The 115,343-nt window shown below is 42.3% G+C and carries 94 protein-coding genes and 1 pseudogene (2 of these 95 cut by a window edge); 60 read left to right on the plus strand and 35 right to left on the minus strand.

Annotated elements, in window-relative coordinates; genetic code table 11:
• The 3 genes from C8D94_RS00235 to C8D94_RS00245 form a co-directional block, all read right to left on the minus strand.
• On the minus strand, positions 1 to 100 hold the 5' portion of the coding sequence (locus tag C8D94_RS00235; protein WP_115121908.1) for an NADP(H)-dependent aldo-keto reductase. It extends 938 nt beyond the left edge of the window; 100 of the gene's 1,038 nt are visible here — the first part of the coding sequence; it begins with the start codon at positions 98 to 100; its stop codon lies off the left edge, out of view.
• A 58-nt stretch (positions 101 to 158) separates the two neighbouring features.
• Positions 159 to 1,112 carry an OmpA family protein gene (locus C8D94_RS00240; RefSeq protein ID WP_115122970.1) on the minus strand — a complete coding sequence of 318 codons (954 nt, stop codon included), beginning with the start codon at positions 1,110 to 1,112 and terminating at the stop codon, positions 159 to 161.
• A gap of 79 nt (positions 1,113 to 1,191) precedes the next feature.
• Positions 1,192 to 1,956 (minus strand): exodeoxyribonuclease III, encoded by a 765-nt coding sequence (locus C8D94_RS00245; protein ID WP_115121909.1) that lies wholly within the window; start codon positions 1,954 to 1,956, stop codon positions 1,192 to 1,194.
• A gap of 178 nt (positions 1,957 to 2,134) precedes the next feature.
• Between C8D94_RS00245 and C8D94_RS00250 the strand changes: the two genes are divergently transcribed.
• From C8D94_RS00250 to rpmA, 4 genes are all read left to right on the plus strand, one after another.
• A complete protein-coding gene (locus C8D94_RS00250) occupies positions 2,135 to 3,037 on the plus strand; it encodes a DMT family transporter (RefSeq protein ID WP_317047676.1) in 903 nt (300 codons plus the stop codon).
• 68 nt (positions 3,038 to 3,105) lie between these two features.
• Positions 3,106 to 3,567, plus strand: coding sequence for a DUF4199 domain-containing protein (locus C8D94_RS00255; RefSeq protein WP_115121911.1), 462 nt, complete (start codon positions 3,106 to 3,108; stop codon positions 3,565 to 3,567).
• A gap of 100 nt (positions 3,568 to 3,667) precedes the next feature.
• Positions 3,668 to 4,378, plus strand: a complete 711-nt coding sequence (gene rplU, locus C8D94_RS00260) for a 50S ribosomal protein L21 (protein WP_115121912.1) — start codon at positions 3,668 to 3,670, stop codon at positions 4,376 to 4,378.
• Positions 4,379 to 4,416: 38 nt separating this feature from the next.
• On the plus strand, positions 4,417 to 4,680 hold the full coding sequence (gene rpmA, locus C8D94_RS00265; protein ID WP_115121913.1) for a 50S ribosomal protein L27: 264 nt from the start codon (positions 4,417 to 4,419) through the stop codon (positions 4,678 to 4,680).
• Positions 4,681 to 4,739: 59 nt separating this feature from the next.
• Here rpmA and C8D94_RS00270 read toward each other — a convergent pair whose 3' ends face one another.
• The 3 genes from C8D94_RS00270 to C8D94_RS00280 form a co-directional block, all read right to left on the minus strand.
• Positions 4,740 to 5,435: an SH3 domain-containing protein gene (locus tag C8D94_RS00270; protein ID WP_115121914.1), complete on the minus strand. Its 696-nt coding sequence runs from the start codon at positions 5,433 to 5,435 to the stop codon at positions 4,740 to 4,742.
• A gap of 6 nt (positions 5,436 to 5,441) precedes the next feature.
• A complete protein-coding gene (locus tag C8D94_RS00275; RefSeq protein WP_147278472.1) occupies positions 5,442 to 6,251 on the minus strand; it encodes a hypothetical protein in 810 nt (269 codons plus the stop codon).
• A 152-nt stretch (positions 6,252 to 6,403) separates the two neighbouring features.
• Entirely contained in the window at positions 6,404 to 7,042 is a 639-nt protein-coding gene (locus C8D94_RS00280) for a transglutaminase domain-containing protein (protein WP_211308891.1), read from the minus strand.
• Between the two features lie 117 nt (positions 7,043 to 7,159).
• On the opposite strand from C8D94_RS00280, the gene C8D94_RS00285 reads away from it, so the two are divergent.
• The gene (locus C8D94_RS00285) at positions 7,160 to 7,711 is read left to right on the plus strand and encodes a hypothetical protein (RefSeq protein ID WP_115121917.1); all 552 of its coding nucleotides are present in this window, start codon (positions 7,160 to 7,162) and stop codon (positions 7,709 to 7,711) included.
• 50 nt (positions 7,712 to 7,761) lie between these two features.
• On the opposite strand, the gene ahcY is transcribed toward C8D94_RS00285, so the two are convergent.
• Entirely contained in the window at positions 7,762 to 9,072 is a 1,311-nt protein-coding gene (gene ahcY, locus C8D94_RS00290; protein WP_115121918.1) for an adenosylhomocysteinase, read from the minus strand.
• 83 nt (positions 9,073 to 9,155) lie between these two features.
• Here ahcY and C8D94_RS00295 point away from each other — a divergent pair, with 83 nt between their 5' ends.
• From C8D94_RS00295 to C8D94_RS00305, 3 genes are all read left to right on the plus strand, one after another.
• The gene (locus C8D94_RS00295; RefSeq protein WP_115121919.1) at positions 9,156 to 9,791 is read left to right on the plus strand and encodes a 4'-phosphopantetheinyl transferase family protein; all 636 of its coding nucleotides are present in this window, start codon (positions 9,156 to 9,158) and stop codon (positions 9,789 to 9,791) included.
• A gap of 25 nt (positions 9,792 to 9,816) precedes the next feature.
• The gene (locus tag C8D94_RS00300) at positions 9,817 to 10,530 is read left to right on the plus strand and encodes a geranylgeranylglyceryl/heptaprenylglyceryl phosphate synthase (protein ID WP_115121920.1); all 714 of its coding nucleotides are present in this window, start codon (positions 9,817 to 9,819) and stop codon (positions 10,528 to 10,530) included.
• An 81-nt stretch (positions 10,531 to 10,611) separates the two neighbouring features.
• Complete coding sequence (locus tag C8D94_RS00305; protein ID WP_115121921.1) at positions 10,612 to 14,031, plus strand: hypothetical protein; 3,420 nt, start codon at positions 10,612 to 10,614, stop codon at positions 14,029 to 14,031.
• Between the two features lie 72 nt (positions 14,032 to 14,103).
• On the opposite strand, the gene C8D94_RS00310 is transcribed toward C8D94_RS00305, so the two are convergent.
• Positions 14,104 to 16,758, minus strand: coding sequence for a GEVED domain-containing protein (locus C8D94_RS00310; protein WP_115121922.1), 2,655 nt, complete (start codon positions 16,756 to 16,758; stop codon positions 14,104 to 14,106).
• Between the two features lie 243 nt (positions 16,759 to 17,001).
• Here C8D94_RS00310 and C8D94_RS00315 point away from each other — a divergent pair, with 243 nt between their 5' ends.
• Positions 17,002 to 17,352: a hypothetical protein gene (locus C8D94_RS00315; protein WP_115121923.1), complete on the plus strand. Its 351-nt coding sequence runs from the start codon at positions 17,002 to 17,004 to the stop codon at positions 17,350 to 17,352.
• A 60-nt stretch (positions 17,353 to 17,412) separates the two neighbouring features.
• Here C8D94_RS00315 and C8D94_RS00320 read toward each other — a convergent pair whose 3' ends face one another.
• Both C8D94_RS00320 and C8D94_RS00325 read right to left on the minus strand, forming a co-directional pair.
• Positions 17,413 to 18,954 (minus strand): glycine--tRNA ligase, encoded by a 1,542-nt coding sequence (locus C8D94_RS00320; protein WP_115122971.1) that lies wholly within the window; start codon positions 18,952 to 18,954, stop codon positions 17,413 to 17,415.
• A 111-nt stretch (positions 18,955 to 19,065) separates the two neighbouring features.
• Positions 19,066 to 19,947, minus strand: a complete 882-nt coding sequence (locus tag C8D94_RS00325; RefSeq protein WP_115121924.1) for a hypothetical protein — start codon at positions 19,945 to 19,947, stop codon at positions 19,066 to 19,068.
• Positions 19,948 to 20,135: 188 nt separating this feature from the next.
• Here C8D94_RS00325 and C8D94_RS00330 point away from each other — a divergent pair, with 188 nt between their 5' ends.
• Together C8D94_RS00330 and C8D94_RS00335 are read left to right on the plus strand one after the other, a co-directional pair.
• Positions 20,136 to 20,696 (plus strand): ComF family protein, encoded by a 561-nt coding sequence (locus tag C8D94_RS00330; RefSeq protein ID WP_245946155.1) that lies wholly within the window; start codon positions 20,136 to 20,138, stop codon positions 20,694 to 20,696.
• A gap of 6 nt (positions 20,697 to 20,702) precedes the next feature.
• Positions 20,703 to 22,394 carry an Ig-like domain-containing protein gene (locus C8D94_RS00335; protein ID WP_115121926.1) on the plus strand — a complete coding sequence of 564 codons (1,692 nt, stop codon included), beginning with the start codon at positions 20,703 to 20,705 and terminating at the stop codon, positions 22,392 to 22,394.
• Here C8D94_RS00335 and C8D94_RS00340 read toward each other — a convergent pair.
• From C8D94_RS00340 to C8D94_RS00355, 4 genes are all read right to left on the minus strand, one after another.
• Positions 22,381 to 23,163: an amidohydrolase gene (locus tag C8D94_RS00340; RefSeq protein ID WP_115121927.1), complete on the minus strand. Its 783-nt coding sequence runs from the start codon at positions 23,161 to 23,163 to the stop codon at positions 22,381 to 22,383. The two genes, C8D94_RS00335 and C8D94_RS00340, sit on opposite strands and share 14 nt — an antisense overlap.
• 53 nt (positions 23,164 to 23,216) lie before the next feature.
• Complete coding sequence (locus C8D94_RS00345) at positions 23,217 to 23,687, minus strand: ankyrin repeat domain-containing protein (protein ID WP_115121928.1); 471 nt, start codon at positions 23,685 to 23,687, stop codon at positions 23,217 to 23,219.
• A 97-nt stretch (positions 23,688 to 23,784) separates the two neighbouring features.
• Entirely contained in the window at positions 23,785 to 26,007 is a 2,223-nt protein-coding gene (gene katG, locus C8D94_RS00350; protein ID WP_115121929.1) for a catalase/peroxidase HPI, read from the minus strand.
• A gap of 143 nt (positions 26,008 to 26,150) precedes the next feature.
• The gene (locus C8D94_RS00355) at positions 26,151 to 27,290 is read right to left on the minus strand and encodes a methionine aminotransferase (protein ID WP_115121930.1); all 1,140 of its coding nucleotides are present in this window, start codon (positions 27,288 to 27,290) and stop codon (positions 26,151 to 26,153) included.
• A 104-nt stretch (positions 27,291 to 27,394) separates the two neighbouring features.
• Here C8D94_RS00355 and C8D94_RS00360 point away from each other — a divergent pair, with 104 nt between their 5' ends.
• Positions 27,395 to 29,623, plus strand: a complete 2,229-nt coding sequence (locus C8D94_RS00360) for a response regulator (RefSeq protein ID WP_115121931.1) — start codon at positions 27,395 to 27,397, stop codon at positions 29,621 to 29,623.
• Here the strand turns inward: C8D94_RS00360 and C8D94_RS00365 are convergent.
• From C8D94_RS00365 to C8D94_RS00395, 7 genes and pseudogenes are all read right to left on the minus strand, one after another.
• Entirely contained in the window at positions 29,620 to 30,114 is a 495-nt protein-coding gene (locus C8D94_RS00365) for a very short patch repair endonuclease (protein ID WP_115121932.1), read from the minus strand. The two genes, C8D94_RS00360 and C8D94_RS00365, sit on opposite strands and share 4 nt — an antisense overlap.
• A 119-nt stretch (positions 30,115 to 30,233) precedes the next feature.
• The gene (locus C8D94_RS00370) at positions 30,234 to 30,980 is read right to left on the minus strand and encodes a succinate dehydrogenase/fumarate reductase iron-sulfur subunit (RefSeq protein WP_115121933.1); all 747 of its coding nucleotides are present in this window, start codon (positions 30,978 to 30,980) and stop codon (positions 30,234 to 30,236) included.
• 67 nt (positions 30,981 to 31,047) lie between these two features.
• A pseudogene (locus C8D94_RS00375) lies at positions 31,048 to 31,389 on the minus strand (four helix bundle protein); the annotation flags it as partial.
• A gap of 91 nt (positions 31,390 to 31,480) precedes the next feature.
• Entirely contained in the window at positions 31,481 to 33,496 is a 2,016-nt protein-coding gene (locus C8D94_RS00380; protein WP_115121934.1) for a fumarate reductase/succinate dehydrogenase flavoprotein subunit, read from the minus strand.
• A gap of 12 nt (positions 33,497 to 33,508) precedes the next feature.
• Entirely contained in the window at positions 33,509 to 34,201 is a 693-nt protein-coding gene (locus C8D94_RS00385) for a succinate dehydrogenase cytochrome b subunit (RefSeq protein ID WP_115121935.1), read from the minus strand.
• Positions 34,202 to 34,374: 173 nt separating this feature from the next.
• Positions 34,375 to 35,505, minus strand: coding sequence for a T9SS type A sorting domain-containing protein (locus C8D94_RS00390; protein ID WP_115121936.1), 1,131 nt, complete (start codon positions 35,503 to 35,505; stop codon positions 34,375 to 34,377).
• 71 nt (positions 35,506 to 35,576) lie between these two features.
• A complete protein-coding gene (locus C8D94_RS00395; RefSeq protein ID WP_115121937.1) occupies positions 35,577 to 38,423 on the minus strand; it encodes a WD40/YVTN/BNR-like repeat-containing protein in 2,847 nt (948 codons plus the stop codon).
• Between the two features lie 203 nt (positions 38,424 to 38,626).
• On the opposite strand from C8D94_RS00395, the gene C8D94_RS00400 reads away from it, so the two are divergent.
• The 4 genes from C8D94_RS00400 to C8D94_RS00415 all read left to right on the plus strand — a co-directional run bounded on the left by C8D94_RS00400 (position 38,627) and on the right by C8D94_RS00415 (position 41,689).
• Positions 38,627 to 39,919: an aminopeptidase P family protein gene (locus C8D94_RS00400; protein ID WP_115121938.1), complete on the plus strand. Its 1,293-nt coding sequence runs from the start codon at positions 38,627 to 38,629 to the stop codon at positions 39,917 to 39,919.
• Positions 39,920 to 39,986: 67 nt separating this feature from the next.
• Complete coding sequence (locus tag C8D94_RS00405; protein WP_147278473.1) at positions 39,987 to 40,406, plus strand: hypothetical protein; 420 nt, start codon at positions 39,987 to 39,989, stop codon at positions 40,404 to 40,406.
• Between the two features lie 178 nt (positions 40,407 to 40,584).
• Positions 40,585 to 40,968, plus strand: coding sequence for a hypothetical protein (locus C8D94_RS00410; RefSeq protein WP_115121940.1), 384 nt, complete (start codon positions 40,585 to 40,587; stop codon positions 40,966 to 40,968).
• A 205-nt stretch (positions 40,969 to 41,173) separates the two neighbouring features.
• A complete protein-coding gene (locus C8D94_RS00415) occupies positions 41,174 to 41,689 on the plus strand; it encodes a hypothetical protein (RefSeq protein WP_115121941.1) in 516 nt (171 codons plus the stop codon).
• Positions 41,690 to 41,730: 41 nt separating this feature from the next.
• Here the strand turns inward: C8D94_RS00415 and brnQ are convergent, their stop codons facing one another.
• Complete coding sequence (brnQ, locus tag C8D94_RS00420) at positions 41,731 to 43,026, minus strand: branched-chain amino acid transport system II carrier protein (protein WP_115121942.1); 1,296 nt, start codon at positions 43,024 to 43,026, stop codon at positions 41,731 to 41,733.
• Positions 43,027 to 43,067: 41 nt separating this feature from the next.
• Here brnQ and C8D94_RS00425 point away from each other — a divergent pair, with 41 nt between their 5' ends.
• The 3 genes from C8D94_RS00425 (at position 43,068) to C8D94_RS00435 (ending at position 44,360) form a co-directional block, all read left to right on the plus strand.
• Entirely contained in the window at positions 43,068 to 43,856 is a 789-nt protein-coding gene (locus C8D94_RS00425) for an alpha/beta fold hydrolase (RefSeq protein ID WP_115121943.1), read from the plus strand.
• Positions 43,857 to 43,918: 62 nt separating this feature from the next.
• Entirely contained in the window at positions 43,919 to 44,161 is a 243-nt protein-coding gene (locus tag C8D94_RS00430; protein WP_115121944.1) for a hypothetical protein, read from the plus strand.
• Positions 44,162 to 44,168: 7 nt separating this feature from the next.
• The gene (locus C8D94_RS00435) at positions 44,169 to 44,360 is read left to right on the plus strand and encodes a hypothetical protein (protein ID WP_115121945.1); all 192 of its coding nucleotides are present in this window, start codon (positions 44,169 to 44,171) and stop codon (positions 44,358 to 44,360) included.
• A 5-nt stretch (positions 44,361 to 44,365) separates the two neighbouring features.
• Here the strand turns inward: C8D94_RS00435 and thiL are convergent, their stop codons facing one another.
• Entirely contained in the window at positions 44,366 to 45,427 is a 1,062-nt protein-coding gene (gene thiL / locus C8D94_RS00440; RefSeq protein ID WP_115121946.1) for a thiamine-phosphate kinase, read from the minus strand.
• A 115-nt stretch (positions 45,428 to 45,542) separates the two neighbouring features.
• Here thiL and C8D94_RS00445 point away from each other — a divergent pair, with 115 nt between their 5' ends.
• From C8D94_RS00445 to C8D94_RS00520, 16 genes are all read left to right on the plus strand, one after another.
• Entirely contained in the window at positions 45,543 to 46,802 is a 1,260-nt protein-coding gene (locus C8D94_RS00445) for a choice-of-anchor B family protein (protein WP_115122972.1), read from the plus strand.
• A 138-nt stretch (positions 46,803 to 46,940) separates the two neighbouring features.
• Positions 46,941 to 48,863, plus strand: a complete 1,923-nt coding sequence (locus tag C8D94_RS15525) for a choice-of-anchor B family protein (protein WP_147278474.1) — start codon at positions 46,941 to 46,943, stop codon at positions 48,861 to 48,863.
• Between the two features lie 114 nt (positions 48,864 to 48,977).
• Complete coding sequence (locus C8D94_RS00455; protein WP_115121948.1) at positions 48,978 to 50,354, plus strand: hypothetical protein; 1,377 nt, start codon at positions 48,978 to 48,980, stop codon at positions 50,352 to 50,354.
• A 17-nt stretch (positions 50,355 to 50,371) separates the two neighbouring features.
• Positions 50,372 to 51,181 (plus strand): MbnP family protein, encoded by an 810-nt coding sequence (locus tag C8D94_RS00460; protein ID WP_115121949.1) that lies wholly within the window; start codon positions 50,372 to 50,374, stop codon positions 51,179 to 51,181.
• 7 nt (positions 51,182 to 51,188) lie between these two features.
• Positions 51,189 to 52,262, plus strand: coding sequence for a cytochrome-c peroxidase (locus tag C8D94_RS00465; protein ID WP_115121950.1), 1,074 nt, complete (start codon positions 51,189 to 51,191; stop codon positions 52,260 to 52,262).
• Positions 52,263 to 52,410: 148 nt separating this feature from the next.
• Positions 52,411 to 52,740, plus strand: a complete 330-nt coding sequence (locus tag C8D94_RS00470; RefSeq protein WP_115121951.1) for a HesB/IscA family protein — start codon at positions 52,411 to 52,413, stop codon at positions 52,738 to 52,740.
• A 101-nt stretch (positions 52,741 to 52,841) separates the two neighbouring features.
• The gene (sufB, locus tag C8D94_RS00475; protein ID WP_115121952.1) at positions 52,842 to 54,290 is read left to right on the plus strand and encodes a Fe-S cluster assembly protein SufB; all 1,449 of its coding nucleotides are present in this window, start codon (positions 52,842 to 52,844) and stop codon (positions 54,288 to 54,290) included.
• A 35-nt stretch (positions 54,291 to 54,325) separates the two neighbouring features.
• Complete coding sequence (locus C8D94_RS00480) at positions 54,326 to 54,706, plus strand: hypothetical protein (RefSeq protein ID WP_115121953.1); 381 nt, start codon at positions 54,326 to 54,328, stop codon at positions 54,704 to 54,706.
• 55 nt (positions 54,707 to 54,761) lie between these two features.
• On the plus strand, positions 54,762 to 55,511 hold the full coding sequence (gene sufC, locus C8D94_RS00485; RefSeq protein WP_115121954.1) for a Fe-S cluster assembly ATPase SufC: 750 nt from the start codon (positions 54,762 to 54,764) through the stop codon (positions 55,509 to 55,511).
• 100 nt (positions 55,512 to 55,611) lie between these two features.
• Positions 55,612 to 56,925, plus strand: coding sequence for a Fe-S cluster assembly protein SufD (sufD, locus tag C8D94_RS00490; protein WP_115121955.1), 1,314 nt, complete (start codon positions 55,612 to 55,614; stop codon positions 56,923 to 56,925).
• 13 nt (positions 56,926 to 56,938) lie between these two features.
• Positions 56,939 to 58,156 (plus strand): aminotransferase class V-fold PLP-dependent enzyme, encoded by a 1,218-nt coding sequence (locus C8D94_RS00495; protein WP_115121956.1) that lies wholly within the window; start codon positions 56,939 to 56,941, stop codon positions 58,154 to 58,156.
• Positions 58,157 to 58,222: 66 nt separating this feature from the next.
• Positions 58,223 to 58,657, plus strand: coding sequence for an META domain-containing protein (locus tag C8D94_RS00500; protein ID WP_115121957.1), 435 nt, complete (start codon positions 58,223 to 58,225; stop codon positions 58,655 to 58,657).
• 1 nt (position 58,658) lies between these two features.
• Positions 58,659 to 59,087 carry a SufE family protein gene (locus tag C8D94_RS00505; RefSeq protein WP_115121958.1) on the plus strand — a complete coding sequence of 143 codons (429 nt, stop codon included), beginning with the start codon at positions 58,659 to 58,661 and terminating at the stop codon, positions 59,085 to 59,087.
• A gap of 32 nt (positions 59,088 to 59,119) precedes the next feature.
• On the plus strand, positions 59,120 to 59,446 hold the full coding sequence (locus tag C8D94_RS00510) for an SUF system Fe-S cluster assembly protein (protein ID WP_115121959.1): 327 nt from the start codon (positions 59,120 to 59,122) through the stop codon (positions 59,444 to 59,446).
• A gap of 314 nt (positions 59,447 to 59,760) precedes the next feature.
• Positions 59,761 to 60,267: a DUF2480 family protein gene (locus C8D94_RS00515; protein ID WP_115121960.1), complete on the plus strand. Its 507-nt coding sequence runs from the start codon at positions 59,761 to 59,763 to the stop codon at positions 60,265 to 60,267.
• Between the two features lie 115 nt (positions 60,268 to 60,382).
• Complete coding sequence (locus C8D94_RS00520; protein ID WP_115121961.1) at positions 60,383 to 61,321, plus strand: DUF3078 domain-containing protein; 939 nt, start codon at positions 60,383 to 60,385, stop codon at positions 61,319 to 61,321.
• A 166-nt stretch (positions 61,322 to 61,487) separates the two neighbouring features.
• Here C8D94_RS00520 and hflX read toward each other — a convergent pair whose 3' ends face one another.
• Entirely contained in the window at positions 61,488 to 62,696 is a 1,209-nt protein-coding gene (hflX, locus tag C8D94_RS00525) for a GTPase HflX (RefSeq protein ID WP_115121962.1), read from the minus strand.
• 276 nt (positions 62,697 to 62,972) lie between these two features.
• On the opposite strand from hflX, the gene C8D94_RS00530 reads away from it, so the two are divergent.
• From C8D94_RS00530 to C8D94_RS00555, 6 genes are all read left to right on the plus strand, one after another.
• Positions 62,973 to 63,926, plus strand: a complete 954-nt coding sequence (locus C8D94_RS00530) for an endonuclease/exonuclease/phosphatase family protein (RefSeq protein ID WP_115122973.1) — start codon at positions 62,973 to 62,975, stop codon at positions 63,924 to 63,926.
• Between the two features lie 127 nt (positions 63,927 to 64,053).
• A complete protein-coding gene (locus C8D94_RS00535) occupies positions 64,054 to 67,218 on the plus strand; it encodes a gliding motility-associated C-terminal domain-containing protein (RefSeq protein WP_115121963.1) in 3,165 nt (1,054 codons plus the stop codon).
• Between the two features lie 6 nt (positions 67,219 to 67,224).
• Positions 67,225 to 69,813, plus strand: coding sequence for a choice-of-anchor L domain-containing protein (locus C8D94_RS00540; RefSeq protein ID WP_115121964.1), 2,589 nt, complete (start codon positions 67,225 to 67,227; stop codon positions 69,811 to 69,813).
• Between the two features lie 36 nt (positions 69,814 to 69,849).
• Complete coding sequence (locus C8D94_RS00545) at positions 69,850 to 70,764, plus strand: PorP/SprF family type IX secretion system membrane protein (protein ID WP_115121965.1); 915 nt, start codon at positions 69,850 to 69,852, stop codon at positions 70,762 to 70,764.
• Between the two features lie 24 nt (positions 70,765 to 70,788).
• The gene (locus tag C8D94_RS00550; protein ID WP_115121966.1) at positions 70,789 to 72,684 is read left to right on the plus strand and encodes an OmpA family protein; all 1,896 of its coding nucleotides are present in this window, start codon (positions 70,789 to 70,791) and stop codon (positions 72,682 to 72,684) included.
• 231 nt (positions 72,685 to 72,915) lie between these two features.
• Positions 72,916 to 74,394 carry a tail fiber domain-containing protein gene (locus tag C8D94_RS00555; protein ID WP_115121967.1) on the plus strand — a complete coding sequence of 493 codons (1,479 nt, stop codon included), beginning with the start codon at positions 72,916 to 72,918 and terminating at the stop codon, positions 74,392 to 74,394.
• A gap of 103 nt (positions 74,395 to 74,497) precedes the next feature.
• Here the strand turns inward: C8D94_RS00555 and cphA are convergent, their stop codons facing one another.
• Positions 74,498 to 77,134: a cyanophycin synthetase gene (gene cphA / locus C8D94_RS00560; protein ID WP_115122974.1), complete on the minus strand. Its 2,637-nt coding sequence runs from the start codon at positions 77,132 to 77,134 to the stop codon at positions 74,498 to 74,500.
• Between the two features lie 107 nt (positions 77,135 to 77,241).
• Between cphA and C8D94_RS00565 the strand changes: the two genes are divergently transcribed.
• Positions 77,242 to 78,102: a cyanophycinase gene (locus C8D94_RS00565; RefSeq protein ID WP_115121968.1), complete on the plus strand. Its 861-nt coding sequence runs from the start codon at positions 77,242 to 77,244 to the stop codon at positions 78,100 to 78,102.
• Here C8D94_RS00565 and C8D94_RS00570 read toward each other — a convergent pair.
• The gene (locus tag C8D94_RS00570) at positions 78,099 to 79,034 is read right to left on the minus strand and encodes an isoaspartyl peptidase/L-asparaginase family protein (protein ID WP_115121969.1); all 936 of its coding nucleotides are present in this window, start codon (positions 79,032 to 79,034) and stop codon (positions 78,099 to 78,101) included. The two genes, C8D94_RS00565 and C8D94_RS00570, sit on opposite strands and share 4 nt — an antisense overlap.
• Positions 79,035 to 79,353: 319 nt before the next feature.
• Here C8D94_RS00570 and polA point away from each other — a divergent pair, with 319 nt between their 5' ends.
• Both polA and C8D94_RS00580 read left to right on the plus strand, forming a co-directional pair.
• The gene (gene polA, locus C8D94_RS00575; protein WP_115121970.1) at positions 79,354 to 82,260 is read left to right on the plus strand and encodes a DNA polymerase I; all 2,907 of its coding nucleotides are present in this window, start codon (positions 79,354 to 79,356) and stop codon (positions 82,258 to 82,260) included.
• A 22-nt stretch (positions 82,261 to 82,282) separates the two neighbouring features.
• Positions 82,283 to 83,377 carry a poly(ethylene terephthalate) hydrolase family protein gene (locus C8D94_RS00580; RefSeq protein WP_115121971.1) on the plus strand — a complete coding sequence of 365 codons (1,095 nt, stop codon included), beginning with the start codon at positions 82,283 to 82,285 and terminating at the stop codon, positions 83,375 to 83,377.
• 119 nt (positions 83,378 to 83,496) lie between these two features.
• On the opposite strand, the gene C8D94_RS00585 is transcribed toward C8D94_RS00580, so the two are convergent.
• A complete protein-coding gene (locus C8D94_RS00585) occupies positions 83,497 to 84,237 on the minus strand; it encodes a hypothetical protein (protein WP_115121972.1) in 741 nt (246 codons plus the stop codon).
• A 228-nt stretch (positions 84,238 to 84,465) separates the two neighbouring features.
• Between C8D94_RS00585 and C8D94_RS00590 the strand changes: the two genes are divergently transcribed.
• Positions 84,466 to 85,266 carry a tryptophan-rich sensory protein gene (locus C8D94_RS00590; RefSeq protein WP_115121973.1) on the plus strand — a complete coding sequence of 267 codons (801 nt, stop codon included), beginning with the start codon at positions 84,466 to 84,468 and terminating at the stop codon, positions 85,264 to 85,266.
• A gap of 328 nt (positions 85,267 to 85,594) precedes the next feature.
• Here the strand turns inward: C8D94_RS00590 and C8D94_RS00600 are convergent, their stop codons facing one another.
• From C8D94_RS00600 to C8D94_RS00605, 3 genes are read right to left on the minus strand one after another with little or no spacing between them, the layout of a single operon-like run.
• Positions 85,595 to 86,623, minus strand: a complete 1,029-nt coding sequence (locus C8D94_RS00600) for a dihydrolipoyl dehydrogenase family protein (RefSeq protein WP_317047679.1) — start codon at positions 86,621 to 86,623, stop codon at positions 85,595 to 85,597.
• Between the two features lies 1 nt (position 86,624).
• The gene (locus tag C8D94_RS15530) at positions 86,625 to 86,948 is read right to left on the minus strand and encodes an FAD-dependent oxidoreductase (RefSeq protein WP_317047680.1); all 324 of its coding nucleotides are present in this window, start codon (positions 86,946 to 86,948) and stop codon (positions 86,625 to 86,627) included.
• Positions 86,949 to 86,977: 29 nt separating this feature from the next.
• Positions 86,978 to 87,406 carry a DoxX family protein gene (locus tag C8D94_RS00605; protein WP_115121975.1) on the minus strand — a complete coding sequence of 143 codons (429 nt, stop codon included), beginning with the start codon at positions 87,404 to 87,406 and terminating at the stop codon, positions 86,978 to 86,980.
• Between the two features lie 149 nt (positions 87,407 to 87,555).
• Here C8D94_RS00605 and mfd point away from each other — a divergent pair, with 149 nt between their 5' ends.
• From mfd to C8D94_RS00615, 3 genes are all read left to right on the plus strand, one after another.
• Positions 87,556 to 90,978: a transcription-repair coupling factor gene (mfd, locus tag C8D94_RS00610; RefSeq protein WP_115121976.1), complete on the plus strand. Its 3,423-nt coding sequence runs from the start codon at positions 87,556 to 87,558 to the stop codon at positions 90,976 to 90,978.
• A gap of 8 nt (positions 90,979 to 90,986) precedes the next feature.
• Positions 90,987 to 91,127 carry a hypothetical protein gene (locus C8D94_RS15210; protein ID WP_170134700.1) on the plus strand — a complete coding sequence of 47 codons (141 nt, stop codon included), beginning with the start codon at positions 90,987 to 90,989 and terminating at the stop codon, positions 91,125 to 91,127.
• Positions 91,128 to 91,223: 96 nt separating this feature from the next.
• Positions 91,224 to 92,090, plus strand: a complete 867-nt coding sequence (locus tag C8D94_RS00615) for a helix-turn-helix domain-containing protein (protein WP_245946157.1) — start codon at positions 91,224 to 91,226, stop codon at positions 92,088 to 92,090.
• On the opposite strand, the gene C8D94_RS00620 is transcribed toward C8D94_RS00615, so the two are convergent.
• From C8D94_RS00620 to C8D94_RS00635, 4 genes are all read right to left on the minus strand, one after another.
• Positions 92,087 to 92,449, minus strand: coding sequence for a YraN family protein (locus C8D94_RS00620; protein WP_115121977.1), 363 nt, complete (start codon positions 92,447 to 92,449; stop codon positions 92,087 to 92,089). The two genes, C8D94_RS00615 and C8D94_RS00620, sit on opposite strands and share 4 nt — an antisense overlap.
• Positions 92,450 to 92,576: 127 nt before the next feature.
• The gene (locus tag C8D94_RS00625) at positions 92,577 to 93,488 is read right to left on the minus strand and encodes a S66 peptidase family protein (protein WP_115121978.1); all 912 of its coding nucleotides are present in this window, start codon (positions 93,486 to 93,488) and stop codon (positions 92,577 to 92,579) included.
• Complete coding sequence (locus C8D94_RS00630; RefSeq protein WP_115121979.1) at positions 93,489 to 95,000, minus strand: KAP family P-loop NTPase fold protein; 1,512 nt, start codon at positions 94,998 to 95,000, stop codon at positions 93,489 to 93,491.
• 90 nt (positions 95,001 to 95,090) lie between these two features.
• On the minus strand, positions 95,091 to 97,727 hold the full coding sequence (locus tag C8D94_RS00635) for a DUF5916 domain-containing protein (protein ID WP_115121980.1): 2,637 nt from the start codon (positions 97,725 to 97,727) through the stop codon (positions 95,091 to 95,093).
• A gap of 156 nt (positions 97,728 to 97,883) precedes the next feature.
• On the opposite strand from C8D94_RS00635, the gene C8D94_RS00640 reads away from it, so the two are divergent.
• The 11 genes from C8D94_RS00640 (at position 97,884) to asnS (ending at position 112,784) form a co-directional block, all read left to right on the plus strand.
• Positions 97,884 to 98,936: a hypothetical protein gene (locus C8D94_RS00640; protein WP_115121981.1), complete on the plus strand. Its 1,053-nt coding sequence runs from the start codon at positions 97,884 to 97,886 to the stop codon at positions 98,934 to 98,936.
• A gap of 243 nt (positions 98,937 to 99,179) precedes the next feature.
• The gene (locus tag C8D94_RS00645; RefSeq protein WP_115121982.1) at positions 99,180 to 102,632 is read left to right on the plus strand and encodes a pyruvate carboxylase; all 3,453 of its coding nucleotides are present in this window, start codon (positions 99,180 to 99,182) and stop codon (positions 102,630 to 102,632) included.
• A gap of 134 nt (positions 102,633 to 102,766) precedes the next feature.
• Positions 102,767 to 103,222 carry a 50S ribosomal protein L13 gene (gene rplM / locus C8D94_RS00650; protein WP_115121983.1) on the plus strand — a complete coding sequence of 152 codons (456 nt, stop codon included), beginning with the start codon at positions 102,767 to 102,769 and terminating at the stop codon, positions 103,220 to 103,222.
• Positions 103,222 to 103,608, plus strand: coding sequence for a 30S ribosomal protein S9 (gene rpsI, locus C8D94_RS00655; RefSeq protein ID WP_115121984.1), 387 nt, complete (start codon positions 103,222 to 103,224; stop codon positions 103,606 to 103,608). Before rplM ends, rpsI begins: the two co-directional genes overlap by 1 nt.
• A 200-nt stretch (positions 103,609 to 103,808) precedes the next feature.
• Positions 103,809 to 104,639, plus strand: a complete 831-nt coding sequence (rpsB, locus tag C8D94_RS00660; protein ID WP_115121985.1) for a 30S ribosomal protein S2 — start codon at positions 103,809 to 103,811, stop codon at positions 104,637 to 104,639.
• A gap of 157 nt (positions 104,640 to 104,796) precedes the next feature.
• A complete protein-coding gene (gene tsf / locus C8D94_RS00665) occupies positions 104,797 to 105,759 on the plus strand; it encodes a translation elongation factor Ts (RefSeq protein WP_115121986.1) in 963 nt (320 codons plus the stop codon).
• A gap of 192 nt (positions 105,760 to 105,951) precedes the next feature.
• Positions 105,952 to 106,659: a UMP kinase gene (gene pyrH / locus C8D94_RS00670; protein ID WP_115121987.1), complete on the plus strand. Its 708-nt coding sequence runs from the start codon at positions 105,952 to 105,954 to the stop codon at positions 106,657 to 106,659.
• A gap of 135 nt (positions 106,660 to 106,794) precedes the next feature.
• Positions 106,795 to 107,349: a ribosome recycling factor gene (gene frr / locus C8D94_RS00675; protein WP_115121988.1), complete on the plus strand. Its 555-nt coding sequence runs from the start codon at positions 106,795 to 106,797 to the stop codon at positions 107,347 to 107,349.
• Positions 107,350 to 107,432: 83 nt separating this feature from the next.
• A complete protein-coding gene (locus C8D94_RS00680) occupies positions 107,433 to 108,698 on the plus strand; it encodes a DUF5686 family protein (protein ID WP_115121989.1) in 1,266 nt (421 codons plus the stop codon).
• A gap of 79 nt (positions 108,699 to 108,777) precedes the next feature.
• Positions 108,778 to 111,171, plus strand: a complete 2,394-nt coding sequence (locus tag C8D94_RS00685) for an efflux RND transporter permease subunit (RefSeq protein WP_115121990.1) — start codon at positions 108,778 to 108,780, stop codon at positions 111,169 to 111,171.
• A gap of 170 nt (positions 111,172 to 111,341) precedes the next feature.
• Positions 111,342 to 112,784: an asparagine--tRNA ligase gene (asnS, locus tag C8D94_RS00690; protein ID WP_115121991.1), complete on the plus strand. Its 1,443-nt coding sequence runs from the start codon at positions 111,342 to 111,344 to the stop codon at positions 112,782 to 112,784.
• A 64-nt stretch (positions 112,785 to 112,848) separates the two neighbouring features.
• Here asnS and C8D94_RS00695 read toward each other — a convergent pair whose 3' ends face one another.
• Complete coding sequence (locus C8D94_RS00695; RefSeq protein ID WP_115121992.1) at positions 112,849 to 114,936, minus strand: hypothetical protein; 2,088 nt, start codon at positions 114,934 to 114,936, stop codon at positions 112,849 to 112,851.
• 312 nt (positions 114,937 to 115,248) lie between these two features.
• Between C8D94_RS00695 and rpoN the strand changes: the two genes are divergently transcribed.
• Positions 115,249 to 115,343: the start of an RNA polymerase factor sigma-54 gene (gene rpoN / locus C8D94_RS00700; RefSeq protein WP_115121993.1), read on the plus strand. 1,360 nt of this gene lie beyond the right edge of the window; 95 of the gene's 1,455 nt are visible here — the first part of the coding sequence; the start codon lies at positions 115,249 to 115,251; its stop codon lies beyond the right edge, outside the window.

Here is a 115,343-nt window from a genome sequence, read left to right on the forward strand (position 1 = left end):
CGTGGGCTTCCGCTTCGGTGTTTTGGTTTCCGAAGGTCATAGTACCCAGGCAAATCTTGCTTACTTTAAGGTTGGTGTTTGGAAGGATGGTGTATTTCATATTTAGACTCCGCTCCATATGCGGATGGGTTTATTGTTTATGGCTGGCTGGACTGCTATTACATCTGGTTCAGCAATTTGTTTATCTCGTCCAGTTTTGGGGTAAGGATCACTTCAATCCTTCGGTTTTTTGCTTTGCCTTCAGCCGAGGTATTGGGAGCGATGGGTGCAAATTCTCCTCGACCTGCGGCGGTTAGGTTATCCTTGGGAATAGCACTGTTTTCGGTTAATATAGTTACAATTGCAGTGGCTCTTTTTGTGGAAAGGTCCCAGTTGTTTTGAATGTTTCCACTCCCGCCATAGGGCACATTATCTGTATGGCCCTCGATGAGTACTGCAATTTCAGGATTGTTTGCCAGGACAGTGCCCAATTGTTCTACAGCTTGGCGACCACGGCTATTTACTGCCCAGCTTCCACTTTCAAAAAGTAATTTGTTCTCCATGGACACATATACTTTTCCGTCTCGCTGTTCTACTGTGAGGCCATTGCCCTCAAAATTGGTAAGCGCTGCAGATATGGCGTCTTTAAGCGCACGCATCTTAGCGTCTTTTGTTGCGATGATGCTCTCCAGTTCTTCCACACGTTGCGAACGGTCCTTCAGTTTTTCTTGAAGGGTCCTTAAACGGGCATCCTCTTCGGCAAGTTGTTTTTCTTTTTCTTGAAGTTGTGCCAACAACTTTCGGTTACGCTCCAAGTTTTCGGTAAGGTTTTCAGAGCTGTTCGACTCCAATGCATCGTAAGAGGCCTGCAAGGTTGCCAGATTTGTTTTTAATGCCGCAAGCTCCATGGCGAGACGGGTTTTTTCGGCCGTGGACTCTGCGAGTTTCTTTTCAAGGTTTGCGACGGTATATACATCGGCATTAGTATTGCCCTGTCCATCCAGCCGTGCCATTAGGGCTTCGTTTTCGGCACGGAGGGATTCGTTTTTATCCTTTATATCTTCATATACCTGGGAGGACACGCAGCTGGTAAGTGAAATAGCAATAAGCAATAAAGTGAGTATGTTTTTCATTTTGAACATATAATTAAAGCTAAGGAAAAACATCCCCCTAGCCCCCTTCAATGGGGAATTCAGTTTAAGAATACTTGTATTAAAATTCAAGCTCCACTAACAACGGACAGTGATCGCTGTGGTAGGCGTTGGGTAATATAACGGCTCTACTCAAGTTTTCTTGTAGGGGCTGGGCCACCATGTTGTAATCTATACGCCAACCCTTATTATTGGCACGGGCATTGGCGCGGTAACTCCACCAAGTATAATGGTGAGGCTCCTTATTAAAGTGACGGAAACTATCTATGAATCCGCTATCTATAAAATTACCTATCCACTCGCGCTCCACGGGCAAAAATCCTGATACATTTTTATTACGCACGGGGTCGTGTATGTCTATAGCTTTATGGCAAATATTATAATCGCCACAAATCACTAAGTTAGGGATGGTTTTTTTCAACTGGTCCACATACGCTTGAAAAGCTGCCATGTACTCCAATTTATGTTCTAAGCGTGCAATATTGGTCCCGCTTGGCAGGTAAAGGCTCATAATGGAGACATCATCATAATCTACCCGTATGTTCCTACCTTCAAAATCCATACTTTCTATACCTGTTCCATATGCTACATCCTTGGGTTCTTTTTTACAGAAAATGGCAACACCACTATACCCCTTTTTTTGTGCACTGAACCAGTAATGATAAGGGTAGCCAGCTGCTTCGATTTCAGCAACGTCCACCTGTTCTTTCATAGCCTTGGTTTCTTGGATACAGATTACATCTGGGTTTGCAGCTTGCAACCAATCCAAAAAGCCTTTTCGTATGGCGGCACGTATTCCGTTTACGTTATAGGAGATTATTTTCATATTCAGTTTATAAAGTTATAATGCAGCAACAAGTGTTCTTGTGATAGTTGATCTTTCAGCGTACTGCCTAAAAAGTTGCCACGGACAAATTTATGATAGTACACCAAGGCAAACGAACTTATGCAAAAAGGTTTTTTAAAATTAATTAACAATGTAGTAGTGTGAAAAATGCTCAACTTTGCAGCTTCAACAATTTGAAATGGGCAGCAACAACCTAAAATGGCTTTATCTTGCAATTCTTTCTTTGATATGGGGAAGTTCCTTTATATTGATAAAAAAAGGCCTGGTAGGCCTTACCGATGCCCAGCTTGGTTCCTCGCGAATTGTGCTTACGTCAATTTTTTTGTTTTCGGTAGGGTTTAAGAGTTTGAAACAGGTGCAGAGACACCATTGGAAATGGATAGCCGCCTCTGGTTTTATATCTTCATTTTTTCCTCCGTTCCTATTTGCCATGGCGCAAAATGAAATAGACAGTGCCGTGGCTTCTATCCTTAATAGCATTGTCCCATTAAATACTGTAATTGTAGGCGCAACACTGTTTGGCATCCTTAGTTCCCGGAACCAAATAATAGGTGTTTTTATTGGGCTGGCCGGCACACTTATGCTAATCGTGGCGGGAGCCGAGTTTAATCCCAACCAAAATTATTGGTACAGCTTGTTGATAATTACGGCAACCGTTGGATATGCGCTCAATGTGAACATTATAAAAAAATATTTGAGCGATATAAGCGCCTTGGCAGTAACAACCGGTAATTTCCTGTTCGTTTTTCTTCCCGCTCTCATCATTTTATATTATACAGGTTTTTTTGAGACTATTTTTTCTTCTGCCGAAATGCAACTTGCCTTTTTCTATGTGGTAATCCTTTCACTTTTCGGAACCGCTATTGCCAAAGTAATCTTTAATAGACTTGTACAGATTGCAAGCCCGGTATTTGCCTCTTCGGTTACCTACACGATGCCCATAGTTGCTGTTTTATGGGGTGTTGTAGATGGGGAGAGTTTTAGTATCTGGCAATTTGTGGCGGCATTGGTTATTCTTTTTGGTGTTTATTTGGGCAACAAAAGAAAGAGGCAACACTAATATTGATTAAAATAATAGGTTTTTGTTAGATTTTTTCCGAAATTTAACTTTCAACAAAAATCAACCTTATGTCGAAGATATATCTTAAATACGGAGTCTTAATAGCTATTGGGCTTATTATTTACTTTGTAATCACTAAATTGATGGGACTGCACAGGTATCCAGTTTTAAGTGCCGCTAACGGAGTGATTTATGGAGCGGGAATATTAATGGCCTTAAAATCGTATAAGACTGAGAAAAATAAGTTCAAGTATCAAAAAGGCTTTCAAGTAGGCTTTATGAGCGGGGCCATTGCCACCTTGATCTTTGTTGCTTTTATGGCAATAAACATGTACCAGATAGACACCGAATTTTCACGAAATATCCTCGATACCTGGGGGCTCAATTACGATAGTGGCACCTTTATCATCCTAATATCGCTAGTATTGATGGGGCTTTCTACCTCACTGGTATTAACGCTCGCATTTATGCAACTATTAAAGGAATCCTGGAACACCAAAGACGGGAACCGAAACCAACCTATAAAATAGCGCACAAACCCTTTGTGGATTAAGATTTTAAAATTATATTTGCACCCGCTTTGAAGAGAAGCGGGTTTTAATTTAAAATAATTTAACTAAACGTTACGCTATGTACGCAATTGTAGAGATAGCAGGGCAGCAATTTAAAGTTGCGAAAGACCAAAAGGTTTTTGTAAACCGTTTAGCCTCTGAAGAAGGGAAAAAAGTCGAGTTCGACAACGTTCTTTTAGTAGGTGACGGAGACAACATTACCATTGGCGCCCCGGCTATAGACGGCGCTCTTGTAGGAGCTAAAGTCTTAAGACACCTTAAGGGTGACAAGGTTATTGTTTTCAAAAAGAAAAGAAGAAAAGGTTACCGTGTAAAGAACGGTCACAGACAGGCCCTTTCTGAAATCGTGATCGAAAGCATTGCAACCTCTGGAGCAAAAAAGAAAGCCGCTCCTAAGAAAGAAACCAAGAAAGCTGAACCAAAAGCAGCAGCCCCTAAAGCTGAAGCAAAGAAAGAGGCTCCAAAGGCCGAAAAGAAAGCTCCAGCAAAAAAGGCAGCTCCGAAAAAATCGGCTAAGGCAGACGACCTTAAGAAAATTGAGGGTGTTGGGCCAAAAGCGATGGAAGCGATGGTTGCAGCAGGAATTGATACTTTTGCCAAAGTAGCAAAGTCGAAACCAGAAAAACTTTCTGAAATTTTGACCGAAGCTAGCTCAAGATTGGCACACCTAGTTACCGATACTTGGCCAGAGCAAGCACAATTAGCTGCAGATGGGAAGTGGGACGAACTAGAAAAATTACAAGACAAGTTAGACGGCGGAAGAAAATAAGCCTTCCACCAAAGTTAAACCTATAAAACCGAAACAAGATGGCTCATAAAAAAGGAGTTGGTAGTTCTAAAAACGGTAGAGAATCAGAATCGAAACGCCTTGGTGTTAAGATTTTTGGTGGCCAAGAGGCAATTGCCGGGAACATCATCATAAGACAACGTGGTATGGAGCACCATCCTGCCGATAATGTATATGCTGGAAAAGACTATACATTGCACGCAAAAGTGGACGGTGTGGTAAAGTTTACCAAAAAGAGAAATAACAAATCGTACGTTTCTATCGTGCCGCACGCAGAGGCGTAGTTATTTTTAAGACCTTTGAATATTAAAAAATCCAACTAATCTTAATTAGTTGGATTTTTTTATTGATTGGCAATCTCCATTTCAGAACCAAAAACCCAGCCATCTACTCTACAGCTCTCCATTTTGTACCAGTAGTAGCTTCCTACATTTTTATAATACACTTTTTCAGTAGATCTTTGAGTCAATAAAACCTTTAAATCCTTTTTAAGGGTATCTTTTATCTTAGAGTTGATATCATTGCCAGAAAAAACAAAAGCATCACTTTTAAGCGTGGCGATAAGTGGACTATAATTTTTTGAGTTTGTATTTATACTACTAGTACAGGAATTATACACATATCCAATTTTGCTGCCCACTATCACTTTGCTCCAATTCCCAGGCTTTAAGCTGTTTACTTCACCTCCTTTCACATTTCCGTTAAGTACATAAAGCCTAGTTCCAATGACTAGGGTTTCAATTATTTCAGAAGAAAGATAGGGTCCCTTTCTTAAATTAACCCTTAAATTGTTTATATGGTAATATTCAAATACCTTTTCTCTCTCCTGAGCAATTTCAGTAGTAGTATGATCTATGTCCTTTTTGGGTGAGGTCTCTTCTTTAGTGTAATCAACAGTTTCTGGCTCTGTTTCATCTGTTTGCCCTTGGTCTTTAAGGGTGACTTTTGGTTTATAAGGTGTGCTTGGCTTTTTTTTGACAATTATTACGAAACCCCCAATAATAACTAATACGATTAATATGAAAAGAACTTTTTTCATGATACATTAGTGATTGGAAAGTGTTTGTTTCTTAAAAAACAGAATATAGATCCAGATGAGCATCGATGAGCCCCAAAGAACCAGCAAAGAAATGTTGATTTGATAATAGCGCCCAGAAACCTCATCGAACGTTAATATATTATCGTACTTAGTTTGAATTTCCACCTCTTGCAATTTGGTTTTTTCATTTCTCTCTTTCAAAAATTCATCGACAACGTTTGGGATAGACCTATTAACAGCGTGCAAGTTATCTGCCCTTGGTTGATAATAAGCTTCTATATTATTATCGGAAAGGTTCAAATGTTCCCCAAAGTGATGGCTGTTTCTTGCAATACCAACCAATAGCGCTGAAGTGAGCAACGCTAGCTGAAGATAGCTTGGCACTTTCTGGAATTGTTCAATAGTTGCTGAATCTCTTTTTGAGATTTCTTTTACTATCAAATAAATTGAAAAAACAACAACCTGGATTATAGCGGCAAAAATAATGAGCTGGAATAAAAACGGATACCTAAGTGCTTCATCGCCTGCAAAGAGTATTGCAGCAATAGCCGCAACTATAGAGCCACTTCTAGATAACTTAATTTTTAAATCCTGATTTTTCGTAATATGCTTTTGTCTCACCATGGTGAAAACAATTGTACTGAATAAAATAATTATGAAAATCGCGAAAAGTAGTTGCCACTGCATATTGGTGACCTCGTAATTGGGCAACTTCAATAACGCAATAACAGCAGTGATACCAATTAAATATATTGGCGTATCCAGAGCAGATAAACCGCTCATGTTTTTGATAGAGTCACCTATTAGATTATCCATAAAGATTTATAATATCTTAATACTAGTTCAGCATATTCATAAATTTTGGGGATAAAAAATATATTGAGAATCGACAATAGCTCCTAAGAGCAAATAGTATCTAAATTTAATGAAAAAATATATTATTTGACTGGTTATGAATTATTTTCAATCTAGAATAAATCGCCATGGCCATTTTGAGGCACATGAGTTTTTTTGAAATCTGAAGGTTTTGTAGCATACCAAAACCATCTTGGCTTTCCAGGGCTGCCATGACTCACCGCCCAAGTGATATCGAGTAATTTCCATTCCCCATTGAGGTATACGGCATTCCACGTATGTTCGGGTTTTTGTGAAGTTTTGTGTATTGTATTTCCTTGCTTAGTAAACCCGTGAATCACCTCAGCCTTAATGCCTATTGCCCCACATAGTTGCTTAAAGAGAAATGCATAGCCCCCGCAAAGTGCCTTTTTTCTCTTCAGGGCGTGGTACACAACGTTTTCTTCTGATGTGTATATTTCCTTTTGGAGTTTTCGGCTAAGGCGCAGTTCGTTATCGTATTCAATGTTTGTGGTGATCCACTGGAAAATGGCCTTGGCTTTTTCAGCATTGGTCTGCTTGCCTCGGGTAATCTCCAGGGCGAGTTTTTGGGTGTTGCTTTTTTTTGTTTTGATGCTATGGGTATCCCCTTTCGTAATGTGGTCCGATCTATAAATGGGTCGTTCACCAATAATGTTTCGATTTTGTGCAGAAATGTAGGGTGTGATTCCTACTACTATCGCAAGGAAGAACACGCAAGGAAAAAACTTCATTATTCGGGGGTCCATTACTTTTTTAACGTAATATCCAGCATAAATATTTCAAAGGTAAATCTCGCACTATCTCAATTCGGAACAATAATTGATGTTTCTTGCTAAAACAACCAACCCATGAAATATCTTTCAGCAGCTTTACTCACTTTTCTTTTTGTATCCTGCATTCCTTTGCAGATAGCTCCCAATTTTGAGGGCGGGAAGGTTTTTCCGCCAAAGAAATTCAAAAGACAACTTCCCTTTAACTACGTATATGCTTTTGAAGACCCCAAGGATGCCAATGAATTTTATAGCTATATGAATGCCAAGTTCCAGATTGTATACGATGATGACACTGGGAACATTCCTATTGAAATAGATGATAAAACCTATTACCTCACCTTTTATGAAGTAGAACGAAGCACAAAAACCGTAAACCTGTTGCCTATGGCTGTGGATGCGGCCTTAGGAGAAAAGGGAGTGGATCCCGTAATGGAAAACGCCTACGAGAGCCGGAGCGGAAAATGGTATATCGCCCTAACCGTAACAGACGAGGACCTAAAAGATGCCCTAAATCCATTATATGAAAATCACATCGCAATATTGGACTATGCGAACACCATGCGAAAAGAGTACCTCACCACTACTGAATATATTGAGGTGTACCTAAGAAGCAAACCCACCAAATAAAAAACCCCTGCATTCCTGCAAGGGTCCTAAAATTCATTCGTACTTCGTAATTAATACCTGTAGTACTCCGGCTTATAAGGCCCTTCTACGTCCACACCAATATAATCTGCTTGGTCTTTTTTAAGCTCGGTAAGCTCCACACCTATTTTTTCCAGGTGTAATTTTGCTACTTTTTCATCAAGGTGTTTTGGCAGCATATATACTTTGTTCTCGTATTTGTCTCCGTTGTTCCAAAGCTCGATCTGTGCCAAGGTTTGGTTCGTGAACGAATTACTCATCACAAAACTTGGGTGCCCTGTTGCGCAGCCAAGGTTTACCAAACGACCTTCAGCAAGTAAGATGATTTGCTTTCCGTTAAGGTCGTATCTATCTACTTGTGGCTTAATTTCGTCTTTGGTTGCATTGTTGTTCAACCATGCTACATCAATCTCATTGTCAAAATGGCCAATGTTACATACAATGGTCTTGTCCTTCATAGCAGAGAAGTGTTCTCCACGTACAATGTCTTTATTACCTGTGGTAGTAATCACAATATCGGCATTGCCCACTACTGTTTCCAGTTTCTTCACCTCAAAACCATCCATAGCGGCCTGTAGCGCACAAATTGGGTCGATCTCGGTCACGGTCACGATACTACCAGCTCCTTTAAAAGAGGCTGCGGTACCTTTTCCTACGTCACCATATCCACAAACAACAACACGTTTTCCTGCTAGCATTACATCGGTAGCACGGCGAACGGCATCTACTGCACTTTCTTTACATCCGTATTTATTGTCGAACTTACTTTTGGTCACACTATCGTTCACGTTAATGGCCGGCATAGGCAGGGTTCCTTTGTTCATACGCTCGTAGAGACGGTGAACTCCCGTCGTGGTCTCTTCAGAAAGTCCTTTTATACCGTCTACCAACTCTGGGTACTTGTCCAACACCATATTGGTAAGGTCTCCACCATCGTCCAAGATCATATTGAGCGGCTTGCGGTCTTCCCCAAAGAACAGGGTCTGCTCTATGCACCAGTCAAATTCCTCTTCGTTCATCCCTTTCCAAGCATATACAGGGATCCCAGCATCGGCTATGGCTGCTGCGGCTTGGTCCTGTGTAGAAAAAATGTTGCAAGAACTCCACGTAACCTCTGCGCCAAGCGCGATCAAAGTTTCAATAAGTACGGCAGTTTGAATGGTCATGTGCAAGCATCCTGCTATACGCGCTCCTTTTAGGGGCTGCTCATTTTTGTACTCCTCGCGAAGGGACATCAATCCGGGCATTTCTGCTTCGGCTAGTTCAATTTCCTTTCGACCCCAAGCGGCCAGTGAAATATCTTTTACTTTATACGCTGTGTAAGGCGCTGTGTTCGTAGACATATTATTATATTTGAATTATTAAATTACTTTTTCTTTCCGTTCAATTTTCGGACTGCAAAAATACACAATATCCTTGAGAAATAATGCCACTTTACAAAACTATAACAGTAGGAAATGATGCTAAGGTGCTGATTTGGAAGATTGAAGAATCCTTCGGGCAACTTTCCAGTGGTATTTCGCTCACCAAAAACTGTGCGGCCAGGGTAGCAAACATGAAAAGCGACCTCCACCGTCGTGGTTTTATGAGCGTTCGCCATCTATTGGCTGCTGAAGGGTATACAGACCACGACCTGTTTTATGATGAAAACGGCAAACCGCATTTAAAGGACGGAAAATGTATTTCTATTACCCACTCGTTTATATTTTCAGCAATCATAATTAGTGATATTGAAGTAGGTATAGATATTGAGAAACAACGGTCCAAGATCCTTAAAATAGCACATAAATTCACTCCAATTGAAGAATATAGAACCCTTGCCAATGAAGACGCCATCATGCGAAAGCTCACCATGGTCTGGGGCGCAAAGGAAAGCCTGTATAAGAGTTTTGCAACCCCCGGAGTGAGCTTCCTGCAACATATTTACGTAGAAGATTTTAGGCTGGAAAATCTGCAAACAACCGCCCAAGTGGGATTTGAGGATGCTGAAGAAAATTACAGGGTTTGGTTCTTGGAGTTTGAAGGGTTTACTTGTGCCTATGCACTAAAAGCTGAAAATTGAGCAGGATACGAAAATTGGCTTTTCCATGAACACGGCAACGACCCTTTACCAAGAACTACTATCTGCGTATAACGCAAAAGAACAGTTGCTAGCCGTCTTGATAGATCCCGAGGAATTCAACACCGGAATTACCACCCAATTCCTAAAAAGTATCCCAGAACACACAAGCCATCTCTTCGTGGGCGGCAGTACCGTTTCTAAAGGAAAGACCGAAGCGGTTGTAACAGCACTTAAACGCCAGACAAACACCCCAATCATCATTTTTCCAGGGGATGTCTCGCAAATAACCACCAAGGCAAATGCACTGCTTTTTTTAAGTTTGCTCTCTGGTAACAATTCCGATTTTTTGATAGGCCAACAAGTAAAGGCAGTTTCAAAATTAAGAGGAACACAACTGGAAGTGATCCCTACGGGGTATTTGCTCATTGAGGGAGGCAACCAATCTGCCGTGCAACGGGTTACGCAAACGCAGCCATTGCCCCAAGACAATATCCAGAAAATAGTAGACACCGCAAAAGCTGGCGAATTATTAGGGATGCAATTAATCTATCTTGAGGCGGGTAGCGGAGCCAAGACTCCTGTTTCAGAAACCATTATCACAGCAGTACAGCGAGAAATCAATATCCCCTTGCTCGTTGGTGGAGGCATCAGGACCGAAGCACAAAAAAATGCCGCCTACAACGCAGGGGCAACTATGGTCGTGATGGGCACCCATTTTGAAGAAAGGAAGACCCCTTAAATGGGGCACACCACTTTCTTCTGAAAGGTTTTAATGAAACAATCAACAAAATAGAACTTTCAACGTTACGTTTGTACACCTATGAAGTATTTGTTGTCCTTTTTATGCCTGTGTGCCGCTACCCTATCCGTAGCGCAAGAGACAACTACGTACCGTACCATTAAAAAAGCCGCAAGGGACACTATACAGGTAGACACCCTGGCCATAAATCCTGCCAGGTTCGAAATCCTCGATGCTTCAGGGAAAAAACTGGACAGCACCTTATATAGCATAGATTTCAAAAAAGGGATGCTGATGCTTTCTGAAGAAGCCAAAACCCTGGACACCATCACCATAAACTATCTGCAATACCCCAAATTCCTCACGCGGGAATATTACACATTCGACCCCTCTTTGATCGTTGAAAACACTGGTGCGATGGAACGGCTCTATTCACTGGAGCAAGGAAACAAGAAAAACACCTTCACTCCTTTTGATGGGCTTAACACCGTGGGAAGTATTTCCAGGGGACTCACCATTGGCAACAACCAGAACGCAGTGGTAAACAGCGAGCTGGACCTTCAGATAACCGGGAAACTTAATGACAAGGTTTCCATCCGCGCATCCATTCAAGATGCCAATATCCCTACACAGCAAGGTGGATACTCCCAAAGCCTCGATGAATTTGACCAGATATTCATAGAGCTTTACAGCGACAATTGGAACATACGCGCAGGAGATGTAGATTTACAGAACACCACCAGCTATTTTGCTAGGTTCATTAAAAAAGTACAGGGTATTTCTCTTGGGGGCACCCTGAACCACGAAAGCGGTGCCAGCACCAGTGCCTTTGCAGCAGGAGCCTTGGTGCGCGGGGTCTTTCAGCGAAGCCAATTCACGGGGCAAGAGGGCAACCAAGGCCCTTATAAGCTGGTGGGCCCCAATGGGGAGCTTTTTATCCTTATTGTTTCTGGAAGTGAGCGTGTGTATGTAAACGGCTTGTTGCTACAACGTGGCGAGAATGCAGACTATGTGATAGACTACAACGCTGGTGAAATAAAGTTCAACCCAACCTACCCCATCACGGCCAATATGCGAATCACGGTAGAGTACCAATTCACAGACCGAAATTACACGCGTTTCATAGGCTATGGTGGTGGAAACTACACCAGTGAGAAGCTAGATATTGGCGTATATGTGTATTCTGAAAGTGATGCAAAAAACCAGCCCCTTCAGCAAAATTTAACCGAAGAACAAGTAGCCATACTACAGAATGCTGGGGATGATATGGATGCTATGGTGGCCCCCTCGGCCGTTGAAGATACTTTTTCAGAAAATAAGATATTGTACAAAAAGGAACTGACCCTTAACGGAGAGGAAATCTTTGTGTTTTCAAATAATCCTGAAGACGAGCTGTTCAGTGTTCGGTTTTCGTTAGTGGGCGACAATATGGGAAACTACATTATAAGCGACCAGAGCGCTATTAGCACTATTTTTGAATACGTCCCGCCAGTAGATGGTGTACCACAGGGAAACTACGATCCCGTGATACGATTGAATGCACCCACCAAACTGCAGATAGGCGGCCTGAACGGCTCCTACCGTCCTACTGGAAAGACCCTCATAGATTTTGAGGTTGCAGGAAGCCAAAACGACCTCAACCTGTTCTCCAGTCTGGACGATGCCAACAACGACGGGTTTGCCGGAAGGTTTGCTGCTAGACAGAACATCATTACCACGGCAGACACCTTAAAACTCGATGCCATTGGTTCTCTGGATTATATAAACAAGGATTTCAGAACCATTGAGCGCCTGTACAACATAGAGTTTAACCGCGATTGGAACCTGATAGACCCTGAGGGAGACCAGCGGTTTGCAATTGCTGGGCTTCAGTTCAGCTCGCCAAAAATGGGGACTGCACAATATACGTTTCAGAATTTGGACTTTTCTGAAAACTTTTCAGGAACGCGCCACGTGATAAACGGTACTACCCGTTTTGGCAACCTAAGGAGTTATACCAATGGAAGCATCCTGGACAGTGAGAGTGATAGCTTGCAATCTAAGTTTGCCAGATTGCACCATGCTTCGGTGTACGGTTTCAAAAAAGCGTGGGTAGGGGGAAAAATCAGTACCGAGGACAACCAAGTTATACAGACCCAAACCGACAGCCTGAGTCTAGTAAGTCAAGGTTTTGCCGAATATGAGGCATTTGCAGGTATTGGGGACAGTACAAATGTATATGTTGAAGCCGGGTATAGGTATAGGGTTACCGATAGCGTTCAGTTTAACCAATTGCTGAAAGTGAACACGGCAAACACCTATTTCTTAAAATCGAAACTACTCAACACGGCAAACACCCAACTTTCGGTCTTTGCCAATTATAGGGAACTCACCCCATTTAACGACCCAGATAACAAAACCACCGAAAAATCGTTGAACAGCAGAATATTGTACAACCAAAATATCTTGAAAAATGGGATCCGTTTCAATACCGTTCTGGAAGCGAATAACGGGGTGCTCCCCCAACAAGAATTTACCTATACCCAAGTAGATCCCGGACAGGGAATTTACACGTGGATAGATTACAACAACAACGGCATACAGGAATTGGACGAGTTTGAGATTGCACAGTTCCAGGACCAGGCAGATTATGTGCGCATATTACTCCCCAATAGGGTCTTTATTAAGGTTAGGGAGAATAAGTTGAGCCAGCTTATCACCTTGGACCCTAAAAATTGGAACAACAAAAATGGTTTTTTGGGACTACTGTCCCGGTTTTACAACCAGACCTCGTACGTTCTCAACAGGAAAGTGCGCAGGGACAATGATGGTTTTAACCTGAATCCTTTCTTGGATGGAGGTGAGGACCAATTGGGACTCAATCTCAATTTTAGGAATGCACTTTTCTTCAACCGCGGAAAACAACATTATAGTACCAATTACACATTCGTGTCCAATAAAGGCAGTAATTTACTGGCAGTGGGCTTACAGGAAAATCAGTTGCTGAGCCACCAGGTAAATTTCAACCATAAATTTTGGGAATCTTGGTTGCTCAACCTTCGCGGAGCTTCAAACACGAACGAAAGTACTTCGGAAAATTTTCCCAGCAGAAATTTTAATCTGGAAAGTTACGAGGCCAATCCCAAGCTTTCCTATCTCTTCAGTCGTGCTACGAGGTTTGATGTTTTTTATCAATTTATGGACGAAGAGAATACCTTGGGCGCAAACGAACGTTTACAGCAGCAAAAACTAGGGGCTTCATTCAGTTATACCAATGCCCAAAAAATTTCACTCAATGGAGAGTTCACATATATTGACAACAACTTTACAGGCAGCGCTATCTCTCCGGTAGCCTACCAAATGCTGGAGGGCCTACAGCCTGGCACCAATTTTACCTGGTCGCTGTTGTTGCAAAAAAGGATTACTAAATATCTGGATGCAAACCTATCCTACTTTGGGAGAAAGAGCGAGAGCTCCAAGACCGTTCACACAGGGAGTATGCAGTTACGTGCTTATTTTTAGAAAAAGAATAGCTGTCATGTAAAAAAGGCTACCCGTTTGGGCAGCCTTCTTTGATAAAATATAGTGTATGGACTATTCTACAATTATCTTTCCTGTTACGAAAGATCTACTTCTCTCATCACCCATTTTTACAAGGTATAATCCAGAAGCTGCATAAGACATATCCAACTGGTACGTATAGGTGTTACCAGTTTTTGAAATGTTGTTAAACGTTACCATTTGTCCTAATGTGTTGTATACAGCTATTGCTGCTACACCATCAAAATCTGTAGTGGTAAGTGTAATCTCATACTGCTGGTTTCCTTTATGTAAGATCATAAAGTCTGAATCTGTAAACAAATTATCCTGTGTACCCAAAGACTCATCTATAACAACGGTATAATCCTGAACTTCACCAAAGTCGAAATCTGTACAAGGATCGTTAATGTCTCCACCTGCCGAGGTATCGATAGCCTTTGCTCTTAAAATATGGCTTCCAAGCGTAGCGCCTGTTGGGATGGTCAGGATAAAATCTTCCAAAACGTTATCATCTTGAAAAAACTCTCCAGCGATCAATTGCTCACTTGGCTCGAAGGTTTCACTATCGTCAAAGTCTATCCATACCGAAAGTGCCTCAACACCAGGACCTCCGGTCCAGTTTTGTTGCGCTTGTAAGATATGTACGTTAGAGCCTGACAATCTGCTCAGGTTAGTAGAAAGATCTGTTCTATCTGCATAGCCCTGTGGACTTCCTGCGGGTTCAGTGTTACAGCCGTCTCCTCCATCATCGGCATCTATATCACCAAGGACAAATCTCTTTATTCCATCTACGTTACATCCTTCAATAGCCGTAGGCATACAAACTCCTACAACTTGCTCAACGGTCTTGGTAGCAGTATCGTTTGAAGGATCTGTATCTCCTGTTAACAATGTACTTGCCTCAATAACAAAAGGACCCACGCCAGAAAGATCTGCCTGTGTTGTAAACGTATATTGTGCAGTTGCTCCAGCTGCGATTGTACCTGTAGTAGCAGTTTCAACCACAGGAGTTCCTGTGTCTATTATGTATTGTACAGAGGGGTCTGTAATATCGTTACTTCCAAAGTTACGTATGGTTATTACTATATCTTCGGTAGCTGTTAACACACCAGAGTTAGGTTCGTCTATGCTCACTACCCCTATATCATCTGGCATAGGTGGCTCAAGACTAAAATGTGCCACTACATCACGACGTGATGGTTCAAAATATTCAGCAATGTGCCAGAACGTATCGTCAACAGGATCTACCGTACACTGTACGTAATCTGCCAAACGGTTGCTTGGGTTTGCTGCAGTACTCTGTGCAATTAACTCTTCAGCAACATTCATTACGTTGGGTGTATTTAGAGATGCTAATTGTCCCGTGTAACGTATTGAAATTCTATCGGTTGAAGAAGAAGAGGTATATCCCATAGCAATATCCCCAACAGAGTTCATAACCATACTACCAGAGTATGCGTCACGACCGTCCGGTGCTTCATACGTACCTTCTTGGTGTATGGTCCAAGGTTGTGTGTCTCCACCTACTTGGCGTAGCTCATACCAGCGAATGGCAGCTTTTTCGCCGCCACCGGCAACCACATCTACCACAAAGTTGAAAACAACGCTGTTGTAGGTTGGGAACCGTCTATACTGTGCCTGGTTCATTATTGTTGCTTGTAAAATATCTATATCTATCCCTCCACCTTGCGGACGGTTAGAGAACGAACCTCCATCAAATACACTTACAAAATCTGCAGTTGTGATTTCCTGTGCGGCACTCATAGTTGCGCCTCCAGGGTTATTCCAGTCTATAGTAGCGTTCCAGACCTTTAAGTGGTCATCCGAAACGCCTCCCCAAGCATCATCCTGTAGGTATACAATAGGAGCTGGAGCATTATTGGGTGCCAATACATCATCGGTTGTGTGGAAGGCTTGTGGGCTATAAAAACCACTTGTAGAAATTCCTGGCAATGGCAATGCCACAAATTGTGCAGGATTACCATCTAGCATCTCGTTACGCTCTACGGCAAAAACCCTATTATTATTGGCAATGTTTGCCGTAACCATATACTTATCTCCAAATACCGAGAACTTGGTATAATCTGGAAAACTTCCTGTACCAAAACCTGTGGTATATACGTGCCATCCAGAAGTTACCGGGTCGCTCCCTTGGGAAACGGCTACGTTAAAACCATTAGGGTTGTTATCAAACTCTGTAATTACAAAGCGATCTGCCTCAGCGTCATAAAATACTATAGGATCTCCAATTGTATTTCCAGGGAATAACGTCCCCAAACTAAGCTCATTGGTTAATGGGTTACCATTTTTGTCGAAAATCCTGAACGCAGAGTTCCATGCAGCGACGTAATGGTTAGGCCCAGCAGCTCCAGTAGGATCTGAAGGGGTTGCCTGTGAGATATCTGCCACAAAGGTCAGAATAGGTGGCTGCACGCGTTGTTGCTGTGCATTGCGCTGTAAGTTTACCAACGGATCATTCCCGTCGCTCCCCTTACCTGGAACTACGTTGTTCCCGTGCTTGCGCTTGGGCTGTCCCAACATAGGGGAATTATCTGCAGCGATAAGTATCCCACTAGCTTTTTGCTCTGCGATACTTGGAACATAGTAGGGACCTTCTAACATTCCAAAGTCGGTCGCCCCATAATTTTCCTGAGCTTGTATCCCAAAGACACAGGCCAAAAAGAAAATTGTAAAGATCTTAAATTTCATAAAATAGGTATTAAGTTAAACTTTTGTAAAATAGATGTTAAAATTACTAAGAATTTCGCTGAATACCTCACAAAAAACAATAATTAAACAGTCTAAGTATCAATAATTTAGAATATTAAAATCTAGCAGCCTGCTAGGATACTATTAAAATATGCAGCAATAATTATAAAAGATATATGGATGCCCATTAAATAGGTACATATTTTGTAATTTACCCCAATAGAAATCTTAAAAAACCACCTAATGACGTTTTTAAAAATAACAGTACTCGCTCTTACTTTTGCCGTGGCATCATGCTGCAGCTCCAGCAAGACCCAAAAAAATGACGCTATGGAAAACACTGCCAATGCCCAAACCATGGTCGCTAACGGTTTTACACAAGGCACCATTGTTGCCTCAAGCGGTGAAAGTGGCTGCCCGTATATCATTAGTTCTGAAATTGACGGCAACCAAGTTATGTACGACCCCATAAACCTAGAGGAAGCTTACAAAAAGGATGGGATGTCCGTATGGTACAAGTTTAGGCCCCTACGTATGATGAACCGCTGTGAGAATGCGAACCCCGTTGAGATTTCGGAGATGAAGGAGATGTAACTAGGAATATATTATTCAAAAAAAAAGAAAGGCTGCATAATTGCAGCCTTTCTTTTTTTTTTATAAAACATTCTTTAGCCAATGTTCGTAGGAAATACTCTTTTTCAGTTTTTCCTTTAACTGGTCTATGTGTATTCGCACTTGTTCCATGGAATCCCTGTCGCGTAAGGTTACGGTCTGGTCCTCCTTGGTTTGATGGTCTACCGTGATGCAGTATGGCGTTCCCGCTGCATCTTGGCGTCTGTAACGCCTTCCTACAGCATCTTTTTCATCATACACTACGTTATAGTCCCATTGCAGGTTTTCTACAATCTCTTGGGCAATCTCAGGCAGGCCATCCCTTTTTATCAATGGCAATACGGCAGCCTTAATAGGTGCTACTATAGACGGTAGTTTAAGCACTACCCGAGAGCTTCCGTCCTCTAAAGTCTCATCCTGCAGGCTATGGCTCAATACGGCCAGGAACATCCTATCCAAGCCAATAGAGGTTTCTACCACATAGGGGACATAGTTCTTGTTCAGCTCTGGATCGAAAAACTGTAACTTTTTACCGCTATGTTCTTCGTGGGCCTTCAGGTCGAAATCTGTTCTGGAGTGGATCCCTTCCAGCTCCTTGAAACCGAAGGGAAAGTCAAATTCAATATCGGTCGCAGCATTGGCATAGTGCGCCAGTTTCTCATGGTCGTGAAAACGATAGTTCTCTTTCCCCATCCCTAGGGAAAGGTGCCAGTTAAGACGTGTTTCCTTCCAGTACTCATACCATTTCAGCTCCTCTCCAGGGCGCACAAAGAACTGCATTTCCATTTGTTCAAACTCTCGCATCCTAAAGATAAATTGCCGTGCTACTATCTCATTACGAAACGCTTTTCCCGTCTGGGCAATCCCGAACGGAATTTTCATCCTACCGGTTTTTTGCACGTTAAGGAAGTTCACGAAAATCCCCTGTGCGGTTTCTGGGCGTAGATACAGATTGGTAGCACTTTCGGCACTGGCACCCAACTTGGTCCCAAACATAAGATTGAACTGCTTTACATCGGTCCAGTTTCGGGAACCTGTTTCAGGGTCGGCGATCTCCAGTTCTTCTATAAGGGCTTTTACATCGGCAAGGTCTTCGGCTCCAAGAGATTTTGCCATCCTTCCCAAGATTTCCTTTTGCTGCTCACGGTAGCGCACCACACGTGGATGGGTGCTTACAAACTGTTCCTCATCAAAAGCATCGCCAAAACGCTTCTTTGCCTTGGCAATTTCCTTTTGTGCCTTTTGCTCTAGTTTTTCACAGTAATCCTCCAGTAGCACATCTGCCCTATACCTTTTTTTGGAATCCTTATTGTCTATAAGTGGATCGTTAAATGCATCTACGTGTCCAGAGGCTTTCCAGGTTGTAGGGTGCATGAGTATTGCGGCGTCTATCCCTACAATGTTTTGATGCATATATACCATGCTTCGCCACCAGTACTCACGAATATTCTTTTTTAATTCTACCCCGTTCTGTGCATAGTCGTACACGGCGCTAAGGCCATCGTAGATTTCACTAGAACCAAATATGTAGCCGTACTCTTTTGCGTGCGAAACTACTTTTTTAAATTGATCGTCTTTTGCCATGGCACAAAAATAGAAAAAAGCCCCTTTACCATTACCCATAGCGCTTTACTTTTTACAAAGAAAAAACCCGTACTGGCAAGTACGGGTTTTAAAATTGTTTATTGCGGTTTATTATTTGAGCTCCATAGTGGTCGTGGCAATTTGCCTACCGCCGTCAAAAACGTTTATGGTATACCTTCCCTCTACGAGGTCTTCTTCTTTTGCATCTACCAAGGCGCATACATCCAACTCTTCATTTTCATAGAACACGTTTACAGATTTGCTAAAATTAAGCACACCGTTTTCATACTGGTGTATGCCTTTTTCTCCCAGTATGTTGTTTTTGGGGTTTATAACTTGCACAAAGAATATTCTGTCTCCAGCTTGTGCCACTGGGTTTGGAGCTAGCTGGAAGCAAGCCCTAATTTTATCGGCACGGCTGCTTCTTCTGGTGTCTACTATCTTACCGCTGTTCCGTACTATTACGGCTTCGCCCCTTAAATCGGTTGCATTTACAAGGGAGGCCAACTTAACGGTTTCAGAGAGTGCTTCATTTTCCATATTTACAGAATCTACCACTTTAATGGTCTTATTCAAGACACTACTGGTACTATCTCTTTCCACAACCAATCTATCATTGGCTGCAATTAGGCTATCGGCCTTACGGAACAATGCCTTGCGTTCCATTTTCAGCCTGCCCACTTCTGCTTTATATCGTTGTATAAGGGCAACATTGGCTTCGGCATCCTTAACCGAATCCAACAAAACCTCAATGCGTTCTCTGGCCGCTAACAGGTCGTTGTCTTTTAGCTCGTTCTCCTGTATTACCTCATCGTAGTTTGCAATAAGTTCTTCCAGTTCGGTTTCAATTTCAATTTTTTGTTGCTCTAGGTTAGATACGGTACTTTTACTATCATTGTATAGGATTATAGTGTACACGGCAAGACCAATAAGCAAAACTGAAAGGACCCCAACCAGGACTTTAAATTTTGAACTATTATTTTCGGGACTCATAATTTCTTGGGAATTAGGTTTAAACGGCTAAAGTAGTGAGCCATTTGCTAACCACTTGTTTATGAAATGGTAAAAATTCTTAAATTATGTTAAATGTGTTGTTCCCTAAATGCTGCAATGGCTGTTCCGGTAAATTAGTGTCTGGGGAAATAGTACTGTGCACCAAGTGTTTACACGACTTGCCCTTGTTGGCACACCACAAAACGGGAAGTACGGCCATGAAAGATGTTTTCTTTGGAAGGGTCGCGGTAGAAAATGCCACGGCACTACTCAAATTCCACAAAAAAGGGCTCACACAACAACTATTGCACAACCTTAAGTATAGAGGGCGGGAGCAGATTGGGGTGTATTTTGGGAAATGGCTCGGTACCGAACTTGCTGAAACCAAACTTTACCAAAACGTTTCATGCATCATCCCGGTACCCATCCACAAGCTGAAGAAAAGAAAACGGGGCTACAACCAAGTAACGGGCTTTGCTCGAGAAATAGCAGAAGCTTTAGAAAAACCTTTTATTGAAGATGTATTGCTGAAAACCAACAAAACAACCTCCCAGGTTTTTAAACAGCGTCTTACACGTTTTGGGAACGAGGAACTATTCAGTGTTACGAACCAACAAAAAATAATGGGCAAACATATCTTATTGGTGGATGATATTGTTACAACCGGTGCTACGCTGGAAAACTGCTCCAATAAACTACTGGCAGCAGGGGCTTCAAAAATTAGTCTTGCAACTATTGCAATGGCCTAGACAAACTTGCAAATAACCCAACGTACCCTAAAAAATCTTGCTATTTTTACGGTCTTGAATAATTTCCTCAACATATTGAATCCCGTACGGCACAGGTTACTGTACATTCCTATGGCACTGTTGTTTGCGCTATCTTTTGTGGACTGTGCCAAGCGCGGCAGTCCTTCTGGAGGGGAAAGGGACTCTTTGCCTCCTGTGATAGTACGTAGTGTACCAGAAAATTATACCACCAATTTTGAAGGCGACGAGATACGAATTTACTTTGATGAGTACATTAAATTGGTAGATGTACAAACAAACCTCATCGTGTCCCCGCCCTTGGAATACCAACCCATCATCACCCCTTTGAACACATCAAAACAGCTACGGGTAAAAATCTTGGATACACTTAGGGAAAACACTACGTACTCTTTCAACTTTGGGAAGAGTATTGTAGATAATAACGAAGAAAACGAATTTCCGTACTTTAAGTATGTTTTTTCTACCGGGAGCTATATCGATAGTCTCCGGCTTAATGGAGCCGTGAAAGATGCCCTACTCCCCGAAGCCAAAAACCCAGTAGTGGTTTCGTTATACGAGTTGAATGAAAACTATACAGATTCGCTCCTTTTCAGCAAAAAACCCATGTACATCACCACAACAACCGATAGTACCGGGACTTTTCAATTTACCAACTTGAAAGAGGGGAAATATCTATTAACGGCCCTCAAGGAAAAAACGAACGATTATACCTTCCAGCCCAAGACCGACAAGATTGGATTTGTTATGGACACCGTAACACTCCCAACCGATACTACCTACACCCTAACCCTTTTTAAGGAACAACTGGATTATAATATGACGCGTCCCACCCACGTGAGCAAAAACCAGTTTTTGTTCGGGTTTGAGGGCAATATTGACAGTTTGCAATTAGAGCCGCTTTCCTCGGTGCCTGAAGGTTATGAATCGACAATGTATCGCGATGCCAAAAAGGATACAATACAGTATTGGTTTAAACCTGCATTTGACCATGAGGTGACCGATTCCTTGCTATTCCTGGCCAAGAACAGACTGGCCATAGACACACTGGAAGTTCGTGTAAAGGACCTGTATGCAGATTCGCTGAAAGTTTCATCAGTTAAGAGCGGCACACTTACACCTAAAGATACGTTTCAGCTTCAGTTCAATACGCCTTTGGTCTCGATAGATAAAAACTTGATACAGGTGATGGATAAGGATTCGGCAGCTGTGGAAATCAAGACGCAAAAAGATTCGGTTTACAATAGAGCGAAACTTCTGTTTGAAAAAAATACAGACCAACGCTATTTTATTACCGCACTTCCGGGCGCTTTTACTGACTTTTTTGAAGAAACGAACGATACCCTTACCTACAATTTTAAAACAAAAGCAGAGGACGATTATGGGACCATTGCACTCAGTCTTCAAAATGCGAACGACTTCCCGTATATTATAGAGCTGGTGAACTCAAAGTATGAAATTGTTGCCTCCACGTGGGTTTCTGAAAACCAGACCGTAGATTTCACATTTATAGATCCTGGATTTTACTACATCCGTATCATTTTTGACGCTAACGAGAACCAAAGATGGGATACAGGTAATTTTTTAAAGCGCATACAACCTGAACGTATAGTCTATTACCCTAAAAAAATTGAGGTGCGCGCCAACTGGAGTTTGCAGGAAACCTTTATTTTAAAGTAAATGCATCCCTATCGTTCAAAAACTGAAGGTGTTTTCGGTTGTCCTCGATGTGTTTTTTGGAGAGGGGAATGGTGGCTACAAATTCAGTTTCATACCCTTTTGTAGAAATATGCTCACCCAGCACATCGTACACCGCACTATGCCCCACGTAATTGTGGCCGTTACCGTCCAATCCAACTCGGTTTACACCAATACAATAACTCATATTTTCAATAGCTCGCGCTTTTAGCAGAGCATCCCAAGCAGTGGTGCGTTTTTCGGGCCAATTTGCCACGTAGAGGAGTAGGTCGTATGCTTCAGTATTTCTGGCCCATACGGGGAAACGTAAGTCGTAACAAATTAACGGGCATATTCGCCAACCCTTATATTCGACGATTTTTCTATTTCGACCTGCTTTATACACTTTGTGCTCGCCAGCCAGGGTAAACGTATGTTTTTTATTGTATTCCTCTACATCTCCCTCTGGAGTTACAAAATATAATCTATTGTAATACAAGCTATTGTCTTTTACAATAATACTTCCCGTAATGGCACAGTTTGTATCACTGGACAAACGTTTCAACCACAGCAAGGTTGCACCGTTCTCTTCTTCGGCGTAGGGCGAGGGATTCATGGTAAAGCCCGTTGTAAACATTTCGGGGAGGATCACCAGATCGGTTTCCTTAGAAATTCCCTTTATTTTCTTTTCGAACATGTCCCTATTTGCTTCTGGGTTTTCCCAATGCAGGTGTGATTGTATGATGGTTACGATGAGGGTTTTGTCTTTCAAGAATTTTGGTTTTTAAGGGTGTAAACTTGTTAGGGGTATTTTTAGGGTTAAGACTATTCTTCCAATAATGTTATCACTTCAGTGGCGCCCTGCATCTTGGCGTGATCCAGCGCGGTATTTCCACGGTCGTCTTTAATGGTGGTATCGGCTCCTTGTTCCAGCAACATTTTTACAATATCCTTTTGTTTAAATGTTGTAGCAAAGATAAGTGCTGTCGCACCGTTAAAGTTGGTCACGTTTACATCGGCCCCGTGTTGTAGGAGCAATTCCACGAGCGGAATATAGCCCTTAAAGCATACACCCATCAATGCAGTGTTTCCGCTGGCATCTTGTGCATTTATGTTTTGTGGGTGTTTTAAGATTTCTTCTGAAACATCCTCATACCCGTAGTAGGTGGCCAACAACAATGGCGTACTGCCACGGCTGTCCTTTTCATGTACCCAGTCTGGGTTTTGTGACAACAAATTGCCTACTGTAGCTACGTCCTGTTCTCTAATTGCTGAAAATAATGCTGAAGTTTCCATAGGTTTTTTTTGTTACTATAAAGATAAAAAACAAAGCAACACTCCATAGTGTTGCCTTGCTATAAATTATGGTACTATAGGTTCTTTTTGTAGGCCATTACGCAAGGTCAAACCTATCTAGGTTCATTACCTTGTGCCAAGCCGCCACGAAATCTTTTACAAATTTCTTCTCGGCATCGGCGCAGGCGTAGACTTCGGCTATGGCTCGCAGCTCGCTATTGGAACCAAAGATAAGGTCTACACGGGTTCCGGCCCATTCCACCTCTCCGGTCTTTCGGTCGCGTCCAGCGAATTTCTGTTCAGAATCGTCCGTAGCTTTCCATGTAATTCCAAGGTTCAACAGATTTTTAAAGAAATCGTTGGTCAAGGCACCTTTGTTATTGGTAAACACCCCATAGGAAGAACCATCGTGGTTGGCATCCATAACACGCATTCCTGCAAGTAATACAGCCATCTCCGGCACCGTAAGTGTCATAAGGTTTGCGCGGTCTACCAACAATTCTTCTGCTGAAATTTTTTGATTTTCATTCAAATAGTTTCTGAAACCATCGGCAACAGGCTCCAAGTGTGCAAAGGAATCTACATCGGTCTGGTCCTGCGTAGCATCACCTCTTCCCGGGTTAAAGGGCACGGCAACCTCATGTCCCGCATTCTTGGCGGCTTGTTCCACTCCCACATTTCCTGCCAGTACGATCACATCGGCCAAGGAAACTTTTTTGCCTGATTGTCCGTCATTGAAATCTTTCTGAATTTTTTCCAATGCATCTATAATTTCAGAAATACCCTCGTTCACTTCCCAGCTTTTCATGGGCTCCAATCGAATACGTGCTCCATTGGCACCACCTCGCATGTCGCTGTTTCGGTATGAAGAAGCCGAGGCCCAGGCCGCTGAGACCAATTGTGAATTGGACAGGCCTGCAGCTGCAATCTTTTGTTTTAACCCAGCCACATCATTTTTTGAAATAGTTGAAACCGTTTCTTCTGAAATAGGATCTTGCCATAACAATTCCTCTTGCGGAATCTCTGGCCCCAAATATCTAGATACGGGTCCCATGTCGCGATGGGTCAGTTTATACCAAGCGCGGGCGAATGCATCTTCAAAGGCCTTGTGGTCCTTGTGGAAGCGTTTTGATATTTCAAGGTATTTTGGGTCGGTTTTTAGGGCAATATCAGCTGTGGACATCATTAAATCCTGTGTTTTGGAAGGGTCGTGTGCCATAGGTGCCTTTTTTGCTTGTGAAGCTTCGGTAGGCCTCCATTGGTGTGCGCCTGCGGGGCTTTTAGTGAGTTCCCAATCGTAATTGAGCAATACATCAAAATAGTCATGATCCCAGCGGGTTGGGTTGGGGGTCCAAGCGCCTTCCAAGCCACTGGTAATGGTATCATCTCCGCAACCTGTGCCCATAGTATTTATCCACCCTTGTCCTTGATGTTCTATAGCGGCTCCCTCTGGCTCAACGCCTACATATTTTTCAGCATCTCCAGCACCGTGTGCCTTGCCAAAGGTGTGTCCTCCGGCAACTAGAGCTACCGTTTCTTCATCGTTCATTGCCATACGACCAAAGGTCTCTCTTATATCATGTGCCGAGCCCATTGGGTCTGGTTCTCCCTTGGGGCCTTCGGGGTTTACATAAATCAATCCCATATGTGAGGCTGCCAATGGTTTCTCCAGCTCACCGTCTTCGTAACGTTCTTTATAGTCCATCCATTCGGTTTCTGATCCCCAATAGATATCCTGCTCTGGTTCCCATACATCTTTCCTACCTCCAGCAAAGCCAAAGGTTTTAAAGCCCATGGATTCCAAGGCACAGTTCCCTGCAAGGATCATTAAATCTGCCCAAGAGATTTTTTTACCGTATTTCTGCTTTATGGGCCATAGCAGCAATCTAGCTTTATCCAGATTTCCATTATCTGGCCAACTATTAAGGGGTGCAAAGCGTTGGTTTCCTGTATTTCCGCCTCCACGACCATCGGTCACCCTATAGGTTCCGGCACTGTGCCAGGCCATACGTATAAACAAGCCGCCGTAGTGACCAAAATCTGCAGGCCACCAATCTTGGGAGTCTGTCATTAAATTGATAAGGTCTTTTTTAAGCGCGTTATAATCTAACTTTTTGAACTCTTCTTCGTAGTTAAAATCTTCACCCATGGGATCAGATTTTTCAGTATTTTGTCTAAGGATATTGAGCTGTAATTTATTGGGCCACCACTGTTTGTTAGTGGTGCCACTCCCTGCAGATTGTCCCTGGATGCCCCCAAAGTAAGGACATTTTGCTGCATCACTGTCGTTTATTTCCCAGGCTTCACCATTTTTGTTCATAACACTATAGTTTTAAAGGTTGATGTTTTATTTTCAGAAGCTTAAAATTACAAAATATTACAGCCAATATTTGGAAAAGCAATCGGTTGTACCCATTATACAATTGACAAAATTTATAGCAACTACTCAACGTTATAGAACATTTAAATAGATTTTAATATTTCAGCAGCTTTTTCGAGGGTCTCTTCGGTCTTTGCAAAACATACCCGCAATTGTTTGAAGTCTTTATTTTCGGTATTGAAAACCGAGGTTGGGATGGTGGCCACCCCATACTCCTTTGTAAGCCTTTCAGCAAAAGAAACATCAGCTTCCTGTGTTATTTCCGTATAGTCCAATAGCTGAAAATAGGTCCCCTTAGAGGGTTGTAACTTAAACCGGGAACCCTTCAGCAACGCTATAAGATAATCTCTTTTTTGTTGGTAAAAAGCACCTAGCCCATTGTAATGGGAAGCATCTTTAAGATAAGTAGCCAGCGCTTTTTGAATAGGATTGTTTACCGAAAATACATTGTACTGGTGTACTTTCCTAAACTCTGCCATTAAGTTTTCTGGAGCGGCGCAATAGCCCATTTTCCAGCCTGTGGCGTGAAAGGTCTTACCAAAAGAAGCAGTTATAAAAGTACGCTTGGCCAAGGCAGAGAACCTTGCGGCACTCTGGTGTGTGGCGTCTTCAAAAATAATATGTTCGTACACCTCGTCGCTTAGCACCAAGAGATTATTCTTTTCAGCAATTTCTTGGAGCTGGAGCATATCATTTTCAGAAAAAAGCATGCCACTGGGATTGTGCGGGCTGTTAATGATAATCATTTTGGTTTTTTCAGAAACGGAATTACGCACCGTCATCCAATCCGGGGAATACGAAGGGGGCTGTAATTGCACTGGCACCACCTTTCCTCCAAAAAGTGTAACCGATGGGGCATAACAATCGTATGCGGGGGTAAAGAGAATCACCTCATCACCTTTGTGTATGGTAGCAGCAATAGCCGTAAAAATGGCCTGCGTCGCACCTGCGGTGATGGTTATTTGGGTCTCGGGATTGTAAAAGGCGCCGTGTAGCGTTTCTATTTTTTGCGAAATACGCTCGCGCAACAAAATATCCCCCGGCATAGGTGCATACTGGTTGTGGCCCTCTTCCATGGCTTTGCTAACGAGTACGAGCAACTTTGGATCGCAATTAAAATTTGGGAACCCTTGGGAAAGATTAATGGCATTATACTTTGCAGCCATCAAGCTCATGGTAGTAAAGATGGTCGTAGTGTTATTGGGTAATTTACTTGTAATCATACTTAAGTTCAATTTTTTACGTTACTAGCTTGCAAGGGCAAAGACCATTATATATGCTATAATTTTGTATCTTGCGCGCCCCAAACAAACCTACTTTACAATCCATGAAGAAATTATATTTTTTCTTCCTTTTCACACTTTCCCTGCAGTGTGCCACAGTCTTGGCACAGGCAGACTCCTTAACCCATAGCGGAAAACTCAAGATACAACAATTAATAGATTCTTCGGAAACATACTATATCTCCGGAAACTACAAAAAGTCTATGGAGGTAAATGTAAAAATCCTGAACAAGGCATTTGAACTTGGGGACGCAAACCTTATCCATAAGGGCTATAGGTTTTTGGGATACGATTTTCTGGCCTTGGAGGATATTGAAATGGCCAAGGAAAATTTTTTAAAGTCCGAACGGTACGCTACCGAGTCGAAAAACGATACCGCTATTGCGATTACCTATATGGACCTTGCAAATTTATATTCTTTTGAAGAGGATGGTTATGAAAAATCCATGAGGTACCATAAAAAGTCCATCAAGGGTTTCAAAAAAATAAAAGACACCGCCAGCTTGGCCAAAGCCCACTACAACACGGTTGTTACAGCGTTTAGCTTTGAGCGCTATAAGAGCGGGCTCTACCATTTAATAAAAGCCGAATTTTTAGAAAGACACAACCCATCGCCCTCGTTTAAAGCTGGAATAAAAAACCTCTATGGGGATTATTACAAACAAAAAGGAGCGCATGAAAAAGCTGAAAAGGCATTCTTAAAAGCAATTGCACTAGGCAAAGAACACAAACTTACTGCAGAGCTGGAGATTAGTTATCGTGGGTATAGTGATGTGCTCTTTACTACTGGACGCTTTGAAGAGGCCTATAACACAAGAGAAAAATACGAAGAGTACCTGCTCGAAAACCGCGAAATAGCCAAATCTGCTGCTTCTGGAAGTGCAGCTTCAAAATTCCAGCTTGCCGAATACCAAAAAATTGCTGAAGATGCCCGGCTTAAAAATGTATTGCAGGCTGAGCTTATGGAAACCAACAGACGCACCAATAAGTTTCTGTGGGTGGCCACCTGTCTTGGTTTGCTAGTAACATTGTACTTGTGGTACGCCTACCGTAGGAGGAAAGCATTGGTTAGGGAACTACGGGTAAAAAATAAGGAATACCTCCGTGCAAAGCAAAAAAGTGACCAACTGGCAAAATCTAAGGCTAAGTTTTTCTCTACCGTTAGCCACGAACTACGAACACCACTATATGGTGTAATAGGATTGAGTACTATTTTATTGGAAAATGAAGAATTAAAAAAGCACGAAAAAGACCTTAAATCGCTCAAGTTCTCGGCAGACTATCTTTTGGCATTGATAAACGATGTATTGCAAATGAACAAGATTGAAAATGATTCCCATACATCCGATGCCGCCGCTTTTAACCTCAGGGAACTTATAGACACCATAGTATCTTCTTTTGAATATATGCGCATTCAACATAAAAACGAAATAAACGTACACATCTCAAAAGATATCCCACAATTATTGAAAGGCAGCTCTGTGAGGCTCTCACAGGTACTTATGAACCTTATTGGCAACGCCTGCAAGTTTACCGAAGAAGGAGTGATAGACGTAATAGCCTCTGTAAGTAATGCAAGCGAAAAAACAATACTCGTAACCTTTACTGTTAAGGATACAGGTTCTGGAATTGAAGGAAGCAAACTGGAAACCATTTTTGATGAATTTTCGCAAATTGAATCTGGCAATAAGGATTTTCAAGGTACGGGGCTTGGGCTGCCCATAGTTAAAAAATTATTGGAACAGTCCAACAGCGACATAACCGTAACCAGTGAATTGGGGAAAGGGACTAAGTTTCAATTCAACCTATTGTTCGATATAGCACAATTAGGAACAGCAAACAACTTGTCGCCAGTTGTGGATACATCAATGCTATCACAAAAAAGTATTTTAGTTGTTGAGGATAACCGCATCAATCAAATGGTAACCAAGAAGATCCTCGAAAAAGAAAAGGTACAGTGCGATATAGCAAAAAATGGTAAAGAGGCCATTACCATGGTGAAACAAAACAATTACGACCTTGTGCTCATGGATATAAACATGCCCGTGATGAATGGGATTGATGCCACTAAAAAAATAAGGGAATTCAACAACACTATACCCATAATAGCCCTTACTGCTGTTGAAGTTGACGAAATTCGCTTTAGAATATTCGATAGCGGCATGAACGACATTATAGTAAAACCATACGATGTGGAAAAATTCCGTCAAACCATTGCGAAGAATTTACTCACAGGCAATGTACCCAACAAGATAAGCCTGAAAGCTATTTAAGGCAGCCCCCTTTCATTAAAATAAGGGAAAGACCTAATGTAGCCTACCACATCGTTTACACATCGCTCTACATCTTTCTTTACCTCACTCTCCCAAAACCTGAATACGGTATACCCCAATTCTCGTAGCGCAATATTTACCTCGGTATCTTTTTGCATGTTGCGCTCAATCTTGGCGATCCAAAATTCTCGGTTTGTTTTTAGGGTTTCCCTACGCTGGTCCCAATTGTAACCATGCCAAAATTCGCCATCTATAAAAACGGCCAATCTAAATTTTTTAATTGAAATATCTGGCGTGCCCGGCAATTGTTTGTTGTTTACACGGTATCTTATATTTCTTGCCCACAACGCTTTTCTGAAGGTGAGCTCTGGTTTTGTATTCTTCCCACGAATCCTGCTCATGATCCTAGAGCGTTTCTTTGTAGTATAAAAACCGTTTTCCTCGTTAAATCGAGGCACTATAATTTTCCCTGCTTTATCATATTTGACCATTGTTATAAAAATAACAACTCTTGTTTACAATGATTGTTAAGGGAATGGGAAGTTTCCAAAACAAAAAAATCCCAAACCTAAAAAGATTTGGGATTTTTATAAATTTTAATTTGAATTGCTTATCCCTCCAAACTTGCTGAAAGATACTCGCGGTTCATACGGGCAATATTTTCAAGGGAAATACCTTTAGGACATTCTATTTCGCAGGCTCCCGTGTTGGTGCAGTTTCCGAAGCCCTCCTTGTCCATTTGCTCTACCATATTGAGTACCCTCGTGGTAGCTTCTACCTGTCCTTGTGGCAAGAGTGCATATTGCGAAATCTTAGCCGATGTAAACAACATCGCACTTGCGTTTTTACAAGCTGCTACACACGCTCCGCAGCCAATACAGGTCGCTGCGTAGAAAGAATCGTCTGCATCTTCTTTTTCTACTGGGATGGCATTTGCGTCTATGGTATTTCCAGAGGTATTTACTGATATGTAACCACCTGCTTGTTGTATTCTATCGAATGAGCTTCTATCTACCATCAAATCCTTAATAACGGGAAATGCTTTGGCTCTAAAGGGCTCGATCACTATTTCGTCACCATCGTTAAACATGCGCATATGCAACTGGCAGGTAGTAACCAGCCTATCTGGACCGTGGGGTTCGCCATTGATTTGCAAGGAGCAGCTTCCACAAATTCCCTCACGGCAATCATGGTCAAAAACAACGGGTTCTTCTCCTTTATTGATCAAGTCTTCATTTAACACGTCCAACATTTCCAAGAAAGACATGTCACCTTCAATTCCATCAATGGGATAGGTCACCATTTGTCCTTTGGCTTGTGCGTTGGCTTGGCGCCATATTTTAAGTGTGAGTTTCATAATGTGGGTATTGTGTTGTTGGGTTACTCGGTTTCTGGGCTATTGGGTTGTTGGTTATTCAATAGTATTAACGTTTACTTTTTTGTAGGTGCTTGATGTATCCATTTAATATTTTTAAAGTTTTATCGTGCGTCCTATGTAGTTCATTTAAAGTCTCTTGCGAGATATATGCTTCATCTAATGCAATTATTGCGTGGTCTAACGTTTGGGCAAGAGATCCTCTTGCTATTCTACAAAACTGAATGTTCTCTTGAAAATGATATCTTCCAAAACCTTCAGCTATATTGTTTCCTACCGAACGTGATGAACGTATAATTTGAGATGTCAAACTGAACCTTTCATCTTTCGGAAATTTTGGAACCACATTCTCCTTAACAAAATTTCGAAGATTTCTTGCTTCTTTCCAGCAAGCTAACTCTTCAAAACTTTCAAACTTGCCATTTGCTCACTATTACTTAACAACCCAGTAACTCAGTCAACTTTATTATTCAATTTCTTAGTTACTTATAACTCCTCGTCTTCAATTCAATATTCTTAAAAATCAAATTCTCTTTATGCAATACGGCATCCTTTGGCTCTCCTTTGTATTCCCAAGCGGCTACGTACTTAAAGTTTTCATCGTCTCGCAGGGCTTCTCCTTTTTGTTCGCCGCTGGTCTCCACACTTTCTACGCGGTAATGGCCTCCAGCACTTTCGTTACGGTGCAGAGCATCTTTTGCGAAAAGCTCTCCAAGTTCCAAGAAATCTGCCACACGACCTGCTTTTTCTAATTCTGGATTCATCCCATCTGCTGTCCCGGGTACTTTCACGTTGCTCCAAAATTCTTTACGTAGTTCAGCAATTTCAGTAATAGCGCTTTCCAGATCTTTGGCGTTACGGGACATCCCGCACTTATTCCACATGATCTTTCCTAATTTTTTGTGATAATAATCTACCGAATGCTCCCCAGACCCGCTCATCAGTTTATGTATCCTGTCCTTTACATCTTTTTCAACGGCATCGAATTCTGGAGTATCGGTTGGGATTTTGCCAGTTCTAATATCGTTGCTCAAGTAATCCCCTATAGTGTACGGCAGTACAAAATATCCATCTGCCAGTCCTTGCATAAGTGCACTTGCACCAAGACGGTTGGCACCGTGGTCGCTGAAGTTTGCTTCTCCGGTGGCATATAATCCCTCAACAGTGGTCATAAGATTATAATCTACCCAAATTCCTCCCATAGTGTAATGTACCGCGGGATAGATCATCATTGGGGTTTTATAAGGGTTTTGATCTACGATTTTCTCGTACATCTGGAAGAGGTTTCCGTATTTGTTCTCTACCACCTTGGCTCCTAGTTCATATATTTCAGCATCGGTTGGGTTTTTATTTCCTTGTACCAACGCCTCTTCTTTTCCATATCTTTTTATAGCGCTTGCAAAATCGAGATATACGGCCTCTCCTGTTTTGTTCACTCCAAAACCGGCATCGCAACGTTCCTTTGCTGCTCGCGAAGCCACGTCACGCGGCACGAGGTTTCCAAAGGCTGGATAACGGCGCTCCAGATAGTAATCTCTATCCTGTTCATTAAGATCGGTAGGCTTCAGTTTTCCGGCTCGAATTGCTTCGGCATCTTCTTTTTTCTTGGGTACCCAAATGCGGCCGTCGTTACGCAAACTTTCGGACATCAACGTTAACTTAGACTGGTGATCGCCCGAAACTGGGATGCACGTAGGGTGGATTTGCGTATAACAAGGATTAGCAAAAAAGGCACCTCTGCGGTGTGCTTTCCAAGCCGCCGTCACATTACTTCCCATAGCGTTTGTTGAAAGGTAGAACACGTTTCCGTAGCCACCACTTGCCAAAACTACTGCGTGGGCTGAGTGTCGCTGGATCTCTCCGGTTACCAAATCACGTGCAATAATACCACGTGCCTTTCCGTCGACTTTTACGATATCCAGCATTTCGTGACGGTTGAATGGCTGGATCTTACCACGGTTTATCTGGCGGTTCATGGCCGAATACGCTCCCAAAAGCAACTGCTGCCCTGTTTGCCCTTTGGCATAAAAAGTTCTTGAAACCAGCACTCCTCCAAAAGAACGGTTGTCCAACAACCCACCGTATTCACGGGCAAAGGGAACCCCTTGTGCTACGCATTGGTCTATAATATTTGCTGAAACTTCGGCAAGGCGGTATACGTTTGCTTCACGGCTTCGGTAATCGCCACCTTTTACGGTATCGTAGAAAAGGCGGTAATTACTATCGCCATCTCCTTGATAGTTTTTTGCCGCATTAATTCCTCCCTGGGCTGCAATAGAGTGCGCACGGCGAGGTGAATCTTGATAGCAGAATGTTTTTACGTTGTACCCCAGCTCTGCCAAGGTAGCAGCAGCACTTCCTCCTGCGAGTCCTGTACCAATCACGATCACGTCTATATTACGCTTGTTGGCAGGGTTAACAAGGTTGATGGTGTTTTTATGGTTGGTCCACTTTTCGGCTAAGGGGCCTTCGGGTATTTTGGCATCTAATATTGACATAGCTGAACAGTTTTAGTGAGGGAGTTGATTAAAATGAAGGTACAGGGCAATAAAAATGAACCCTAACGGGATTGCCACAGCATAAAATTTCGTAAACCCCTTCAATGCTTTTGAATATTTATTGTTGAACCCAACACTCTGGAAGGAGGAGGCGAAGCCGTGCCAAAGGTGAACAGCCAGCAGGATGAATGCCAAACAATAAATTCCAACTCTAATAGGGCTTTCAAACTTATGGACCAATTCTTCATAATATCTGAAACCACTGTTTACATCATCCGGATCCAGCAGGCCACTCATATCGCCCTTGAAATATTTTATATTCATCTCTGGGGCCCAAAAGTCGTAAAAGTGCAATCCTAGAAATGCTAGTATTACCAGACCAGAGATGATCATGTTCCTTGAAGCCCAAGTAGAATTTGTGTTCCCTTTATATGATTTATATTTAATGGCCCGGGCGTTTCGATTTCTAATTTCTAGGATAAAGCCCATTACAAAGTGAAAAATCACTCCAAAAATCAAAATAGGCTGTAATACTGCCTGAACCAAAAGATTGGTTCCCATGAAGTGGGACCATTCGTTAAAGGTATCTGGGCTAATCACAGAGGTTACGTTGATGGTAAAATGTTGTCCTAAAAAGAAAACTAAGAACAAGCCAGAAAGTGCCATAGCGACTTTACGGGCTATGGAAGAGGATAGTATTCCCATTATGGTTGTGTTTCAAAATTTGAATACACAAAAATACGGCTCAAATTGCTTTTGGACAAACATTGCGTGGCGTTTTATGCCAATTTAGAACTATTATAGCAAAATATCATTTTTAAAAGTAAAAAGCCCAGTATAGATATACTGGGCCTTGTAAATTAGTATACCAACAAACGTTAGTTCACTATAAGCTTTTTGGTTACGGAAACCTCATTCTGGTTGATCCTTACCATATATACCCCAGCAGACAGGCTTGAAATATCCAAGTCTCTATCTACATTGGTCTGTATTACTTTTTTACCAGTAACATCAAACACCTCAACATTCATTGCTCCCTCTAATTTTGAGGTTATGGCTACCGTATTTCCAGAAGCTGGGTTAGGCGCCATGGTGAAGTTTTGGGATTGGTTTTCGTCAACTCCAAGAGATCCTATTAGCTCAATACCAAAGATAAGGTTTGAAGGACTGCACTGGCACAGGCCAATTAGAACTGCATCAGCAGTAGCTTCACCTGCAGGAGATATAGCTATACCGCCTCCAACAACTTCGGTAGTGCCTGCTGGGGCATCATCGAAAAAGTCGTAAACAACACCCGTAGGCAATGCATCTGGCAAAGACAGTTGCACGATTTGGTCTCTGTCAGGATCACCAACAGCACCAGGCAAATGGTGCACCCAAAGATATGGTCCACCTGGCGATAATACATCAACCACACCACCATATAGGTTTTGCCCGTGTTCAGCCTGTGTTACAACGGACAATTCATTACCATCCATATCTACACTAGCTATATCACTACTAAAGCTCCCAATCCAGAAGCCTCCGTTTCCACCATCAAGATTTGGATCGTAAGCCGCCATTCTTGCAGTAGCATCGGAAGTTGTAGTTACGTTAATTGTATTTATTACGGTTCTTGCTACTGGATCGATTTCAAAAATCTCAAGAGTTGCCGCACCTATCCAAAGTCTAGTACCATCGGTAGTAAAACCTCGTGTACCAGAAACGCCAGGTATTGTAAATGTCTCAACGAAACCTCCAAATTCGTCCAATATGTGAATCGTGTCTGCATTCCAAGTAGACACCCAATATTGGTCATTAAAGAAGATAACACCTGCTTGCGACTGTGCTCCAATAGATCCAGTTACACCAACATCGTAGATAAATTCTACGTCAAATAGCGCATTGGAATTTTCAACCTGGGGGCCAGGAGCCACACCGTCTGCTGGGCCCTGTTCAGCAAGTTGAGCCTGAGATGCAAATGCAGTAAATAGTGCTGCAAGTGCAATTAAATGTAGTTTTTTCATCATTTTTTAAGATTTAGATTAATTACTACTAATATAGCGTTAATTTCTTAAACTTTCTAAGATTTCCATTGTAATTATTTAATCTCCAACATTTCAGAAATCTGTAAATTACCCAAAGAAACCTGTACAGAATAGTTGCCTTTTGGCAAGTAGAACTTCCCATTATCTGCTTCCTTTAGTGCTATATTTTTTTTCTCCATTGTTTTCTTTCCCTTTTCCGAAACACTTACATCATATTCTACAATGTTGACTCCTTTTTCAACTTCGGAGTTAAAGGAATGTATTTCGGTACCATCTTCGGCTTTGATTGAAACTTCAGCAGTACCGCTCGAAGGAGCATACACCTGAAGCAGTACCGATGGTTCATAAAAATCGCCAAATTGATTGAAACCCGTACTCCCCCATCGTCTCGAAGCTCGTAGAGGTGGGATTTCAGCAAGAACCAAAGCATTCATCTTTTCAGAAGAAAGTTGTTGCAACAACCCAACATCCGCTACATATATGGAACGGCCGTGTGTCCCAACCACCAAATCCTTTTCACGCTCCTGTACCACCAAGTCGTGCACCGCTACATTGGGAAGGCCTTCGGCAAAAATCTCCCAGCTTTCTCCTTGATTGAAAGAGACGTAGGCTCCATTGTCGGTACCCAAATAGAGGATGTTCTCATTCTCGGGATCTTCCCGAATTACATTTACTGGAGAGGAGGGAAGGTTGTTGGAAATGTCCCTCCAAGTGACCCCAAAATTGTCGCTTATATATACATAAGGTTTAAAATCGTCCCAGCGGTACCCATTCAGGGTGACATATACCCGTTCCTTTTTATGTTCTGAAGCCACCACACGGCTTACCCACAAATCTTTAGGGAAGGTTGCTGAGATCTGTTGCCAATCGCCACCTCCGTTCTTGGAAGCATATACTAATCCGTCATCGCTTCCGGTGTATAGCAGGCCAAACTGGAACGGACTTTCAGCAATACTGGTAATGGTTCCGTAGGCCACGTTTCCTTTTTTTCCACCGTTGGTCAAGTCTGGCGAAATGGCGGTCCAGTCGTTCCCCTGATTCATGGAGCGCATCAATTTGTTTCCGCCCAGATAGAGGATATCTTGATTGTGCGGACTCAACAAAATAGGCGTTTGCCAATTGAAACGGTAAGGGTTTTCCCCTAGCTCGTGCTTGGGCTGGATGTAGGTTTGCTCCCCCGTTTCACGATTGAGCCTGAAATAGTTTCCAAACTGAAACCCGGTATACACAATATCACTGTTTCGACTATCCACCTGAATCTGCATCCCATCGCCTCCCATAATGAACTCGTAAGGGTACTTTCCATTCTGTCGCCATCCGGGGCTTGGCTCGTAGGTATGGGCACCTACCCAAACACCATTGTCCTGTAAGCCCCCGTATACATGGTAAGGCTCTTCGTTATCTACCTGTATAGCATAAAACTGCCCCACTGAAGGAGCGTTGTTCTTTATCCAGTTTTCCCCATCGTCGTAGGAAATGTTAACGCCTCCATCGTTTCCGTCGATCAAGTGACCGGGCATATTGGGGTTTATCCACAGCGCATGATGGTCGGCATGCACATTAGGGGCCGAAATACTCTTGAATGTCTTCCCGCCGTCCTTACTCTTTAAGATTGGGACTCCGTATATATAGATTCCGTCTTCATTATTGGGATCCACATGTATTTTCCCGAAGTAATAGCCGTAACTATAGTACAGCCCATCCAAAAACCCATCGTGGGTTTTCTTCCAGGTCTTTCCACCATTGGTACTCTTATATACCTCAGCACCAATCACCGGGGTGTCGAACAGCATGGTGTTGGCATCTTCTAGATATTTGGCCAGATCGGCTGGTCGTACAGTGCCGCCACGCACCATATTCTTTACGTTATCGGCCCTGTATTTTTCCTGGAATCCATTTTCCTTGAGGTAGGCGTTCAGTTTTTCGTCCTCTAATTGTAAAAATTGCGAGGACGTCATGGTCTTGAATTGTTCCTTGGTAAGCCCATCCCCTTTTTTGGCCACGGGGCTTTCGTCTCTTCGGAATTGGTTATCGTGAATGGCATATACTGTATTCTCGTCAAACACCGCAAGACCAATCCTACCCACACCTTCGCCCGTAGGAAAACCACTTCCAGCACCCGAAACCTTGGTCCACGAGCTACCTCCATCGGTACTTTTATAAATGGAGCTTCCCTCGCCACTTCCGCGGAAATTCCAGGCCTTTCGATCCTTATCCCAAGAGGAGGCATACATTATATTGAAATTGGTAGGGTGTGCATCCATCTCAATAATTCCGCTTTGGTTATTCACAAACAGGGTCTTGTTCCATGTTTTTCCACCATCGAAGGTCTTGAATACGCCACGCTCGTCGTTTTTTGAATACAGATGTCCCACGGCAGCTACCACCACTTCATCAGCATTGGCAGGATTGATAATAATTTTTGAAATATGGTGACTGTCCTTCAGCCCCATGTTTTGCCAAGTTTTTCCGTTATCGCTGGATTTCAGCAAGCCGATACCTGCATAACTGGAGCGGGAAGCGTTCACTTCGCCAGTCCCCACCCAAATGGTTCGGGTTTCCCAATCCACGGCAAGGCTCCCCACATTTTGTGTTGGGCTGCTATCGAGGATAGGCTCAAAGGTGGTCCCATTATTTTTGGTGTGCCAAACGCCTCCTGAAGCATAACCCACGTAAAACTCGGTAGGATTCTCCGGGTTCACGGCAAAATCTACCACACGGCCACTCATGATGGTGGGACCAATATTTTTGAACGGTAGGTTTTTAACGATGGAATTTTCGGCAAGTTGTGCTTTTTGCTGCAATCCACTCTCCACCTGTTGGGCGGTGGTTGCAGGTTGTTGGGCCAATATGTTTCCGAAGAAAAGAAGTATGGATAAAGTAGAAAGAAACTGTTTCATTAGTGGTGTTTTGAATAGGGAAAGCAAGTTACGGAAAAAAATATCCTATACAACTTCTTCATGGATGGTGACACGTTGAAAAGGGCACTATCGGTTTAAAACCAACCTTTTCAAAACACTGGTCGCCTTTCCACTATATTTTCAGTAATTTTGAAGCAATAAATACTAAAAATAGTTTCGCTCCGGCGGAAAATATATACAATATGAAATATCACCCAATCTCTTCAGACCTTTACATCAAGAACCGCAAAAACTTTATGGCGCAGATGAAACCTTCCAGCCTGGCCGTTTTTAATTCCAACGATATCTACCCCATTGGTGCAGATAGCACCATGCCGTTCCAACAGGCGCGTGATATTTTATACCTCAGCGGTGTGGACCAAGAAGAGAGTATCTTGGTATTGTTCCCGGATGCGCCTGAAGAGAAACACCGTGAAATACTGTTCCTGAAAGAGACCAACGAGCACATTGCCGTTTGGGAAGGCGAAAAGCTCACCAAGGAAAAGGCGTTTGAGACCAGCGGCATCAAGACCGTGTATTGGCTAAAAGAGTTCGACAAGGTTTTTTACGAAGTAATGACCCAATGCGACACGGTATATTTTAACACCAACGAGCATTACCGCGCCAATGTGGAGACCGAAACCCGGGAGGCCCGTTTTATAAAGACCGTAAAAAATAAATTCCCCGCACATAATTGGGCAAAGAGCAATCCTATCCTGCAGCGATTGCGATCGGTTAAAGACCAAATTGAACTGGACCTCATGCAACAGGCCTGCGATATTACCGAAAAAGGCTTTCGCCGTGTACTGGATTTTGTAAAGCCCGGTGTTTGGGAGTTTGAGATTGAAGCCGAATATATGCACGAGTTCCTTAGAAATCGTTCGAGAGGCTTTGCCTACACGCCCATAATTGCCAGTGGCAACAACGCAAACGTGCTACATTACATTGAGAACAACCAGCAGTGCAAGGAGGGCGACCTCATTCTTATGGACGTAGGTGCCGAATACGCAAACTATAGCAGCGATATGAGCCGTACCATTCCCGTTTCGGGTAAATTCACCAAGCGCCAACGCGAGGTGTACGACGCCGTAAACCGTGTAAAGAACGATGCTACCAATATGCTGGTTCCAGGAACCTTGTGGAAGGAATACCACGTAGAAGTGGGCAAACTAATGACCAGTGAATTGATGGGGCTCGGGCTACTGGACAAAGCCGACGTACAGAACGAAGACCCAGATTGGCCCGCCTATAAAAAATACTTTATGCACGGCACCAGCCACCACATAGGGTTGGACACCCACGACTACGGAATTTTATGGGAGCCCATGACGGCCGATATGGTGTTTACCGTAGAACCCGGCATCTATATCCCAGAAGAAGGCTTTGGGATACGCCTTGAGGACGATGTAGTGATACAGGAAAGTGGGTCTCCTTTTAACTTGATGCAAAACATCCCGATTGAAGCTGAGGAGATTGAGGATATAATGAATTCCTAAAACGGGATAATGACTATAAAATATATTATATAATGAGTTACCTGCAAGCAATAAATATTATTAAACATTGAAGTTCTACAGTCCTTATCTTTCTATAACTATAATAGTCATTCAATTGATTTTGTTGCTAATAGGTCATTTGCAATATTTAGAATGGGTAGAAGAAATGGAAAAGCAAAACCCTGAACTAATAGGACTTATTTCACCTAGCAGAACATATGGCACTCTTTCCATATTTGTCATATTGATTGGTTTTTACGAAATGACGACTAAACCTACTTGGATTAAAATCATAATTCGAATATTTTTAGTTTGCATAGTTTTAGGAGCTACCTTTTCGGGCTTAATTCCAATTGACGGGTTTTACGATGGCGTTTATAACACAGCTTGGTTCTCAGCAACAATTGCGCTATTTTTACTCATCATTAGATTTGGAAAATATATAAAAAATAGAGAAACTGATAAACATAAGAAAGCCAGCAGGTAACAACGCATATAATACAGCGGATTACATTTGGCTTTAATTAAATTCCCTAACTTATCAAAACAATAGTCAAGTGGAGAGAAACGTTGCGGCAGCAACCAGTGGTTGATTATTACGCTTGAACTCAAGACCAGCCGTATCATATGCAAATTTGTTAGCAAATGTTGAAGAAATCTAGTCCTTGAAACTCACGAAAATAAATTTGGTTATCACCTTTTCTATTATTAGTTTTCTAATTATTGGATGGATAATCTTATCAAAATTTATTTCAAGTGTTTATGAAATGAGTCCTAATAAGAAAGCTTCTGAATACTACAAAGAATATACATATAGCGGATTAGTCACCAATAAATTTATTGATTCAAAGCAACATAATTATCAAACAGTTATAATTCAGAATGGTGAGGAAAAGGATATATTACTTCTTGATTTTGAAACAAGTGGACTGTTTGATTTTATTGAGGTAGGGGATTCAATTTTTAAAAAGAAAAGCTCATTAAAACTTCGGTTAATTCGATCTGAATTAGATACAATCATTGAAATGCAAATTTTTGATAAAAACTAACTAATTCAAATCAACGTTAGCCAAAACTGTATATTTTATATCTAATTCCGAGTCAATTTAAATCTCAATTAATTGTAAATTGCACTAACGGATAAATACGAAGTGGCACTGCTCAGGAAAAACTGATCAACAAGCAATTAAATTTCTGTCTAAGGTTTTTAGTTGGAGCTGATACAGCTCCTGCAGACAAAAAACTTAAAAATAAATGAAAAAAACATTCTATTTTTTGCTCTCAATTTTAGTGTTAATTTCTTGTTCTAAAAATGATGACTCTAATACTCCTGAAAATGAAATGGAGATGGAAATGGAAGCAGATCTGATTATTGGAAGCTGGAAACCAATTAAACAGGTTAATTTTTATGAAGATGGCACTTCTGACACCTATAACTATTCATCGTGCCAACAACAGAGTCGATATATTTTTGAGATAAATAGTAATTATGATTTCTACAATTATAATCCTGATGGAAATGGAGATTGTGTGATAACAGAAGTTAATCCAGAATTTATAGAAGGAGTATGGGAAAAACTATCGGAGGGTGTTTATAAATTAACGAGTACTTATTTCAACAACGTCACTCAAGAAAATGAAACCCAAATATACATTACCGATGAGATCTTGTTCCCCAACTCAAACAAAATGAGATGGAGAGTAAATACAAATGATGTCTACAATGGCAATAATCGTGATTATTACTATACCGAGTTTAATAAAGATTAAAACCCCTTTTTGTAAAGTGTATGGCACAAACTAAAAGCCTCCTAGCCACGACCCTTCAACTCATCTTTCCTTCCACCTACTAATGAATACAAATTAAACCCAACAAAGGCAACCAAAGCCGGTAACACCCAACCCATACTCTCGGCGGAAAGGGGGATGTAGTTTTTTATTCCGTCCAGGGAACCCTCAGCAACAAAAAACTGGAGAAAATCTGGAATACTAAAAATAATAGTGGTTATGACCACACTACGAAACACCTGTTTACTCGCAAACCTTTCGGGGAGCACATTCAGCAAGATAAGTACTATGGTAATAGGGTAAATAAACATCAAGGCCGGCAGTGCAATGTCTATAATATAATGTACATCAAACTGGCCCACGGCAACACCAATGATGCAACCCACCACCGCAGTTATAGTATATGCACGTTGGGAGTTTCCAGCCAGTTTTTTTACAAAATCGGCTGTTCCCGTCACAATACCCACAGCCGTTGTAAAGCACGCCAAAGCTACCAAGACAGCCAAAAATGCCGTACCAATACTACCCAAAGTATTTGTAGAAAGTAGCGTGAGCAATTCGGTCCTATTTTCTATTTGCAAACTATCGCTATAGGTAGCGCCCAAGACTATGAGTCCGCCGTAGATTACAAACAGCCCAATCCCTGCCAACAGACCGGAGCGGGCGATCATCTTCTTTTTTTCGCCATAATTGAATTTCCCTTGCAACGCCAGTGAGATTACGATAACCGCACCTACTACCACTCCCCCAATGGCATCGAAGGTTTGGTATCCCTCTAAAATTCCGCCGGTAAAAGAGTTTTCAAAAACAGCGTTGCGCATGGGTTCCGTTTCAGCAAACAGGCCAATGCCAATAATGCACAAGAGGATAGCTATAATCAATGGCGTTAGGAATTTACCGATGAGACTGAGGATTTTCGTTCGGTTTAAGGCAAAGACCAGCACCACTACAAAATAGACCGAACTCAACCAAAGGGAAGAAATTTCGAAATAGGGCTGTATGGCCATTTCATAGGTAACCGAAGCAGTACGTGGCGAGGGCAAACTAATGGAGATTGCATACACGATCACCGCATAAACAACCGCAAACACTGGCGATACCTTATTTGCAAAATCCAACATGGTACCCTGCAGGCGTGCGTGCCCATAAATTGCCAAAATGGGGATGACCACTGCCGAGAGGGCAAAGCCCACGGTAACCAGCAACCAATCCTCGCCAGCATTGTACCCCAAAAACGGCGGCAAGATTAAATTTCCCGCTCCAAAGAAAAGTGAGAAAAGAGCAAAGGCTATGACGAAAGTCTGTTTAACGGAATTCAAAAAGTGTAGTTTTGCTATAATTAGCTTCCGAAGATATAAAAATGATTTTCCACTACAACAATTCTAGCATTTATTACACCGCACAAGGTTCAGGCCCCACTATAGTATTATTGCACGGTTTCCTGGAAAGCAGCACTATGTGGGAGCAGATAGTACCAACATTGGTAAGCAAAAGAAAAATTATTACCATAGACTTTCCCGGCCACGGAGCAAGTGATGCTATTGCTGAAGAACACACCATGGAGCTGTTTGCCGAAGTTGTCTTTACGCTCTTGGACCATTTGCAAATTTCTACAGTAACCTTAATAGGACACTCCATGGGTGGTTACGTGGCCATGGCCATGGCAGAGGCGCATCCAGAAAGGATTGAGAAACTGGTATTGCTCAACTCCACTCCTGCGGCAGATAGCGAGGAACGTAAACTGAATCGTGCACGGGCCCTAAAGCTAGTCCCTAAAGCAAAGGAGGCATTTGTGAGTATGGCCATAACCAATCTTTTTACCGAAGTGTCTCGCCAAAAACTTCAGCCTGAAATTGAATCCCTAAAAACTGAAGCACTGCAAATGACAGCACAAGGGATCACTGCAGCAATCGCAGGGATGAAAAACCGAAAAGACAGGACAGAGGTATTGAAAAGCTTTACAAGCCCAAAATTTATGATTTGTGGTACTGAAGACCCCATATTGACCTTCCAAGAATGCAAAAGCATTGCCAATACCAGTGATTGCAGGCTATTCGAGCTAGAGAGTGGACATATGAGCCATCTTGAAAAATTTCAGGAAATTGTTAAAATTTTGCATTTCGTCGAAAATATTTGCATTTCGTCGTAATTGTTTAAAAAATTAATTTACATTTATCACTTCAAAACAAAAAAACCTAAACCCTAAAAACCATGGAAAAATTCCCCACTTCTCCATTTTCACTGTTGAGCATTGTATGCGCAACCTTTGGCCATGACTATATTGTGAGCCGAAAAATAACAAACCATATCAACGAATATACCTGCGCCCACTGTGGCAAGGAAGTAACCGACAATATGCAGGGCACGGTTGAGATTCTTACTGCCAGGATACGCAAAGCTAATAGTGCATTAGCTTCATTCTACATTAAGAAAACCCAAAAAATTCCTGCTTAAGCTATCCATGAAAATCTTTTCCTGTAAAATAACCGGGCACAACCTTAACGAGCTTACAAACAATGCGCTGTACGTAAAAGAGTACGAGTGTGCCAAATGCAAGCAACAGTTCACAACCGATGGATATGGAAGACTGGTAAAACTTACCCGTTACTGGAAAGAGAACAATAAGTATTTTGCCACTTTTATAAAAAGCTAGATCTTTTAGCCATCTGCTTCATCCTCTAGTGCATTCCAGCCCCTAGCGATCAATTCAATTTTTGTGTTGGCACGGGTAATAAGATGCATTCCCTCATTTTCCTTGGTTATATGGCCTATAACAGATAAGTGTGGATTGCCTTTTATTTTTGGGAAATCTTCAGTAGCAACGGTAAAGAGCAATTCATAATCCTCCCCACCACTCAACGCTATAGTGGTACTGTCCATATTAAATTCCTCACAGGTTGAAATCACCTGGGGATCTAACGGTATTTTATCTTCATAAAGGTTACAGCCCACCATGGAGCTCTTACAAATATGGATTATCTCACTAGAAAGGCCGTCGCTAATATCTATCATAGCTGTGGGTTGCACCTCTAGTTCTGCCAGTAAGCCTGGGATGTCTCTTCTTGCTTCGGGCTTCAATTGCCGCTCTACCAAGTAACTGTACTTCTCAAGATCTGGTTGTGCATTGGGGTTAACTTTAAAAACCTCTTTTTCTCGCTCCAAAACCTGTAATCCTAGATAAGCAGCACCCAGATCGCCCGTCACCACGAGCAAATCATTTTCCTTGGCACCAGATCTATAGGTTATTTTTTTGGCCTCTGCTTCGCCTAGGGCTGTCACGCTTATAATCAACCCCGAAGTTGAAGAAGTAGTGTCGCCTCCAATAACGTCTATTTTATATAGTTCGGCAGCAGTTTGTATCCCTGCGTACAGTTCTTCCATAGCTTCAACGGGAAACCTATTGGAAATAGCTACCGAAACAGTGATCTGTTTTGCTGTGGCATTCATTGCGTAAACGTCAGAAAGGTTTACCATCACAGCCTTGTAGCCCAAATGCTTTAATGGCATGTACGAAAGATCAAAATGTACCCCTTCTACCAACATATCTGTAGTGACCACCAGTTGCGTGTTCTTTTCAGCAGCAATAACAGCAGCATCATCTCCAATTCCCTTTACAGTGGTTGTATGCTGAATTTTAAAATGCTTGGTGAGATGGTCTATGAGGCCAAACTCTCCCAGAGCCGAAATTGGGGTGGTTGCATTGTCTTTATTTTCAAACATAGTGCTTTCTTTGTGAGTGGAATTGCAAAAATACGGCTTCATTTATAAACCACGACCGCTTGTTGTTGTATTTTCAAGTAAGGTTGTCTATCTTGGGAAGACAAAGCAAGCGTCCATGAAAAAAATTGTACTCTTTTGTCTGGCGAGTTTTATCCTAATTGGATGTTCCGAAGACGATGACAACCCCATAGCTACACTTCCCGAAGACCCAATGGAAGACCCCCTTCAAGATCCACCTCCCCCACCCCCTCCTCTAACATTTCCAGCCCCTTGTGACTCAGGACTTGCCGGCGGTATTTTTCCCTGTAATGGCATTGACCTTGTTTATCACATAGACCTAGATGAACTGGACGCGGAAAAAGGCAACGATAGCTGGGGATGGACAGACCCCATTACCGGCAAGGAATATGCGCTTATGGGACTGGATAATGGCACCGCTTTTATAGACATCTCTAACCCATCGGCCCCTATTTATTTAGGAAAGCTGGAAACAGAAACCTCTGCCAGCTCTTGGAGGGATATAAAAGTTTTTAAGGACCACGCATTTGTTGTGAGCGAAGCACAGGGCCACGGGATGCAAGTGTTCGACCTTACAAGGTTGCGGGATGTAACAAATCCTCCACAAAATTTTTCTACGGATGCCGAATACACCGGTTTTGGCAGCGCCCACAATATTGTTATCAATGAAGACTCTGGCTTTGCGTATGCAGTGGGCACACAAACATTTGATGGAGGCCCTCATTTTATAGACATTAACGATCCTACAAACCCACAAGGAGCAGGCGGATATGCCATGGGCTCCTATAGTCATGACGCACAAGTGGTCACTTATAACGGTCCCGACACAGAGTATACGGGAAGGGAAATCCTTATAGGCAGCAACGAGAATGAAGTGGTTCTTGTTGATATCACGGACAAAGCCAATCCAGTTCCCGTATCCACTATTTCCTACGACCAAGTGGGTTACACCCACCAAGGATGGTTTACTGAAGACCAATCCTATTTTTTGTTGGGCGACGAGCTGGATGAACTTAATTTTGGCTTTGGCTCCAGAACTATTGTTTTCGATTTTACAGATCTGGACAATCCAATGCTTCATTTTGAGTACGATGGCCCTACTGCTGCCATAGACCACAATGGGTACGTAAATGGGGATAGGTATTATCTTGCAAACTATACTGCTGGCTTGCGAATTATAGATGTTTCAGGAATAGGGAATGGCTCTATTTCCGAAATGGGATCCTTCGATTCGTTTACACAAAACAACAACCCGTCATTTAACGGTGCTTGGAGCGTATTTCCTTATTTTGATAGCGGACATATCATCATAAGCGATATTGACAGTGGTTTCTATCTTGTTAAGCCCACGTTTTAGTATATTTGCAAATCTTTTGATGTAATGCACCTTTTAATTGCTAAAATTTTAGCGATTTTTAAAATCTATTGCGCAATTTTTAAAAAAACATTTCGTTTCACCAATACTCATTTACTCATAAAACTTGAAACACTACTTATGAAAAAAACACTACTTACGTTAGCTTTTTCCCTAACATCTACCATCGCACTTCTAGCCCAAACGCCCTGTACTGGTGGAAATGCGGGACCATATCCATGTAATGGGTACGATTTGCAATCCCAATTCGATCTAAATGTACTTAACGCTGGAGCTGGAAACGACTCTTGGGGATGGACAGACCCTACCAATGGAGATGAGTATGCCATTGTGGGGCTATCCAACGGAACGGTTTTTATAGATATCACCAACCCAACAAATCCCACATACCTTGGTAAGCTCCCCACACACACCTCAAACAGTACTTGGAGAGATATAAAAGTGTACAACAATCACGCTTTCATAGTAAGCGAAGCTGGGGGACACGGAATGCAGGTGTTCGATCTTACAAGACTTAGAAACGTACCTTCACCACCAACCACATTTACTGAAGATGCCCACTTCAATGGCTTTGGAAGTGCACACAACATTGTTATTAACGAAGATACCGGCTATGCGTATCCCGTGGGTGCAGCTCCTTTTAACGGAGGCCCCATTTTTATAAATATTCAAGACCCTCTTAATCCAGTTGAGGAAGGCGGGTACAGTATGGACGCCTATAGTCACGATGCACAGATTGTAACCTACTGTGGTCCAGATCAAGATTATAATGGCAGGGAAATATTGATTGGAAGCAATGAGGATGAAGTCATTATTGCCGACATTACAGACAAAGCTAACCCCGTGAATATTTCCAGCATTTCATATTCAGATGTTGGATACACCCACCAAGGATGGTTTACCGAAGACCAGCGCTTCTTCATCCTAGGAGACGAAACAGACGAACTTAACCTTGGTTTCAATACAAGGACCGTGGTTTTCGATTTTAACGACTTGGACAATCCTTCATTGGCTTTTGAATATTCTGGGCCTTCTTCCGCAATAGACCATAACGGCTATACAAAGGGTGAGAAGTTTTACCTATCTAGCTACAGGGCTGGATTGCGTGTATTGGATGTATCTGATATTGAAAATGGTAATATGACCGAAGAAGGTTTCTTCGACTCCTACCCCAATAACGACAATGCAAGTTTTAGTGGTGCTTGGAGTGTATACCCTTATTTTGAAAGTGGTAACATAGTAATAAGCGATATTAATAGAGGCTTCTTACTGGTGAAAGCACAAAATGGAGACACCACAAAACCAGTAGCAAGCTGTGTGACCACAACAGTAGAGTTAGATGCAGCTGGAAACGGTGAACTGAACCCACAAGAAGCTGCTAATGGTTCCACTGATGATGTAGGAATTGCAGGATATTTGGCCTGTGATAGGTTTTTTGATTGTACAGACATAGGCACCACAACAGTAGAAATTGAAGTATACGATGCCTTTGGGAACAGAGACACCTGTACCGCCACTGTTGAAGTTGTAGATAATTTAGCTCCCGCAATCACTTGTCCGGCAGATGAAGAGGTGATGTACGACGCTGGACAAACCTTCTATACTGTGCCCGATTACATTGCTGCGGGCGAAGTTACTGCAACGGACAATTGTACAACAAGTTTGACCATTACCCAGGATCCACCTGCAGGCACACAACTTACAGCCGGTAATTATAATATTGTTTTTGAAAGTACGGATAACTCTTCCAACGTAGGCTCTTGTAGTTTTCAATTGGCCGTGGAAGTACCACTTTCGGTAGCCGAAAACACCTTGGAAGCTGGGCTGGATGTGTTTCCAAACCCAACAGCAGATTTATTGAACATCACTTCAAAGAATAGTGATATGCATACCATTTCAGTAGTGGATATTACCGGTAAAACAGTTTATTTACAAGAAACTGCAGCCATAACTACTGCTACATTGGATGTTTCAACTTACTCAAAAGGAGTGTATTTTGTAACCATTAACAATACGGTTACCAAGAAAATCATTAAAAAGTAAGCATACAGCCTATAATACGACATAAAACTGGCATTGTAGATGGTTCTTAGGTGCCTAATACAGCCAGTTTTATTTTTAGCAAACACATTAAATGACCTAAACAATCCAACAGCTATGAAAAAAATACCACTTCTTATACTAGTTTGTATACTCTTGGCAGGGCTTCACGCATGTTCTAGTGACGATGCGACCACACCAGAAGAAGAACAGGAAGAGGAGGTTGAAGACCCCCCGGCTCTTTCTGGTAGTTTCGAGTATGTCCTCAATATAGGAGGGTCTGACAATGATTCTGCCGCTTCCATAGTACCAACCAACGATGGCGGCTATGTCTTTGCAGGTGCTACACAAAGCACCAATGGTGATGTTACGGACAAAACTGGAGATGACAGGGATGTCTGGGTGGTTAAGACCAACAGCAGCGGCGCCATACAATGGAGCAAAACGTATGGTGGTAGTGATGATGATGAAGGCACCAGCATTTCACCTACAAGTGATGGTGGGTACATAGTGTCAGGGTTCACCCGAAGTGACGATGGTGACGTGAGCACCAACGCAGGTTTTAACGATCTATGGATTATTAAGCTTTCTGCAACAGGAGAACTGCAATGGGAGAAAACCTTTGGCTACTCTGGTAACGACAGGGCTTTCAATGTAAAACAGACCAAGGACGGTGGCTATTTAGCCTTGGGCGTGCTGGATGTAACCGCAAGTGGCGGCCAAGGAAATATAAACAGAGCATCGGCCAGTCACGCAGGTGGGGATTATTGGGTGCTTAAACTAGACCCAACCGGAGAAATAAACTGGGCCCGATATTACGGAGGTAGCTTTACAGATAGCGCTTTCGATTTTGTTGAAACAGATAACGGTAATTACATTATCACGGGCTGGTCAGACAGCAGTGATGTGGATATTACGAACAATAAAGGAGAATACGATTTCTGGATCTTGAACATTTCAGCAAACGGGAGCATAAACTGGAAGAAGAACTATGGAGGGACTGAAATAGACTTGGCATACAGTATGACCACAACAACCGATGGCAATTTCATCATTGTAGGCGATACTAGAAGTGCCGATACGGACATTAGCAACTTTATAGGGAACGCAGATGTCTGGGCCATAAAAATAGACAGCAACGGCTCGATTATTTGGGAAAAAACCTATGGTGGCACTCAATTCGACTCTGCAAGGGGTGTTGCCTCCCTTCCCAATGGTCGCTACGCAATAGTAGCCTCGTCACGAAGTAACGATGTAAACGTAACCACCAACAACGGTCTTAACGACGGTTGGTTTGTAGTGATTGATGAAGAAGGCACCCTGTTGTTTGAAGAGAGTATTGGCGGCAGCCAGTTAGACTTTGCCGAGGGTATTACAAGCAATGCTACTGGCGAAATTTATATTGTAGGAAATACCGAGAGTAACGACGGAAACTTTACCCAGAACAAAGGGGGGAAAGACGCATTTCTCGCTAAATTTAAATTTGAAAATTAATTTCTAACATACACAAAATGATAAAAAAAATTGCCCTTATTTGCTTCACAGTAGGTTTATTTATTGCCTGTAACAGTGATGACGACGCACCCGTAATCCAGGATGACCCTGTAAATGTAGATTTTACATTTACTGAAAACTGGGATGGAGATGACATCACGAACGCAGATTACGAAACAACAACATATACTACAGCAAACGGGGTAGACTTAAAATTATTTAAGTTGAATTATTTAATCTCAGATATTACGTTCACCGCCCAAGACGGAACTGAGTATGGTGCAGGAGACTACAATTTGATCACCGCGCGCACAGGGGACAATGCAAACTTTACCCCAGACATCCAAATCCCAGAGGGAACGTACAATGTTTCTTTCACTTTTGGATTTAATGACGAAGATAACGATAAGGAAGGCGGTTATGCAGATCTTAACTCGGCAGACGGTACTTGGTCCGTTCCAGAAATGCTTGGTGGCGGTTACCACTACATGCGTATGGAAGGAACTTTTGAAAACACAACAGGCGATACCGAAACTTTCCAATACCATACCATCAGAGCCAACAAACACAGTTCCTTACCGCCAGATATGACCACATTGGAACTTGTTGAAGACACTTCATTTGTAGTGGACCTAGGAGATATAAGTATAGGAAATAACACCAATATCACGGTGGGTATGAACGTAGCCGAATGGTTCAAAAACCCTAATACTTGGGATCTCAACGAAGAATCTTCGGTAATGATGCCAAGGTACGACCTCCAGATTGCTATGAACCAAAATGGCAGCAATGGAGTTTTTTCTCGTGAAACTTCCTTAATTGAATAAATCACAAATGAAAAAGGTTGGAATTTTAAGTTGTTTGGTAACTTCACTGCTGTTGTTCACATCCTGTGAGGACAGTGATGATACTGCGATACAATATATGGCAACCCCTGCACCGCTTGAAGTCCCCACTATTTTTCAAGACCAAATTCTACCTCCGGTTATCCCTGAGGACAATCCCCAAACGGCCGAAGGTATCGCATTGGGAAAAAAATTATTTTTTGACAGGAACCTCTCTGCGGACGGCTCCATCTCTTGTGCCTCCTGCCACGCCCCTCAAGCCGCATTTTCAGACAATCGTCAATTCAGTATAGGAATTACGGGAGAAGAAGGGTTCAGGAACTCTATGCCACTACAAAATCTAGTCTTCAATTACGACGAAAAGTTTAATTGGGACGGCAGCGCCAACTCCTTGGAATCGCAAATGTTCGAGCCAGTTGTCAATCCCATTGAAATGGCAAACACTTGGGCCAATGTAGAAAGCACATTGCAGGACTCAAACGAATACCCACAACTTTTTGAAGAGGCTTTCGGCACACAAATTATAGACTCTACCCTTGTAACCAAAGCATTGGCACAGTTTGTAAGAACTCTGGTTACGGCCAACTCAAGGTTCGATCAAGCCCAATTGGGACTTATAGAATTAACTCCACAGGAGCAAAATGGTCTCAATGTCTTTTTGGACGAGAGCCGAGGCGATTGTTTCCATTGCCACGGGCTACCAGCAAATCCGCTATGGACGGACAACGCATTTCACAACAATGGACTAGACGAGGAGTTTGACGATCTTGGCCTCGGGAACATAACCGGGGACCCAAGGGATTTTGGACTTTTCAGGACACCTTCGCTTCGTAATTTAAAATTTACCGCTCCCTATATGCACGATGGGCGTTTTGCCACCTTGGACGAGGTAATAGACCACTATAGTGAGGGACTGGTCTTTTCTCCAACAATAGATCCGCTCATGAAAGCCATTAGCGAAGGAGGCGTTCAACTTTCTGAAGAGGACAAGGCAGATCTTAAAGCTTTCCTGCTATCGCTTTCGGATGATTCTTTCATCAACAATCCAGATTTTAGACAATAGTTTTTTAGGTGCTGCAACCAGCTTAAAAAACTTTCAGCAACTACCATTAACAATACCTATAACGGCATAAGATTATTTAAAATCCCTGCTATGGTAAAACGCTGTAATTAACGTATCTTTGCAGTCTAATTTAGAATAATTCTAAGCCATGATAAAAGTTAGCGATACCGCAAAGACAAAGCTCGAACAGCTAATGAGTGAGGAAGGGTTTAATGTGACCAGCGACTTTGTGCGCGTGGGGGTGAAGAGTGGTGGTTGTTCCGGACTTTCGTACGAATTGAATTTTGACAAACAACTCGGGGAGAACGACAAGCTATTCGAGGACAACCTTGTCAAGATAGCCGTGGACAAAAAGAGCTTTTTGTATTTGGTAGGAACTACACTGGAATACAGCGGCGGCCTAAACGGAAAGGGATTTGTGTTCAACAACCCAAATGCCAATAGGACCTGCGGGTGTGGGGAGTCTTTCTCTTTATAATTGAAAGTCACCTTGAACCAACGTACAGACGCGATCGAAAACCATATGGATTCAACTCCAAGTTCAAATTGCGTTCAACAAAAATTTAGAAAGATTACATTATGTCGAAATACACTGAAGACGATTTAAAAAAAGAACTCGAGACCAAAGAGTACGAATACGGATTTTATACCGATATAGAGTCTGATACGTTCCCCGTGGGTCTTAATGAGGATATAGTTCGTGCTATCTCGCAGAAAAAGGAGGAGCCCGAATGGATGACAGAGTGGCGCTTGGAGGCTTTTCGGTACTGGAAAGAAATGGTAGAGCCAGAATGGGCCAACGTACATTACGAAAAGCCTGATTTCCAAAATATCTCTTACTATTCTGCACCCAACAAAAAACCGAAATACGAAAGCCTGGACGAAGTAGATCCAGAATTGCTGGAAACCTTCAACAAACTGGGGATTTCTCTGGACGAGCAGAAAAAACTCGCTGGAGTAGCCGTAGATATTGTTATGGACTCGGTTTCCGTAGCAACTACGTTCAAAGATACCCTTGCTGAAAAAGGAATCATTTTCTGTTCCATTTCTGAAGCTATCAAGAAGCACCCAGAATTGGTAAAAAAATATATAGGAACCGTAGTCCCGCAGCGCGATAACTTTTATGCAGCCTTGAACAGTGCTGTATTTAGTGACGGTTCGTTCTGCTATATCCCCAAAGGAGTACGTTGCCCCATGGAGCTTTCAACCTATTTCCGTATAAACCAAGCAGGAACAGGACAGTTTGAAAGAACCCTTGTTATTGCGGAGGAAGGCAGTTACGTAAGTTATCTAGAAGGTTGTACGGCACCAAGCCGTGACGAAAACCAGTTGCATGCCGCGGTGGTAGAACTTATCGCCCTTGACGATGCAGAGATCAAATACTCTACCGTACAAAACTGGTTCCCCGGGAATAAAGAAGGAAAAGGTGGTGTTTACAATTTTGTGACCAAAAGAGGATTGTGCGAGACCAATGCGAAAATCTCTTGGACCCAAGTAGAAACGGGAAGTGCCGTAACCTGGAAATACCCAAGTTGTATCCTAAAAGGAGATAACAGCATAGGGGAGTTCTATTCCATTGCCGTTACCAACAATTTTCAGCAAGCAGATACGGGCACCAAGATGGTCCATTTGGGGAAAAATACCCGAAGCACTATTATTTCCAAAGGAATTTCAGCTGGGAAATCACAAAACAGCTACCGTGGTTTGGTACAGATAAATTCACGGGCCGAAAATGCCCGCAACTTTTCGCAGTGCGATTCATTGCTAATGGGGAATGATTGCGGCGCCCATACCTTCCCGTACATTGAAGCCAAGAACAAATCGGCAAGGGTAGAGCATGAGGCCACTACCAGCAAAATTGGTGAGGATCAGATATTTTACTGCAACCAACGCGGTATCGATACCGAAAAGGCCATAGCGCTCATCGTAAACGGGTTCAGCAAGGAAGTACTTAATAAGCTCCCCATGGAATTCGCTGTAGAAGCACAAAAATTATTGGAAATCTCTTTGGAAGGTTCCGTAGGATAAACAACGAAACAATCAAAAAATAAATCTGTATAAAAATGAAAAAACTGATTTTGCTCTTAGTGATCACAACAAGTGTATTTGCCTGTAAAGAAGACCTAGGCGAAAGAACGAGTAACGACCCACAGTACGAAGGAGAATTTATTTATGTAGATGGCGGAGCAGTGCTCAAGGGGGACAATTTTATCTATGGAGTAACCATAGACGAAATGTCCAACTACCTTAAAGAACGGGTAGGCACCATTAAGAAAGATGATTTTGATATGGTACCCGTTGTGGTAAAAGGCTCCCTAAAAAACAAACCCCAAGGTGCCGAGGGCTGGGACGAGATCCTCACCATTACACAGGTAGTAAGCGTGAGCGAAACCCCATCTGAAGCAGATATTAAAATTGAAGACAAGAAAGAGACGACAAACTAAAGTAACGTACTGAAATACCCCTTGTGGTTTTCAGCAATCACCCAGAAATTAAATTATGCTACATATAAAAGACCTGCACGCAGGAGTTGAAGAAAAAGAAATCCTAAAGGGAATTGACCTGGACGTAAAACCCGGCGAAGTACACGCGATCATGGGACCGAACGGTTCAGGAAAAAGTACTTTGGCTTCGGTCATTGCCGGAAAAGAGGAGTTTGAGATTATCAAGGGAGATCTAGAGTTTGAAGGAGAAGATATTTCAGAACTGGATCCAGAAGAACGCGCCCACAAAGGGTTGTTCCTATCGTTTCAATATCCTGTGGAAATCCCAGGGGTTTCGGTGACCAATTTTGTAAAGACGGCCATCAACGAAACCCGAAAGGCAAAAGGCCAGAAAGATATGCCCGCTGGCGAGATGCTCAAAAAAATAAAGGAAAAAGCAGACCTTCTTGAAATAGATCGGAAGTTTCTTTCCCGCTCCCTTAACGAAGGATTCTCGGGAGGAGAAAAGAAACGCAACGAGATTTTTCAGCTCGCTATGCTGGAGCCCAAATTGGCAATTCTAGATGAAACCGACTCCGGACTGGACATTGACGCCCTTAAAGTGGTCGCCAACGGTGTGAACAAACTGAAGAGCAAGGACAACGCCGTAATTGTAATTACCCACTACCAGCGTTTACTGGATTATATCGTACCCGATTATGTACATGTACTTATGGGCGGTAAAATCGTGAAATCCGGCAACAAAGAGTTGGCCAAAGAGCTGGAAGCAAAAGGGTACGACTGGATTAAAGAAGAATTGGTATAGCTTCGGTACATTCCTGATATACTATCGGGACCACCCAGCTACCTATATCCTAGGTTTTCTTTGAGATTTGGGATTTGAATTTTTTTGAATTTGAAAAAACATGAGTTTAAAAGATAAATTAGTATCATCATACATCGCTTTCGAGGATCACTTGGAGGACGACTCTCCTATCCACGACCTTCGCAACGATGCCATAAAGGTGTTTGAAGAAAAAGGATTTCCATCAAAAAAAGAAGAAGCCTGGAAATACACTTCGTTGAATGCACTGCTAAAAAACGATTACAGTGTCTTCCCCAGCAACAAGAGTTCTTTGGAACTCAAGGACGTAAGGAAGTATTTCCTGCACGAGATAGACACCTACAAATTGGTTTTTGTAGACGGTGTATACAATTCGTTCCTTTCGGAAACCACCCATGATTCCTTGGATGTTTGCTTGCTTTCTTCAGCATTGAACAAAACCAAGTACAAAGCGGTTATAGACGCTTATTTCAACAAAACCGCCGTTAAGGAAAGCCTTACTTCTTTAAACACGGCTTTTGCCAAGGAAGGGGCCTACATACACATTCCTAAAAACAAGGAAGTTGAAAAACCCATTGAGATCATAAATTTTTCAACGGGTAGTGAAGCAGCCGTCCTGCTCCAACCCCGTAACTTGGTCGTAGTTGGCGAAAATGCACACGTACAGATCATTGAGCGCCACCAGAGTTTAAACGGGAACCAAGTGTTGACCAACAGCGTTACTGAGATTTTTGCCGAAAAGAGAGCGTATGTAGATTTCTATAAAATACAGAACGATGCCCATACGGCTTCATTGATAGACAGCACCTACGTTTCACAGGAACAGGAGAGCCATTGCCGGGTGCATACCTTTTCCTTTGGCGGGAAACTCACGAGGAACAACCTTAACTTTTATCAAAAAGGCGAACGTTGTGATAGCACCCTGAACGGAATTACAATTATTGAAGGTAAGCAACACGTAGACCACAATACCCTTGTACATCACATTGCTCCCAACTGTGAGAGCCACCAAGACTACAAAGGTATTTTTGATGAGAATGCAACAGGCGTATTCAACGGAAAAGTGTACGTAGAAAAAGATGCCCAAAAACTGGACGCTTTCCAACAGAACAATAATATCTTGGTTAGCGATAAAGCCAGTATCAACTCCAAACCTCAACTGGAGATCTTTGCAGACGATGTGCGTTGTTCCCACGGTTGTACCATTGGGCAATTGGACGAGGACGCAATGTTCTACCTGCAATCTCGTGGGATTGGTAAAAAAGAAGCCCGAGCACTGTTGATGTATGCTTTTGCCAACAACGTGTTGGAAGGTGTAAAGATTCCAGAGCTTAAAGCCCGTATCAACAAATTGATTGCCAATAAGATTGGGGTTAGTTTGGGGTTTGCGTTGTAAAATTTCAGAAAACATGGCTTTCAACATAGAAAGTATTAGAGCAGATTTCCCCATACTGCAGCGGCAAGTAAATGGCAAGCCCTTGGTATACCTGGACAATGCGGCCACCTCGCAAAAACCGCAGCTGGTGATAGATGCTATCGTAGATTACTATTCAAACTACAATGCGAACATACACCGTGGGGTACATTCGCTCTCACAAGAAGCAACCGATAGATACGAAGAGGCACGACAAAAAATTCGGCAGCATTTCAATATCGCAAAAGCACACGAGGTAATTTTTACGTCGGGTACCACACATGGCATCAACTTGGTGGCCAATGGATTTGCAACAATCTTAGGACAAGGAGACGAGGTAATTGTTTCAGCATTGGAGCACCACAGCAATATTGTACCGTGGCAAATGCTCTGCGAAAAAACAGGCGCCGAGTTAAAGGTGATCCCAATGACGCAAGAGGGAACGCTGGACATGGCGGCCTATTCGGCATTACTTTCAGGAAATACAAAACTGGTCTTTGTAAACCATATTTCCAATGCTTTGGGCACCATAAACCCTATAGAGGATATTATTTTTAAAGCACATCAAGTAGGCGCAGCAGTATTGATAGATGGAGCGCAGGCATGTTCTCACATAAAACCAGACCTGCAAGCGTTGAATGTAGATTTTTATGTAACCTCAGCCCATAAAATGTGCGGGCCCACGGGCGTTGGTATATTGTATGGTAAAGAGGAGTGGCTCAACAAACTACCTCCTTATCAGGGCGGTGGCGAGATGATAGCCGAAGTGAGTTTCGAGAAAACTACCTACGCAGATCTCCCCCACAAATTTGAAGCCGGGACTCCCAACATTTGTGGAGGTATCGCTTTTGGCACTGCTATAGACTACCTTAACCAAATAGGTTTCCATGCCATTGAAAAACACGAGCACGAACTGTTGGAATACGCCACGAAAGAATTACTAAAGATCGAAGGCTTAAAGATCTACGGGACAGGGACCGAGAAAACATCGGTTATTTCATTTAATTTGGAAGGTATACACCCCTACGATGTGGGCACCATCCTGGACAAAATGGGCATTGCCGTACGCACGGGACACCACTGCGCCCAACCTATAATGACCTTTTTTAACATTCCTGGCACAGTACGTGCATCCTTAGCCTTCTACAACACAAAAGAAGAAGTAGACGCGCTTGTAGCAGGGGTGAGAAAAGCCCAACAAATGCTGCGTTAACATTCCTTTAAACCCCTGTGGCAAAGAATTGTAGTATCTTGCAAGGAACACTTAAAACGAAACACTATGAAATTTTTGATGAGCTTTTTACTATTGGGAACCTTTCTTTTTACTGGCTGCGACGAAACCAAAAAGGTGATAGACACCGCAGGAAGTGTACAACTCTCCGGCAACTATAACATTGTATCAGCAGACGGTAAATCTATAAACGACGAGGATATAAACATCACATTTACCGCCTTGGACAAATCGGTTAGAGGAAATGCGGGCTGTAACTCATTCTTCGGAAATTATAGTTTGGATCTATATGCCCTAAGTTTCAGTGAAATTGCGGCAACCGAAAAATACTGTGACGAGCCAACAATGATCGTCGAACGAGCCATTATGGACGCGATCAACAATACAGGTTCCTATACACTGGAGAGCGGTACGCTTACACTACTCTCAAAAAATGACCGAAGTGTGTTGCTCACCGCAAACAAGATAAAAACCAACAATTAGATTGAAAGACATACAAAGCATACAAGAAGAATTGATAGATGAGTTCAGTTTGTTTGACGACTGGATGGAGCGTTATGAACATATGATATCGCTGGGTAAGAACCTCCCGTTGATAGACCCATCCCTAAAAACCGATGACAAGCTCATAAAAGGCTGCCAGAGCAAAGTGTGGCTGCATAGTGAACTAAAGGACGGCAAGGTAGTTTTTACGGCCGATAGCGATGCCATTATCACCAAGGGAATCGTAGCAATTTTGGTTCGGGTATTCTCCAACCAAAAGCCCGAGGATATCGTGGAGGCGGACACCAAATTTATAGATGAAATTGGGCTGAAGGAACACCTGTCCCCCACACGTGCCAATGGATTGGTCTCCATGTTAAAGCAAATGAAGCTCTACGCCGTTGCCTATCAAGCACAACTGAAACAATAATTAAAAGTTACCCGCCTGCGCGGGCAATAGATATGAGTACTACTGAAATAGACACCACCGAACTGGGAGAGAAAATCGTAAAAGTGCTGAAAACCATTTACGACCCCGAAATACCCGTAGACATATACGAGCTAGGCCTTATTTATGATGTTTTTGTAAACGAGGACCGTGAGGTAAAGATTTTAATGACCCTTACCACACCCAATTGTCCCGTAGCCGAAACATTGCCCGTTGAAGTGGAGGATAAGGTAAAAAGTCTCAAAATGGTAAAGGACGCCGAAGTTGAGATAACCTTCGACCCCCCCTGGACTCAAGATTTAATGAGCGAAGAGGCAAAGTTGGAACTAGGAATGCTTTAAGTTTCTAAAATAAAATCCCTAGCAACGTCCAGGGTGTTCTTGGTGGCTCACTTTTAGTTTTTCCGTACCTTTTTTCTGTACGGAAAAAGTAAACTTGAGACACTCGCAAAAACTATGAGCGAAGAGGCAAAGTTGGAACTAGGAATGCTTTAAGTTTCTAAAATAAAATCCCTAGCAACGTCCAGGGTGTTCCTGGTGGCTCACTTTTAGTTTTTCCGTGCCTTTTTTCTGTACGGAAAAAGTAAACTTGAGACACTCGCAAAAACTATGAGCGAAGAGGCAAAACAGAAATCGGGGAGATAATAACAATAGCAATGCAAAACGAAATCATAAACAGAGTTGCCAACAGCAAGTTGGTCACGATAGACCTGGAGGAGCACTATCCCGAGGGCAAACGCATACTTTTTGATATTTCGCAATGGTTGCTGGAGGGTATTGTTCTTAAAGAGCAGGACTTCAGGAAAGCTGTGAAGGAGCACGACTGGTCGCAATACCAAGATTGCTATGTAGCCCTGCACTGCAGTACCGATGCTATTGTTCCGGGCTGGGCCTTTTTATTCGTTTCACTTCAGTTGGCGCCGTATGCCTCAAAAACGGTTGTGGGCACCCTGGACACCTTGGAATCGATCCTATTTGCTGAAATTATACCCACCATTAATCTTTCAGAAGCCGAAGGAAAACCCGTCATTATAAAGGGTTGCGCCCATAAACCCATCCCACAGAACGCTTATGTATTGTTGGCCAAGAGATTGCAACCCATTGCAAAGAGCATTATGTACGGGGAAGCGTGTTCGGCTGTGCCGCTCTTCAAAAAAAAGTAAGACGCTTGTCCTATTTTTAGAGCTTTCCATCGAAAACAGTATGTAGATTTTCAGAATTCATTTTTAAAAACCCCAAAAGTTGAAGTACATTTGTTGTAACATAAACCTTACAACTATGAAAAAACTAATTCTTATCACAGCGCTCTTAGCATTACCCATAGCAACTTGGGCGCAGACCAAAGAAGAACTTAAGGCCCAAAAAGCTGAAAAACAAGCAGAGGCAGATGCCGCACAAGCTGAAGCAAATGCGATACAAGCAAAAATTGACGCCCTTCCAGGGTGGAGAATTGGTGCATTTGGAACCGTTGGGGTAAACTTGGCGAGTTTCAATAACTGGTATGCACAAGGAACACCCAACGTAAACTCTGGGAACATTGGCGTAACCGTAAACAGTTTTGCAAACCTTAAACAGGAAAAGTTCTTTTGGAGAAACTCACTCAACGTAAATCTGGGCTGGGTTAAGTTTGACGATAAGGACGATCCCACAGATGATGATAGTTTTAGAGAAGCGACCGATGTTTTTAATATTTCATCTCTATACGGTAGAAATATCTTTAAAAACGTTGCCGCCTCTGCATTGGCCGAGTACCGCACTACCATATTGAACAACTTTAACGATCCAGGCTATCTGGATGTGGGTGTGGGTGCCACGTGGACACCATTGGAAAATCTTGTAGTGGTAGTACATCCACTAAATTATAACTTCGTATTTGCTGACGACGATACCATATTTGAATCTTCACTAGGCGCCAAGATCTTGGTGGACTACACAAGAGAGATCGGTAAGATTAGTTTTAAGTCAAACCTGTCTGCCTTCCAAAGCTATGAGTCTTCAGATCTGTCCAACTGGACGTGGATAAACTCCTTTGGTTATAAAGTATGGAAAAGCTTAGGGGTAGGATTTGAGTTTGGCCTACGTGGCAACAAACAGGAAGCACTCAACTTTGCCACTACCAATTTTGTTCCCGAGAGTGGCGAGCCTGTGCCAACCTTCGAGAATGTGGACAACGAAGTACAGAGCTACTGGCTATTGGGTCTTACCTATGCTTTTTAAGGTATAGTATTTTAAAAATTTTAGGAAAACCGTTCACGATGTGGGCGGTTTTTTTGTATAAAGCAATAATTTACAACTTAAAAAAATAGCCTACCCAGAGCTTACGGGTTGCCCCACACCGTCCAAAGAAACCCGCCAGGTCATTCCACCATTCACGGCTCACCACTTATTCCACATACTCCTCCGGATACAAAAAGTTATTATACGGAAAGCGTGTTACGTGTATGTCCCGTACAGCATCATAGACCGTTTTGCGGAACTCCTCCAGGTTCTCCTTGTTCAAGGCCGAGATAAAAATCGCGTCCACATTTTCACGCTGCATCCAGGTTTGTTTCCATTCCTTTAGGGTGAAGTGGGCCTTGGTTTTTTCGGTAATGAGGTCGTCTTCATCTATAGTTTCGGGCTCGTAGGCATCTATTTTATTGAACACCATGAGTGTTGGTTTATCGGCACTCTTAATTTCATCCAGAATTTGGTTCACTGAGGCAATATGGTCCTCAAAACTGGAATGGCTTATATCTACCACGTGCAGGAGCAAATCTGCTTCTCGCACCTCATCCAGGGTGCTTTTAAAACTTTCAACCAATTGCGTGGGGAGCTTGCGTATAAACCCTACGGTATCGCTCAACAAGAATGGCAGGTTCCCAATCACCACTTTACGCACAGTGGTGTCCAAGGTTGCAAACAGTTTATTTTCAGCAAATACTTCGCTTTTACTTATCACGTTCATCAACGTACTTTTGCCCACATTGGTGTACCCTACCAATGCCACACGCACCAAGGCACCACGATTACCACGCTGCACCTCCATTTGTTTGTCTATTTTTTTAATTTTCTTTTTCAGCAAGGAGATACGGTCACGTACGATACGGCGGTCTGTTTCAATCTCGGTCTCACCGGGACCACGCATCCCAATACCACCACGTTGACGCTCCAAGTGGGTCCATAGCCCTGTTAACCGCGGCAACAGGTATTCGTATTGTGCCAGTTCCACTTGTGTACGGGCGTAGCTGGTCTGGGCACGCTGCGCAAAAATATCGAGGATGAGATAGGTACGGTCCACCACCTTACATTTCAGGATGCGCTCAATGTTCTTTTGTTGTGCGGGCGAGAGTTCATCATCAAAGATAGCGGTACCCACATCGTTGGCCTCCACAAACTCACGAACCTCTTCCATTTTTCCCGAACCTATAAATGTCTTGGAATCGGGCTTTTCCATTTTTTGCACAAACCGCTTTAGCACCTCTCCACCTGCGGTGTACGCTAAAAATTCCAATTCGTCCAGATATTCCTGTGACTTATCTTCATCCTGTTGTTGTGTAATGAGACCAATGAGAACGGCCTTTTCGTATTCGATAGTATTTTTTTCTAACATACTTTAATTTTAAAGGCACCCCCTATAATGTGTTCATTATTAAAACACTGGCATCCCACTTTGTTTTGCTTCCAACGAAAGATTTACCATTGAGAGAAACATAGTTTTAGGGGTATTTTTGCGATGCTATACTGCAATAATTTCTAACACCCTTCTAACCTGCCTGCAGCTAGGCTCCCACTCGTGGATTAAATTCACAGGATGGTACCAAAGCCAAAGGTACAAAAGCTTTTGCTGGATTATTTTGTAATTTACAAGGCTTTAACACCTGTTTTTATGGATACTTCTACTGAACGGCACTACACCTTCGCTTTTTACAACCTTGAAAATCTGTTTGATACGGTAGATGATCCACATACCCTGGACGATGATTTTACGGAAACTTCAGATAGAAAATGGAATGAGAAACGTTTCAGAAAAAAGATAAAGAAGTTGGGAAGTGTCATACAGCAAATCGGGTACGAGGAGATTGGCTTCCCCCCAGTGCTGGTTGGTGTTGCCGAAGTAGAGAACAACTATGTATTGGAGCAATTGGTACACTCCAAGTTCCTTAAACAGAAAGAGTACGGCATCGTTCATTTTGAGTCCCCTGACGAACGCGGGATAGACACAGCCCTGCTCTACCGAAAAAAATATTGCACCGTTCTGAACGCCAAAGCACATCCCGTATATCTTGAAACCGAAACGGGCGAACGTGATTATACACGGGACATCCTGTGTGCGAAGCTAGAGCTGGAAGGACATCCATTTTACGTATTGGTGAACCATTGGCCCTCCAGAAGAGCAGGTGTGAAGGAAACCGCGCCAAAGCGAATGGTAGTAGCCAAAAAAAATATAGCGATCGTTAAAAATATTACTGCTGAGAACCCTGATGCAAGAATTGTGCTCATGGGCGATTTCAACGACGACCCGGAGAGTGAAAGCGTACAACATTTGGTAGCCAATGGCTTTTACAACCCTATGGAATTATTACTTACCCACGAGAGCGGGAGCCTATCACATAAAGGAGCTTGGAATTTGTTCGACCAGCTATTGGTTTCCCATAATTTTATGAAACCCTACAAAAATCCTTTTGCTTTTGAAGAGGCTAGTATATTCAACAAGAGACATTTAACCGAATATGAAGGCAGACGAAAAGGCAATCCTTTCCGTACATTTTTGGGGAGGCGGTATGCTGGAGGATTTAGCGACCATTTTCCTATATTTGTAAGGTTTTCGATGAACGGTTAGAAATATTCTTTAACAAGTCTTTTATCGGTAATTTCCTACGGTTCATCTAATAAAGAAAAAGACCTCTTTTTAAGACTAAAATTTATTTATTTTAGTACTTTAAAATAACACTATCACAACCTAAAATATGGATATAAAATTACCCTCAGTTACATTCCCAACATACCATATACTTCCAAAAAAAACATGCCTGTTCGTGGCAATAGCATCACTTTTGTTAACAGGTGTTGTTAGCGCACAAGGCCCCGGAAATCCTTTTGTGGACGCAGGACCAGACCAAACTATAGATTGTGCCTCTGGCGGCTGTACCGATATTACCGCAACATTTTTGGATATTGGTGAGACAGACACCTATAACGTAAGTTCTATACCCTACAACCCACCTTTCGCTTTTGATGGATTGGCAAACTCGCTGAACCCAGATTTCGATGATAGATGGTCTATCGTAGAGGATTTACCTTTCGATTTGTGTTATTTCACGAATACCGAAACACAGTTCCAAGTTGGTTCCAACGGGGTAGTACGCTTTGAGGTTGATCCAGGAGATATTTCGAACGGGTGGTCTTTTTCTGAAGACCTACCCAACAATACAAATGCAACACTCGCTGAAGCAAATGTATTTACCCCGGGACATGATATAGACCCTTCCGTTTCTTCAACCGAAGAAATAGGATACGAAGTAATTGGGACTGCACCAAACAGAGTGTTGGTAGTAGCGTATTTTGAAGTGCCTATGTTCTCTGGATCTTGTAACTCCTTGCTGGCTACACAAATGGTAGTTTTCTACGAAACTACAAATGTAATAGACATATATATACAGGATAAACCCTCTTGTCCTTCTTGGAATAGCGGGAACGCAGCCTTGGGTATACAAAACAACGATGGAGACTTGGCATTTGTACCACCCGGCCGAAACACCAGCGACTCTCCCTGGACCGCCACAAATGAAGCTTGGCGTTTTACTCCTGCTGGAGACAGTGTGATAGAATTTTCCTGGTTGGATGCCGACGGAAACACAATAGGAACCACCCCAACCTTGAATGTATGTCCTACAGACCCAGTAACCACCTATACAGCACAGGTAATATATACCAACTGTAATGGAGACACCGTGACCGTGACCGACGATGTGGAAGTTACCCTAGATGGCACTACCGATTTAGAAGTTGATCTAGGCGAGGACCTAACATTTTGTGATACACCAAGCTATGAAATTGTTCCAGAAATCACGGGAGATCCTACAGGAGCAACTTATTTATGGACACCCAATGGCGAGACCACACCTACTATTACCGTAAGCACAACCGACACCTACGGAGTAACAGTAACCAAGGATGGTTGTTCCGTTTCGGACGAAGTTGATATAACATTCTTAACAGCTCCCTGTGACATTGAACCACTTTGTGGCATGACAGACTTTAGTGAAGATTTTGGAACTGGTACAGGAAGGGAATGTATAGACCCCGCCGTAGCTACTACAACATATACATGTAACCTAGGGGGGCAGATTGAAGATGGCGAATATGTATTGACCAATATTTCTGATGGATTGAACACTGGCTGGCACACGGGAATGGAAGACCACACCCCTGGAGATGTTGACGGACGTGCATTTTTTGTAAATGCAGACTTTACCGTAGGTGAATTTTATAGAAGAACCATCACCCTGGACGCCGACACAAACTACAGCTTTGGCGCGTGGATTACCACTATGTACGATACCGACACTACTATTTGCGGTGGGAACAGCATCCCCTCAAACGTGATTTTTAGGATTGAAGATCCTACAGGAACAATGATTGCTGAAACCAACACGGGTGATATACCAAACGGTCCCGAGCCCAATTGGCAGCAGTTCTTCATCAACTTTAACACAGGAAACAATACCGATATTCAATTGGTGCTCATAAACAATTCCATTGGGGGTTGTGGAAACGATCTTGCATTGGATGATATAACGCTAGAACTCGCTACTGACATACCTGTTATTGTTACACCGGACGATTTGAGCGTGTGCGACGAAAACAACGATGGTGTTGAAGTGTTTGATCTTACCGTTCAAATTCCAACAATTTTAGATGGTCAGGATCCGGCAGATTTCAACATTACCTTCCACAATACATTATTGGATGCTGAAGCAGGACAACTTGCAATCGACGATCCAACAGCGTACAGCAATACTGTAAATCCAGAAACTATTTATGTAAGAGTGGAGCGTGTAGAACAGGAAACATGTTTTAGCACAGTAGCATTCGACTTAATTTTAAATGCCATCATAGATCTTACAACCGATCTCCCTACAGAAGTGAACCTTTGTGATGATGAAGTGATCCCAGCCTTGGACGCTTCCCCCACCAATCAAGGTATAGATCTCACTCAAGTTATGTATGAATGGACTGATGAAGATGGCGTGGTTGTTTCTACAAATCCAATATTCACACCTGCTACAAGCGGCACGTATACGGTAGTGGTTACACTCCCTCCTTGTAGTGAAAACACGTTTACGGTGGTAGTCGATATAACCGAAAAACCAACGCTGGATTTAGGAGCAGACCAAGTACTTTGCGATGGCGGCGCATACGAGATTGTTCCTATGATTACAGGAAACACCACTGGCATTACATATGATTGGAGCACAGGGGAAACCACTCCAACCATTATTGCAGATGCTACAGGAACTTATGAATTGACCATTACTGTGGGTAATTGTACCGTAAGTGACTCGGTGGATGTGTTCATCTCAGACCCTATTGAAGCATCCATTGGTGAAGATTTTGAAACCTGTCCAGAAGAAATACAAGTATTAACAGTTACTACTTCGGCGCAAGACCCCACCTTCCAATGGTTCTTAAATGGTGATATCCTAACGGGAGAAACCAACGCTACTCTAGAAATTGAGTTGCCAGCCGAAACTATGGGCACACAAATTTATAGTGTAGTGGTAACAGAAGGTGAATGTACTGGAGAAGCAGAGATAGGCGTAACCCTTTACGATGTGGGCAACTGCACCATTTCGCAAGGAATCTCTCCCAATAACGATGGCTTTAACGACATCCTGGACCTTACGTTCCTCAATGACAGGACAGGCATAACAAACCTCCAGATTTTTAACAGGCTAGGAACCCTTGTTTATGAAAAAACAAATTACATAAACGAATGGCAAGGCCAAACAACCGATAACGAAGAACTACCAACCGGAACATATTTTTATGTTTTGGATCTTGCGGGCGATGACTCAGTGTATGGCACCCAAGCATCTGGTTGGATATATTTAAATAGAGAAGCAAACTAAACAATTATGAAAAAAAACGTACTCCTCTTTTTCTCAATAATTGCTGTAACGGTTTCGTTTGCCCAGATAACGGTAGATGAAACCCTTACAACACAACAATTGGTTGAAGATATTTTAATTAACAGCCCATGTGCAGAAGTATCAAACTTTTCACAGAGCACCGGAACAGATTTTGGACAGGGCAACGGAATTGGCGCTTTTAACGCCAATGGATCTACTTTCCCTTTTAATGAAGGGGTTATATTGAGTTCTGGGTTTATAAGTAATGCCCCAGGACCTAACAACTCACTACACAGTGATGGAACATTTACGTGGCCTGGCGATGCAGACCTAGAAGCAAACACAACTGCAACCAGTACCAACAATGCCTCTTGGATCCAGTTCGATTTTGTACCCTTTTTGGAAGAAATCAGCTTTAACTTCATTATGGCTTCTGAAGAATACAACCAAAATTTTGAATGTTCCTTTTCAGATGCATTCGCATTTATCCTTACTGACCAAACAACCGGAACAGTACAAAACTTGGCCGTATTACCAGGCACTACCACACCCATTGAAGTAACCAATATTCGGTACGAGGTTAGTGGGCAATGTCCCGCAATAAACGAGCAGTTTTTTGGGCAATACAATTTCCAACCTATTGCAAATCCTTTAGCACCTTCTATTCCAGCAGCAGATTCCCCCATAGATTTCAATGGCCAGACTGTTTCTCTTACGGCAGTGGGAACCGTTACGCCAGGAAATGATTACACTATAAAACTGGTCGTAGCAGATGAGACAGATACCGCTTACGATATCTCAGTATATCTCGAAGCCGGTAGTTTTGACCTTGGTAACGTGAACCTTGGGGACGACATTACACTTGGAGATCCTGAAGCACAATGCGAAGGAGATATTTTAACTTTAGATTCAATGATAGATCCTGCCGATGCTACATTCAAGTGGTTTGCAGATGGAACTGAAATCATTGGTGAAACAGGACCTACACTGGATGTATCCATTACGGCGCTCTATGCCGTTGAAGTAACCTACACCCAAGGGAGCAATTGTGTTGCTACCGACGAAATCTTGGTTGAGTTTTTCGCACCCCCAGCTTTCGATTTAGGAGCAGATCAGCAAAGTTGCTTTCTAGAGCCAGTGACTTTAGATGCCACTCCTATAAATTATGCTGTAGCAGATGTAAACTTTCAATGGTTTATGGACGGTGTAGCAATCCCCGGAGAAACCAACCCGACATACGATGTAACAACACCCGGTTTTTACGAAGCCGAAGTTTCCATACAAAGCTGTATACAAACTGAAGGTGTGAATTTTGAAAACCTCAACGATATAGATTTCGAACTAGGGCCAGACTCAGACGATTGTTTTGTAACCCCTGTCCTTCTAGATGCAACTCCAACAAATTATGCTTTGGCAGATGCCTCTTTCCAATGGTTCTTGGACGGAAACCTTATTCCAGGTGAAACGGGACCTACACTTGCCACTAATGGTCCCGGAACTTACGAGGCCGTTGTCTCGGTAGGTACTTGTGAAAATACCGATAGTGTTACCCTTTCAAACTCTGATGACATTGATATTGAATTGGGAGACGATGTAACTTCCTGTTTCGTAGACCCCGTATTGCTTGACGCTACCCCGTCAAACTATAATGTTGCAGATGCTACATTTGAGTGGAGCCTTGACGGAACGGTTATTCCGGGAGAAACAAACGCTACATTGAATGCCACTGAAGCGGGCACTTACAGTGTCTTGGTAACAGTGGGGACCTGTGAAGCAACAGATAGTGTTACACTATCCCAAGGTTCTTTCACCGTAGATTTAGGTGAAGATTTTGAAACGTGCTTTGAGAACAGTGCAACACTCACAGCCGAAATCTCTGGTGAAGACCCAGCAAACGCTACCTACCAATGGTTTGTGAATGGCGTAGAGCTCGTTGGCGAAACCAGCAGCAGCATCCCTATCCTTGAACCCGGGGATCATTCGGTAGTGGTAACCATAGGAAGCTGCGTAGAAACTGATGAAGTATTCATTGGCCTACGAAGTGATGTTTCTGTAAGTATTGTAGAATCCGACTTTAAAACCTGCCCAGAGGAATTAAACATTCTTACCGCAGTAACAGACGAGGAAAATGCAACGTTCCAATGGTTCAAGAACGGTAATCCAATCCCTAATGAGACCAATAGCACGCTAGAATTCTCGTTGGAAGACGGAGAGTCTGGGATCCAAACATTCAGCGTGGTGATTACTCTAGGTGATTGTACTGCTGAGGATGATATTTCAATACAACTATACGATATTGGCAACTGCGCGATCTCACAAGGGATATCGCCAAACGGAGATGGTTTTAACGATATCCTTGATCTTGAGTTCCTTTCAGATAGAACCGAAGGAATTGCAGATTTCAAAATTTATAACAGGCACGGCCTATTGGTCTTTGAACAAACCAACTATATAAACGAGTGGTTTGGACAAACAGATGAAGGTGACGAACTCCCAACGGGGACCTATTATGTAATCATGACATTCAACCAAGAAGACCCCGTGTACGGGAACCAATACGCTGCTTGGATATATCTAAACCGCGACGCTAACTAAAATTACTCAACCACACAAAAAATAAACACAAACACAATGAAGAAAATACTCATACTCACCCTTATTGCAGCTTTCTTTTGGTCACAGGACTCGCAAGCACAACAGGACCCACAGTACACACAGTATATGTACAATATGAATGTGGTAAACCCTGCCTATGCCGGTAGCAAGGAAAGCCTTTCTATAACAGCCTTGTACCGTAAACAATGGTCTGGTCTGGACGGTGCTCCAGAAACATTCACGGTTTCCGGTCACTCCCCTATAAGCGACAAAATAGGCTTGGGACTCTCTGCCATTAAAGATGAGCTTGGTCCCATTAGTGAAACCAATGTATATGCAGATTTCTCTTATACGCTAGATCTTGGAGCAACCACTAAGCTTGCCTTTGGTCTAAAAGCCGGGGTAACATTCCACGATGTAGGGCTAACAAGTTTAGAGTTGCAGGATCCTGGAGACCCTTTCTTCTCCCAGGATATAAACAACACCTACCCCAATATAGGTGCAGGTGCATTTCTTTATGGAGACAACTACTACATAGGCCTCTCCGTACCCAATATGCTAAACTCTGTACACTTAGATGAAAACGGGTTAAAATATGGTAATGAGACAAACCACTACTTTGCAACTGCGGGATATGTGTTTCAAGTATCTGACAATTTCAAGCTGAAACCTTCAGTATTGGTAAAATCTGCTTTCGACGCTCCTTTGTCTTTCGATGGAAACCTGAACGCACTCTTTTACGATATGTTCGAAATAGGTGCCAGTTACAGGCTGGACGATTCCTTTAGTGGCTTGGTAGGTTTCCAGGCAACAGATTTTATTCGCATAGGATATGCTTACGATAGAGTAATTTCAGACATTGAAGCCGTAGCAAGCTCCTCTCACGAAATTATCTTGACCTTCGACCTTATGTTCAAGAAAAGAACCCTACGCTCACCTAGATACTTCTAATAACCAAAAATAATTTCATTCAAAATGAAAAAAATATATACCATACTATTTCTTTTAGCAATAAGTACAACAATTAGTACTGCGCAGAACAAAGACACCAAAAAAGCAGACGAACTATACAAGCGCCTTCAGTATACAGATGCTGCAGAAGCCTATCAAAAACTCCTCAAAAAAGGAAAAGGCAGTCGCTATGTATTTGAACAATTGGGTAACAGTTACTATTATATCAACGATACCAAGAAAGCCGAAACATACTACAAACGTGTAGTAAAAGGCAGAAAAGTAAATGCTGAAACCGTTTACAACTATGCCCAATCCCTTAAGTCCAATGGAAAATTTAGCGACTATAACGACGCTATGAAACAGTTTGCAGAACTGGCTCCAAACGATTCTCGTGCCGTTGAGTTTATGAAAAACCCCAACTATGTCCCAAAGTTAATGGAGAAAAACGCTAAGTTTTCTGCCACTAATATGAAGGATATCAATACTGAGTATTCAGAATTTGGAGGTACTATGGTTGGTAAGGACTTTTATTTCTCTTCAGCCAGAAACACCTCAAGAAGAAAATACGGTTGGAACGAGCAACCTTACCTAGACATCTATAAAGCTGAAGATGTTGGAGGTACCATTAAAAATGCCGATTTGCTGGACAACAAGCAAATAAACACAAAATACCATGAGGGCAACATTGCCATCACCGCAGATGGTAAGCGTATGTATTTTGACCGTAACGATTACTACAAAGGCAAGTACGATAAAAGTGAGGAAGGCGTTAACCAAATAAACCTGTACTATGCAGAGTGGGTTGCTGGTGAGTGGAAAGATGTGCAATCTGTTGCTTTTAATAGCGATGAGTACTCAACAGGTCACCCTGCCCTTAGCCCAGATGGAAACACATTGTACTTTGTAAGCGATATGCCCGGTGGAAAAGGGATGAGTGATATTTATAAAGTTTCAGTAAGCAAGGATGGCTCCCTAGGAACACCTGAACGCTTAGGAGACAACATTAACACCGAAGGAAAAGAAGTATTCCCATTCATCGATGCCAATGGCGATCTTTATTTTGCCAGTAACGGCCATATGGGTCTTGGTGGGCTGGACGTATTTTATGCCCCTGCGCAAGGAAGTGGCTTTGGCGAAGCCAAAAATATGGGATTGGGCGTAAACAGTTCGGATGATGATTTTGCTTTCAGATATAACCCGGCAACCGAAGAAGGTTTCATCTCATCAAACCGAAGCGGTGGTAAAGGAAGTGACGATATATACCAAATAAAGCAACTGGAGCCATTGTGCGAAGTAGAAATGATCGTTCAGGTTGTAGACGAGTCCAACAATGCCCCAATTGCTGGTGCAAGAGTAGATATGTATGATACAATGGGCAATAAGCTAAGCACCAAAACTGCAGGACCGGACGGCAAAGTTACTTTTATCGCTGAATGTGAAAAAGAGCACGAAGTACAAGCAGTAATGGCAGATTATGAAAGCAACGCCATAGATGTAGAGATGGCAAGTGACGTAACATTAAACAAGACCATTGCCCTTAGACCTATAGAGGAACTAATCGTTGACGATAAGGTAGTATTGAACCCTATCTATTTCCCGCTGGACAAGAGCAATATTACTCCTAAAGCCGCTTTCGAGCTAGACAAATTGGTGGCTATCATGAAAAAATATCCAGACATGGTAATCAAAGCCGAAAGCCATACAGACAACCGTGCTAGCGATGCCTATAATATGGATCTTTCAGAAAGAAGGGCTCAGAGCACTGTACAGTATGTAATTTCTAAAGGAATAGACAAATCTAGAATAAGTGGCGAAGGATTTGGAGAAACCAGACCCAAAATTGCTTGCGGAGCTAATTGTACCGAAGAACAGCACCAACAAAACAGAAGGTCAGAGTTTATTATCGTTGAAAGATAATAACCCTAATTAACCAATAACCCTCTACAAACCCATTGCAAATTTTGCAATGGGTTTTTTTATACGAACAACCCCCACCAGAATTCCCATAATTTTAAAACTCTATGATTTCATAGAGGAAAACGTTTTATTTCCTGTGTAGTTTTATAATCCCAAAAAAATCTACACCTCTTGCCTACTTCATGCTTTGGTTTTAAAAGTTGGACAACTCAACGCATAAATCGTAAAGACTTGAAAAGAATACTTACATTAACTGCATTATTAATTGGCTATGCCACATTCTCACAAGTAGGTATAAACACTACAACACCCAACCCAAGTAGTGCCTTGGATATAGAGAGCACCAGTAGCGGTCTGTTAATCCCAAGAATGACCCAAGCGCAACGCGACGCCATTACTACCCCAGCAACTGGTCTCATGATCTTTCAAACCAACAACTCACCAGGGTTCTATTATTACAATGGGAGTACGTGGGGTAATGTAAGTGAGACCACAGATGCAGATTGGTTTGAGGTAGGGGGCACTACACCACCAGACAACATTAACGATAATTTGTATACCCAAGGAAATGTAGGAATTGGGCAAACAACAGTATCCAATGGTAAACTGGGTATTACCAACGACTATTCCAATAGTAGTTCTACTGTTTATCTTACCTCAACAGGTACTGGAGCAAACACTGGATCTATGTATGGGTTTTACAACAGGTTATTAGTCTCCAGCGTAGTACAAGCACGAGGACTTATGAACCGTTTTGAAGGCTCTGATATCACAAGGATAACTGGAGTCCGAAACGAATTTTTGACCACAGGAACAGGATCTCGTTACGGAATGTACAATTTCTTCGGAAGTACTGGCACACCTTCATATCGAGCCGGTATAGAAAATAGTTGGACCGGTGGTACAGCATCAACAAATTATGGGTTGGCAAACAAATCTGCTCCCGCCTATACTATTTCAGGAAATCTATACGGCACATACAATCTTTTCCAATCTCAAGGTAATGGGGACAGGTATGGGGCGTACAATTCTATCTCTGGAAGTGGTAGTGGCGAGAAATATGGCACCTACAACAGCATCCCAAGTACCGCAGGGGGAACACATTATGGGGTGTATAGCGATGTGCAAAATGCTTCAGGATATGCAGGTTACTTTCTGGGTCGTACTTATATTTCTGGGCAGGTAGGGGTTAACTTTACAAATCCAACCTATGCAATTCACCTTCCTAATAACGTAAGTACTTCTATGGGAAGTGGACAGGCATTTGGATGGGATACCTATAGCGATGGAAGGGTTAAAACAAATCAAGAAGCCCTAAAAAAAGGACTTGTTGAGATTTTAATGTTAGAGCCCAAATCATACTTTCATCATAATTCAGAATTCGTAGATAGCACGTTAACTCTAAAAACGGAGGGGGAAAATACTATAGGGTTTATTGCCCAAGAACTATACAATATTCTGCCTGAAGCAGTGCAAAAACCACAGAATGAAAACATTTCACTCTGGTCTGTTGATTACAATAAATTAGTCCCAGTGATTGTAAAGGCTATTCAGGAAATGAACACAGAAAACGAAAAGCTCGAGAAAAAGATAAAATCCCTTGAGACAAAGTTGGGGCAATATATCTTACTGGAAGCACGGCTTTCAGCTCTAGAAGAAGAAACTAACAAGGTCATAAACACCGAAGGATTTACTTCAGAAAACAACTAAATTCATGTTTTGAGTGTCACATCTTACAAATTATGGAGATGTGAAAAAAGGCCGCTTTGAGGAGAGCGGCCTTTAATTTGGCAGTATTTTTATAAAAATCTCATCATTCCGCAAACGCTTTCTCCCCGCTTGCTTCCTGCGCCTTGAATTTCTGGACCAGCTCCAATGCATCCGGCACCACATCACTACATAAAATAATGAGCGAATCCTTTTTGGCATTGTTAACCGCATAGGTGATAGCTTCCTTTTCTGAAGGGATCACGGTTGTCTTCATATCTGGATTTTTCATCTTTATACCATCTTCCAACATTTTTATCAATTCCTCTTCGGTCTTTCCACGGAGGCGTTTGTCTTGGCGAATAATGATTTCGTCGCTCATTTCAGCAGCAATGCTTCCTATCATATTGTTATCCTCCTCCCTTCTATCGCCTATTCCTGCAATGATACACACTTTATGTGACGCTTCCAGATTATCTGAAAAATCCTTTAGTGCTCTCATCCCAGCTGGATTGTGTGCATAATCCAGCAATATCTTGAAATTTTCAAATTTGAATAAATTCAATCTACCAGGGGTTTGGGCTGCACTGGGTATAAATGTTTCCAGGGCAACTTTCATATCTTCAATCCTAATACCCTGTACATTGGCCGCCAAGACCGCCGCCAACACATTTTGAATCATAAAACGTGCTTTCCCGCCGTAGGTCAGGGGGATATCTTCAGCTTTCATGACGCGCATTTTCCATTCTCCCTTACAAATGGTCACATATCCATTTTCATACACGGCCGTAATTCCGCCACGGCGCTGTAATGCCTTGATACGGGTGTTGTTTTCGTCCATGGAGAACAATGCAAGGTTGCAATTTATATTTCGTCGCATTTCGTATACCAGGTCATCGTCTGCATTTAATATAGCATAACCGTCTGGCAATACAGTTTCGGGAACCACACCTTTAACACGGGCCAGTTGATCTATGGTATGGATTCCCTTTAGCCCTAAATGGTCTGCTGCTACATTGGTTACAACCGCCACATCGCAATTCTTGAAGCCCAACCCGGCACGTAGCAATCCACCGCGCGCACATTCCAACACCGCAAAATTAACGGTTGGATCTTTTAGCACAAACTCTGCGCTGGCGGGACCCGTACAATCGCCAGTCATTAGCAACCTGTTTTGGATATAGACCCCATCACTGGTAGTATAACCCACTCGATGCCCCTTCATTTTTGCCATATGGGCAATTAGGCGGCTGGTCGTGGTTTTTCCGTTGGTTCCGGTTATGGCGGTAATGGGAATTCTTCCGGTATCGCCCTGTTTGGGAAACAATTTATCTATAACGGGAGCAGCGACGTTTCTGGGCAGGCCAGTGGTGGGCGCCAAATGCATCCTGAAACCTGGACCCGCATTTACTTCCAGCACGGCACCTCCAGTTTCGGAGAGCGGTTTGGTAATATCGGTGGTCATAATATCAATCCCACAAATATCAAGGTCTATAATTTTACTGATACGCTCTGCCATACTTACATTGGCAGGGTGTATAATATCGGTAATATCTTCTGCGGTTCCTCCAGTTGAAAGGTTTGCAGTGTCTTTTAAGATAAGTATTTCGCCTTCTTCCAGTACCGACTCTAATGCTTTGCCAGCATCTTTTATAATGGTTTTAGTGAGATCGTTCACGGTTATTTGAGTAAGCACTTTTTCGTGCCCGTACCCACGTCTTGGATCCTTATTGGTCTCGTCTATCAATTCCTGAACCGTAGATTTACCATTTCCAATAACATGTGCAGGTGTACGTTTGGCTCCAGCAACCAATTCGTTGTTTATTACTAGCAGCCTGTAATCTTCGCCCGTGATATATTTTTCTACAATTACCCTTCGGCTAACTTCCTTTGCCGCGTGAAAGGCTACCAGCGCATCTTCGTAATTTTGGATATCCACAGTGATTCCTCTCCCGTGGTTTCCATCAATAGGTTTTATTACCAACGGGAAGCCCACATAACGGCATGCTTCTTCTAGGCTTCGTTCTTTAGATATGATATCGCCTCTTGGCACTTCAACTTCGGCCTGCTCCAATAGGTATTTTGTATCCTCTTTATCGCAGGCCAGCTCCACACCAATAGAGGAGGTTTCAGAAGTAACGGTTGCCTGGATTCGTTTTTGGTTTGCGCCATAGCCTAATTGGCATAAAGAATATTGGTTCAACCGCAACCAAGGGATACCTCTACTCTCGGCCTCTTCAACTATACTGCCAGTACTGGGCCCCAACCTAGAGGATTCACGAAGCTCTCTCATGCGTTGTATATCTGGTTCCAGATCGTATTCCTCGGCAGCGATCAAGGCTTCACAAATTGCTACTGAAACTTTAGCAGCATAGCGACCTACACTTTCCTCCATATAGCTGAATACCACATTGTAAACACCAAGTTCCCCGTAATCTCGGGTTCTTCCGAAGCCTGTATCCATCCCGGCCAACGTTTGTATCTCCAAAGCAATGTGCTCTATGATATGTCCCATCCAAGTGCCTTCTTCCACACGCTGAAAAAATCCACCCGCTTCTCCCACACTACACCTATGGGAATACATAGATGGAAACATGGCCTTAAGCCTATCCAAAAATCCTGGGATCTTGTTACTGGGATAGTCTTCCATTTTTTCCAGGTCCAAAACCATAACAATTAATTTATGGCGTCTTATGGACCAATAATTGGGGCCACGCATTGCGTTTATCTCACGTATTTTCATAGAGGGTTGGTTTTTAATATGAATCTTTATAGTTGAAGAACATTCGTTAAATATATCATTTTTACGCTTAAAATCAGCTATTTTTGCACGTATTAAGAACATTGAGAATGAAAGCGAAAGGCACATTAATTCCTATAGGTGGAAATGAAGACAAGGGGATTGAAGAACACGAGGTTTATCACTTGGAATTTATTGAAGAAGGCATACTCTCCAGAGTTGTAAAAGAAAGTGGTGGCAAAGATGCTTTGATCATTATTATACCCACTGCCTCGAGCATCCCTGTTGAAGTGGGAGATAATTATCTGCAGGCCTTCGGAAAATTGGGTTGTACCAATCTACACGTAATGGACATTAGAGATCGTGAGCAATCTGAAAGCACAAAGAATATAGAGCTTATGAAAAAAGCCGCTTGTGTGATGTTCTCTGGCGGAAACCAGTCTAAAATAACCGAAAAGATAAGTGGCACTACCCTGCACAAGATTATGATGGAGCGGTATGAGAAAGAAAAATTTGTAATCGCAGGAACCAGTGCTGGTGCTATGTGTATGAGTGAAGAGATGATAGCTGGCGGAAGCAGTCAAGAATCATTTATCAAAGGAGCTGTAAAGATGAAAGAAGGGATGGCCTTTATTCCTGAATTGATCATAGACTCTCACTTTATCCGCCGTGGCCGTTTTGGTAGAATGGCCGAGGCAGTTGCCAAATACCCAGATCTTATAGGCGTAGGACTTGCGGAGGACACAGGGCTGGTTATAAAAAACAACACCTTTAAAGTGATAGGATCTGGAATGGTAATTTTGTTCAATGCAAGAAAAGCAAAGCACAACAACCATCATTTATTGGATGAGGGAACGCCCATGTCCTTGACCAATCTTAAAACGCATATCTTGGCCAATGGCGACCGTTTCAATATCAAGAAGAAACGGGTTAAGGTTTCACCTATGGAGTTGCCTGTTGTAGAGCGTTAATCCTTATAAATAAATACGCCTTCTTTATCAATAGTCTTATAGGCGCGGTACATCCCTTCAGTATTAAAGGGCATGGCTATGTTTCCTTGTGCGTCTACTGCAATAAGACCCCCATCGCCGCCAATTTCCAAAATTCGTTTGTGTATCACTTCATTGGTTGCTTCGGCCAATGACATTCCCTTGTATTCCATCAGGCAAGACACATCGTACGCCACCACACCACGAATAAAGAACTCACCGCTGCCCGTACAACTCACTGCACACGTTTTATTATTGGCATAATTACCTGCGCCTATCATAGGACTATCTCCCACACGCCCCCATTTTTTATTGGTCATCCCTCCCGTTGAGGTAGCTGCGGCAACGGTTCCAAAGGCATCACACGCTACTGCTCCAACGGTTCCAAATTTACTATCCTTCTTAACCGAATGGTCCAATTGAAAGGAGTCGCTGCCCTTCAAATCCTGCCATTGCTGGTAGCGGAATTCATCATAGAAATATTGCGATGTTACGATGTCGTAATTATTATCCTCTGCAAACCTAACAGCACCTTCGCCTGCCAGGAACACATGTTCGCTCTTTTCCATTACGTCCCTGGCTAGTGAAATCGGGTTTTTGATTCCCGAGACCAAGGATACGGCTCCTGCTCTTAGTTTCTTCCCTTCCATGATAGCGGCATCCATCTCGTGGGTACCTTCAGCAGTAAAAACACTCCCTTTACCAGCATTGAACAGAGGAGAGTCTTCCAACAACCTCACTGCCGCTTCAACGGCATCTAACGATGTTCCCTTTTTTTCCAAAATTGTATAACCAGCTTCCAAGGCTTGTAACAAAGCTTGTTTGTACGCAGCTTCCTTTTCAGCAGTCATCTGGCCTTTTAACAGCGTTCCAGCACCACCGTGGATGGCAAGGGAAAATGGTTTTGTGGACATATTTTATATTTTTCGGAAAAATACAAATCAAAAACCTATTATGTAACCAAGTCTTAATAATTCCTTCATATCGTACCCCCTTTTCTTTTTTACTTTTGAAGACAGTGAAATATATAGTTCCGAACGTTAAGGATTTTTAGCGTGAAGATAAAGCCGCTTTGAGGAGAGCGGTTTTTCTTTTTCAACAAAATTCTATTTTCTGAAGTGTTCTTGCTATTTTTGAAAGAATAAGTGATGTCCGTTCGAGTGCAGTCGAGAACTTGTAAGTTCAGGAATATTCATAAACCTCTCGACTGCGCTCGAGGCGACACTAATTTCAATGTCAGAACCAAAAAACCGACTCTTCCTAGTAGATGCCTATGCACTCATATTTCGTGGCTACTATGCCTTTATAAAAAACCCAAGGATCAATTCCAAGGGGCAGAACACATCTGCGATCATGGGTTTTATGAATTCACTTATTGATGTAGTAAAGCGCGAGCGCCCAAACCACCTTGCCGTGTGTTTTGACAAAGGTGGAAGTGTGGACAGGGTTGAAATGTTTGAAGAGTACAAAGCAAACCGCGACGAGACCCCAGACGATATTCGTTCGGCCATTCCAATAATTTGCGACATCCTAGAAGCCATGAAAATACCTATTATGGTAAAAGAAGGCTACGAGGCAGACGACGTAATAGGGACACTTGCCAAAAAAGCTGAAAAGGAAGGTTATAAAACCTATATGGTGACGCCCGATAAGGATTTTGCACAATTGGTTTCTGAAAATATATTTATGTACCGCCCAAAATCGTTTGGTGGTGGCTACGAAACTTGGGGCATCCCCGAAGTACAGAAAAAATTCGAGGTAGAACGTCCAGAACAAGTGATTGACTATCTGGGAATGATGGGCGATAGCAGCGACAACATTCCTGGGCTTCCCGGCGTGGGCGACAAAACAGCCAAAAAATTCATTAAGCAATTTGGTTCTATGGAAGGGCTGCTGGAAAATACCAACCAGCTTAAAGGCAAGATGAAAGAAAAAGTAGAGGCCAATGCAGAGTTGGGACTGCTTTCCAAAAAACTTGCCGCCATTATGTTGGATGTCCCCTTGGAGTTTAATTACGAAGATTTTGAGATGTGCCCGCCAGATACCGAAAAAGTCATGGAGATTTTTGACGAGCTGGAATTTAGACGGCTAAAGGACAATTTCCTAAAAGCCTTTTCCGTAGAAGGAATGGCAAGTATTGGCACAGAGCACCAACAAAAAGGCACAAATTCCGCCATTGAGGGGGGCAAGGGGGTTGTTCCCCAAGAAAGCGGGAAGCCCTCTCAATCCCCGTCGAAAGGGGCTAAGAAAGCTGCTGGATCTGGACAGTTTAGTTTGTTTGGTGGCAATGGTGAACCTTCAAAAACCGCATCAGATTTTAGCAGCCGCAAAACCATAAAAGATACCGAACATTTTTACCAAACCGTACAACCCGGTATGGGCACCAAGCTGTTCCTTCAAAATTTGATGAAACAGCAATCTGTATGTTTCGATACAGAAACTACAGGGCTCGACCCGATCACCGCAGAACTGGTTGGGATTGCTTTTTCGTGGGAAGCAGGCAAAGGGTTTTATATCCCATTTCCTCCCGAAAAGGAAAAGGCGCAAGCGCTTGTGGAACAATTTAGGCCATTTTTTGAGGCTACTGAAATTGAAAAGATCGGTCAGAATTTAAAATATGACATCAAGGTACTTCAGAAATATAATATTTCAGTAAAAGGAAAATTGTTCGACACTATGTTGGCGCATTACCTCATTAACCCGGATATGCGCCATAATATGGACGTACTCGCCGAAACCTATCTTAATTATACCCCCGTTTCCATAACCGAGCTCATTGGCAAAAAGGGGAAAAACCAAAAGTCCATGCGCGATGTCCCTGTTGAAGAACAGACCGAATATGCCGTGGAGGATGCAGACATCACCCTGCAGCTCAAAGAACATTTTGAAAAAGAGCTGGGGGAAGCCAATACCCAAAAGTTGTTCGATGAGATTGAAATTCCGCTGCTGCGGGTGCTGGCCGCTATGGAACTGGAGGGAATCAATCTGGACAAAGACTTTTTGAAAAGTTTATCCTCGGAACTGGATAGTGATATTAAAAATCTTGAGAGATCTATTTACGAAGAAGCTGGCGAAGAATTCAATATTGCGTCCCCAAAACAGTTGGGTGAGATTCTCTTCGGAAAGATGAAACTTATTGACAAACCTAAGAAAACGAAAACTGGACAGTATTCCACTGCCGAAGATGTTTTGAGCTACCTTGCCAAAGACCACAAGATTATTGCCGATGTCCTGGAATTCCGCGGGCTATCAAAGCTAAAAAGCACCTACGTAGATGCCCTCCCCGAACAAGTGGAACCCACCACCAACCGCGTACATACCGATTATATGCAAACCGTTGCCGCTACGGGGCGTTTGAGTAGTAACAACCCTAATTTACAAAATATTCCCATACGTACCGAGCGGGGCCGCCAAGTGCGAAAAGCGTTTGTGCCACGTAATGAAGACTATGTATTGTTGGCAGCAGATTATTCCCAGATTGAGCTTAGGATCATCGCTGCCCTTAGCGAGGAAGACACCATGATAGATGCCTTTAAAAATGGTGAGGACATTCACGCTTCCACAGCAGCGAAAGTATTCAACGTTCCTATAGACGAAGTGACCCGGGAACAGCGCAGTAATGCCAAAACAGTGAACTTTGGGATTATTTACGGCGTTTCGGCATTTGGGCTGAGTAACCAAACCGACTTGTCGCGAACCGAATCCAAAGAATTGATTGAAACCTATTACAAAACCTACCCCAAACTTAGGAACTATATGAGTGAACTGGTAGATTTTGCACGTGAAAACGGGTATGTACAAACCGTTTTGGGTCGCCGAAGGTATTTGAACGGCATCAACGGGAGCAATCAAGTTGTTCGTAGTGCTGCAGAACGGAACGCAGTGAACGCTCCCATACAAGGAAGTGCGGCTGATATTATAAAGATTGCCATGATCAATATTCACGAAAAACTTTCAGCAGGAAATTATAAAACAAAGATGTTGTTGCAGGTGCATGACGAATTGGTTTTTGACGTACATAAAGACGAGCTGGAGGAAATGAAAACGCTCATTAAGACCGAAATGGAAAATGCTTATATATTAAAAGTACCTTTGGATGTTGAAATAGGCCTGGGCGATAACTGGCTAGAGGCGCATTAATATTTAAATGTCTTATACCACTATGAAGAAATATTACACTATCATTTTATTATTTGTTGCGTTGCTTTCAGCAAATCATTCTTTTGCACAATGCGAGGATGTTACGGTAGCAAGTCTAACAAATCCCGGCCCTTTAAACGTAGCCACCCTTACAGAGGCAGATGGCATAAGAAATGGGCCTGATTATATGGGAGCCACCATTTATTATCCTACAGATGGCACACCTCCTTATAGTAGTATTGCGATAGTCCCCGGTTTTACGGCTACTCCTGCCAGCGTGGAGGAATGGGGACCTTTTTATGCTTCCCATGGCATTGTAACCATTATTATTGGCACCAACTCTCCCTTCGATTTTCCTGAGGAAAGGGCACTTGCGCTACTAGATGCACTAGAGACCCTTAGGGAGGAAAACATCAGGGCTTCCTCACCCCTGGAAGGCGATCTTGATCTTGATAAGTTTGCAGTGAGCGGTTGGTCTATGGGCGGAGGCGGAGCGCAACGGGCTGCAGTATTGGACAATACCATAAAAGGTGTGGTGGCATTATGTCCTTTTTTGTTTGATCCCTCTGTAAACCACCAAAGCCCGGTCTTGCTATTTAGTGGAGAAGATGACCCTACGGCCCCTCCAGCTCAACACGCAACACTGCATTATGAAAACACCCCCGAGACTACGGATAAACTCCTTTTTGAAGTTGCTGGCGGAAACCATTCCGTAGCAAACACACCTACAGGAGCCAATGGCCTGGTAGGGCAGATTGCTCTTTCTTGGCTACGTTTACATGTTCTTGAGGACGATTGCTATTGTCCCTTGCTCACAGAGGAACTTTTGGATAACCCTTCAGAAGCATCGGATATTAGAACAAACATAGAATGTGCTCCAATATTGAACGTTCAGGAACATACTATTGCCACAAGCATATACCCCAATCCTACCCAAAATAGGGTTACCGTGGCTATTGAAAACAACGTATATTTTGAAGTATATTCAACATTGGGACAGCTGTTGAAAAAAGGTTCCCTTACAGGAACAACTAAACAGATAGATCTCACTGACCTGGTCCAGGGAATCTATTACATCCGTATAAATGGTGAAACTATAAAAATACTGAAAAACTAAATTCAAGAAGCTTACGTTCATTCAGTTAAAATAAAACAAGCCAGTGCTATGATAACACTGGCTTGTATTGTTTAACGCATAAGTAGGAATAATATATTTAAAAATTTGTTAGAGGTACATTAATATCTATAGGCTGTATATATTATCACCACTGGATCTATAGCATTGGTAACGTTCAATGTAAATCCATCATGATTGAAACTGGTCAAGCTTGCATTGGTAAAACCTAGGTTATCTCCATTGTTATTGGTGTATCGCAACCCAATACAATGGCTACTGGATGCATATCTTGAAATATCGTTGATAGATGCTCCAGAACCCCCATTGAAAATAACCTGTTGCATTATTGCACTTCCTGTATCAAAAGCATAACCTTGCATAGAACCAAATGTATTTTCCTTTGTGTTATTATTGTTGCTTCCTGAGCTGTTATCATCATTAAGATTATAACTATCTACATTTGCATAAGCTGTAAACGTAACTCTCTTGGGAGTAAAGGGCACTCCCGTAATCGAAATGTTACCTGTTGCATTAATAATAGTTTTTCCTACATACACTGAGGGAGTACTATCTATTAAACCACTCCAAGAAGAACCATTCCAATAGTAGAACCCAGCATCAACAATACCTGATGCACCAGTATTATACACCAAGGTGCTTTCTACCAGACTGCCTGAATTAGGACTCACCACTGTTGTAACATCTGTATTTGATTGCAAATCGACTCTTGGAATGAGCACGCCGGTATTGGAAGATGTAATATCCAATGCCGCCTGTGGGTTGGTAGTAGAGATTCCAATTTGTGCTTGGGCTGTGCTTATGAATGTAAATAATAGTGTTGTGAGGAAAATTCGGAACATAAGTTATTTGAGTTTGATTTGGATATCTGTACTACAAAATAACGTAATATAAGGCGGCGAGGTTTTCCCAAAAAATCGGTTTTCGATATGTTGTAAGAATATTCGCTGAAAATCTTCTCTTTAGTAGTATTTTAAGGGTTTCAAAAGTTTTTATTAACAAAAAGTTTCGGCTTTTATTAACATTTAAACACCCAGGGCAATGAGAGAAATTCTAGTTATATTAGAGGAATGAAAAAAACTCTTCAAATAATAAATATAGTAGCGTTTCTAATCACAATATACTTCAACTACGCTTCCAGTGCAGGGGTTTTCAACAATACTACACAGGCTGACATTAGTGCAAACTACGAAACCCTCTTTACCCCTGCTGGCTATGCTTTTGCTATATGGGGTGTTATTTATTTTTTGGTGTTCGGTTTCATTGTGTACCAATCCCGAAGTCTCTTTGTAAAAGTGCGTGACGACGCTTTTATACTGAAAACTGGTTGGTGGTTTGTTTTAAGTTGTATTGCCAACAGCTTGTGGTGTTATTTGTTCGTTTCAGATTATATCTTGGTTTCAGTCTTCGTAATTTTCCTGTTGTTGTTTTGTTTGCTGAAGATTGTATGGAACAACCGCATGGAGTTGGACGACGAGCCTATATCGGTCATTGTTTTTCTATGGTGGCCATTCGTTATCTATAGCGGTTGGCTTACAGTTGCCTGTATTGCAAATGTTTCGGCTTATTTGGTAAAGATAGATTGGAACGGATGGGGTATTTCTGAAGTAACCTGGACGTTGTTTTTAATTGGTGTTGCCACCTCCATCAACCTCATAATTACGTGGTCTCGAAACATGCGGGAGTTTGCTTTGGCTGGAGCCTGGGCTTTAATTGCTATTGCAGTGGCCAATTGGGAAACGATAGGAGCTGTTAAGGTCTCAGCCTTGATCGCTGCCGGAATTTTAGTCGTAAGCAGTAGTGTGCATGCGTTTAAAAACCGAGCCACCAATCCTGCAACAAAATGTTTGGAGTACTTTAAACAAAGGTAAGTCTGGAAACACTTATTTTTCAAACTTCAGTTTCAGTTTCGATTTCATCAGACCATCCCCTAGCTATGTAGGAACCGCAAAGTTCACAAAGAAAGCTGCTGCGCAGGTTACCTTTTTATGGAAACAACCACCCACATCACGCAGAGAAATCCCTTTATTTCGATTTCGGTTTTCGGTTTCATTACACCATCCCCGAGTAAATTTTGAGCGCAAAGTTCCAAAAAAAAATAAAAGGGAAAGTTTCATTTTTTCTGGAACAACCACCCCTTTTACGTGGGGATAGCTATTTTTTTTCAAACTTCGGTTTCGGTTTTCGGTTTCGGTTTCATCACACCATCCCCTTAATATCGTTCCCCCACGTTGGATAGGCAAAAATCATGGCTTTAATGGCTTCACATTTCAGTTTTCCACACATTATGAGCACAAAAAGGTTTATCATTTCTCCAGCGTGGGGAGCGATTATGTGTGCCCCCAAGACCAATTTGCTCTTTGCATCTCGTATGGTTTTGTACGCATACGTTTTTTCGTTTACATGTTTTGCGTTGAACCATTCTGGAACAGATTTATACTCCACGAGGACCTCATAACCCTTTTCTGTTGCTTGCTTCTCAGTTAAGCCAATACTCGCCAATTGCGGATAGGTAAATACTACCGATGGCACTGGAGGAAAATCCATTTTTTCGGTATTTCCTTTTCGTATGTTTATGGAAACAATCCTCGACTCTTGTGAAGAAGTGGGTGTTAAGGGCAATGCCCCACTAGCCGAAACATCCCCACAAGCATACACGTTCTTATTTGTAGTATTTTGAAGGTATTCGTTTACAGAAATACCCTTTTTCTCAAACGCTACGTTTCCTTTTTCCAGGTCCAACTCATCAATAGACGGTACACGCCCAGCGGTATTGAATACAGCTTTCGCTTTCACAGATTCACGCTTTCCATTTTTATTGAAAAAAACCCGATAATTGGTTCGCAGCTTTTCAACCTCGGTTACTTCAGCATTGAAAATAAAATCGATCCCCAAATTTCCTGAAGCTTCCGTAAGGTACGTGACTATATCTTGCTCAAAATTCTGGAGCGGTGTATCGCCAAACTCAATTACGGTCACTTTACTTCCACAACGTGCCGCCACGTGGGCAAATTCCATCCCAATATATCCAGCACCAACAAAAACTATTTCTTCGGGCAATTCGGGCTGATGGATAAAATCGTCACTATGCAGCAAATGCTCTCTCCCTGGAATTTTCAGTTCCAGGGGCTTTTGTCCGGTAGCGATCACGATTGTATCTGCGGTTACGGTTTTCCCTTCTACTGAAAGTGTGTTTTCATCCAAAAATTTGGGCGACTGGTGGTACATTTTAATACCTGCTTTTTTTTAAATCTTTTTCGGTCGCTGCGGGTACGGCATTGGTAAAACGTTCTTTGAAGCTCTGTAGATCTTGCCAATTTATTCCTGGGACAGAGGTAATTCCCTTTCCTTTTAAATTGGTCGCCATTTGGACCATTTCGGTCGCAGCCACCAAAACTTTCTTAGGGTCGCAACCACGGTTGGGACAGGTCCCGCCATACACTCTATTATCGGCTATGGCAACGCTCATCCCTTCGGCGGCACATTCTTTGGCCACACCTTTGCCAGCAGTTCCGGTTCCAATTACAAATACGTTGTAGTGATCAATTCCCATATATATTGCCCAAAAGTTGGGCAGGTTTTTTACGTGTTAAAACCCTCTACGGTAGTTCGAGATTTCGTATCCACCGCAATAGCGTTATGTTCTAGATTTTTTATCAATAAAAAGAAGAAAATGGCATATACCATTAAATTGCCTACACCATTCCAATCTTCTTGCATCGCCATACCGAAGAGCAAGGTTGCTATCAACAACCCACTGGCAATGGCCGCAAATTTTGTTTTCCAGCCTAATACCAATAGTACTCCCAAAATAAATTCTACAAAAGGTAACGTATAGGCAAAAGGCAACACTAAAGTTTCGGGCAGGTAGGTTTCTGAAAATCCTTTGGTCAAGCCTTCAGCAAATTCTGAAAGTTTAGGGATACGCACCACTCCATGTATCAATAAATTGATCCCTATGGTAATTCGGGCTACAAAAAAAGCCCACTGGTGGTTGGAAATCTTTTTCATCTCTTATGCCCAGAAACTGAGCAGTTTTCAGTTGAGATATAAAATTAGCCATTGCCCAGCCAAAGCTATGTTATGGAAATGATAAAGTTGTAGTAATAAACCTTTCAGGTTTTGAAAACCTGAAAGGTTTGGGTTATTTTTGCCATCCGATGAGTAAAACCCTCGTTCATTCCCTGTTTGAACAGTCTTCCGCACTTGGAAAACTGAGGGGAGCTATTGCCTCTTCTGAAAAAAACACCCCCCTTGCCCCTCCCACAAAGGGAGAAATAAGGGTTTCGGGGCTAGTGGGTAGCGCAACTTCTTTTATCATTTCTGAAGCCTTTAAAACTGCTGAGAAGCCTTTTCTTTTTATTCTGAACGATAAGGAAGAGGCCGCTTACCACCTCAACGATCTGGAAAATCTGTTGGGAGAGGACACCGTCCTTTTCTATCCCGGCAGTTACCGAAGACCTTACCAAATCGAGGAAACCGATAATGCGAACGTGTTGTTGCGAAGCGAGGTGCTGAACCGAATCAACTCCCGTCGCAAACCTGCTATAATCGTCACGTATCCTGAAGCACTGTTTGAAAAAGTAGTGACCAAAAAAGAACTGGAAAAGAACACGTTGAAACTTTCGGTAGGGGAAGAAGTTTCCATCGACTTTGTGAACGAAGTGCTGTTCGAGTACAAATTCAAAAGAACCGATTTTGTGACCGAGCCAGGGGAGTTTTCGGTACGTGGGGGTATTTTGGATGTGTTCAGTTTCAGTAATGACGAGCCGTACCGTATCGAATTCTTTGGTGATGAGGTGGACAGTATCCGTACGTTCGATGTAGAGACACAGCTCTCCCTAGAGCAGCTCAAGAAAATTTCAATTATACCGAATGTTGAAAACAAGCAACTGGATGAGAGTCGCGAAAGTTTTTTAAGATACATTTCGTCAAAAACGGTGGTATGCCTTAAAAATGAAGAATTGTTGAGCAGCGCCATTGACAAACTTTTCAAAAAAGCAACACAGGCCTATACCAATCAACAAGGCGAGGTAAAAATGAGCGAGCCGGAAGCATTGTTTTGTACTTCGGAATTGTTGAAAGAACAGTTTAAAGAATTCACTAAGGTTACGCTGCATTCAAAAGGGACACGGAATTTGAAAGAGGTCTCGACTGCGCTCGACCAGACATCTTCAGTTTCAACTTCAATTTCATTTTCTACCTCCCCCCAACCTTCTTTCAATAAGCAATTCAGTTTATTGATTGAGAACCTCAACCAAAACACAGAGAACGGATATACCAACTATATCTTCTGTAGCAGCGCATCGCAAGCAAAGCGTTTTCACGATATCTTCGAAGACGCCCAGGGCCACGTGGAACAATTTGAAACCGTTGTTTTTCCACTATATCAAGGTTTTATTGACCACGAGAATAAAAATGTTTGCTATACCGATCATCAGATTTTTGAGCGCTACCATAAGTTCAGTTTAAAGAATGGATACGCAAAAAAACAGGCGATTACACTCAAAGAATTAACCAATCTTGAAGTGGGCGATTACGTGACGCACATAGACCACGGAATCGGGAAATTTGGTGGTCTCCAAAAAATCGAAGTGGAAGGCAAGCAACAAGAGGCCATAAAATTGATTTATGGCGAACGGGATATATTGTATTTGAGCATACACTCGCTGCATAAAATTTCAAAATACAACGGAAAAGATGGCACCACGCCAAAAATATACAAACTGGGAAGTGCCGCTTGGAAAAAACTGAAGCAAAAAACGAAGAAAAAAGTCAAGGAAATTGCTTTTAACCTCATTGAGCTGTACGCAAAACGAAGGCTGCAAAAAGGGTTTCAGTACGATCCGGACAGCTACTTGCAGCACGAACTGGAAAGTAGTTTTATGTTCGAGGACACCCCAGACCAAAGCACCGCCACAGCCGATGTAAAAGCCGATATGGAGAGCGAACGCCCTATGGATCGCCTGGTTTGTGGCGATGTAGGTTTCGGTAAGACTGAAGTTGCTGTGAGAGCTGCATTTAAGGCGGTGGACAATAACAAACAGGTGGCCGTTTTGGTTCCTACTACTATTTTGGCATTCCAGCATTTTAAGACGTTTAGCGAGCGATTAAAGGATATGCCCGTAAATGTAGATTACCTAAACCGTTTCCGCACGGCAAAGGAGCGACGCACCGTATTGGAGGGCTTGAAGGATGGCACCCTCGATATCGTTATCGGGACCCACCAATTGGTGAACAAATCGGTTCAGTTTAAAGATCTGGGATTGCTCATTATTGATGAGGAACAAAAATTTGGTGTTTCGGTGAAGGACAAGTTGAAAACCATCAAGGAAAATGTGGACACCTTAACCCTCACCGCAACGCCCATACCACGTACATTACAGTTCAGTTTAATGGCAGCAAGGGATTTAAGTGTCATTACCACCCCACCTCCCAACAGGTATCCTGTGGAAACGCATGTGATACGTTTTGGGGAAGAGACCATCCGGGATGCGGTGCGGTACGAGATTTCACGTGGCGGACAAGTATTCTTTGTCCATAACCGAATTGAGAACATAAAAGAAGTTGCGGGAATGCTGCAGCGCTTGGTACCCGATGCAAAAATAGGAATAGGTCACGGCCGGATGGAGGGCAAGAAGCTGGAAGACCTGATGCTTCGGTTTATGAACAATGAATTTGATGTACTGGTTTCGACCACTATTATTGAAAGTGGCTTGGACGTGCCCAATGCGAACACCATTTTTATAAATAATGCGAACAACTTCGGGCTGAGCGACCTGCACCAAATGCGGGGTCGTGTGGGGCGTAGCAACAAGAAAGCGTTCTGCTATTTTATTACCCCTCCGTATTCCGCTATGACCGAAGAAGCACGGAAACGTATCACGGCACTGGAACAATTTAGCGAACTGGGCAGCGGGCTCAATATAGCAATGAAAGATCTGGAAATACGTGGTGCGGGCGATCTCTTGGGCGGTGAGCAAAGTGGTTTCATTAATGAGATTGGGTTTGAGACCTATCAAAAAATCTTAGCCGAAGCCATTGAGGAACTAAAAGAGAAAGAGTTTAAAGACCTCTATTCTGAAACTGACAAAGATTTCAAAAACCGAAAATTTGTCAAGGAAGTTACCATTGATACTGATTTTGAATTGCTCTTCCCCGACGATTATGTGAACAACATCACGGAACGCCTGAACCTATACACAAAGCTGAACGAACTTAAGGATGAAAGCGGATTGCAAAAATTTCAGCAGGAATTAGAGGATCGTTTTGGCGAGTTGCCCGAAGAAGTGGAAAGCCTATTGAACAGTGTACGCATAAAGTGGTTGGCCATACGTATGGGGCTGGAGCGTGTGGTGATGAAAAAACGGAAATTTATTGGGTATTTTATAAGCGACAAGCAAAGTGATTTTTACCAAGGACCTGATTTTGGGAAGATTTTGCAATACGTTCAGCAGCACCCACGACAGGTTCAGCTCAAGGAAAAGCAAACCCGAAATGGGTTGCGCTTGTTGCTTCGGTTTGAAAATGCCAAAAGCGTTGAGCAGATTTTAAAACAGCTTACCGAGATTATTTCAACATAATTTTTTTGATGCTACCTAAAAAGTGGAACTATATTATATTGGGCATTGGTGCCATCATCACCATTATTGGGTTGGTAACTGGTAAATTCTTTTTTATATTTTTAGTGTTGCCGTTGGGTTTTTTATTCAGAAAGAAGAAAGAAAAGTAATATTTACAGCAAATACAAAAACACATAAAGCCTTGAAAATACTGTAATGTCGTGCAAATGTCGGGTGAATTTCAACCAAAATAATTGTCCAAAAAAATGAAGGGTCGTACCATTGCTTCAAATCTTAAAAACAAGGCTATGCAACAACCAGCACTCGGGCAGCGTATTTTGGCCCTACGACAAGAAAAGGGGCTCACCCAAGAAGAATTGGTAGCACAATGCAACATAAGCGTACGCACCATACAACGTATTGAAGCGGGGGAAGTGACCCCAAGGACCTATACCGTAAAGACCATTCTTTCGGCTTTGGGGGAAGATTTTGAAGATTTTACCGAAACCCAAATGGAGAGCGGCCTCAAAAAAGCGTTCTTCCTAAAAATTGACGACACCAAACAGGCTTCATATTTACAAAAGCAACTCAACATCGCTTTTATAGCAGGGATTATTTATTTTATCTTAGGTTTTGCCGAAGGTCCTGCTGATGGTTATAGAATGTTTGAAGACACTATTTTGTACCCATTACCTTTGTACATTGCCCTAAAAGTCTTGGTGCTGGGATCGCTATTTTTCTTTTTACGAGGATTTATATTGTGTGGTAGTATCATGAAAAACTACCTACTTAAAGTCTCCGTTTTCATTCTTTTAGCCTTGAACGTGGTATTCTATCTCTACGATCTGGGCTCCGTATTTATGAAAAATGATTATTATGCAGGCGTACTTATTGCAGAATCGGTAGCACTGGGAATCACAGGTATTCTAATGGGTATTGCCGTTATGCGATTGCAGCCCGCCTTGGGGAACATAGCGGTGGTTACCGGTATTTTTGAAATCATCACCTATGGTTGTTTGGCATCGGTACTACTAAGTTTGGGAGGATTGTTAATGTGGATTCCCACTATAATCTTGGAAATAATTATCTTATTCCGAATCCGTGAACTGATAAAAGAAAAAATTAAAGGCTAGAAATGATAAAACGCATTCTCAAAATGCTCAATACGTTCTTCCTTACTGTTTTTTAGCACTGCAATAATATCGAAACGGGCTTCTTTATGGAGCTCGTTTGTAATTAGGTACTCATTGGCTGCCTTTACAAGTAATTTTATTTTTGCGGGGGTTACAAAACTTTGTGGATCACCAAAAAAGGCACTGTTTCTTGTTTTAACTTCTATAAATACAACAGTGTCTTCTTCTTTCTGTGCAATGATGTCAACCTCAGCTTTTTGAAACACCCAGTTTCGGTCCAAAATGGTATAGCCTTCCCGAAGTAAGAACTGCGTGGCGAGTTCTTCGCCCAGATTACCAAGTTCGTTGTGTTGTGCCATTGTAGTCATTTCTACGATAGGAGAAACCTTTAGGTTCAGCGTAGTAGCTAAATCACATAGTTAACTTCACACTATCGCTTCTAGATTTATTACCGCTGTTTTATGCGAGTTGAGGATTAAGGATCTCTCAGTCGCCACTCCTTCGAAATGACAAAGTTACACGTTTCGCTGAAACGGAGAGTACTGCACCCTTTCCTAGTACCAATGCCCTATTATCCTCCACATGCCCCGCATGGAAATTAAAACACACTGGATAGTTATATTCTTTCACAGCTTCCCAAACAATCTCTTCGGCAGTTTTGCCAAAGGGGATGGTATTGTCGTTCATTTGTGTCATGCCGCCCACGATGAGGCCATTTAATCCTGAAAGCAACCCGTTGCGTTTCAGATTTTGCATCATTCGATCTATGTGATATAAGTACTCGTCCAAGTCTTCCAAAAACAGGATTTTACCCTTTGTATCAATTGCTGAAGGACTTCCCAACAATGAATACAGCACCGAAAGATTCCCGCCCACCAATTCACCGGTTGCCGTTCCGGTTCTGTAAAATTTGAAACCTGAAGTATGTTTGATAGTGTAATCGTTTCCGAAGAGCACATCACGAATGCTTTGCCGTGTGGCCTCTGTTTTTTTCTCTAGTTCCAACCCCATTTGTGCGTGCAGGCTGGCAATGCCTAGATTATGGATCGTGTTGTGCAATACTGTTATATCACTATAGCCTATAATCCATTTTGGGTGTTGCCTGAACGTTGTCCAATCCAACCCATCTACCATACGCACCGTACCGTACCCTCCGCGTGCACACCAAATCGCTTTCACTTCGGGATTATCCAACATTTCTTGGAAATCTTGTGTGCGCAGGGCATCGTTACCGGCAAACTGGTTATCCTGAGCACCAATGGTTTTACCCAAAAGTGGTTTCAGTTGCCACGCTTTCAGTTCATCTAAAAAGGGCTGTAGTTCAGTTGCCGTTACTTTACGAGCGGTGGAGAGGATGGCTATGGTGTCGCCCTTATTCAAAATTGGCGGGATAGTCATTTATGGTATTCTATTGATAATTGTTATAATATCAAAGATAGAATTTTCTGATTCAATTTCTTGGTTCAATAAGTATTTTAAATTTGACAATAGAAAATATGTGAAGTAATATGAAAGGTCTTTCTCCTTCACTAAAAAACTCTTTCTAAACGAGTCTATATTATGCAGATTAGATGTAGTGAAATTCTGAGGATTAATAGGTGCAAAGTTGATTACAATTTTTGAAATAAGTTCTAAATGACTATTACTGCTTGAAGCTTTATCACGTTCAACCAAATTATTGTAATTTTTTTTGATGCTAATAAACTTTTCATTTAGCAAATCTGAAAAAATATGTTGTGAAATTCTTCCTTGACCGGTTGAGTGAGTATTCGAATTCGGAGGTAAGTTATCTATATATGCCTTTGTATAATTTCGTTTCCTTAACTTATAATTCTGAATATTCTCCAATTTCTCCGGATGAAATTCTTTCAAAATAACAAAATATACTGTGAGAAGCAGGTCAAATAAAGAAAGTTCGTTATTATTAATAATATTTGGATAAGCTTTTGGCTTTTTATCTTCCTCAGATAACGGCTCTAGAATATTTCTTATTATCAAAAATCGATTTAGTACCTTTTTAATCTTTCTTGGATTTTCGAATCGAAGTACCGAGAAAAATTTATGCATTATCTGTGGTAATAAAAATTGGCCTCCAAAAATTCTATATTCCTTATCGGAATGAAAATAATCGTTAAATAAATTTTCAGAAAGACTGTATTTGGGTATGTGAAATGGTATATCAAAAATTTTCTCTAAATATTCTTTAGATTTTACTGCATTTCCATATTTATTATTGATAGCTGCGTGAACTGCTTTTTTATCAACTCCACAAATAAAAATTGTTTTTTTTCCATAAGTAAAAAAAAGCTTTAAAGCAGAAAGCAAATTAAGAACATTTTCTGGTTCACATCTATCTAAATCATCGATAAAGACCATATTTGTATTTTTATAAGTCCCAGAAGTAATTTTGTTTTCCCACTTTTTAAATTTGTTTTTAAAATCTTTCTTCTTTTGGTAAAATGTTAATGTATTATTTTTATCCGAAGCGCTAACGAGCTTTTCTCCCGAAAAAGAAATAATACCCCCGTGTAGTGTAATAGACTTAGTAAAGCCTTCCAATAAATTTTCAGCAGCAGTCCGTAATTCTTTTCCTAATTTATCTGAAATCGTATTAGATTCTTCTAATAAAAATTCAAGCATTGACAAAGACAAATTATCATCACTTTCATACTCCCAAGCTTCGAAAAAGTAGGTGTTGAAATCTGATTTAAGTTCCTTTTTTAGATACTTCATTAAAGTGCTTTTCCCACTTCCCCATTCTCCATAAAGTGAGAACATTTTAATTTGTGAGAATTCGTCTTTGTTATTTATCAAAAATGATTTTATAATATTCCCCGTTTCAATTATTCCGAGATAATCATTTTCAGGAGTTAAATCTTCAATAGGAAGATTAGGTAAGAGTTTAGACATGAAAAAATATTTTCTTAAAAGTAAGAAAATAAATTCTACTTAATTTTTTAGCGAGGTGTCTACCAGCCGGTGTAGAAAAGGTCAATTGTACTACAAAACAAACCGATACGTCGCCTTCAGCAAAAAAGTGTTCTGTGGCTTTTGGCTAAGCAGCTGATTGTCCACAATGGTACTAAAACTGTTCCGTGGATCGCCAATACCATTAAGTCCTTGGCTCCACACCAAGAAAATCTCCGAGCCGGGGATGTACTCCCAACGTACTACCAGGTTGCTTCTAAATTGTACAAAGGCAAAATCTGGGTCTCCAAAGGTAAAATCTATGGTACCGTCCCTATCTTCATCTACACGGTACTCGCCATTTTCCAAACGGATTTGGTCTGTTTCGTAATGGGTAATACGGTTATTTAAATCTTCAGCAGTGGCATCGTTCACAAAATTAAAATCTGAAAAATCTGCTTTAAAAATAAAGGGTTGTCCATAATATTGGATGGTAAGGTTTGGGTTGATGTTGTAATTTACCCGAAGTGTCGTGCTCAAGGTCTCTTGGTCTATCGCTCCCAAAATATAGCGTGCCGTACCGTTAAAATCTTGTTGTGTCACATATTGGGTCTTACTTGGGTTTTCCGAATAATTTACATTTAACGAAAGGTTCAAGCTGTTCAAGGGTTGGTAACGCAAACCAACATCGTATTCCCGAAACGCAAAGTTATCCTGTTTTGCCTGCGATTGTACCGTGCCACCACTAAAGCTAAGTTTTTTGCGTTGGTCTGTTCCAGAAAAAAAGAAGATATAGTTCTCTTCGTTATAGCGCCAACGGGGACCGCCACGTAAAAATGTATTGGTAAAAATTCTAGGTTTGTGTGCCGCGCCAAAATCGCTCCACCAGTTATTCTTCCAGTTTATAAAGCCCCCTATTTCATATTGGATCCTGTTGTAGTTCCCCTCATAATCGAATGCTGAAGACAGATTTACGCGTGCATTGGCACGACGGTACCAGCTAGTGGGTTTGTTGAACAACCTGCGCAGCACGGCATATTGCCTAATATCATCAGCCTGACGAAGAAAACCTATATCATTCAATTCCAGTTCTGGCGACTTAAAATTTCCACCAATGGCATAGCGCCAATCACCACCACCGCCTTTTCCAAATTCAAATCGGCCTCCAGTTCCCGTTAATTGGGTTCTCGTAGGATCTACACTTACATGGTCTGCATCTACCCTTTGAAACAAGTGCGTGAGGGACGTTTGGGTTCGGGCAATAGCTTGGGCATTGCCACGAACATTACTTAACACGGCGCTCCCTTCCACATAGTAGGTTCGTTCTTTCCAATTGTGCTTAAAATCTATTCCTCCTGAATAGGCGTGGGAATGCAGAAAAGAAACGTTCTCATCCATATTACGGACAGTACTGGTAAAAATTCCTCCAACATAACTATTGTTGTTATTGAAATCCTGTTGTACACGGCCTACCAAATAATTGGTCAAAGGCTCTACCAGTTCTTCGGTTTCAGATCCATCGGCATCGATCACATCGGCAAATTCTTTAGCGGTTACGCTTTCCAGTACACCTACGGTTAATCCGTCTTTTGTTTTCCCACTAAATTTTGCTGCGCCCAGAATAGTTGTATTATTAGGCTGGTCCACAAAAGCCGTGGTAGGGCCAAAAGCCGAGCCCTGGGGACTCCGGCCAATTCGTCTCGAAAAGAAGAGGTTATCTGCTCCACTCCCTATGGTAAAATCGAATACACTCTTGTTCTCTACAAAAAAAGGTCGGCGTTCCTGAAAAAAAATCTCAAAACCGTCCAGCGCCACGGCTCCGGGATCTGCATCAACTTGACCAAAATCTGGATTTATGGTTACATCCAGGGTAAGGTCGTTAGTCACGCCAATCTTGGCATCCAGTCCTCCCGTTAATCTAGGATCACTGCCATCGCGGAAGGGGTTGCCCTCTTCGGCCTCATACGTATCTAATTGACCAACCGTATAGGGCTGAATCTCCAATTGTTTTTGAGGTTTTATGCCCTTGATTCCTCGCAACTCCCCAAACTCGCTCACCCACCCAGGCGGATTGGCTGGCAGGGGTTGCCAAGTGGAACGCTCTTCGTTATTAAAATACCTTCGGGTGCTCTGTATGCCCCACACTTGTTCATCTGCACTGCTGAAACGTAACTGGCTCAAGGGGATTCGCATTTCGGCGGTCCAGCCATCATTATCAATTTTTGTGCTTAAGTACCAAATTGGATTCCAGCTACCGTCAAAATTTCCGTTGTTGCTAATAAATTCATCCCCCTTTACACCAGAAGCTGAAGCCGTGAAAGAGAAGCCTGTCCGGTCGTCGCCGTAGCTATCAATATTTATCTCAACCCAATCGCCCGGGAAATCATCACGACGGCCCATCCGTTTTTCAATGGTTGCGGGGTTTTTTTGGTAGCATTTAAAGGCTACGTACAGGTTTTTCTCGTCATAGAGAATTTTCATCTTGGTCTGCTCTGTAGGGGGTGTGGCGTTATCGGGCTCAAACTCCACATAATCTGTGGTCCATTCCACGAGATTCCAAGCGGGTTCAGTAAGGTCGCCGTCTATTTTTGGAGCTTCCTTGGCACCAATTGGAACAGTAGTGTAGCTACGTTTCGGAAAATTTTGTGATGTGGTTTCGGTTTCTTGTGCGCTTATATTTCCGAAGAAAAAAAGAATAGGAAGCCAAGCATAGTTGATGAGATTGTGCATAATGGCGGGTTAGTTGATTTTTGATTGATACTATAAAGGACTTAAAACCAAAAAAATTGTGACAATATTTAGGTTTAATTAACAAAGTTTTAACACTTCAAAAATGATCCGTTGCCACTATAAAAGTCACTATCTTTACTACATCGAAGCTACCTGATGAGAAAACTTATTTCAAAGAAAAAGCCTGCTTATCCCATAACCGAACAATTGTCCGGTTATCTAACAAAGTATGCGCGCAATATAAAGATACCGATATACTACGACGATTTATTGCGGTTTCAGGGCTCTGTCTCGGTTTTTGATGCCCAGGGGAACGACACCTTGTGGATACAGGTATATTATTCTGAATTTGAAACACAGGAGATAGAGGAAAGCTTGAAAAGAATGTACTCTATCTTACATTCCGATGGTTCCGATGCGCTGTTGCCTTACCTTAATATAGACAGTATAGACTTTTGCACCTTTGGCAACTCGAAACCTTTTCGTATCAAGGTGCGAAATATCTTGAACGACAACTATATTTTCCTCTACATTAAAAAAGCCGATGCCTCCAGGATCTATGGGCTGGAATTGGAGCACCTCCTATCACCCAACCATATCAATTTTTTGGTACACGGCAATACCTTGATAGAAGAACACATTTCTGGAATTCCTGGAGACGATTTTATTACACACCACCTGGAGTTTTGTTCGGAACAGGATAAACGCGAGATTGCAAAGGAATTCGTGAAGTTTAACGAGCGTTGTTTTGTACGGTTACTGGGCGATATGCGCTCCTACAATTACGTGATGGTACTCACCAACGACTTTGATAGGATACAGTACCGAATACGCGCCATAGATTTTGACCAGCAATCCTACGAGGGCAACCAAAAAGTGTACAAGCCCCAGTTTTTAAAGGAGAACAACAAATTGGTACAACTAACTGCTCGCGTCCTTAAAGATGCCTCTATCGAACAGTATAAAAGAGAAGAAAGATCATTATTGGCAAAAAGGGCCACAAGTGAAAAGGACCGTCTGGAAGAACTCTTGGAGTGTATGAAAAACGACACCCTTTCCCCACCCGAAAAAATGAAACAGTTAAGAAAAGACTTATTGCAGTTAACGGGCGATATAAACTTTAAAAAATCGAAGAATATGGGTGAGATCTTAGAGAGTGCTCTGGATTTTATTGTAAGGAACTACGAAACAGAAAATCCCTTTTTGTAGTTCCAGAATTTCGTCACTTTGAGCGATCCCGAAAGTTTTCGGGATTGTATCGAGAAGCATTGTCAAGGATACTATTTTAAATGTGACCTCTCGATACATCTTTCAGTTTCGTTAAAGACCCAATTGAAAAACACTCGAGGGGACCAAGGTAAATTCTTTTTAAAAAAATACTATGCGCGCATAGTAAATTTGTATCTTTAAGCTCATTTTATTCTGAAAAAAATCCTAATCATTTCCTCTGTTATGAAAATTAAAAAAGTCCTTGTTGCCAATCGAAGTGAAATTGCAATTCGTGTATTCCGTGCCTGTACCGAAATTAACCTGCAAACCGTTGCGGTGTATACCTATGAAGACCGGTATTCGCAACATCGCTATAAGGCAGATGAAGCCTACCAGATTGGCAACAACGACGAGCCTCTTAAACCCTATCTGGACGGCGATACTATAATCGCTTTGGCAAAATCGAAAAATGTGGATGCCATTCACCCTGGGTATGGATTTCTCTCTGAAAATTCTGAATTTGCAAGAAAATGTGCTGAGAACGATATTATTTTCATTGGCCCAGACCCAGCTGTCATGGATGCGTTGGGCGATAAGATAACTGCAAAAAAGATTGCTAAGAAATGTAATATCCCCATTATACAGAGCAATACAAAAAAGCTTACCAGCCTAAAAGTTGCGTTGGAAGAGGCTGAAAAAATAAGCTACCCCGTTATGTTGAAAGCTGCTTCTGGCGGTGGTGGCCGAGGGATGCGCATTGTAAGGTCTGCGGAAGAACTCTCCAACAACTTCAACTCCGCCAAAAGTGAATCATTGAATGCTTTTGGGGACGACACCATGTTTCTCGAAAAATATGTAGAAGACCCAAAGCACCTTGAAATACAGATAGTGGCCGATAACCATGGAAACATACGCCATCTGTACGAGCGGGATTGTTCGGTACAACGCCGCCACCAAAAAGTGGTCGAGATGGCACCCTCCTACAATGTTCCAGACAACGTAAAAGAGCAGTTATACAATTATGCGGTCGCAATTGCCAAAGAGGTGCAGTATAATAACGTAGGTACTGTAGAGTTTTTAGTTGATAAGAAAGACCAAGTATATTTCATTGAGGTAAACCCTCGTATACAGGTAGAGCACACCGTAACCGAAATGGTCACTGGAATTGACCTTATTAAAACTCAAATTTTTGTCGCTGGAGGTTACAAATTGAGCGACAAGCAAATTAAAATTTACGATCAGGATTCCTTGCGCACCTACGGCTTTGCCATACAGTGCAGGCTTACTACCGAGGATCCCTCAAACAATTTCACGCCGGATTATGGCACCATAACTACCTACCGCAGCGCATCGGGGATGGGGATACGGTTGGACGCCGGGAGCATCTATCAATCCTACAGTGTGAGTCCATTTTTCGATTCTATGCTGGTGAAGGTTTCGGCACATGGGCGCACCTTGGACGGTGCCGTGAGAAAAATGACACGTGCCCTCAAGGAATTTAGGATTCGCGGGGTGAAATCCAACATCCATTTTCTTCAAAATGTCATTCAGCACGACGTTTTCAAGGAAGGAAAAGCTTCCGTTAACTTTATTGGGAACACTCCTGAACTTTTCAACATCAAGCTACCCCAAGACCGAACTACAAAAATCACTAGGTATCTGGGCGAAGTAATCGTGAACGGGAATCCAGATGTAAAGTTTATAGACGACAACAAAAAATTCAGAACGCCTACAATTCCAACGTTCGATCCCAGTGCCCCTTTTCCCGAGGGCACAAAAGACCTCTTGACCAAGCTGGGACCTGAGAAGTTTTCAGAATGGCTTAAAAAAGAAAAGAAAATCCATTTTACCGATACTACTATGCGTGATGCGCACCAATCGCTCTTGGCAACACGTATGCGCACCTACGATCTGGTTAACATTGCTGAAAGTTTTGCAAAAAACCACCCCAACACCTTTAGTATTGAAATGTGGGGAGGCGCAACCTTTGATGTGTGCCTCAGGTTCCTCAACGAAAGCCCGTGGACCCGTCTGCGCAAACTGAGAGAGCTTATGCCCAATATTTTGTTCCAAATGTTATTGCGAGGGAGCAACGGTGTAGGTTACAAAGCATACCCGGACAACCTTATCGAGAAGTTTGTGGAAACCTCTTGGGAAAATGGAATTGATATTTTCAGGATATTCGATTCGTTGAACTGGGTAAAGGCGATGGAACCCAGCATAAACTATGTACGCAAAAAAACAGGTGGATTGGCCGAGGCCGCTATAAGCTATACAGGCGATATTCTAGATCCCAACGAGACAAAGTATACGCTAAAATACTACACCCAATTGGCAAAGGACCTAGAAAATGCCGGTGCCCACATTATTGCCATTAAAGATATGGCCGGATTGTTAAAGCCCTACGCAGCAACCGAGCTTGTGAGCGCATTAAAAGACACCGTAAAAGTACCATTGCACTTACATACCCATGACACCTCATCCATACAATCTGCCACGTATTTAAAAGCGATTGAGGCAGGGGTTGATGTTGTAGATGTGGCTTTGGGTGGCCTCTCAGGGCTTACCTCCCAGCCCAATTTCAATTCGGTGGTGGAGATGATGAAACGTCATGAACGAGCCCACGATTTTGATATGAAAAAGCTGAATCAGTTTTCTAACTATTGGGAAGATATTCGGGAATATTACTATCCGTTTGAATCTGATTTAAAAGCCGGTACTGCCGAAGTGTACCAACACGAAATCCCTGGCGGACAATACTCCAATTTACGTCCGCAGGCCGAAGCTTTGGGCTTGGGAGACCGTTTCAGCGAGGTAAAAAAAATGTACGAACAGGTAAACAAACTCTTTGGGAATTTAGTAAAGGTAACCCCAAGTAGTAAGGTTGTGGGCGATATGGCCATATTTATGGTAACCAACGATCTTACGCCAGAAGACGTTATGGAACGTGGCGAGACTATTTCGTTTCCAGAATCGGTTATCAACTTTTTCAAGGGGGATTTGGGGCAACCATTAGGAGGGTTCCCAAAAAAAATTCAGAAAATAATATTGAAGAAAGCAAAACCCTATTCGGACAGGCCAAACGCACATCTAGACCCCATCGATTTTGATAAGGAATTCAAGGTTTTCAAAAAGAAGTTTCAGAAAAACTTCAGCAGACCTATTGAGTTTGAAGATTTCTTGAGCTACAGTCTGTATCCACGAGTTTTCGAGGCCGCCCATGAAAAATATAAGTTGTTTGGCAATACATCTATACTTTCGACCAAAAACTTTTTCTACCCAATGAAGCTCCGCGAAGAGACCATGATCGAGCTGGAGCCTGGCAAGACCATAGCCGTAAAATTGTTATCGGTGGGTATTCCCAACGAAAGTGGGATGCGTATTGTGTTCTTTTCGGTGAATGGTGAAAACAGATTTGTTGAAATTAAGGACCAATCCATTACTGTACAGAAAACCGAAAACCGAAAAGCCGACCCAGAGGACAAAAACCAATACGGTGCCCCCATACAGGGAATGCTCTATAAAATTTTGGTAAAGAAGGGGCAAGAGATAAAATCGAACGACCCTTTGTTTGTTCTGGAAGCGATGAAAATGGAGAGTACCGTTTTGGCAACTGGCAGCGGCAAGGTACAATCTATTACGCTTAAGGAGGGTGATATGGTGATGCAGGATGATCTCATTGTAACTTTAGGCTAAAAACGATGTAAAAAAGGGTTTCAAACATTGTTATTCAAATAAATAGTTCTACATTTGCACCCCTCAAAAAGTAGAAAATTTTTGCTTTTACGGGTGAAAACAATGATTTATTAACTATTTACACAAAAAACGAAATGGACACATTGAGTTACAAAACAGTATCTGCCAATAAGGCAACCGTGAACAAAGAGTGGTTGTTGGTAGATGCGGACGGGCAAACATTGGGTCGTCTTGCAAGCGAAGTTGCTAAGTTACTTCGAGGCAAACACAAGCCAAGTTTTACTCCACACGTAGATTGTGGCGACAACGTAATTATTACGAATGCTGCCAAGATCCAGTTATCAGGGAACAAATGGGAAGCTAAAGAATACATCCGCCACACGGGTTACCCAGGTGGACAGCGTTCTTTAACTGCTAAAGAGTTGTTCGGTAAAGATCCTGCAAGACTTGTAGAAAAAGCTGTAAAAGGTATGTTACCCAAAAACAAATTGGGTAGTGCTATTTTCAGAAACCTAAAAGTTTATGCAGACGACAACCACGGACAAGAAGCACAAAAACCCAGAGTAATTAACCTTAACGACAACAAGTAATGGAGACAATTCACAAAATTGGAAGAAGAAAGACCGCTGTTGCGCGTGTGTACCTTTCTGAAGGAAAAGGGAACATTACCATCAACAAGCGTGATCTAGACAACTATTTTACCACCTCTACTTTACAGTATAAAGTAAAGCAACCCCTAATGTTAACAGATAACGAAAAAACTTTCGACATCTCTGTAAATGTTTTTGGTGGAGGTATCACAGGACAGGCAGAAGCAATTCGCTTGGCCATCTCTCGCGCTATGTGCGAGCTGAACGATGAGAACAGAGGCATCCTGAAGCCAGAAGGATTACTTACCAGAGACCCACGTATGGTAGAGCGTAAGAAATTCGGACAGAAGAAAGCCCGTAAGAAATTCCAGTTCTCTAAGCGTTAGGCTTCGACTTCGCTCAGCCTGCGTTGCTTTGCAACATTGGTTTGGCGATTATTACAAGTTCATACAAATACAATTATTAATAAGCTGTTAGTCCCGCTCTTTGCCGGGCGGGACAATTAGTTTAGCATCTAAATCAAAGATTTCAGAATTACTGAAGGAAAGATTGCTATCTAACTTACAGAACGTAAACTAAAAACAAAATGGCAGACAACAAGCAAGTTAAGGAACTCCTTGACGCAGGTGTACACTTTGGACACCTTACCAGAAAATGGAACCCGAACATGGCCCCGTATATCTATATGGAGCGTAACGGTATCCACATTATAAACCTTTACAAAACTACCGCAAAGCTTAAGGAAGCAAACGATGCATTGGCGAAGATCGCTGCTAGCGGCCGCAAAATTCTTTTTGTGGCTACTAAAAAGCAAGCCAAGGACATCGTTGCAGAAAAAGTGGAGAACGTGAACATGCCCTACATCACCGAAAGATGGCCAGGTGGTATGCTGACCAACTTTGTGACTATCCGTAAAGCCGTGAAGAAAATGGCTTCTATCGATAGAATGAAGCAGGACGGTACCTTTAACTCACTTTCAAAGAAAGAGCGTTTGGCCGTAGACCGTACTCGAGCTAAATTAGAAAAGAACCTTGGTTCCATTAGCGATATGAGCCGTCTTCCAGGTGCCTTGTTCATTGTAGATACTACACGTGAGCATATTGCAGTAAAAGAAGCCCAAAAGCTGAACATCCCAATCTTTGCGATGGTAGACACAAACAGTGATCCACGTGAGATAGACTTCCCAATCCCATCCAATGATGATGCTTCTAAGTCTATCGAAAAGATAATCGCTAGCGTGACCGATGCTGTTGCAGCAGGTCTAGCCGAAAGAAAAGCTGGAAAAGATAGCGACGATAAAAAAGAAGCTCCTGCCAAGAAAAAAGAAACCAAGGCAGAAAAACCAGAAAAAGAGGAAAAAGCAGCAAAGCCAAAAAGAAAAAAGGTAGCCGCTGAAGCTTCAAAAGAAGAAGAATAGGTTTTGTAGCTGAAAAGTATCAGCTGGAAAATTAATCATTTCATAAAATTGAAAAGTCGTCAGGTTCATTTCTATAGTTGAAATTTGCGACGGCTTTTTTAAATAAATAAAACAATAACAAGGTTCCCGTTTCCACGGGAAAAATATCAAAGATATTATGGTAAAAGTAACCGCCGCAGAAGTAAACGAATTAAGAAAAAAGACCGGAGCCGGGATGATGGACTGTAAAAAGGCATTGGTAGAGGCAGAGGGCAATATGGAAGAAGCAATTAACATCCTTAGAAAAAAAGGACAAAAAATTGCAGAGAAAAGAGCAGACCGTGACTCAAGCGAAGGGGCTGTAGTTTCTTCAATCAATGACGATAACACAAGAGGTATCGTAGTATCCCTAAACTGTGAGACAGATTTTGTTGCCAAGAATGACTCTTACAAAGAACTAGCACAGCAAATCGCCGATGTTGCTATCAACGTAAACTCTAAAGAAGAATTGTTGAAAGCAGATTTCGACGGAATGACCGTTGAAGACAAACTAATAGAGCAAACAGGTGTGATTGGCGAGAAGATTGAAATTGGAGGCTTTGAAGTACTGGAAGCACCTTTCGTAGGGACATATATCCACGGAAACAAGATTGGCGCCTTGACAGGGCTTTCAGAAGCAATTGATAATGCTGAAGAAGTTGCCAAGAACGTATCTATGCAAGTTGCCTCTATGGGTGCGACCACTTTGTCCTCAGCCGATTTTGACCCTGCTTTTGTAGCTTCTGAAACTGAGGCGCGTATTGCAGCAATCGAAAAAGAAAACATTGAGTTGGGACGTTTGGGCAAGACCCTTAAAAATGTGCCACAATATATTTCTAAATCTCAATTGACCGATGAGGTAATGGCAAAAGCCGAAGCTGATGCAAAAGAGCAATTGAAAGCCGAAGGAAAGCCAGAAAAAATCTGGGACCGAATCCTTCCAGGTAAGATGGAGCGCTTTGTGAGCGACAACACCACCTTGGACCAAGAAAAAGCACTTTTGGACCAAAACTATATTATGGACGACAAGAAAAAAGTGGCCGATTATGTAGCAGACCAAGGCGTAAAAGTTGTTGGGTTTAAGAGAATATCCTTAGCGTAGTTTCAGTACAATTTTAACAGCGCTTGCGTTATTAAAACCGCTTAACTACCTTTTTAGGCACCTATAATTTACAATCCGTTACCAGAAATTTCTGGTAACGGATTTTTTTTGTTCAAAAATTCTACGAGCAAAGCGTCCTACCCCTACCAACTACCCACTTTTTTCCCTATTTTTGCATCACAAAATCTCGCTATGCACTACAAAAGAATCCTCCTAAAACTCTCTGGAGAAGCCCTTATGGGAAGCCGCCAATACGGTATAGATCCCGATCGCCTAAAAGAATATGCACAAGAAATAAAACAGATTACCAACCTTGGGGTAGAGGTCGCAATCGTGATTGGTGGCGGCAATATTTTCCGTGGTTTGGCAGGTGCCAGCAAAGGGATGGACCGCGTGCAGGGAGATCACATGGGAATGCTTGCTACCGTAATCAACGGGCTTGCATTGCAGGGTGCACTGGAAGATGAGGAAATACCCACCCGTTTGCAAACAGCCATAAAAATAAACGAAGTGGCAGAGCCATTCATACGTCGCAAGGCCATTCGCCATTTGGAAAAAGGACGGGTCGTGATTTTTGGAGGAGGCACGGGAAATCCTTATTTCACTACAGACAGTGCCGCTGTACTGCGCGCCATTGAAATTGAAGCTGACGTAATCCTTAAAGGAACCCGTGTTGATGGTATTTACACGAGCGACCCTGAGAAAGACACTACTGCTACAAAGTTTGACCACATCACCTTTGACGATGTGCTTAAAAAGGGACTCAAGGTCATGGACACAACTGCATTTACCCTTAGCCAAGAAAACCAATTGCCCATTATTGTGTTTGATATGAATACGAAGGGTAATTTATTGAAGGTGGTCACTGGCGAAACTATTGGTACTAAAGTTAATTTGTGATATTAAAGATTGTTTTAGTATTTTTGGATTGGTCTGGTTTTTGCCTGCCCTATACAGCGTAAAGCAACTTTGCGTAGTTGAAACTAATTAATAATATAAAAAGCTTGGTATAAGCCTACTGAGCAAAGCCGAAGTATGGAAGACGAAATAAAATTTATACTGGACAGCACCAAAGAAGCAATGGACAATGCTGTTGCGCACTTGGAAAAACAATTGATGAACATCCGTGCCGGGAAAGCATCTCCCTCTATGTTAGGAAGCGTAAAGGTGGATTACTACGGAACCCCCACCCCCCTTTCTCAAGTAGCAAACGTAAATACTCCGGACGGGATGACCATCTCTGTCCAGCCGTGGGAGAAATCTATGATTCCTGAAATTGAAAAAGGGATCCAAATGGCAAATCTCGGCTTTAACCCCATGAACAATGGTGAGAGCGTAATAATCAATGTTCCTCCCTTGACCGAAGAACGCCGTTCCGAATTGGCAAAACAAGCCAAGGCAGAAGCCGAAGAAGCAAAAATAGGCGTGCGCAACGACCGTAAAAACGCCAATAACGATATAAAAAAGTTAGATATTTCTGAAGACATGAAAAGCAATCTGGAAATAGACATCCAGAAAATGACCGATAACCATATTGCCAAAATAGATCAAATCTTCGAGAAAAAAGAAAAGGAAATCATGACGGTTTAATTTTATTTGTACGTTAAACAAAACACAAACAAGCGGCCATTGCGCCGCTTTCTTATTACATTCGCATATTATTCTTCACATCTATGCGCGGTACACTACTGCTCTTTTTGTTACTCTTTTCACTGGCCTTTTACGCACAGGAACCTGCTATTAAAACCGAACAGGACACAACCGCAACTAAGGCCGAGAAAAAAGAAAATCCCTTTAATACAGGTTTCTACCCCATTGGGTTTTTCGATATCGACCTACGCTATATAATAAAATACAACAATTACGAAGGTTTACGGCTGGGCATTGGCGGCGTAACCAACGATAGGCTGTCCGAACGTTTTAAAATCAGCGGCTATTTTGCCCGTGGTTTCAAGGACCGTGATATCAAGTTTGGTGTGGGCGGTAGTATCCGGCTGAATAAAGAATATAAAACATGGCTCAATCTTCAGTATAAAGATGATATACAGGAAATAGGGAAATTCAATTTCTTGACGGACGACAGGGTATATTCGGTATTTGAACCCAGGTTGGTAAACGTAACCCAATTCTACAAAGAAAGAACGTGGCAGACCAACGTACAAGCAGAGTTTATTGAAAAGATATTGGCAGAGGTGCGGTTTTCAAGAAGCCGGATCGACCAAATTGAAGATTATCGTTTCTTGAACAATGGCGAGCTGTTCGAAAATTATGAAATTGCCGAAGTCACCGGTTCCTTCCGTATAAGCCCCAAGACCGATTTTATTACTACCAAAGATGGGCGTGTGGAATATTTTGACGGTTTTCCAAAAATTAGTGCACAAGTTACACAAGGATTAAAGGGTATTACAGGAAGCGATTTTAGCTACACCAAATTTGGACTGAAGTTAGACTACTATATCAAAAGAACAAACTTGTCCTCTACCAACTTTTTGTTGGAAGGAGACTATGCTATTGGCAATGTACCGTTAACACATCTCTACCACGCCTATCCCAATGCTCCAACAAAGGATGAAATTTTACAACGTTTCTCTGTTGCGGGCCGCCGTAGTTTTGAGACTATGTACTTTGGGGAGTTCTTCTCGGACCAGTTGGTTACGTTTCAAGTAAAGCACAGCTTGCGCCGTTTTTATTTTTCAGAACGTTTTAAACCCGAACTTGTCCTTATTTCCCGACATGCCCTGGGCAATATGCGCAACCCAGAAGAACATATAGGACTCCCGTTCAACACCTTGGAACAACTTTATAACGAGTCCGGATTTGAGCTAAACAAGCTTATCTTTGGCTTTGGACTTAGTTTTGCCTATCGGTACGGCTTTTACAACCTCCCCCAGTTCGAGGACAATATAAGCTTTAAGTTTACCTTTTACGCAAAGTTTTAAACTGCAAACTACACTATCCAACTATAGGAATAACCCACACCATTTCACTACCTTTGCACCCAATTTGTAGCCAAGTCTTTTGAACAAACTTTTTAGCATAGGCTTTTGGAGCGCAGTAGCTCGTTTTATCCTAAGGAACAGGACGATACACCTGGTTGTCATACTGGGAATCACTGCTTTTATGATTTCCCAATGGCAGCACATGCGCTTTACCTACACAGAGGCCAACCTACTCCCGGACGACCACGAAATAAACGTAGAATATAACCAGTTTTTGGATACCTTTGGTGAAGAGGGTAATCTTATCGTTCTGGGTGTTAAGGACTCTTCACTTTTTACCCCCAAAAATTTTAAGGCGTGGACGTCGCTTTCGGCAAGATTAAAGACCTTTGAAGCGGTAGATATAACCCTTTCGGTAGGCGAACTCCAAAAGCTACAAAAAATCAAGGACTCTTCAAGTTTTGCACTCGTTCCATTTGTGCAGGACAGTATACTTTCCGAAGAAATCCTAGAAAATTACCGCTACGAGCTTTTCAACAAACTTCCTTTTTACAAAGGTTTGGTATATAGCCCTAACAAAATGGGGGTTCGCACGGCAGTTTATCTTAAGAAAGATATTGTAAATACGGCACTTCGCAGAGACTTTATCGTAAACGACCTTATCCCAGCCATTGATAGCTTTGAGGACGATACCGGCATTACAGTGCATACCTCGGGGATGCCCTACATACGTACCTTGAATGCGCAGAATATTATCGATGAGATTGGAATGTTCATCGGGGCTGCACTACTGGTCACTTCCTTGATCTTCTTTTTCTTCTTCCGTAGTTTTCGCGCCACGATCATCTCCATGGTTACCGTACTCATTGGCGTGATGTGGGCTTTTGGTATCTTGGGATTGTTGCGTTACGAGATCACGGTACTTACGGCACTTATCCCGCCACTCATAATTGTTATTGGTATTCCCAACTGTATTTTCCTTATCAACAAATACCAGCAGGAAATAAAGCTGCACGGCAACCAGGCCAAATCCTTACAGCGTGTTATCGCAAAGGTGGGTAATGCAACCTTAATGACAAACGTAACCACTGCTTCAGGTTTTGCCACGTTTATTTTGACCAATAGCAAGCTCTTGAGTGAGTTCGGTATTGTGGCTTCCATAAACATCATCTGTATTTTTTTGTTGAGCCTCTTCATTATTCCTATAGTGTACAGCTATATGAAGGTACCCAAGACAAAGCACCTTAAACACCTCAACAAGAGGTGGATTGGCAGTTTTGTGGACTGGATGGAGCGCATGGTGCGCGAGCACCGTATTGCCATTTTTATAGCTTCCATAGTTTTGCTCTGCGGAAGCATCATAGGCATGTACAATATTAAGATTTCGGGCAGTATTATTGAAGATATGCCCCAGAGTGAGCCGTTCTTTGCCGACATCAAATTTTTTGAAGAAGAATATGAAGGCATCATGCCCTTGGAAATTTTGGTGGACACCAAACGAAAAAAAGGGGTGATGAAACTCGCCACCTTAAAACGCATGGATGAACTACAGGAATACCTTGAAGAGATCCCAGAATTTTCCAAACCCCTATCCGTGGTCGATCTGGTAAAATATAGCAAGCAGGCATATTATAACGGAAACCCAGAATACTACCAACTACCCAACAGCCAAGAACGTACTTTTATACTTTCTTATGCAAAAAACAGTGCGAAAAACACCAATCTGCTCTCAAGTTATGTAGACACCACTGGCCAGTATGCCCGTATCACCACCTTTATGAAGGATACTGAAACGGAGCGCTACGATAGGCTGGAAGAAGATGTAAAAGCTAAAATTGAAAAGATTTTCCCCAGTGAGCGCTATAATGTTACCCTAACGGGAAAAGCACTCGTGTTTCAGAAGGGGACAAAATATTTGGTGACCAACCTTGTTATCTCTCTCTCGCTGGCCATCTTGCTCATTGCCCTGTTTATGGCGTGGATGTTCCGTAGTGTGAAGATGATATTGGTCTCCTTGCTTCCCAACCTCCTGCCCCTTATCATCACTGCTGGGCTCATGGGCTTTTTGGGCGTTCCCATAAAACCTTCCACAATCTTGGTGTTCAGCATTGCGTTCGGAATTTCGGTGGATGATACCATTCACTTTTTGGCCAAGTATAGGCAGGAGCTCATTGCAAACAATTGGAAGATCAAAAAATCTGTATATGCGGCACTTCGTGAGACTGGGGTGAGTATGTTCTATACCTCTATCGTGTTGTTCTTTGGGTTTTCGGTATTCACCATTTCAAGTTTTGGTGGTACGGTAGCCTTGGGCGCCTTGGTCTCAATAACCTTGGTGTTTGCAATGCTTGCAAACTTGCTGTTATTACCGGCGCTATTACTTTCTTTGGAAAAGGAAATTGCGAACAAGAAGACCTTTAAAAAACCTGCCCTTCAAATCTTGGAGGCGGAAGATGTCCCAGATGAGAAGTAACTATTGAAAGATTTTCTTCGAGCGTTAGAATTAAACATACCCATCAGGGCACGGTTCCTCAAGGATGGTGTCTTTTTAATGGTGGCTGGTTTTGACCTCGATTTCGGTTTCGGTTTCATCTTCGATTTCAGAATTAACAAGTATATTTGCCCTTCAACATAACAACAACAATGAAAGCAACAAGCATAGCACAACTCTTACAGCAAGAACCATCCCTGGTAGAGATTACCGCCCGTGGCTGGGTTCGTGCTTTCCGTAGCAACCGTTTTATCGCACTTAATGATGGCTCTACACTACACAATATACAATGTGTGGTAGATTTTGAAAATTTTGAGGAAGAAACCCTTAAGAACATTACCGTTGGGGCTGCCATTGAAGTAAAAGGCACCCTAGTAGAAAGCCAAGGAAAAGGGCAACGGGTGGAGATACAAGTTTCAGAAGTTGAAGTTTTGGGAACTGCAGATCCTGAAGATGTAAAACTCACTATTCTCTCACCAAAGCGTCACTCACTGGAGAAACTGCGTGAACAGGCACACCTAAGGGTACGTACCAATACCTTTGGAGCGATTATGCGTGTGCGTTCCAAGTTATCTTTTGCCATTCACGAGTATTTTCAGAAAAATGGGTTCTACTATATGCATACCCCAATTATTACGGGTAGCGATGCCGAAGGAGCCGGAGAAATGTTCAAGGTAACCAATCTTGATTTGAAAAAAACCCCCTTGAACGAGGATGGAGCTATAAATTATAAAGAAGATTTTTTCGAAAAAGAAACCAATCTCACCGTTAGCGGGCAGTTAGAGGCCGAAACTTATGCTATGGGACTAGGTAAGGTTTACACCTTTGGACCCACCTTTAGAGCTGAAAACAGTAACACCAGCCGTCACTTGGCAGAATTTTGGATGATAGAGCCTGAAGTTGCTTTTAATGATTTGGCAGATAACATGGACCTCGCTGAAGATTTTATAAAATACGTGGTTAATTATGCACTTGAAAACTGTGCGGACGATCTGGAATTTTTAGAAAATAGACTGTTGCAAGAAGAAAAAAGCAAACCACAGGCCGAACGAAGTGAAATGGCACTTCGGGATAAACTGAAGTTTGTCCTTGAAAACAACTTCAAGCGCGTAAGCTACACCGAAGCTATTGAGATTTTAAAAAACAGTAAGCCCAACAAAAAGAAGAAGTTTAAGTACCTCATTGAGGAATGGGGCGCAGACCTGCAGAGCGAGCACGAGCGCTTCTTGGTTGAAAAGCATTTTAAGAGTCCCGTAATATTGTTCGATTATCCAGCAAAGATAAAGGCGTTCTATATGCGCTTGAACGACGATGGAAAGACCGTACGTGCCATGGACGTATTGTTTCCGGGAATTGGAGAGATTGTGGGTGGAAGCCAGCGTGAAGAACGTTACGATGTGCTAAAGGAGAAAATGGAAACCATGGGCATCCCAGAAGAAGAACTTTACTGGTACCTGGACCTTCGTAAATTTGGAACCTGTGTACATAGTGGTTTCGGTCTTGGTTTTGAACGTTTGGTGCTTTTTGTGACAGGTATGGGGAACATTAGGGATGTAATTCCGTATCCTAGGACACCGGGGAATGCATCATTCTAAAACATAAAAAAACGGGAAGCTTAAAAAACTTCCCGTTTTCCTTTTTGAAGGCTAATTCAAAACATTAGTCGCTCAAGCAAATTATACGGCTTGTCGTTACCGTCCTACCTACATAAGCACTATGGCGAATTGCTTTTTGAGTGGCACTAAGCACTACGTTTCCACAGTTTTTATTAGGATCTGTTGCTATTTCAAAAGTGCCGCTACCCTCGGTATTTCCAAACTGGCCTAGACCCGTTCCAGTAGCACTGTATGTTCCTGCACTGCTACTTAAGCTATAGGCTTCTAGGTAGTCTTCGGTCACGCTAAAGTTACCAATAACGGTATCGCCTTTTGTGTAATGGCTACAATCGCCCCCATCGTCAATATTCAGGTTCAGGGTTGTTGGAGTGTTGTCCATTTGTATCACTTGGCTGTCCTGGGTTCCGTCACTATGTTCAATAGTGATGCGCAAACGGTCGTTGGTACCCGGCACGAAACGTGCCAACACACTACTTATATTGTTGTGATAGGGCTGGTATTCGTACTCGTCTCCCACAGGATATAGGTCTGGATGTGTTACCACGCCCGTTACTGGGTTGTACCCTAAAAGATCTAGTTTGTTGTTGAGATAGTAGCTGGCTCCGGTAGCAAGGTTTGTTACTTTCACCTTGTACTTTTGTCCTGCAAATGGAGTAGAAACCCCTTGTACGACTATGATACCTCCAAACGGACTATCATCATACGTAGGCTGTTGGTTAAATTCCATCTTAGCGCCCGGAAGTGTCAGTCCGCTTACGTTATCGATAAAATCGGTTGCAACGCCACCTACGGTGATCATTTTTGGACCTTCACCATCCCAAGCGATACTTGGTTTTAATTGAATATAGGTTTCAATTACATTCCCCCAGGTCTCGCAACCCATTCCATTGGGTGGTTGGTTCCACGAAAGTACAGCTCTTACCTTAAGCACTTTTGGAGTTTCGCAGTTCTTTTTCAATGCTGAAAAATCGTACGGCAAAATCACCGAATAGGACAAGCCTCCATCGGGTATTTCATCTATATCGTGCACTTTTACAAAAGTGGTCCCTGCGTGTTTCCAAGCACAATTTTCATCTTCGTCCTGTATCCAGAAGGACACATACTCCTTGCTTCCGTCCTTACACAGATCACCACTATATCCACTGGGTCGTTTAATTTTCAAGGTTCCCACCAAGGCTTCGTTGGTATAATCCAATCCTACACAAAACAGTTCTTCATAATTGGTATTGCACTCTGTTTGTAGCAATCCGGCCAAACTTTCAGCTAATGAAAGATTCTGTGCTTCAAAAATGTTTTGGATGTTGGACACGATCTGCGGGTCGTTGGTTTGCTGTACTTTTTTCAGCAATGGAAGCCCAAAACGGAAAGGCTCAATCTTTTTCTTTTTATAAAGGTTGGACAAATTTGGAAAATCCAATACCTGTTGTTTCAGTCCTTGTTGCGCTTCCTTGATGGTCTCCAACCCGTTGGGAGTAAACTGTGCAAGGCTGTTCAATGATGTATTTGGGTTTGCTATTGCCTTTTCCAACAAACTCCCAATATTGAGCAACGGTAGATCCGGAATAAATATCTTGAGCGGTTCAATTTGTATATACTCCTCTTTCATATCGCTCCAGGTGTACGTTCCCGCGGTCATGTTGGGGTCGTTTGGGGCAGGAATTTCGTTCCAGGCCAGGATTGCCTTTACTTTTGGGGTATTTGCCTTAGTGCAAAAAAATCGCTTTGGATTTATTTGTAACCGTACCACATAGTCCATAGGCAGCTCGTTATTACCGCTACAGTCCTTTTGGGTTGGGATATCGTGTACGTTAACAGCGGTTACGCCCATATCCTGCCAGCCTGCGCCATCTTCATAATCCAGATAAAAACGCACGTATTCCTGTGAACCTTGGGTACACAATTGCCCAGAATACCCACTGGCGCGCTTTATTCGTACTGTAGCGGTAAGCTCACTAAATGCTGGGTTATACCCAATACAGGCCAGTTCTTCGAAAGAGGTATTCAGCTTTTGGATAAAGAAAGCAGCTTTTGTCTTCAATGCAGCTTTTTTAAGGTCTTTTGTTTCAACAGCCATAAAGGATCTGAACTCTTCACGAGCAGTTAATAATTGTTTTTCGGTCATCTTTTCCATGGGTTTTGAGTTTTGAGTTTTCTTGCCTACTCTGTTCTGGATTTTCGGCCTATCTCCCTGAACAACAAAATTGCACTGTTATCGAAGAAAAAAGACAAGGTTAATCCCTAATAATCAGCGGAATAAACACACCTTTTTGCACCCCTGTGAAGACCTTGTCCAAAAAGTGTAAACCCCTTAAAAAGTATAGGGGGTTTACTCCACAAACCCTTTGGACAGGCAAAGCACGGTTTTGCCAATAAAAGCTTAAATTATTGCAGGGATGCCTATATCTAGTGGTATTTTTCTATTTTTATGGTATAGAAATCCACTATGCTCAAACAACAGTTAAATTTTAAACTTTCCCAGAAACTATCGCCTCAGCAAATCCAGTTGATGAAGTTGATACAACTGCCCACACAGGCATT

It is taken from the genome of Marinirhabdus gelatinilytica (assembly GCF_003353425.1).
GTDB lineage: Bacteria > Bacteroidota > Bacteroidia > Flavobacteriales > Flavobacteriaceae > Marinirhabdus > Marinirhabdus gelatinilytica.

What these genes read in the sequence shown, in the direction of transcription:
- C8D94_RS00240 (WP_115122970.1), bottom strand. Translation starts at nt 1,112, where the DNA reads ATGAAAAACATACTCACTTTATTGCTTATTGCTATTTCACTTACCAGC.
- C8D94_RS00245 (WP_115121909.1), bottom strand. Translation starts at nt 1,956, where the DNA reads ATGAAAATAATCTCCTATAACGTAAACGGAATACGTGCCGCCATACGA.
- C8D94_RS00255 (WP_115121911.1), top strand. Translation starts at nt 3,106, where the DNA reads ATGTCGAAGATATATCTTAAATACGGAGTCTTAATAGCTATTGGGCTT.
- rplU (WP_115121912.1), top strand. Translation starts at nt 3,668, where the DNA reads ATGTACGCAATTGTAGAGATAGCAGGGCAGCAATTTAAAGTTGCGAAA.
- rpmA (WP_115121913.1), top strand. Translation starts at nt 4,417, where the DNA reads ATGGCTCATAAAAAAGGAGTTGGTAGTTCTAAAAACGGTAGAGAATCA.
- C8D94_RS00270 (WP_115121914.1), bottom strand. Translation starts at nt 5,435, where the DNA reads ATGAAAAAAGTTCTTTTCATATTAATCGTATTAGTTATTATTGGGGGT.
- C8D94_RS00275 (WP_147278472.1), bottom strand. Translation starts at nt 6,251, where the DNA reads ATGGATAATCTAATAGGTGACTCTATCAAAAACATGAGCGGTTTATCT.
- C8D94_RS00280 (WP_211308891.1), bottom strand. Translation starts at nt 7,042, where the DNA reads ATGAAGTTTTTTCCTTGCGTGTTCTTCCTTGCGATAGTAGTAGGAATC.
- C8D94_RS00285 (WP_115121917.1), top strand. Translation starts at nt 7,160, where the DNA reads ATGAAATATCTTTCAGCAGCTTTACTCACTTTTCTTTTTGTATCCTGC.
- ahcY (WP_115121918.1), bottom strand. Translation starts at nt 9,072, where the DNA reads ATGTCTACGAACACAGCGCCTTACACAGCGTATAAAGTAAAAGATATT.
- C8D94_RS00295 (WP_115121919.1), top strand. Translation starts at nt 9,156, where the DNA reads ATGCCACTTTACAAAACTATAACAGTAGGAAATGATGCTAAGGTGCTG.
- C8D94_RS00300 (WP_115121920.1), top strand. Translation starts at nt 9,817, where the DNA reads ATGAACACGGCAACGACCCTTTACCAAGAACTACTATCTGCGTATAAC.
- C8D94_RS00305 (WP_115121921.1), top strand. Translation starts at nt 10,612, where the DNA reads ATGAAGTATTTGTTGTCCTTTTTATGCCTGTGTGCCGCTACCCTATCC.
- C8D94_RS00310 (WP_115121922.1), bottom strand. Translation starts at nt 16,758, where the DNA reads ATGAAATTTAAGATCTTTACAATTTTCTTTTTGGCCTGTGTCTTTGGG.
- C8D94_RS00315 (WP_115121923.1), top strand. Translation starts at nt 17,002, where the DNA reads ATGACGTTTTTAAAAATAACAGTACTCGCTCTTACTTTTGCCGTGGCA.
- C8D94_RS00320 (WP_115122971.1), bottom strand. Translation starts at nt 18,954, where the DNA reads ATGGCAAAAGACGATCAATTTAAAAAAGTAGTTTCGCACGCAAAAGAG.
- C8D94_RS00325 (WP_115121924.1), bottom strand. Translation starts at nt 19,947, where the DNA reads ATGAGTCCCGAAAATAATAGTTCAAAATTTAAAGTCCTGGTTGGGGTC.
- C8D94_RS00345 (WP_115121928.1), bottom strand. Translation starts at nt 23,687, where the DNA reads ATGGAAACTTCAGCATTATTTTCAGCAATTAGAGAACAGGACGTAGCT.
- katG (WP_115121929.1), bottom strand. Translation starts at nt 26,007, where the DNA reads ATGAACAAAAATGGTGAAGCCTGGGAAATAAACGACAGTGATGCAGCA.
- C8D94_RS00355 (WP_115121930.1), bottom strand. Translation starts at nt 27,290, where the DNA reads ATGATTACAAGTAAATTACCCAATAACACTACGACCATCTTTACTACC.
- C8D94_RS00360 (WP_115121931.1), top strand. Translation starts at nt 27,395, where the DNA reads ATGAAGAAATTATATTTTTTCTTCCTTTTCACACTTTCCCTGCAGTGT.
- C8D94_RS00365 (WP_115121932.1), bottom strand. Translation starts at nt 30,114, where the DNA reads ATGGTCAAATATGATAAAGCAGGGAAAATTATAGTGCCTCGATTTAAC.
- C8D94_RS00370 (WP_115121933.1), bottom strand. Translation starts at nt 30,980, where the DNA reads ATGAAACTCACACTTAAAATATGGCGCCAAGCCAACGCACAAGCCAAA.
- C8D94_RS00380 (WP_115121934.1), bottom strand. Translation starts at nt 33,496, where the DNA reads ATGTCAATATTAGATGCCAAAATACCCGAAGGCCCCTTAGCCGAAAAG.
- C8D94_RS00385 (WP_115121935.1), bottom strand. Translation starts at nt 34,201, where the DNA reads ATGGGAATACTATCCTCTTCCATAGCCCGTAAAGTCGCTATGGCACTT.
- C8D94_RS00390 (WP_115121936.1), bottom strand. Translation starts at nt 35,505, where the DNA reads ATGATGAAAAAACTACATTTAATTGCACTTGCAGCACTATTTACTGCA.
- C8D94_RS00395 (WP_115121937.1), bottom strand. Translation starts at nt 38,423, where the DNA reads ATGAAACAGTTTCTTTCTACTTTATCCATACTTCTTTTCTTCGGAAAC.
- C8D94_RS00400 (WP_115121938.1), top strand. Translation starts at nt 38,627, where the DNA reads ATGAAATATCACCCAATCTCTTCAGACCTTTACATCAAGAACCGCAAA.
- C8D94_RS00415 (WP_115121941.1), top strand. Translation starts at nt 41,174, where the DNA reads ATGAAAAAAACATTCTATTTTTTGCTCTCAATTTTAGTGTTAATTTCT.
- C8D94_RS00425 (WP_115121943.1), top strand. Translation starts at nt 43,068, where the DNA reads ATGATTTTCCACTACAACAATTCTAGCATTTATTACACCGCACAAGGT.
- C8D94_RS00430 (WP_115121944.1), top strand. Translation starts at nt 43,919, where the DNA reads ATGGAAAAATTCCCCACTTCTCCATTTTCACTGTTGAGCATTGTATGC.
- C8D94_RS00435 (WP_115121945.1), top strand. Translation starts at nt 44,169, where the DNA reads ATGAAAATCTTTTCCTGTAAAATAACCGGGCACAACCTTAACGAGCTT.
- thiL (WP_115121946.1), bottom strand. Translation starts at nt 45,427, where the DNA reads ATGTTTGAAAATAAAGACAATGCAACCACCCCAATTTCGGCTCTGGGA.
- C8D94_RS00445 (WP_115122972.1), top strand. Translation starts at nt 45,543, where the DNA reads ATGAAAAAAATTGTACTCTTTTGTCTGGCGAGTTTTATCCTAATTGGA.
- C8D94_RS15525 (WP_147278474.1), top strand. Translation starts at nt 46,941, where the DNA reads ATGAAAAAAACACTACTTACGTTAGCTTTTTCCCTAACATCTACCATC.
- C8D94_RS00455 (WP_115121948.1), top strand. Translation starts at nt 48,978, where the DNA reads ATGAAAAAAATACCACTTCTTATACTAGTTTGTATACTCTTGGCAGGG.
- C8D94_RS00460 (WP_115121949.1), top strand. Translation starts at nt 50,372, where the DNA reads ATGATAAAAAAAATTGCCCTTATTTGCTTCACAGTAGGTTTATTTATT.
- C8D94_RS00465 (WP_115121950.1), top strand. Translation starts at nt 51,189, where the DNA reads ATGAAAAAGGTTGGAATTTTAAGTTGTTTGGTAACTTCACTGCTGTTG.
- C8D94_RS00470 (WP_115121951.1), top strand. Translation starts at nt 52,411, where the DNA reads ATGATAAAAGTTAGCGATACCGCAAAGACAAAGCTCGAACAGCTAATG.
- sufB (WP_115121952.1), top strand. Translation starts at nt 52,842, where the DNA reads ATGTCGAAATACACTGAAGACGATTTAAAAAAAGAACTCGAGACCAAA.
- C8D94_RS00480 (WP_115121953.1), top strand. Translation starts at nt 54,326, where the DNA reads ATGAAAAAACTGATTTTGCTCTTAGTGATCACAACAAGTGTATTTGCC.
- sufC (WP_115121954.1), top strand. Translation starts at nt 54,762, where the DNA reads ATGCTACATATAAAAGACCTGCACGCAGGAGTTGAAGAAAAAGAAATC.
- sufD (WP_115121955.1), top strand. Translation starts at nt 55,612, where the DNA reads ATGAGTTTAAAAGATAAATTAGTATCATCATACATCGCTTTCGAGGAT.
- C8D94_RS00495 (WP_115121956.1), top strand. Translation starts at nt 56,939, where the DNA reads ATGGCTTTCAACATAGAAAGTATTAGAGCAGATTTCCCCATACTGCAG.
- C8D94_RS00500 (WP_115121957.1), top strand. Translation starts at nt 58,223, where the DNA reads ATGAAATTTTTGATGAGCTTTTTACTATTGGGAACCTTTCTTTTTACT.
- C8D94_RS00510 (WP_115121959.1), top strand. Translation starts at nt 59,120, where the DNA reads ATGAGTACTACTGAAATAGACACCACCGAACTGGGAGAGAAAATCGTA.
- C8D94_RS00515 (WP_115121960.1), top strand. Translation starts at nt 59,761, where the DNA reads ATGCAAAACGAAATCATAAACAGAGTTGCCAACAGCAAGTTGGTCACG.
- C8D94_RS00520 (WP_115121961.1), top strand. Translation starts at nt 60,383, where the DNA reads ATGAAAAAACTAATTCTTATCACAGCGCTCTTAGCATTACCCATAGCA.
- hflX (WP_115121962.1), bottom strand. Translation starts at nt 62,696, where the DNA reads ATGTTAGAAAAAAATACTATCGAATACGAAAAGGCCGTTCTCATTGGT.
- C8D94_RS00530 (WP_115122973.1), top strand. Translation starts at nt 62,973, where the DNA reads ATGGATACTTCTACTGAACGGCACTACACCTTCGCTTTTTACAACCTT.
- C8D94_RS00535 (WP_115121963.1), top strand. Translation starts at nt 64,054, where the DNA reads ATGGATATAAAATTACCCTCAGTTACATTCCCAACATACCATATACTT.
- C8D94_RS00540 (WP_115121964.1), top strand. Translation starts at nt 67,225, where the DNA reads ATGAAAAAAAACGTACTCCTCTTTTTCTCAATAATTGCTGTAACGGTT.
- C8D94_RS00545 (WP_115121965.1), top strand. Translation starts at nt 69,850, where the DNA reads ATGAAGAAAATACTCATACTCACCCTTATTGCAGCTTTCTTTTGGTCA.
- C8D94_RS00550 (WP_115121966.1), top strand. Translation starts at nt 70,789, where the DNA reads ATGAAAAAAATATATACCATACTATTTCTTTTAGCAATAAGTACAACA.
- cphA (WP_115122974.1), bottom strand. Translation starts at nt 77,134, where the DNA reads ATGAAAATACGTGAGATAAACGCAATGCGTGGCCCCAATTATTGGTCC.
- C8D94_RS00565 (WP_115121968.1), top strand. Translation starts at nt 77,242, where the DNA reads ATGAAAGCGAAAGGCACATTAATTCCTATAGGTGGAAATGAAGACAAG.
- C8D94_RS00570 (WP_115121969.1), bottom strand. Translation starts at nt 79,034, where the DNA reads ATGTCCACAAAACCATTTTCCCTTGCCATCCACGGTGGTGCTGGAACG.
- polA (WP_115121970.1), top strand. Translation starts at nt 79,354, where the DNA reads ATGTCAGAACCAAAAAACCGACTCTTCCTAGTAGATGCCTATGCACTC.
- C8D94_RS00580 (WP_115121971.1), top strand. Translation starts at nt 82,283, where the DNA reads ATGAAGAAATATTACACTATCATTTTATTATTTGTTGCGTTGCTTTCA.
- C8D94_RS00585 (WP_115121972.1), bottom strand. Translation starts at nt 84,237, where the DNA reads ATGTTCCGAATTTTCCTCACAACACTATTATTTACATTCATAAGCACA.
- C8D94_RS00590 (WP_115121973.1), top strand. Translation starts at nt 84,466, where the DNA reads ATGAAAAAAACTCTTCAAATAATAAATATAGTAGCGTTTCTAATCACA.
- C8D94_RS00600 (WP_317047679.1), bottom strand. Translation starts at nt 86,623, where the DNA reads ATGTACCACCAGTCGCCCAAATTTTTGGATGAAAACACACTTTCAGTA.
- C8D94_RS15530 (WP_317047680.1), bottom strand. Translation starts at nt 86,948, where the DNA reads ATGGGAATTGATCACTACAACGTATTTGTAATTGGAACCGGAACTGCT.
- C8D94_RS00605 (WP_115121975.1), bottom strand. Translation starts at nt 87,406, where the DNA reads ATGAAAAAGATTTCCAACCACCAGTGGGCTTTTTTTGTAGCCCGAATT.
- mfd (WP_115121976.1), top strand. Translation starts at nt 87,556, where the DNA reads ATGAGTAAAACCCTCGTTCATTCCCTGTTTGAACAGTCTTCCGCACTT.
- C8D94_RS15210 (WP_170134700.1), top strand. Translation starts at nt 90,987, where the DNA reads ATGCTACCTAAAAAGTGGAACTATATTATATTGGGCATTGGTGCCATC.
- C8D94_RS00615 (WP_245946157.1), top strand. Translation starts at nt 91,224, where the DNA reads ATGAAGGGTCGTACCATTGCTTCAAATCTTAAAAACAAGGCTATGCAA.
- C8D94_RS00620 (WP_115121977.1), bottom strand. Translation starts at nt 92,449, where the DNA reads ATGGCACAACACAACGAACTTGGTAATCTGGGCGAAGAACTCGCCACG.
- C8D94_RS00625 (WP_115121978.1), bottom strand. Translation starts at nt 93,488, where the DNA reads ATGACTATCCCGCCAATTTTGAATAAGGGCGACACCATAGCCATCCTC.
- C8D94_RS00630 (WP_115121979.1), bottom strand. Translation starts at nt 95,000, where the DNA reads ATGTCTAAACTCTTACCTAATCTTCCTATTGAAGATTTAACTCCTGAA.
- C8D94_RS00635 (WP_115121980.1), bottom strand. Translation starts at nt 97,727, where the DNA reads ATGCACAATCTCATCAACTATGCTTGGCTTCCTATTCTTTTTTTCTTC.
- C8D94_RS00640 (WP_115121981.1), top strand. Translation starts at nt 97,884, where the DNA reads ATGAGAAAACTTATTTCAAAGAAAAAGCCTGCTTATCCCATAACCGAA.
- C8D94_RS00645 (WP_115121982.1), top strand. Translation starts at nt 99,180, where the DNA reads ATGAAAATTAAAAAAGTCCTTGTTGCCAATCGAAGTGAAATTGCAATT.
- rplM (WP_115121983.1), top strand. Translation starts at nt 102,767, where the DNA reads ATGGACACATTGAGTTACAAAACAGTATCTGCCAATAAGGCAACCGTG.
- rpsI (WP_115121984.1), top strand. Translation starts at nt 103,222, where the DNA reads ATGGAGACAATTCACAAAATTGGAAGAAGAAAGACCGCTGTTGCGCGT.
- rpsB (WP_115121985.1), top strand. Translation starts at nt 103,809, where the DNA reads ATGGCAGACAACAAGCAAGTTAAGGAACTCCTTGACGCAGGTGTACAC.
- tsf (WP_115121986.1), top strand. Translation starts at nt 104,797, where the DNA reads ATGGTAAAAGTAACCGCCGCAGAAGTAAACGAATTAAGAAAAAAGACC.
- pyrH (WP_115121987.1), top strand. Translation starts at nt 105,952, where the DNA reads ATGCACTACAAAAGAATCCTCCTAAAACTCTCTGGAGAAGCCCTTATG.
- frr (WP_115121988.1), top strand. Translation starts at nt 106,795, where the DNA reads ATGGAAGACGAAATAAAATTTATACTGGACAGCACCAAAGAAGCAATG.
- C8D94_RS00680 (WP_115121989.1), top strand. Translation starts at nt 107,433, where the DNA reads ATGCGCGGTACACTACTGCTCTTTTTGTTACTCTTTTCACTGGCCTTT.
- asnS (WP_115121991.1), top strand. Translation starts at nt 111,342, where the DNA reads ATGAAAGCAACAAGCATAGCACAACTCTTACAGCAAGAACCATCCCTG.
- C8D94_RS00695 (WP_115121992.1), bottom strand. Translation starts at nt 114,936, where the DNA reads ATGGAAAAGATGACCGAAAAACAATTATTAACTGCTCGTGAAGAGTTC.